General features: G+C 43.1%; 126 protein-coding genes and 2 pseudogenes (2 of these 128 running past the window's edge). 20 read left to right on the top strand and 108 right to left on the bottom strand.

The genetic code is table 11. The features are described 5' to 3' along the window. Both MHB63_18850 and deoD read right to left on the bottom strand, forming a co-directional pair. Positions 1-517: the 5' portion of a M15 family metallopeptidase gene (locus tag MHB63_18850; protein MEK3808585.1), read on the bottom strand. The gene continues 305 nt to the left of window position 1, outside the view; only the first 517 of its 822 coding nucleotides appear in the window; it begins with the start codon at positions 515-517; its stop codon lies beyond the left edge, outside the window. 145 nt (positions 518-662) lie between these two features. Beyond that, positions 663-1367, bottom strand: coding sequence for a purine-nucleoside phosphorylase (deoD, locus tag MHB63_18845; GenBank protein ID MEK3808584.1), 705 nt, complete (start codon positions 1365-1367; stop codon positions 663-665). A 180-nt stretch (positions 1368-1547) separates the two neighbouring features. Between deoD and MHB63_18840 the strand changes: the two genes are divergently transcribed. Then, complete coding sequence (locus MHB63_18840; protein MEK3808583.1) at positions 1548-1691, top strand: hypothetical protein; 144 nt, start codon at positions 1548-1550, stop codon at positions 1689-1691. 38 nt (positions 1692-1729) lie between these two features. Here MHB63_18840 and MHB63_18835 read toward each other — a convergent pair whose 3' ends face one another. The 10 genes from MHB63_18835 to MHB63_18790 all read right to left on the bottom strand — a co-directional run bounded on the left by MHB63_18835 (position 1730) and on the right by MHB63_18790 (position 8283). Then, positions 1730-2038, bottom strand: a complete 309-nt coding sequence (locus tag MHB63_18835; GenBank protein MEK3808582.1) for a hypothetical protein — start codon at positions 2036-2038, stop codon at positions 1730-1732. 52 nt (positions 2039-2090) lie between these two features. Further along, on the bottom strand, positions 2091-2714 hold the full coding sequence (locus MHB63_18830; GenBank protein MEK3808581.1) for a phosphatase PAP2 family protein: 624 nt from the start codon (positions 2712-2714) through the stop codon (positions 2091-2093). Positions 2715-2738: 24 nt separating this feature from the next. Beyond that, positions 2739-2885, bottom strand: a complete 147-nt coding sequence (locus tag MHB63_18825) for a hypothetical protein (protein MEK3808580.1) — start codon at positions 2883-2885, stop codon at positions 2739-2741. Between the two features lie 163 nt (positions 2886-3048). Next, entirely contained in the window at positions 3049-3918 is an 870-nt protein-coding gene (locus tag MHB63_18820; GenBank protein ID MEK3808579.1) for a sulfite exporter TauE/SafE family protein, read from the bottom strand. Between the two features lie 88 nt (positions 3919-4006). Continuing rightward, on the bottom strand, positions 4007-5041 hold the full coding sequence (locus MHB63_18815; protein MEK3808578.1) for a class I SAM-dependent methyltransferase: 1035 nt from the start codon (positions 5039-5041) through the stop codon (positions 4007-4009). Between the two features lie 782 nt (positions 5042-5823). Beyond that, positions 5824-6045, bottom strand: coding sequence for a hypothetical protein (locus MHB63_18810; protein ID MEK3808577.1), 222 nt, complete (start codon positions 6043-6045; stop codon positions 5824-5826). 37 nt (positions 6046-6082) lie between these two features. Beyond that, on the bottom strand, positions 6083-6373 hold the full coding sequence (locus tag MHB63_18805) for a hypothetical protein (GenBank protein ID MEK3808576.1): 291 nt from the start codon (positions 6371-6373) through the stop codon (positions 6083-6085). Between the two features lie 173 nt (positions 6374-6546). After that, positions 6547-7317, bottom strand: a complete 771-nt coding sequence (locus MHB63_18800; protein MEK3808575.1) for a sporulation protein — start codon at positions 7315-7317, stop codon at positions 6547-6549. Continuing rightward, positions 7304-8119, bottom strand: coding sequence for a protein kinase family protein (locus tag MHB63_18795; GenBank protein MEK3808574.1), 816 nt, complete (start codon positions 8117-8119; stop codon positions 7304-7306). Before MHB63_18795 ends, MHB63_18800 begins: the two co-directional genes overlap by 14 nt. Further along, complete coding sequence (locus MHB63_18790) at positions 8119-8283, bottom strand: hypothetical protein (protein ID MEK3808573.1); 165 nt, start codon at positions 8281-8283, stop codon at positions 8119-8121. Before MHB63_18790 ends, MHB63_18795 begins: the two co-directional genes overlap by 1 nt. Before the next feature lie 111 nt (positions 8284-8394). Here MHB63_18790 and MHB63_18785 point away from each other — a divergent pair, with 111 nt between their 5' ends. Continuing rightward, positions 8395-9486 (top strand): DUF2515 family protein, encoded by a 1092-nt coding sequence (locus MHB63_18785; protein MEK3808572.1) that lies wholly within the window; start codon positions 8395-8397, stop codon positions 9484-9486. Between the two features lie 23 nt (positions 9487-9509). On the opposite strand, the gene MHB63_18780 is transcribed toward MHB63_18785, so the two are convergent. Further along, positions 9510-9686 carry a YozD family protein gene (locus MHB63_18780; GenBank protein MEK3808571.1) on the bottom strand — a complete coding sequence of 59 codons (177 nt, stop codon included), beginning with the start codon at positions 9684-9686 and terminating at the stop codon, positions 9510-9512. 141 nt (positions 9687-9827) lie between these two features. Between MHB63_18780 and MHB63_18775 the strand changes: the two genes are divergently transcribed. Then, positions 9828-9998, top strand: coding sequence for a hypothetical protein (locus tag MHB63_18775; protein ID MEK3808570.1), 171 nt, complete (start codon positions 9828-9830; stop codon positions 9996-9998). On the opposite strand, the gene MHB63_18770 is transcribed toward MHB63_18775, so the two are convergent. Next, on the bottom strand, positions 9995-10669 hold the full coding sequence (locus MHB63_18770) for a hypothetical protein (GenBank protein MEK3808569.1): 675 nt from the start codon (positions 10667-10669) through the stop codon (positions 9995-9997). The genes MHB63_18775 and MHB63_18770 overlap by 4 nt on opposite strands. A 162-nt stretch (positions 10670-10831) precedes the next feature. Between MHB63_18770 and MHB63_18765 the strand changes: the two genes are divergently transcribed. Continuing rightward, entirely contained in the window at positions 10832-10954 is a 123-nt protein-coding gene (locus tag MHB63_18765; GenBank protein ID MEK3808568.1) for a DUF4023 family protein, read from the top strand. A gap of 396 nt (positions 10955-11350) precedes the next feature. On the opposite strand, the gene MHB63_18760 is transcribed toward MHB63_18765, so the two are convergent. The 5 genes from MHB63_18760 to MHB63_18740 all read right to left on the bottom strand — a co-directional run bounded on the left by MHB63_18760 (position 11351) and on the right by MHB63_18740 (position 17208). Further along, positions 11351-12085 carry a TIGR02206 family membrane protein gene (locus MHB63_18760; protein MEK3808567.1) on the bottom strand — a complete coding sequence of 245 codons (735 nt, stop codon included), beginning with the start codon at positions 12083-12085 and terminating at the stop codon, positions 11351-11353. A gap of 448 nt (positions 12086-12533) precedes the next feature. After that, positions 12534-13328, bottom strand: a complete 795-nt coding sequence (locus tag MHB63_18755) for an ABC-2 family transporter protein (protein ID MEK3808566.1) — start codon at positions 13326-13328, stop codon at positions 12534-12536. A 12-nt stretch (positions 13329-13340) separates the two neighbouring features. Beyond that, positions 13341-14129 (bottom strand): ABC-2 family transporter protein, encoded by a 789-nt coding sequence (locus MHB63_18750; GenBank protein MEK3808565.1) that lies wholly within the window; start codon positions 14127-14129, stop codon positions 13341-13343. 13 nt (positions 14130-14142) lie between these two features. Continuing rightward, entirely contained in the window at positions 14143-15138 is a 996-nt protein-coding gene (locus tag MHB63_18745) for an ATP-binding cassette domain-containing protein (GenBank protein ID MEK3808564.1), read from the bottom strand. Between the two features lie 228 nt (positions 15139-15366). After that, positions 15367-17208, bottom strand: coding sequence for an LTA synthase family protein (locus MHB63_18740; protein MEK3808563.1), 1842 nt, complete (start codon positions 17206-17208; stop codon positions 15367-15369). A 263-nt stretch (positions 17209-17471) separates the two neighbouring features. Between MHB63_18740 and MHB63_18735 the strand changes: the two genes are divergently transcribed. Both MHB63_18735 and MHB63_18730 read left to right on the top strand, forming a co-directional pair. Then, entirely contained in the window at positions 17472-20534 is a 3063-nt protein-coding gene (locus MHB63_18735; GenBank protein ID MEK3808562.1) for an efflux RND transporter permease subunit, read from the top strand. Positions 20535-20614: 80 nt separating this feature from the next. Beyond that, complete coding sequence (locus MHB63_18730; GenBank protein MEK3808561.1) at positions 20615-21160, top strand: GNAT family protein; 546 nt, start codon at positions 20615-20617, stop codon at positions 21158-21160. A gap of 46 nt (positions 21161-21206) precedes the next feature. Here the strand turns inward: MHB63_18730 and MHB63_18725 are convergent, their stop codons facing one another. From MHB63_18725 to MHB63_18650, 16 genes are all read right to left on the bottom strand, one after another. Next, complete coding sequence (locus tag MHB63_18725; protein ID MEK3808560.1) at positions 21207-22364, bottom strand: MFS transporter; 1158 nt, start codon at positions 22362-22364, stop codon at positions 21207-21209. A gap of 208 nt (positions 22365-22572) precedes the next feature. Continuing rightward, a complete protein-coding gene (locus MHB63_18720) occupies positions 22573-23049 on the bottom strand; it encodes a GNAT family N-acetyltransferase (GenBank protein ID MEK3808559.1) in 477 nt (158 codons plus the stop codon). Between the two features lie 61 nt (positions 23050-23110). Beyond that, positions 23111-24634: an alpha/beta hydrolase gene (locus MHB63_18715; GenBank protein ID MEK3808558.1), complete on the bottom strand. Its 1524-nt coding sequence runs from the start codon at positions 24632-24634 to the stop codon at positions 23111-23113. Positions 24635-24769: 135 nt separating this feature from the next. Continuing rightward, positions 24770-25063, bottom strand: coding sequence for a DUF3817 domain-containing protein (locus MHB63_18710; protein MEK3808557.1), 294 nt, complete (start codon positions 25061-25063; stop codon positions 24770-24772). Positions 25064-25231: 168 nt separating this feature from the next. Next, positions 25232-26860, bottom strand: coding sequence for an MDR family MFS transporter (locus MHB63_18705; GenBank protein ID MEK3808556.1), 1629 nt, complete (start codon positions 26858-26860; stop codon positions 25232-25234). 10 nt (positions 26861-26870) lie between these two features. Further along, positions 26871-27296: a MarR family transcriptional regulator gene (locus tag MHB63_18700; GenBank protein MEK3808555.1), complete on the bottom strand. Its 426-nt coding sequence runs from the start codon at positions 27294-27296 to the stop codon at positions 26871-26873. A gap of 469 nt (positions 27297-27765) precedes the next feature. Then, the gene (locus MHB63_18695) at positions 27766-27999 is read right to left on the bottom strand and encodes a YozE family protein (GenBank protein ID MEK3808554.1); all 234 of its coding nucleotides are present in this window, start codon (positions 27997-27999) and stop codon (positions 27766-27768) included. Between the two features lie 84 nt (positions 28000-28083). Then, positions 28084-28365 carry a YokU family protein gene (locus MHB63_18690; protein MEK3808553.1) on the bottom strand — a complete coding sequence of 94 codons (282 nt, stop codon included), beginning with the start codon at positions 28363-28365 and terminating at the stop codon, positions 28084-28086. Continuing rightward, entirely contained in the window at positions 28358-29770 is a 1413-nt protein-coding gene (ablA, locus tag MHB63_18685) for a lysine 2,3-aminomutase (protein ID MEK3808552.1), read from the bottom strand. Before ablA ends, MHB63_18690 begins: the two co-directional genes overlap by 8 nt. A gap of 544 nt (positions 29771-30314) precedes the next feature. Then, positions 30315-31715, bottom strand: coding sequence for a sigma 54-interacting transcriptional regulator (locus tag MHB63_18680; protein MEK3808551.1), 1401 nt, complete (start codon positions 31713-31715; stop codon positions 30315-30317). A 39-nt stretch (positions 31716-31754) separates the two neighbouring features. Next, entirely contained in the window at positions 31755-32609 is an 855-nt protein-coding gene (gene ablB, locus MHB63_18675) for a putative beta-lysine N-acetyltransferase (GenBank protein ID MEK3808550.1), read from the bottom strand. A 75-nt stretch (positions 32610-32684) separates the two neighbouring features. After that, positions 32685-34115 carry an aldehyde dehydrogenase family protein gene (locus MHB63_18670; protein MEK3808549.1) on the bottom strand — a complete coding sequence of 477 codons (1431 nt, stop codon included), beginning with the start codon at positions 34113-34115 and terminating at the stop codon, positions 32685-32687. A gap of 66 nt (positions 34116-34181) precedes the next feature. Continuing rightward, the gene (locus tag MHB63_18665) at positions 34182-35450 is read right to left on the bottom strand and encodes a peptidase (protein ID MEK3808548.1); all 1269 of its coding nucleotides are present in this window, start codon (positions 35448-35450) and stop codon (positions 34182-34184) included. Between the two features lie 22 nt (positions 35451-35472). Further along, positions 35473-36111, bottom strand: coding sequence for a 3-oxoacid CoA-transferase subunit B (locus MHB63_18660; protein ID MEK3808547.1), 639 nt, complete (start codon positions 36109-36111; stop codon positions 35473-35475). Continuing rightward, positions 36090-36797: a CoA transferase subunit A gene (locus MHB63_18655; protein ID MEK3808546.1), complete on the bottom strand. Its 708-nt coding sequence runs from the start codon at positions 36795-36797 to the stop codon at positions 36090-36092. Before MHB63_18655 ends, MHB63_18660 begins: the two co-directional genes overlap by 22 nt. Positions 36798-36803: 6 nt before the next feature. After that, on the bottom strand, positions 36804-38144 hold the full coding sequence (locus MHB63_18650; GenBank protein ID MEK3808545.1) for an aspartate aminotransferase family protein: 1341 nt from the start codon (positions 38142-38144) through the stop codon (positions 36804-36806). A gap of 224 nt (positions 38145-38368) precedes the next feature. On the opposite strand from MHB63_18650, the gene MHB63_18645 reads away from it, so the two are divergent. Continuing rightward, positions 38369-38563, top strand: a complete 195-nt coding sequence (locus MHB63_18645) for a hypothetical protein (protein MEK3808544.1) — start codon at positions 38369-38371, stop codon at positions 38561-38563. A 37-nt stretch (positions 38564-38600) separates the two neighbouring features. On the opposite strand, the gene MHB63_18640 is transcribed toward MHB63_18645, so the two are convergent. Both MHB63_18640 and MHB63_18635 read right to left on the bottom strand, forming a co-directional pair. Next, the gene (locus MHB63_18640) at positions 38601-39044 is read right to left on the bottom strand and encodes a GNAT family N-acetyltransferase (protein MEK3808543.1); all 444 of its coding nucleotides are present in this window, start codon (positions 39042-39044) and stop codon (positions 38601-38603) included. 17 nt (positions 39045-39061) lie between these two features. After that, positions 39062-39772 carry a nucleotidyltransferase domain-containing protein gene (locus MHB63_18635; protein MEK3808542.1) on the bottom strand — a complete coding sequence of 237 codons (711 nt, stop codon included), beginning with the start codon at positions 39770-39772 and terminating at the stop codon, positions 39062-39064. Positions 39773-39972: 200 nt separating this feature from the next. Here MHB63_18635 and MHB63_18630 point away from each other — a divergent pair, with 200 nt between their 5' ends. Next, positions 39973-40632 (top strand): phosphatase PAP2 family protein, encoded by a 660-nt coding sequence (locus tag MHB63_18630; protein MEK3808541.1) that lies wholly within the window; start codon positions 39973-39975, stop codon positions 40630-40632. A 424-nt stretch (positions 40633-41056) separates the two neighbouring features. Here MHB63_18630 and MHB63_18625 read toward each other — a convergent pair whose 3' ends face one another. The 12 genes from MHB63_18625 to MHB63_18570 all read right to left on the bottom strand — a co-directional run bounded on the left by MHB63_18625 (position 41057) and on the right by MHB63_18570 (position 49046). Then, a complete protein-coding gene (locus MHB63_18625) occupies positions 41057-41485 on the bottom strand; it encodes a MarR family transcriptional regulator (GenBank protein MEK3808540.1) in 429 nt (142 codons plus the stop codon). 21 nt (positions 41486-41506) lie between these two features. Then, positions 41507-42217, bottom strand: a complete 711-nt coding sequence (locus tag MHB63_18620) for a GTP pyrophosphokinase family protein (GenBank protein MEK3808539.1) — start codon at positions 42215-42217, stop codon at positions 41507-41509. Positions 42218-42258: 41 nt separating this feature from the next. Further along, positions 42259-42666, bottom strand: a complete 408-nt coding sequence (spx, locus tag MHB63_18615; protein MEK3808538.1) for a transcriptional regulator Spx — start codon at positions 42664-42666, stop codon at positions 42259-42261. A 146-nt stretch (positions 42667-42812) separates the two neighbouring features. After that, positions 42813-42983 carry a hypothetical protein gene (locus MHB63_18610; protein MEK3808537.1) on the bottom strand — a complete coding sequence of 57 codons (171 nt, stop codon included), beginning with the start codon at positions 42981-42983 and terminating at the stop codon, positions 42813-42815. 20 nt (positions 42984-43003) lie between these two features. After that, the gene (locus MHB63_18605; GenBank protein MEK3808536.1) at positions 43004-43594 is read right to left on the bottom strand and encodes a GNAT family protein; all 591 of its coding nucleotides are present in this window, start codon (positions 43592-43594) and stop codon (positions 43004-43006) included. A gap of 161 nt (positions 43595-43755) precedes the next feature. Then, the gene (locus MHB63_18600) at positions 43756-45246 is read right to left on the bottom strand and encodes an amidase (protein ID MEK3808535.1); all 1491 of its coding nucleotides are present in this window, start codon (positions 45244-45246) and stop codon (positions 43756-43758) included. A gap of 39 nt (positions 45247-45285) precedes the next feature. Continuing rightward, positions 45286-45729 (bottom strand): NUDIX domain-containing protein, encoded by a 444-nt coding sequence (locus MHB63_18595; protein ID MEK3808534.1) that lies wholly within the window; start codon positions 45727-45729, stop codon positions 45286-45288. A gap of 37 nt (positions 45730-45766) precedes the next feature. Next, on the bottom strand, positions 45767-46615 hold the full coding sequence (locus MHB63_18590; GenBank protein MEK3808533.1) for a GAF domain-containing protein: 849 nt from the start codon (positions 46613-46615) through the stop codon (positions 45767-45769). A gap of 130 nt (positions 46616-46745) precedes the next feature. Beyond that, positions 46746-47423, bottom strand: coding sequence for an amino acid ABC transporter permease (locus MHB63_18585; protein MEK3808532.1), 678 nt, complete (start codon positions 47421-47423; stop codon positions 46746-46748). A 15-nt stretch (positions 47424-47438) separates the two neighbouring features. Further along, on the bottom strand, positions 47439-48239 hold the full coding sequence (locus MHB63_18580; protein MEK3808531.1) for a transporter substrate-binding domain-containing protein: 801 nt from the start codon (positions 48237-48239) through the stop codon (positions 47439-47441). Positions 48240-48365: 126 nt separating this feature from the next. Next, positions 48366-48617, bottom strand: coding sequence for a DUF2164 domain-containing protein (locus tag MHB63_18575; GenBank protein MEK3808530.1), 252 nt, complete (start codon positions 48615-48617; stop codon positions 48366-48368). Positions 48618-48686: 69 nt separating this feature from the next. After that, entirely contained in the window at positions 48687-49046 is a 360-nt protein-coding gene (locus MHB63_18570) for a n-acetylglutamate synthase (GenBank protein MEK3808529.1), read from the bottom strand. Positions 49047-49160: 114 nt separating this feature from the next. On the opposite strand from MHB63_18570, the gene MHB63_18565 reads away from it, so the two are divergent. Then, positions 49161-50126 carry a multidrug resistance efflux transporter family protein gene (locus tag MHB63_18565; GenBank protein MEK3808528.1) on the top strand — a complete coding sequence of 322 codons (966 nt, stop codon included), beginning with the start codon at positions 49161-49163 and terminating at the stop codon, positions 50124-50126. Between the two features lie 43 nt (positions 50127-50169). Here the strand turns inward: MHB63_18565 and MHB63_18560 are convergent, their stop codons facing one another. From MHB63_18560 to MHB63_18545, 4 genes are all read right to left on the bottom strand, one after another. Further along, positions 50170-50484 carry a hypothetical protein gene (locus tag MHB63_18560; GenBank protein MEK3808527.1) on the bottom strand — a complete coding sequence of 105 codons (315 nt, stop codon included), beginning with the start codon at positions 50482-50484 and terminating at the stop codon, positions 50170-50172. A 64-nt stretch (positions 50485-50548) separates the two neighbouring features. Further along, positions 50549-51592: a serine hydrolase domain-containing protein gene (locus MHB63_18555; protein MEK3808526.1), complete on the bottom strand. Its 1044-nt coding sequence runs from the start codon at positions 51590-51592 to the stop codon at positions 50549-50551. 169 nt (positions 51593-51761) lie between these two features. Beyond that, positions 51762-53207, bottom strand: coding sequence for a substrate-binding domain-containing protein (locus MHB63_18550; protein ID MEK3808525.1), 1446 nt, complete (start codon positions 53205-53207; stop codon positions 51762-51764). A gap of 119 nt (positions 53208-53326) precedes the next feature. Next, complete coding sequence (locus MHB63_18545) at positions 53327-53548, bottom strand: helix-turn-helix transcriptional regulator (GenBank protein ID MEK3808524.1); 222 nt, start codon at positions 53546-53548, stop codon at positions 53327-53329. Positions 53549-53710: 162 nt separating this feature from the next. On the opposite strand from MHB63_18545, the gene MHB63_18540 reads away from it, so the two are divergent. Beyond that, positions 53711-53989: a hypothetical protein gene (locus tag MHB63_18540; GenBank protein MEK3808523.1), complete on the top strand. Its 279-nt coding sequence runs from the start codon at positions 53711-53713 to the stop codon at positions 53987-53989. 354 nt (positions 53990-54343) lie between these two features. Here MHB63_18540 and cysI read toward each other — a convergent pair whose 3' ends face one another. After that, the gene (gene cysI, locus MHB63_18535) at positions 54344-56062 is read right to left on the bottom strand and encodes an assimilatory sulfite reductase (NADPH) hemoprotein subunit (protein MEK3808522.1); all 1719 of its coding nucleotides are present in this window, start codon (positions 56060-56062) and stop codon (positions 54344-54346) included. A 25-nt stretch (positions 56063-56087) separates the two neighbouring features. Next, on the bottom strand, positions 56088-57908 hold the full coding sequence (locus tag MHB63_18530; protein ID MEK3808521.1) for an assimilatory sulfite reductase (NADPH) flavoprotein subunit: 1821 nt from the start codon (positions 57906-57908) through the stop codon (positions 56088-56090). Positions 57909-58103: 195 nt separating this feature from the next. Between MHB63_18530 and MHB63_18525 the strand changes: the two genes are divergently transcribed. Further along, positions 58104-59012, top strand: a complete 909-nt coding sequence (locus MHB63_18525; GenBank protein MEK3808520.1) for a LysR family transcriptional regulator — start codon at positions 58104-58106, stop codon at positions 59010-59012. 74 nt (positions 59013-59086) lie between these two features. Here the strand turns inward: MHB63_18525 and MHB63_18520 are convergent, their stop codons facing one another. Then, positions 59087-59371, bottom strand: a complete 285-nt coding sequence (locus tag MHB63_18520) for a hypothetical protein (GenBank protein MEK3808519.1) — start codon at positions 59369-59371, stop codon at positions 59087-59089. Between the two features lie 19 nt (positions 59372-59390). After that, on the bottom strand, positions 59391-60260 hold the full coding sequence (locus tag MHB63_18515; GenBank protein MEK3808518.1) for a cation diffusion facilitator family transporter: 870 nt from the start codon (positions 60258-60260) through the stop codon (positions 59391-59393). A 322-nt stretch (positions 60261-60582) separates the two neighbouring features. Here MHB63_18515 and MHB63_18510 point away from each other — a divergent pair, with 322 nt between their 5' ends. Then, on the top strand, positions 60583-61767 hold the full coding sequence (locus MHB63_18510) for a M14 family zinc carboxypeptidase (GenBank protein ID MEK3808517.1): 1185 nt from the start codon (positions 60583-60585) through the stop codon (positions 61765-61767). 209 nt (positions 61768-61976) lie between these two features. On the opposite strand, the gene bioB is transcribed toward MHB63_18510, so the two are convergent. Continuing rightward, positions 61977-62975 (bottom strand): biotin synthase BioB, encoded by a 999-nt coding sequence (gene bioB, locus MHB63_18505; protein MEK3808516.1) that lies wholly within the window; start codon positions 62973-62975, stop codon positions 61977-61979. Positions 62976-63156: 181 nt separating this feature from the next. Between bioB and MHB63_18500 the strand changes: the two genes are divergently transcribed. Beyond that, complete coding sequence (locus MHB63_18500; GenBank protein MEK3808515.1) at positions 63157-63648, top strand: hypothetical protein; 492 nt, start codon at positions 63157-63159, stop codon at positions 63646-63648. Positions 63649-63673: 25 nt separating this feature from the next. Here the strand turns inward: MHB63_18500 and MHB63_18495 are convergent, their stop codons facing one another. Beyond that, positions 63674-64561, bottom strand: coding sequence for a peptidylprolyl isomerase (locus tag MHB63_18495; protein MEK3808514.1), 888 nt, complete (start codon positions 64559-64561; stop codon positions 63674-63676). 185 nt (positions 64562-64746) lie between these two features. Between MHB63_18495 and MHB63_18490 the strand changes: the two genes are divergently transcribed. Next, positions 64747-65958 carry a phospholipase D-like domain-containing protein gene (locus MHB63_18490; GenBank protein ID MEK3808513.1) on the top strand — a complete coding sequence of 404 codons (1212 nt, stop codon included), beginning with the start codon at positions 64747-64749 and terminating at the stop codon, positions 65956-65958. On the opposite strand, the gene brnQ is transcribed toward MHB63_18490, so the two are convergent. From brnQ to MHB63_18465, 5 genes are all read right to left on the bottom strand, one after another. Beyond that, a complete protein-coding gene (gene brnQ, locus MHB63_18485) occupies positions 65955-67274 on the bottom strand; it encodes a branched-chain amino acid transport system II carrier protein (protein MEK3808512.1) in 1320 nt (439 codons plus the stop codon). The genes MHB63_18490 and brnQ overlap by 4 nt on opposite strands. Positions 67275-67474: 200 nt before the next feature. After that, the gene (locus tag MHB63_18480) at positions 67475-68149 is read right to left on the bottom strand and encodes a DUF4352 domain-containing protein (GenBank protein MEK3808511.1); all 675 of its coding nucleotides are present in this window, start codon (positions 68147-68149) and stop codon (positions 67475-67477) included. A gap of 86 nt (positions 68150-68235) precedes the next feature. Beyond that, positions 68236-69636: an alkaline phosphatase gene (locus tag MHB63_18475; GenBank protein MEK3808510.1), complete on the bottom strand. Its 1401-nt coding sequence runs from the start codon at positions 69634-69636 to the stop codon at positions 68236-68238. Positions 69637-69778: 142 nt separating this feature from the next. Continuing rightward, positions 69779-70978, bottom strand: a complete 1200-nt coding sequence (locus MHB63_18470; GenBank protein MEK3808509.1) for an MFS transporter — start codon at positions 70976-70978, stop codon at positions 69779-69781. Beyond that, positions 70975-72021 carry a metalloregulator ArsR/SmtB family transcription factor gene (locus MHB63_18465; GenBank protein ID MEK3808508.1) on the bottom strand — a complete coding sequence of 349 codons (1047 nt, stop codon included), beginning with the start codon at positions 72019-72021 and terminating at the stop codon, positions 70975-70977. The genes MHB63_18470 and MHB63_18465 overlap by 4 nt, the downstream gene beginning before the upstream one ends. Positions 72022-72247: 226 nt before the next feature. On the opposite strand from MHB63_18465, the gene MHB63_18460 reads away from it, so the two are divergent. Further along, positions 72248-72595, top strand: coding sequence for a cyclic-phosphate processing receiver domain-containing protein (locus MHB63_18460; protein ID MEK3808507.1), 348 nt, complete (start codon positions 72248-72250; stop codon positions 72593-72595). A 387-nt stretch (positions 72596-72982) separates the two neighbouring features. Here the strand turns inward: MHB63_18460 and MHB63_18455 are convergent, their stop codons facing one another. From MHB63_18455 to MHB63_18425, 7 genes and pseudogenes are all read right to left on the bottom strand, one after another. Next, complete coding sequence (locus tag MHB63_18455; protein ID MEK3808506.1) at positions 72983-73111, bottom strand: hypothetical protein; 129 nt, start codon at positions 73109-73111, stop codon at positions 72983-72985. Positions 73112-73537: 426 nt separating this feature from the next. Further along, entirely contained in the window at positions 73538-74797 is a 1260-nt protein-coding gene (locus MHB63_18450) for an FtsW/RodA/SpoVE family cell cycle protein (GenBank protein MEK3808505.1), read from the bottom strand. Positions 74798-74801: 4 nt separating this feature from the next. Further along, complete coding sequence (locus MHB63_18445) at positions 74802-75209, bottom strand: PadR family transcriptional regulator (protein ID MEK3808504.1); 408 nt, start codon at positions 75207-75209, stop codon at positions 74802-74804. Then, the gene (locus MHB63_18440) at positions 75210-75746 is read right to left on the bottom strand and encodes a sigma-70 family RNA polymerase sigma factor (GenBank protein ID MEK3808503.1); all 537 of its coding nucleotides are present in this window, start codon (positions 75744-75746) and stop codon (positions 75210-75212) included. Between the two features lie 174 nt (positions 75747-75920). After that, complete coding sequence (locus MHB63_18435) at positions 75921-76166, bottom strand: hypothetical protein (GenBank protein MEK3808502.1); 246 nt, start codon at positions 76164-76166, stop codon at positions 75921-75923. A 59-nt stretch (positions 76167-76225) separates the two neighbouring features. Beyond that, the gene (locus tag MHB63_18430) at positions 76226-77290 is read right to left on the bottom strand and encodes an undecaprenyldiphospho-muramoylpentapeptide beta-N-acetylglucosaminyltransferase (protein ID MEK3808501.1); all 1065 of its coding nucleotides are present in this window, start codon (positions 77288-77290) and stop codon (positions 76226-76228) included. 14 nt (positions 77291-77304) lie between these two features. Beyond that, positions 77305-77901: pseudogene (locus tag MHB63_18425) on the bottom strand (substrate-binding domain-containing protein). 100 nt (positions 77902-78001) lie between these two features. Between MHB63_18425 and MHB63_18420 the strand changes: the two are divergent. Continuing rightward, positions 78002-78694 (top strand): citrate/2-methylcitrate synthase, encoded by a 693-nt coding sequence (locus MHB63_18420; GenBank protein ID MEK3808500.1) that lies wholly within the window; start codon positions 78002-78004, stop codon positions 78692-78694. Here MHB63_18420 and MHB63_18415 read toward each other — a convergent pair. The 6 genes from MHB63_18415 to MHB63_18390 all read right to left on the bottom strand — a co-directional run bounded on the left by MHB63_18415 (position 78587) and on the right by MHB63_18390 (position 85166). Further along, the gene (locus MHB63_18415) at positions 78587-78982 is read right to left on the bottom strand and encodes a hypothetical protein (GenBank protein ID MEK3808499.1); all 396 of its coding nucleotides are present in this window, start codon (positions 78980-78982) and stop codon (positions 78587-78589) included. The two genes, MHB63_18420 and MHB63_18415, sit on opposite strands and share 108 nt — an antisense overlap. 272 nt (positions 78983-79254) lie before the next feature. Next, positions 79255-79860: a class D sortase gene (locus MHB63_18410; GenBank protein ID MEK3808498.1), complete on the bottom strand. Its 606-nt coding sequence runs from the start codon at positions 79858-79860 to the stop codon at positions 79255-79257. After that, the gene (locus MHB63_18405) at positions 79857-81050 is read right to left on the bottom strand and encodes a processed acidic surface protein (GenBank protein ID MEK3808497.1); all 1194 of its coding nucleotides are present in this window, start codon (positions 81048-81050) and stop codon (positions 79857-79859) included. Before MHB63_18405 ends, MHB63_18410 begins: the two co-directional genes overlap by 4 nt. A 1030-nt stretch (positions 81051-82080) precedes the next feature. Continuing rightward, positions 82081-83136 (bottom strand): glycerophosphodiester phosphodiesterase, encoded by a 1056-nt coding sequence (locus tag MHB63_18400; GenBank protein MEK3808496.1) that lies wholly within the window; start codon positions 83134-83136, stop codon positions 82081-82083. Positions 83137-83262: 126 nt separating this feature from the next. Then, a complete protein-coding gene (locus MHB63_18395) occupies positions 83263-84489 on the bottom strand; it encodes an HlyD family efflux transporter periplasmic adaptor subunit (protein MEK3808495.1) in 1227 nt (408 codons plus the stop codon). Further along, on the bottom strand, positions 84486-85166 hold the full coding sequence (locus MHB63_18390; GenBank protein ID MEK3808494.1) for a YIP1 family protein: 681 nt from the start codon (positions 85164-85166) through the stop codon (positions 84486-84488). The genes MHB63_18395 and MHB63_18390 overlap by 4 nt, the downstream gene beginning before the upstream one ends. A 283-nt stretch (positions 85167-85449) precedes the next feature. On the opposite strand from MHB63_18390, the gene ppc reads away from it, so the two are divergent. After that, the gene (gene ppc, locus MHB63_18385; protein MEK3808493.1) at positions 85450-88200 is read left to right on the top strand and encodes a phosphoenolpyruvate carboxylase; all 2751 of its coding nucleotides are present in this window, start codon (positions 85450-85452) and stop codon (positions 88198-88200) included. Positions 88201-88218: 18 nt separating this feature from the next. Here the strand turns inward: ppc and MHB63_18380 are convergent, their stop codons facing one another. After that, positions 88219-88785, bottom strand: coding sequence for a hypothetical protein (locus MHB63_18380; GenBank protein ID MEK3808492.1), 567 nt, complete (start codon positions 88783-88785; stop codon positions 88219-88221). A 256-nt stretch (positions 88786-89041) separates the two neighbouring features. Here MHB63_18380 and MHB63_18375 point away from each other — a divergent pair, with 256 nt between their 5' ends. Continuing rightward, on the top strand, positions 89042-89431 hold the full coding sequence (locus tag MHB63_18375; GenBank protein ID MEK3808491.1) for an SET domain-containing protein: 390 nt from the start codon (positions 89042-89044) through the stop codon (positions 89429-89431). Positions 89432-89460: 29 nt separating this feature from the next. Here the strand turns inward: MHB63_18375 and MHB63_18370 are convergent, their stop codons facing one another. From MHB63_18370 to MHB63_18265, 22 genes are all read right to left on the bottom strand, one after another. Continuing rightward, positions 89461-89817, bottom strand: coding sequence for a glyoxalase superfamily protein (locus MHB63_18370; GenBank protein ID MEK3808490.1), 357 nt, complete (start codon positions 89815-89817; stop codon positions 89461-89463). Between the two features lie 847 nt (positions 89818-90664). Further along, complete coding sequence (locus MHB63_18365; protein ID MEK3808489.1) at positions 90665-91393, bottom strand: ABC transporter permease; 729 nt, start codon at positions 91391-91393, stop codon at positions 90665-90667. Then, positions 91377-92246, bottom strand: coding sequence for an ABC transporter ATP-binding protein (locus tag MHB63_18360; protein MEK3808488.1), 870 nt, complete (start codon positions 92244-92246; stop codon positions 91377-91379). The genes MHB63_18365 and MHB63_18360 overlap by 17 nt, the downstream gene beginning before the upstream one ends. A 24-nt stretch (positions 92247-92270) precedes the next feature. After that, complete coding sequence (locus tag MHB63_18355; GenBank protein MEK3808487.1) at positions 92271-92621, bottom strand: DUF2178 domain-containing protein; 351 nt, start codon at positions 92619-92621, stop codon at positions 92271-92273. Beyond that, positions 92605-92844 (bottom strand): helix-turn-helix transcriptional regulator, encoded by a 240-nt coding sequence (locus MHB63_18350; protein MEK3808486.1) that lies wholly within the window; start codon positions 92842-92844, stop codon positions 92605-92607. The genes MHB63_18355 and MHB63_18350 overlap by 17 nt, the downstream gene beginning before the upstream one ends. 192 nt (positions 92845-93036) lie before the next feature. Beyond that, positions 93037-93585 (bottom strand): 6-phospho-3-hexuloisomerase, encoded by a 549-nt coding sequence (hxlB, locus tag MHB63_18345; GenBank protein ID MEK3808485.1) that lies wholly within the window; start codon positions 93583-93585, stop codon positions 93037-93039. Continuing rightward, positions 93582-94199 carry a 3-hexulose-6-phosphate synthase gene (hxlA, locus tag MHB63_18340; GenBank protein ID MEK3808484.1) on the bottom strand — a complete coding sequence of 206 codons (618 nt, stop codon included), beginning with the start codon at positions 94197-94199 and terminating at the stop codon, positions 93582-93584. The genes hxlB and hxlA overlap by 4 nt, the downstream gene beginning before the upstream one ends. 51 nt (positions 94200-94250) lie before the next feature. After that, positions 94251-95264: a substrate-binding domain-containing protein gene (locus MHB63_18335; protein ID MEK3808483.1), complete on the bottom strand. Its 1014-nt coding sequence runs from the start codon at positions 95262-95264 to the stop codon at positions 94251-94253. A gap of 55 nt (positions 95265-95319) precedes the next feature. Further along, positions 95320-95985, bottom strand: coding sequence for a bifunctional 4-hydroxy-2-oxoglutarate aldolase/2-dehydro-3-deoxy-phosphogluconate aldolase (locus MHB63_18330; GenBank protein MEK3808482.1), 666 nt, complete (start codon positions 95983-95985; stop codon positions 95320-95322). A gap of 18 nt (positions 95986-96003) precedes the next feature. Next, entirely contained in the window at positions 96004-97284 is a 1281-nt protein-coding gene (locus MHB63_18325) for an MFS transporter (protein MEK3808481.1), read from the bottom strand. Positions 97285-97297: 13 nt separating this feature from the next. Further along, complete coding sequence (locus MHB63_18320; GenBank protein MEK3808480.1) at positions 97298-98245, bottom strand: sugar kinase; 948 nt, start codon at positions 98243-98245, stop codon at positions 97298-97300. Between the two features lie 972 nt (positions 98246-99217). Continuing rightward, on the bottom strand, positions 99218-99514 hold the full coding sequence (locus tag MHB63_18315; protein MEK3808479.1) for a putative quinol monooxygenase: 297 nt from the start codon (positions 99512-99514) through the stop codon (positions 99218-99220). A 19-nt stretch (positions 99515-99533) separates the two neighbouring features. Next, entirely contained in the window at positions 99534-100169 is a 636-nt protein-coding gene (locus MHB63_18310; protein MEK3808478.1) for a nitroreductase family protein, read from the bottom strand. A gap of 20 nt (positions 100170-100189) precedes the next feature. Further along, positions 100190-100624: a MarR family transcriptional regulator gene (locus MHB63_18305; protein ID MEK3808477.1), complete on the bottom strand. Its 435-nt coding sequence runs from the start codon at positions 100622-100624 to the stop codon at positions 100190-100192. A 165-nt stretch (positions 100625-100789) separates the two neighbouring features. Continuing rightward, the gene (locus MHB63_18300) at positions 100790-101323 is read right to left on the bottom strand and encodes an NTTRR-F1 domain (GenBank protein MEK3808476.1); all 534 of its coding nucleotides are present in this window, start codon (positions 101321-101323) and stop codon (positions 100790-100792) included. A gap of 107 nt (positions 101324-101430) precedes the next feature. Next, positions 101431-102270: an aminoglycoside 6-adenylyltransferase gene (locus MHB63_18295; protein ID MEK3808475.1), complete on the bottom strand. Its 840-nt coding sequence runs from the start codon at positions 102268-102270 to the stop codon at positions 101431-101433. Between the two features lie 32 nt (positions 102271-102302). Beyond that, a complete protein-coding gene (locus MHB63_18290) occupies positions 102303-102584 on the bottom strand; it encodes a hypothetical protein (protein ID MEK3808474.1) in 282 nt (93 codons plus the stop codon). Between the two features lie 186 nt (positions 102585-102770). Then, positions 102771-103028 (bottom strand): hypothetical protein, encoded by a 258-nt coding sequence (locus tag MHB63_18285; GenBank protein MEK3808473.1) that lies wholly within the window; start codon positions 103026-103028, stop codon positions 102771-102773. 160 nt (positions 103029-103188) lie between these two features. Further along, positions 103189-104055 carry a PPK2 family polyphosphate kinase gene (locus MHB63_18280; GenBank protein ID MEK3808472.1) on the bottom strand — a complete coding sequence of 289 codons (867 nt, stop codon included), beginning with the start codon at positions 104053-104055 and terminating at the stop codon, positions 103189-103191. Positions 104056-104178: 123 nt separating this feature from the next. Beyond that, positions 104179-105918 carry a peptidase M3 gene (locus MHB63_18275; protein MEK3808471.1) on the bottom strand — a complete coding sequence of 580 codons (1740 nt, stop codon included), beginning with the start codon at positions 105916-105918 and terminating at the stop codon, positions 104179-104181. Between the two features lie 105 nt (positions 105919-106023). Beyond that, positions 106024-106689, bottom strand: a complete 666-nt coding sequence (locus tag MHB63_18270; protein MEK3808470.1) for an HAD hydrolase-like protein — start codon at positions 106687-106689, stop codon at positions 106024-106026. 11 nt (positions 106690-106700) lie between these two features. After that, complete coding sequence (locus MHB63_18265) at positions 106701-106937, bottom strand: hypothetical protein (GenBank protein MEK3808469.1); 237 nt, start codon at positions 106935-106937, stop codon at positions 106701-106703. Between the two features lie 284 nt (positions 106938-107221). Between MHB63_18265 and MHB63_18260 the strand changes: the two genes are divergently transcribed. Next, positions 107222-107506 carry a hypothetical protein gene (locus tag MHB63_18260; GenBank protein ID MEK3808468.1) on the top strand — a complete coding sequence of 95 codons (285 nt, stop codon included), beginning with the start codon at positions 107222-107224 and terminating at the stop codon, positions 107504-107506. A 241-nt stretch (positions 107507-107747) separates the two neighbouring features. On the opposite strand, the gene MHB63_18255 is transcribed toward MHB63_18260, so the two are convergent. From MHB63_18255 to MHB63_18240, 4 genes and pseudogenes are all read right to left on the bottom strand, one after another. Continuing rightward, complete coding sequence (locus MHB63_18255; protein MEK3808467.1) at positions 107748-108758, bottom strand: ROK family protein; 1011 nt, start codon at positions 108756-108758, stop codon at positions 107748-107750. 11 nt (positions 108759-108769) lie between these two features. Then, on the bottom strand, positions 108770-109975 hold the full coding sequence (locus MHB63_18250) for an MFS transporter (protein MEK3808466.1): 1206 nt from the start codon (positions 109973-109975) through the stop codon (positions 108770-108772). After that, positions 109972-110427, bottom strand: a pseudogene (locus tag MHB63_18245) (DUF1349 domain-containing protein). The gene MHB63_18250 and the pseudogene MHB63_18245 overlap by 4 nt, the downstream one beginning before the upstream one ends. A gap of 300 nt (positions 110428-110727) precedes the next feature. Continuing rightward, positions 110728-111159 carry a hypothetical protein gene (locus tag MHB63_18240; GenBank protein MEK3808465.1) on the bottom strand — a complete coding sequence of 144 codons (432 nt, stop codon included), beginning with the start codon at positions 111157-111159 and terminating at the stop codon, positions 110728-110730. A 67-nt stretch (positions 111160-111226) separates the two neighbouring features. Here MHB63_18240 and MHB63_18235 point away from each other — a divergent pair, with 67 nt between their 5' ends. Further along, positions 111227-111781 (top strand): TetR/AcrR family transcriptional regulator, encoded by a 555-nt coding sequence (locus MHB63_18235; protein ID MEK3808464.1) that lies wholly within the window; start codon positions 111227-111229, stop codon positions 111779-111781. A 43-nt stretch (positions 111782-111824) separates the two neighbouring features. On the opposite strand, the gene MHB63_18230 is transcribed toward MHB63_18235, so the two are convergent. The 4 genes from MHB63_18230 to MHB63_18215 form a co-directional block, all read right to left on the bottom strand. Then, complete coding sequence (locus MHB63_18230) at positions 111825-112910, bottom strand: HAMP domain-containing sensor histidine kinase (GenBank protein ID MEK3808463.1); 1086 nt, start codon at positions 112908-112910, stop codon at positions 111825-111827. Next, positions 112907-113593 (bottom strand): response regulator transcription factor, encoded by a 687-nt coding sequence (locus MHB63_18225; protein ID MEK3808462.1) that lies wholly within the window; start codon positions 113591-113593, stop codon positions 112907-112909. The genes MHB63_18230 and MHB63_18225 overlap by 4 nt, the downstream gene beginning before the upstream one ends. Beyond that, the gene (locus tag MHB63_18220; protein ID MEK3808461.1) at positions 113568-114167 is read right to left on the bottom strand and encodes an rRNA adenine N-6-methyltransferase family protein; all 600 of its coding nucleotides are present in this window, start codon (positions 114165-114167) and stop codon (positions 113568-113570) included. The genes MHB63_18225 and MHB63_18220 overlap by 26 nt, the downstream gene beginning before the upstream one ends. A 220-nt stretch (positions 114168-114387) precedes the next feature. Next, positions 114388-115343, bottom strand: partial view of an alpha/beta hydrolase gene (locus tag MHB63_18215; GenBank protein MEK3808460.1) — the 3' portion only. Its footprint extends 73 nt past the window's final position; only the last 956 of its 1029 coding nucleotides appear in the window; the start codon falls outside the window, past its right edge; it ends in the stop codon at positions 114388-114390.

Here is a 115343-nt window from a genome sequence, read left to right as displayed (position 1 = left end):
CTGTTGTGTCTCCTTTTCGTTCCTTTTCTACATTTAAGATGCCGGTCTGGCGTTCATATGACCGGTAACCGGAGACTGCAAATAATTCTACTCCCTCTGAAGCTGCCTGTGCGAACAATCGTTCAAGGGCTGCAGCTGCTTCTTTTCGAATATAGCGCTGCGGAACCTCTGCATCGCCAAAAGAAAATGGAACATTCGGGGAGACCAGATCAGCAGGCTCGTAGTCAGCCGGCAGGGAGAACTCTTTATTTACGAGTACCATCCTGTTCTCTGGGTTCGCAATCGTTTGCTTTCCATTAACCTCTTTAATTTGATTGAAAAACGGCTCTTCTAATGTCAGAATTTCTTCTTTAACTTCTTTTTCCGGCTCTATTTTTTCTTGATGCTCCTGTGTCTTTGCCTGTCCTTCTTTAAAAGGGTTCAGGCTTTTGGAAAAATCCAAGCCGGAACATGCTGAAAGCATCAGTGTCAGCGGCAAAACAGCAGCCATTGTTTTTTTAGTTGCACTCAATTTCATTCACCTTACCTGCATTTTGACATTTCATAGCTTTTATTTTATCACTATTGCCTAAAATGAGGAAAACTATATCTGTCATTTGTGACAGATTTTGTCGAAAAATAAGAAAAACGCACGAAAAAATTTCGCGCGTCTTTTTTGTACATTATTTTTTGATCGCTGCTTCAAGCGCAATTTCCATCATTTCATTGAATGTTGTTTGGCGCTCTTCAGATGTCGTTTCTTCCCCTGTAAGAATGTGATCGCTTACTGTCAGAACAGAAAGAGCCTGGCGGCCAAATTTAGCAGCAAGTGTGTAAAGGGCGGCGGATTCCATTTCGATGGCCAGTACGCCGTATTTCGCCCATTTCTCAAGCTCTGAATTGTCGTTGTAGAACATATCGGCGGTGAACACGTTGCCTACTTTCAATTTCAAGCCTTTTTCATTTCCTGCTTCATAAGCAAAGCGCAGAAGGTCAAAGTCAGCCGTCGGAGCATAATCAACTCCGCCAAATGTCAATCTGTTCATTTGCGAATCTGTTGATGCGCTCATCGCAAGAATAACGTCACGGACCTTTACATCCTGCTGAATCGCACCGCAAGTTCCAACGCGGATCAGCTTTTGCACGTTATAGCTTTGAATCAGTTCGTTTACATAAATCGCGATGGATGGCACGCCCATGCCAGTACCCTGGACGGAAATTCTTTCGCCTTTGTAAGTTCCTGTGTATCCTAACATACCGCGCACTTCATTGTAGCAGACAGCATCTTCTAAAAACGTTTCCGCAATATATTTTGCGCGCAGCGGATCTCCAGGCAGCAGAATGGATTCCGCAATCTCATTTGGTTTTGCTCCTATATGAACACTCATTTTCATACCTCCAGTTTCTATGTAAAAAAGGTGCTTTTTCAATATACCATAATCCTGCTGAAAAAATCTTTTCCCTTTCTACATTTTTCGGGATTCCTTTCAATTCTATACATGATACTTATTTACTGGTGTGAAAACGGCTTATTTCGAGAAAAATAGGTGGGAAAAGGAGGGATACTGATGGGCAAAAAACATCGAAACAGAGTCAATGGACAGAAAAAAAACAATCATATTCCGGCCGAAGCTATTGAAGCTGAGCATAATGCACATGGAAAAGAAGCTTCCCCCAAAAAACGCAAAAACGGTCCTGGAAACCACATATAAAGAAAATCAATAAGAAAGGGCAGCCACTGTCGCTGCCCTTACCTTACCTGCATTCTGCTTATTTTCTTCCAGCCGCCTGAAAACAGCTTATAAAAGGTCTGTCCCCTCTTTGGCTCATCAATCAGCAAAATATCCCCTGTGGCAATAAACCTTGCCCTGTAGTCTTTTGGGACTCTGTCTTTCACATTAAACATGCAAAAGATGTGATGCATGGCATTAATGTGGCCCGCTGCCTCCAGATTCATCCTGTATACTTCTTTGTATCCATTTTTTTGTCCATATTCCGGCGTTTGAAAGATGGTAACCTCATATGTCTGAGGCCTCGCTGCAAAAAGACTTAATCCCATACATGCCACCCCCATATTACATATTAGGTGACTGCTGCCTTAATTCCTTCGTCTAAGCTGCACTAGTTTTGTCGATTAACATTTTAATCCATTCATACAGCCTGATCAGTATTAAGAGCACCACAATGCCTGCAGAAAATCCTGCTGCTACATCAATGGCATAATGAACGCCTAAATACACTCTGCTTAACCCAATGAATCCTATAAAAAAAACAGCCGCCCAAAACCTTTTCTTTTTTGTACGGCTCGCTGCTGATGTGTTTGCCAGCAAAAGGTAGCAAATAAATCCATAGAAAACGGTGGAATTCATTGCATGGCCGCTTGGAAAACTGTAATGTGCTGCATCAATGACCGCATGAAAGGATGGTCTTTCCCTTTCAAACAGATCTTTAAGCCCGATGTTGAGATAGCGTGCAGAATAAAACGCAATCCATAAAAAGACAGGAGCTAGAACGTTTTTATTCAGCAGAAGAAGAAAGGTTGCAAATAAAAGCACAGGGTATTCGGCTTTTATGGAACCGGCATCGCTGACTGCCAGAAATACAGCAGTTGCCGGTTCTGACCGCCATGTTTCAGCTTTTTGCACGACGAAGTTTTCAGCATGCTGAACACCATCTATCCTGTAAATACATGCAAGTAAAAGAAACAGGAGAAAAAAGGCGGCTATCTTTTTCACGGCTTCTCCCCTCCCACGGACTGCTTAATTCATTTTGTTTCTTTTATGTTCCTTATGCCCTGGAGCAGGCTGGGGTTTATGTGCGACTTCGGTTGAGAATTCTTCTTTATATTGACCCGGAGCTTGTTTTTTTGCTTTTTGCTCAGCGCTGTTCTGATGTTTGTGTGCCATGAATCATTCCTCCTGATAATAAATAGATGCCTTCTTATTTTTGCTGAAAATACGGCAGCCATTCATGTGTTCCGGAGCCATTCTTTCCATAAATATGCTGCCTGTCTCTCAAAAAGACGCGGGTCATTCTGGTTTTCCTTTTTCATACAGCAAAAAAATCCGTTCACCTTGAACGGATTTCCTTAAGCTGCTTTCCAATTTTAAGACCCATTTTCACATAGAGTCCTCCTATAAAAACGATAAGAACAATCATCCCCACATATTCAAGGCCAGCAAGCTTCAAGCCGGTGCTCATCGCGGTAATGATGTACAAACTTCCAAGAAGTGTCCTGATCTCCGCCTGTTCAAACCTCGATGTCAAGTATGCTCCAGCCTGCGCACCTGCAAGTCCCCCTGCTATCAGCATGGCACCAACTGACAGGTTAATCGGTGATTTTGCGAAATATGTAATAAAACCGGCCGTAACAATGAAAAGAACACTCATAAGACTTGTCCCCACTGCTTCCCTCGGTTTAAATCCGGACAGGGAAATCAAAAGCGGCACAAGTATAAAGCCCCCTCCAACCCCTAGAAGAGTTGAAACAAAACCTCCGGTCGCGCCTGTAAACACCAGAATCAGCAATTTCATGCCCTTTTTTCTGCCTGATGATGCTTTCTTATCCTTCCTGAGAAGCAGACTCCAAGAAAAATAACCAAGGAGAAGAACATAAGCAAGCGGAATCACTGTTTCATCCAACTGATGATCACTTAAAAAGAAAACAAATGGATTGGCAGCCTGTGTAGCTGCCGCTCCGCTCGCGCCAATCAGGGCTGCCTCCTTCCATTTGACATTTTTCATTTTCAAATGTGCGAATACACCGGAAACCGATGTTCCGATTGTATACATCAAACTTATGGTGATGGCAGTAATCGGATCAACTGAGAGCAGCAGGAGTACCGGAGTAAGGATAAATCCGCCTCCAACGCCGAAGAACCCAGACAAAACACCAATCAGTAAACCGAGTCCTGCGTATAAGATAAAAATAAGAATCACACCTCTGGTAAAAATAGCCGTCAATTCCTATTTTATCGGTCCTGGGGAGAAAATAAAAGGTATGCCTTGTAATCAGAATCTTTCAACTTCACCTTGGCCGTGCGATTATACCATTATGAACTTTAATAAAGCCGTGGCGCAGGATATCGAAACCGCTTTCATAAATATACAGTCCCATTTGCTGAATCGTCATTAATTCTCTGTACGTATGATTCATGACATCCGCCATAATCTGATAGTACAGTTTTGATTTAGCCTGTGCCCTTGGCGTTGTCAGAATGGCATAACCGCCGTCCTTTAAAAACTTCCTGTGCCAGTCGATGGCTTCTGGCTTTTGCTCATCGGGGAAATGCTCAATCATTCCAACGCTGATCACAATATCGAATTCTTTTCCGAAAGTAAGATTGCGAATGTCATCGACCAAATAGGTGATGGTAAAGTCATTTTTGTAATAGACTCTGTGGCTGCCCGTCTGAGGGTTTTGACCTAAAAAAGGATAATGCTCCGGAAATTCGGCAAACCTGCTGTCCCTGCAGTACGCATCATAATCCACCATAACCACTTCTGCACCAGGATACATGGCTGCAAGCTGCATACCCTCATACCCTTCTGCCGCGCCGAGAAACAGTATTTTTGGTTTGCTTACATCCAGCCCTTCAAACAATGCGCGTTTTCCCCGAGGATCCCAAATGCCGTCCTCCATCCTGTGGATGTAATTCCAGAGCCTTAGTTTAAATGACCGGCCGAGTACTTCCCTGACCTCTGCAGGACGAAAAGCAGAAAAATGCATCCTTAATTCCCGGCTGAGCTCCTCCATTTCTCCCGGCACATCTTTTATGAACCACTCGTGAAATGATTTATTGAAATATTCCCAAGATGTGTGCACCGGCATGGACAACCCGTTTTCTTTTTCCCATTCCTTCCGGTCCTTTGATACGGTTTTAACTTCATACGGTTTTCCTGTCTCTTTCCAGGAGAGCTGCGACCAGTCACTTACGACATTTGACGTAAAGAACGCATCTTTCTCTTCATCTGTATATGTGCGCAAGTCAATTTTAAAGCTTTCTGTTAAAGCTGTTTTACCCAGATCCTCTTCTGTAAACGGCCGATGTGCGGTGATCATTGCAGCACCTCTTTTTAGTCAGAATTTTACATTCATTCTAACAACGATTATCTGCTGAATCAATCACTTTGTCCAATTATGCTTTTTTGAAAAAAGCTGAAATACTTCGAAAAAGCGAGTGAGAGAGAGATGAGGTAGGTAAAATGACTATATTAAGCCTTATACAGATAATTCTGAATCTTTAAATTATGTAAAGACTTTGTTAAGATGAATTTACTCAATCAAGGGAAGGCGTGATTCCAATGAAGATGGTCAGCGAAGCATATCAGTAGCCCATCTCGGAAAAAATCAGTCCGTGAAAACTGATTTTGAGATGTGTGGATATGCGGGATATCAGTGAATCCGACTTATTAAAGGGGATGATTCCAATGACTGCCGTTAGCGAAGCATATTGTAATCATGCTGCCGCAGGAAAATAGCCGGTGAAAACTATTTTCGGCGCATGTGGATATGCGGGGAAGCCAGAGCAGGAAAGCAATATAACAGGATGAGTTAGTAAGAAAAGAAATCTGATTCAAAAGTGTGATGGTAACGCAATTCGTTAGACTTGAGTTAAAGAGCAATGGGAATAAACTGATTCATCGTGCACTATGTTAATTGAAACAAATCAATTGATGGAAAGCAGCGAATGGGTTTTAGTAAGAAAGGATCGAACTTAAAAGTGAATATGTTTGGATTGAAATAAGACGCTGTTTATGTCCGGTATACATAGACAGCGTTTTGTTGTGTTCCAACCTCTTTTATACAAAAAGACGCTTCATAGGAAACGCCTTTCTGTGCTCTCAGCCTGCTGTGCCCTCTGAAGAATAATACTCATCCTTCAAAAACTGCAGAAATTGATCTCCTGCATCATAAACGGGTCCATTATTTCCCGTTTCCTGAATCCTTAATTTTGCAGCATCTATGTATGGAAAATAAGAAGCCGGTATTTCCAGATCTTGAATCAGCTGCTCTCTTGTTTTATCCAGGACTGTATACTTTTTTATCCAGAGATTCTCGTTCATATCTATCCATCCCTTCCCTCTTTCTTAGCCAATATGTTTAGTTCACTTCTTCATAAAGCAAAGTAGTCAAAAACGGAAACGTTTCAGTCATTCCTTCTCCGTACTCATCTTTTAATGCTTCAACAAGCATAGTCGGCAGTGTTTCCCGCTTTTGAATATCAAATGAAACGATTTCATTTGCATTAAGGCCGAATGTAAGGCCAGTATAGGTGTATCCGATAAAGAAGCGGTCTGTCTGCAGACATTCAATGACTTCTTCTTTTTCTTTTCCAAGGGTTATTAATGACAGTTTTCCCTTATCCGTGCCTATTTCTATTTCGTAAATCATGCTGCATCCTCCTCATTTCTCTCTTTTCTGACCGATTTCTCGCTATACTATTCGAACGGGCATGGTCATTTTCTGACTGTCCTGAAACCTTATGCAGTAACTGATACCAGTCTGGTTAAAAAATGGCTTCATCAAATAAAAAAAGCAGCAAGATGAACTTGCCGCTTTTAAAATCAGCTGTATCTATGGATAACATCTTCCAATGTTCTGCGGATGGCCTGCTGATCCGCATTTGGAATCATCACTTTAACAAGAGATTCATCCATTTCAAGCGCTTCTGACAAAAATCCTCCCAGACCTCTTGCTCTCCTGTCGATCTCAAGCATTAGCTCTACTCCCTGCGGACTGATATTTGAAATCACGACCTCCAGTTCATCTAATTTCCCTCTGAACGGACCTGCAGTCGGATAAAATTCAAATTCCTGTATGAACGGCAGCCTTTTTCTCAAATGGTATGGAGCTGCCTCGTTTTCTGCTTTGCGCAAATTGAATCCGAGATCTCTTAAAGCGGCAAATACGGTTTGAACAATAGCGGGTGGAAGGACTTCAATCCGGTCTTTATCACTTGGATCAACGGCCCCTTTAATATCCAGCCCTGTTTCGAGCCACACTTTTGATGAACCGAGAGTAATCGGCGTATCCGAAGGAAGCTGAAACGCAAACGGTATTTCTTTCACTTCATTTGCCATGATGACAAATGGCTCATTGATTTTGATTTTGGTGATTGTGGCGTTTTGATAATACTTTTTATCATCTGTCTCTTTTAAGTAACTTGTTTGGAGGGACAGATAAATCTCATCAATCTGCTGTTCAACATTTCCCCCCTGAACATGAATGATGCCTTTTACTTCATCCATAAGAGCAATCCTGTCAGATGCAAGTCTTGCATCCACTTTTGCAGCCCCAATTCCTACACTTGATAAAATTTTATTAAAAAATGACATTTTCTTCTCCCCCATCTGCACACTTCAAAACATCAGCTTTCAGGTCTTCAATCCTGTCATATGGCTGCTGAAGCTTGAGCATCCGTTTAATCGTATCTTTTGAGTGCTGAGTTATTGCAAGTTCTTCTTCCCAGCTTCTGTTCTTTTTCGTAACAGGAACATATTGCGAATACAGCAGAAAAAGAACAAAGTGGCCAAGCGCATAAAAGTCGCTTTGAAAAGAACGTTCTCTGTAAAGTCTTTTTTCACGGGAAAAAGACTTTCCCAATTCTGCCGGATCCGGTCCCTCACCAATTCTTGCCGCAAGTCCGAAATCAATGATTCTGATGGAGTCATGCTTCAAGAGGATATTTGGAATCCTCAAGTCCCTGTGCACAATCCCTTTTGCATGAAGAACCTCTACAGCCTCTATTACTTTCAACAAAATACGGAAAGATTCCTTCTCTCCGAATGATTCTTTTTTCAGGAAGATTAAATCTTCAAACGTATCTCCCCCCATATACTCCATTGCAATGAAATGCTTGTTGTTCCAAAAAAATGAGCCTGAATAAGCCGGAAAATACCGACTGCTGAGTTCTGCCAGCAGTTCTTTTTCAAGCCTGAATGACAACAGGCCGCTGTCTGTTGCAGCCTTATATGCCCTAAGCTGTTTGAGCACAAGCGGCTCATCTCTTTTTGTTAAAGCAAGATATGTGATGCCGTAGCTTCCTTTTCCAAGGACTTTCTGTATGGTATATCGATGATCAATTACATCACCGGCCTTTAGTGGCCGCTCTCCGTATTTTAGGAGAAGGTTCTTCATCAGCTGCTGTAGGATCCTGAAAATCTGCTCGATTTTGATTTGCGTTTGTAGTGCTTATAGCCGTATTTTGAAGGATTTCCGTATGGTCTGCTTCTTCGGTCGCTGCTGCTGTATCTGCGGTGCGATTTTTTTCCGAGAAACGATTTAATCAATTTTTTCAGCATGACAATCCCTCTTTCGTTAAAAGTTCCTGCTCTTTTCATACGTTCCGCGAGAACAAAAGTTTCAGGTTTTTCATATGTAAGTAAGAGGCAAGGTTTTAGGAGCTGGCACAAATGACATTCCTCCCCCTTTTTAAAAAACCAACGATCGCATCTCTTATGAATCACGCAGAGAAAAAAGCATTTAAAGATTACTTGATGGCTGATCAGCCAGGTCCATCTATTGTGTACGGTGAAGAATCGAAGATCATCCGGAACATCCGGGCTGTTACGGCATCTTACAACCTGAATAATGTAACGAGGACAAAAGCTTATCTTTCCTTCTATATAAAACATCCGGAGATTCATTGGGCTTTTTTAGCCCACATGGTTTCCCGTAACGGCGGCTACAGCATGACTGATTTGAAAAACAGTCTGGTGAGCCACTTTCTATCCGAAAATGAACGAAACTCTCTGTTTCATTTTCTAGAATCTGCAAATGCCCTGATTTTCCACGATGCTTATCCTCAGCTTCTGCTTTATGAGGAGAGCAAGAAAAGCGGAAAGTCTTTGTTCCGTCTGCTCCCCGCCTTACATGTTTCGAGATTTATGGAGCCAGTCTGGGCGCAGTTTTATGAAACGAAGCAATCGGATTTGCTTACCCTTGCGCTGATTACGAATGAACAGCAGTATGTCGAGCAGCAGCTTGTATCAAAATCATCAGACATATTAAAGTCCATTCCTTATCTGCTTCAAGAAAGGTGCGGTTTTACAAACGTTATTTTCCCCTTTAAAAAAAGAGGGTATGATCAGTATTTTTCACTGGCAGGAATTGAAATAGGACAGTTTATCGATCCGAAAGAAAGAATCAGCATTGGCAAATCCCTTTACAGCACCTTGTTTCATCCTGCGGTTTTCCCGTCAGCTCTTTTATTTGCAAAAACATTTCCCCATTCCGGCTCACGGGAGGATTACTGGCCGAACCTGTTTGCATCTGATCCCCATCAAAAAATATACAGCCCGAAGCTGACAGATGTGTGGAATGATGTATCCCATAAATATTTCCCGTGGCCTGACTGGCTGAAGGATCAGGAGATGGTGTCTGGCTTTGACTGCTTTGATAAGAAGAAAACGTACAGGGACATGACAAAAAACGTAAAAATGGATCTCCTGAAAATGGGGTCGATGAAGCTTCTGACAAAACCATTCTTAAAACGCGGCATGTAAAAAACGGCGAGAAATCTCGCCGTTTAATCAACGTCTTCCAGGTCTTCGTCAATAATGCACTTTTCAAGAAGATAATCAAATGCAATATCCGCGATCGTATCAAGCTCCGATTCCGAGGGAACATATCCCCGCTTTGTCAGCTCATTGTAAAAGAATTCAGCCATTTCTTCGGTATCAATGATTACTTCAATTTCTTTCACAACATCGCCCCCTTAGTAATTGTTTATATGTCCAACTTGTATCATCTATGTCTTACAAATCAAACATTTTTCTTTTCATATTCTTTTTTCACGGTGCATACGATGAAATAAATAGATCAACAGGAAAAGGAGATGCTGAAAATGAAAAATGGACAAGCTGCTGCAAAACAGGAAACGAATAAATTTCTTGTATTTTTAGACGGAGAAAGATTTGAATGCGTTCACAAACAGATGATTGCATGTCTTCAAACGATCATGCTTTATGGATGTATTCCGTTTTTTATTTACGTTCTCATATCTCTTTTTCATTAAGTGTTCGTATATTTTCTTAAACTGTCGATGATAAAATCCATCATTTCCTTGTATTCCAGATCACCAAACATATCATACATAAATAAATAGTCATTATAGATATCTAAAAGTTCATCAACAATATCACGTTTGCTGCGCTTGACTTTCTTGGCGGGGAGTTCCTGCTTAGGCAGCTTTTCTTTTGCCAGAAGCTGCTCAATCCCATTTGTTTCCTGCGAAACAATATGCATCAGGCTAAGCTGCTGGACAAATGTGCCTGCCTGCTTTTTCCCCATGACGAAAACAAGCTCTTCTTCGGATGCTTCAAGCCATTCCCCGTCGTTGATTCTCATCAGTTCATAAATGATGTCTTCCCAGCCATCTTCTGTGTATCTCCAGATTTCAGTCCGGAATCCAACCACCTTGAAAAGCTCTTCTTCATAACCCTTCACTTGAACAATATCCCCGATATGGTATTGAAACTCAATTTCAATCTTCTCTGAATCAATCACCTTCCCGGTGTACTCAGAGTATAGCTGTATCGCGTTTTCAAAGTACAAAATCTCGCTGTGGTTCACTTCGTAAAGATAATGCTGATCGATCTGATGAACGTTCGTCACTGTCCCGACCGTACTGTACATAACAATCACGACAATATCCCCGACTTTGTACTTTGGTATTTTTTTGTTCACGATTGATCCTCCTTTGCCGCGATTCATAAAAGATAAAATAGTATATGCCGGAGCGCAAAATAAGTAATGGGCAAAACAGCAAAGGATTCCGAGTTGGACTCATGAATGTTCATCAAGAAGGAAATAGTAAGAACCTAAAAATCAATTCAAGGAGGACTCACCGTGGAAAACACATCAAACTTCGTGAACAGCCTGCAGCAAAAACAGCAAAAAGACGAATACAACCGCGAGCACCAGGGCAGCAGCAACCCGGGGAAGAAGAAGCCTAATAAGACGAATAAGTAAGAAAAGCGGAAGCGCCTGGTTAGCTCCGAAGGACAGAAAAGGCTCCGCCGGAAAAAGCCGGTCTTGCTTTTTTTGGCGGAGACGTTCTGGTCGAGGAGTTAGGCGCTGGAGCTGGACAGTAAGAAAAGCGGAAGCGCTCGTTTAGCTCCGGGAGTCAGATAAGGAAACGGCGGTAAAGGCGCTTTTTGCCTTTGCCGACGGTTCCGTTCTGACAGAGAAGCTGAGCGGTGAAGCTAGACAATAAGAAATGCGGAGCCGACTGTTCAATCCTTTCAGTCAGATAAGATATCACCGGAAAAGTCCGATTTTGACTTTTTCGGTGATTTTGTTCTGACAGAAGGACTAGGAGGCGGAGCTGGACAATAAGAAAAGCGGAGCCTTTTGGCTCCGCTTTTCTTATGATTGGTCATACAGTCTTCCTCTCTTATACATCCAAAACAGCAGCAGAAAACTGACAATCATGATGAGCTCCGCCCAGATTAAATACCACGGCCATTTGCCAAGCACGTTAAGCAAAGACACACCCTCAGGCTTTTTCATAAGGAACATATAGTTTGACCCCAGCCACTTGTTTACGGCAAAAATGATGGCAGCATACAAATTAACAATCAGAACGCATACCCATACTGTCCGGAATGTTATTTTATAGGAAAAAGCCATCAGCATGACCAGCACCGCCAGAATAACAGTCCCATGCGAGATAAAAAAGACAAGGTACTGAAAGTGCGGAAAATGATAGGTGCCGAGGTCCGGAGTCAATAGAGCCTGCACAGAGCTTGCAATTCCTGCAAAATATAAAAACTGGAAGAGTTTTTCCGACCCGTTTATGAGCATGATGAAAGCGAGTATGACGGACAGATCACTTAAATGCAAAGGCAGGGCAGATGCTGCAGACCACGCATGTTCACTCAGCAGCCATATCTGGTGAGTGATCAGCGCAAGAAACAGCACAGCTGCCAGAGCCAGCCTGATGGGTTGCTGATGAGGCATCCAGCTCTTTTTTAACAGCATTATTCCAAGAATAAATACAGATATGATAACTAGCGTCCATATGTGCTCTGCAGAAAACAGACTAAATTTGTCTCCACCTGGACGATACTGAAGGTACTCTTCCACGCCCTCACCTCTCATGTTTTTTATTAGATTTCACTTTAATAGAAAGTCTATCCGTGAAAAAAAGAGGCGCGGACAATACATGAGAGCGTTGAATCTTAAAATTATACTGAGATGCTCCATACGCTAAATTAATGCCTCCGCTGATTGTATCGTTCGAAAGAGCGTGAATCTTATGCTACATGAACACGTGCCGGAGATTATAACGTACGATATCGCGTGATTCTTATGCTATTTGAACACATGTTGGAGATTATAACGTACGATAACGCGTGATTCTTATGCTACATGAACACGTGCTGGAGATTATAACGTACGATAACGCGTGAATCTTATGCTATCTGAACACCGGCCGCTTTTATACCGTACAAAGCAGCTATTAAACAAACAGATGACAAAAAAAGGGTGAATTTGATCCGCACGTGGTCAAATTCACCCTGTATTTCTGTGCCGGCGGCTTCCTTCCTTACGTTCCGGTACTTGCGTAAGCCCGCAATCCATACAGCCAGAAAACATAGGCAAGAGCTATGCTGACTAAACCGACTAATGGGGACAGAATCCCGACAAAAGCATACCCTTCTCTGTCAAGGAACCATGCCGCCGGATAAAAGGCCGTAAACCCGTACGGAATGACCCACGTTAAAAAGACACGAATGGTTTTGTTGTAGATCGTCATCGGGTATTTAGCAAACTCACTCAGATTAAAAACAGCGTACACAATAGGCAGGCTGTCGATCATCCAAAAGGAGAATGTGGCAAAAAACAGGTTTATGGCAATGTAAATCAAACCGCTTGAAACAATCATCACAACGAGCATCAGCCAATCGGCAAATCCGAATGCCAGATCCAGCTGCGGAAAGGCTGCTGCAAGAATAAGTATCCCGATCACAAGCTGACCCAGTCCATCCTGCTGCAGCCTGTCTGCGCATACATGAAACAGGGGATTGATCGGCCTGATAAGAAGCCGGTCCATCTGCCCCGGCCTTACATATTGCCACCCCAGCGTCCATAAATTATCAAAGAATATATGATGCAGGGACCTTCCCGTTGCGGCAATTCCGTAAATAAAAAGAATTTCATAAAACGTCCAGCCATTAATTTGCTCAATGTGATCAAACACTACTTTAACAAAAAAGATGCTTGCGAACTGCTGAAGCATCACGCTGATCACCCCGATGAAAAAATCCACCCTGTATTCCATCATGACCTTAATGTGATTTTTCGCAAAAATATAATACAGCTTGGTATACCGTTTGAGCATTGTATTACCCCCTTACCCGCCGAAAATGGTCACTTTTTTGATCGCCTGGGACCAAATCAGTTTCATGATAAGAAACATTCCGAAGCACCAGCCAAGCTGAATCAGCAGAGCAAGATATGCATCACTGCCTTTCAGAATACCTGTATATATAGAAACAGGCGTAAATACCATCGCCTGAAACGGCAAATAAGAGCTCAATGTTTCAAGCCATCCGGGAAAAAGCGTAATCGGAACAAGAGCTCCGGAGAAAAACGTGATGACTCCCTCTTTCAGGACTCTCAGACCCCAGACGTTTACCGTCCAAAAAGCAATGATGCCTATCATCAAATCAAAGAACGTGCCAATCCAGACTCCAAGTGCCGCGCTGATGATAAACAGGAGTGCCGCTTCCGCCGAGCCGGGAAGAGACAGATCGATGAACAAAAAGGCAATCACCATCAAAGGCAGGGTTTCCCTGAAAAAATGTGTGATCTTTCCGCCAAAATCCATGAATATCAGTTTAAAAATCACATCATAAGGCCTCATCAGTTCAATGGCAATGTTCCCGTCCCTGATATCGTGTGCCAGCTCATTCCCAACACCGGAAACATACCCCTGAATAAACATGGCCACCACAATATACGTCAGCATATCCTGCAGAGTAAGGTTCTGAATGGTGTCCTTTCCGTCGTAAACGGCATGCCAAAAATAAAACATGATCATCAGACGCATGATGGATGATGCTGTTCCAGCCCAATACCACGCGGAGTATGCAGTGTTGATCTGCATTTGGGATTTTGCAAACATCAGGTATTTCGTCATTTCCTAAAACCCCCTATAGTCCGCGGTTATAAATTTCTTCTACAATGGTTTCGATTTTTGGATCGTTTAAAGATAAATCAATAATGTCATTTTCAGATAAAACCGCAGAAATCACTTCTGAAGCAGCCACATCCTTTTGAGAAAATGCAAGGATGACCTTTTGCTGCTGGTCTTCATCGACTACTTTAAGCTCTGTTCTGGCCTTTATAGCGGCCGGGTATGAGAACGATTGCACATTTTCGACTTCAAAGTGGATTTCCCGCTTGGCCGCGAACGTGTCTTTTATTTCATGAAGGCCGCCGTCATATAAGATGGAACCATTGTCAATGATGATGATCCGGCTGCAGATCTCTTCAATATCCTGCATATCATGCGTTGTCAAAAGCACCGTCGTTCCAAACCGGGCATTCATCTCTTTGATAAATTTCCGGATCCGCACCTTCACTGCCACATCAAGCCCGATTGTCGGTTCATCTAAATAGACGACATCCGGTCTGTGGAGAAATGCTGCTGCAAGCTCACATCTCATTTTCTGCCCAAGCGAAAGCTGCCTTACCGGTATCGAAAGCAGCGGTTTCAGCTGCAGGACCTCTGTGAACAAATCAAGTGTTTCCTTAAACTGCTCTTCAGGCACTTCATAAATATGTTTGAGCAGATCAAACGACTCAGATACCGGAATGTCCCAGAACAGCTGAGTCCGCTGGCCAAAAACCGCACCGATCTGTTTCGCATTTTGTTTTCGGTTTTTATAGGGAACTATTCCGCCAACCTTTACTTCCCCGGAAGATGGCGTCAAAATTCCCGTCAGCATTTTGATGGTTGTTGACTTTCCGGCACCATTTGCGCCGATGTACCCGATCATTTCCCCGCGTTCAATCTTGAAAGTAACTCCTTTGACAGCTGTTTTTGTCACGTATGTACGTTTAAAGAGCGCTCTCACTGCTCCTCTTAAACCTGGATCTCTCTTTACCAGCTTGTATTCCTTTTTTAAATCCCTCACTTCGATCAATCTGATGTTCCCCCTTTGCTGTCTGTATTTTTTTGCAACTATAAAATTATAAAACTGATAGAAAATTTTGTAAATCACTTTTTAATGCGCTTTCAAAAAAATTCATTCAAGCATTTCAGCCTTCCTTTATTAAAAACGTCCTTTCAAATAAAAAACCGTGCATCTGTTTGGATACACGGTTTTTGGACGGCTCAAGGCCTCTTGCTGCCCATCAATCTGGCGTCACAGTCAATAGTTATTGAAAAGCTCTAAAAGGAGGTCATTTTCAAGGAACATAGATGACCACTCAATATCCTGGACAAGTTTTTCATAGTTTTCTCTGCATGCTTCAACATCCGTTACTTTTCCTGAACTGTTATCTATGCATTTTCCTGATTTAAAGTTGCCGGTATGCGAAGCTGCATAATCATACTTATCGGAATAAAATGAATATCTCGTTGTTTCATATGCAAAGCCCGCAAAGCCTTCTGTAACTGAGTCCAGCGGCCTGCCGAATTGAATTAACGGCTGTTCAATTCCAAGAAGCGAAGTGATTGTCGGGGCAATATCCATCTGACTGGCAGTCACTTCATTGACAGTGCCTTCTTTTTGATCCGGATGATGAATAATCAGAGGGATATTAAATTGTGCTTTTTCATCAAAAGGAACTCCAAGCAGGTTATTAATCTCTTTTTCATCCATCGGGAGAGGTCCGTAATGGTCACCATAGACGACAAAAATGGACTCGTCCCAAAGCCCCTTTTCTTTGAGGTCTTGAATAAAGAGACCCAATGCTTTGTCAAAATAATGGACAGACTGCAGATAATGCCCTGTATTGGTCCCGTCAAATCTGGCCGGAAGTTCAAGTTCTCGGTATTTCTCTGGCATAACAAACGGTCTGTGGTTCGTGAGGGAAACAATAAAACTATAGAATGGCTTCGTTTCATTTGCATAGATTTCGGTCATTTGTCTGAAGATACTCTCGTCTGATATGCCCATTCCGATGATTTCATCAGATTCTATGTTTGAATGATTTTTATGATAAAACGTTTCGTAGCCTTGATTGTCATAAGCTGCTTCCCTGTTCCAGAAGGCCGGGATATTGCCGTGGGTGGCACTTGTTGTATAGCCTCCGCTTTTCAGAATGTTTCCAAGCGAAAGAAATTTGTTTTCAGGAAAAGCATTGTAAACTCCTTTTGGCGCCATCGGGTAGATTGAATTGTTGGCTACAAATTCGGCGTCCGACGTATTTCCGCGGCCAATTTGAAGATACGTATTGGGATAATACTGACTCTCCTTAATCAGCTTATTCAAATTAGGTGTAATTTCTGCCCCGTCAATGGTCAGTCCCACGGGAAATACGTTAAGGGATTCTGCCTGGACCATAATGACATTTTTGCCTTTGAATTTGCCGAAATAAGGTGACTTCTTCTGAAGTTCGTAGTTCTTCCTGAAATATGCCTGAAGCTTTTCAGTCTTCTTTTTATCCCCAATAAACGTTTCATAGGCAAATGCTTCGTTTACAGTCATTTGTTTAAAGTCATAAATATGTGCAGGCAGAATTCCAGTCAGTGAAACTTTGTACTGATCTGAAAAAGTGTCTTTAAACGGGAAGAAAGAAGTAAAAATAAGGGCAGCTGCACCAGCTGCAAAAATTGCCCTGCTTTGCCATTTCCGCACTTCCTCTGTTTTCAGCCAGTAACAGAATATCAGAACTGAAGCAACTGCCGGAACATCAGCCCAGTAAAGATAGTCGGTCTGATAAACCAAAGATAGAATAGAGTCTTTAACATCTCCAAGCTGACCCGCCTGCCCTGCAAGCTTTAAATTCAGAATACCGTCATAATAACGTTCATACAGCACGTCTGCATACAGCAAAAGCGAGAGTAAAAAATAAATGAGGAAGACAGATGTGAATTTTACAATGAATCTGCCTGTGGAAAGGAGGGCAGCCAGACATAATGCCAGACCAGCCGATGCTGTGAGAATAAACTTTTTGTGCGGGGACATTCCCAGTTCATGTACGAAATACAATGATTTCAAAAACCAGAATCCGCTGATTGTAAAGACAATGGTAAAAAAGAGAAACATGCTTTTTTTATTCCTATTAAAATATGACAATCCTACACTCACCTTTATCAAATAATTACATAATGTTCACTCCATCATATCAAAATGACTGCTAGAAACAACAAAAAAATTTACAAAAAATTAATTTTTGTAATCTTAAGTTTACATTTATCTTCTTTCTTTCCGTTCACAAATTTTTAACACATTCGGAAATGAAAATCACGCTTCAAGTGTGCTATAGTTTAAATAGTCAAATTTGACCTAATTGAAGGAGGAACTTATTTATGTTCGAGAGCTTTCTCAAACGCGGAAAATTAATCATCATTTTATTTTTCGTTATTATTCTTGTCGGAGGCTATTTATTTTATCAGCTTCCTAAACGCGAACTGCCCGAGTTCTCGGCCAACATCGTAACCATTTCAACGGTTTATCCGGGTGCAGAAGCAGCGGTCGTTGAAAGTGATGTAACAGAAGTGCTTGAAGATGCCATTAATAACTCTGATGGCGTTGCGAGCCTGAATTCTGTTTCGGCAAAAGAATTCTCAAATGTCATAGTTGAAGTTGAAGATGACGAGGATATAGAAAAAATCACATCCGACCTAAAGCAAAAAGTATCGGATGCCGCTTCCAAACTTCCTGAGGAAGCATTTGATCCTGAGGTCAAACAGGCTCAGACAGGGCTGCCTGTAGCATCGTACATGTTTACAGCAGAAAGCACAGATACACTTAAACAGAGCCAAGAAGAAATACTCCGTTTAAAGGAGAAGATTCAGGACCTTGATGGCGTATCAGGCGTCACCATAAAAGGATTCAAAGAAAAAGAGGCTGTCCTGGAACTTGACAGTGAAGCTCTTGCAGAAAATGGCTTGAATGTTTCTAACATTATTGAAGCCATCAACAACGAATACAAGACAACACCGCTTGGCGAAACGTCACAAAACGGTGAAACGATCCGTCTGACTCTCGATCAGTTCAAGGATATTGATCAAATCGAAGACCTAACTGTACTGTCTCCAATCACTAAGGAAGCTGTCAAAATCGGAGATGCGGCAAACCTTGTGCTGACGGAAAAAAAGCAGGAAGATATCGTTTCTTTTGAAGGCAAACCTGCCTATTCATTCACCGTAAACATCGAATCCGGTCTTGATATTCCTGCCACTTTTAAAAAGGTCGATAAGGAATTAAAAGACGAACTCAGCATTCCTGACAATGTGGAACTGAAAACCTACTACTCGCAAAAAGCGGATGTAGATAAAATATTTGATGAATTGATCAAAGAGGCTGCCATTGCTGTACTTGCAGTTATCCTAATTACTACCCTCGGGCTTACTCTGAGCGGAGCCTTTATCGTATCTCTTGCTATTCCGCTTTCCATTACGCTCGGAACCCTTCCGCTGCCGTTTCTGGATGTGGATTTGAATCAGATTTCGGTCATTGGGCTGATCATTGCCCTGGGAATTCTTGTTGATGACGCGATTGTCGTCAATGACAATATTTTAAGACAATATAAGCTTCAGAAAAATGGAAATGCCCTGCAGGCTACGAGAGATGGCGTTAAAGAAGTATGGGGATCCATTGTGACTTCTACACTCGCCGTAATCTTTGCTTTCCTGCCGCTTACTCTTTTGTCAGGTGCAAATGGTTCGTTTATCCGTTCTTTGCCATCTGTGCTGATCCTGACCGTTGCCGCTTCCATGATTATTTCGCTTACACTGGTGCCTGTTTACCAGTACGCCGTGAACAAGCGGAAAATCCGCGTCAGTGAAAAGGAGCCTGGTTTTTTGGGAGGCCCACTGAAGAAGCTGTCTGATTTTTATGCTGACACGCTGCTTAAAAAAATTGTTAAGCGTCCGGTTTTAATAGGAATAACCGGTATTATCGGAACGACGCTTATCTTCCTGCTGGCGTTCTTTGTCCCGTTCGAGTTTTTCCCGTCAGCAAACAAGAAAGAAATTACTGTTACGGTTACAATGCCGACAGATTATACCCTCGAAGAAACGAATACTGTCCTTGAAGAAATGGAAACCGATCTTCTCGCTATTGAAGAAACAGAAGAGACAGCTATTTTTACAGGCTCGGGAGTACCCGGTCTCTTTAGTGAAACGGTTGAAAATGCAGGTCCAAATACCGGACAGATTGTCACACGCATCGACAACGAAGCCGTTACAGCTGATGGATTTATTGAAGAACATACAGATACACTCAGGGAAAAATATCCTGAAGCCGAAATTTTCTTAACAACGATTGTTCAGGGTCCTCCAACTGGTGCACCTGTTACCGTGAAATTAAGCGGCGAGGATTTCAACAAACTGAACGAGATTAAAAACGAACTCGCTTCTGACATTAAAAATGCAGACAGCGGACTGATCATTGATAATGTGAAAGAGCCTGTTGCTTCTGTTCAATATAAGCTTGACCGCACAGCATTAACAGAAAGCGGCCTTGATCCGAAATTTGTAAGTGATCAGATTCGTTTAGTAACTGAAGGCGTACCTATGGGAACCTTCAAAAATAACAGTGAAAATATAGACTTATTGATCAAACAGGATCCTGCTGTACATGAAGAAGGCATCAAGCTGGATGAAATTCTGGTTCCTCTTCAATCTGAAGGTCCCGTGCCTCAGACGGCTCCTCTAAGTCAATTTATTGAAACAGAAACAGTAGAGCAGTATCAGACCATTCCGCGTGAAAACGGGGAACGCACGATTACACTTAAAGCATATCCTGGTGAATCAGAAACGTTCAAAGAGGATGTCGCATCCATCGTAGATGACTATAAGGAGAACTATTCAAGTGAAGGATATACGCTGACTCTCGGCGGAGAAAACGACGATCAGACGAAATTCTTCATTGAAATCAGTCTTCTGTTCTTAGTTGTACTTGTTCTGATCTACATCACGATTGCCTTTCAGTTTAACTCTCTTTCTCTTCCAATGCTGGTGCTTGGAACAGTCTATCTTGCAGTTGCCGGTGCTGTTGCAGGATTATTCGTCACTCAGACACCGTTCAGCTTCATGGCCACAATGGGAATCGTTTCTCTTGCTGGAATCGTCGTCCGGAACTCTGTTGTTCTCTTTGAATTTATCGAACAGCGCATGAGAGCAGGTTACGACCGTGCCGAAGCTGTTATTGAAGCCGGACGCGCAAGAATCCGCCCGATTTTGCTGACAGCATTCACGGCGCTTGTTGCCCTTCTGCCTGTTGCATTCAGCAACGATCCGCTCTTTAAACCGCTCGCCATCAGCATCGTTTCTGGGGTTCTCTTCTCGACGATCCTGACCCTGCTGATTGTGCCTGCCCTGTTTATAACGGTTGATAAACTCCGTTCAAGAAAGAAAAAAGCGTAATTTAAGTAAGGCTGCCGGGATTGGCAGCCTTTTTCTTTTTCTGTATAGTAGATAAATAGACAAAGATTGGGGGAATTTCAATGTTTATACATAAGATTAATGATGAACTCTCACTTAAATTAACGGAAATCAGAGATTCAAAGGAATTGTTCGAACTCACTGATTCATCCAGAAGTCATCTGAAAGAATGGCTTCCCTGGCTTGATTTCACAGTCAAGGAAGAAGATACAAAGGCATTTATTGAAGGCACTCTCCGTGGATTTGCCGATAATAAAAGCTTAAGCACAGTCATTCTTTACAAAGGAAAAATAGCGGGTACAGCAGGATTCAATTCCATCAGCTGGCCAAACAAAACCGCCTATATCGGATACTGGCTCGGTAAAGATTTTCAAGGAAACGGCATTATGACAAAAGTCGCCGAAGCACTGACAGAGATTGCTTTTAATGAATACGGACTGAACAAAGTTGAAATCAGGGCGGCAGCAGAAAACACGAAGAGCAGAAGCATTCCAGAACGCCTCGGTTATAAACATGAAGGCACCATCCGAGAGGCAGAATGGCTTTATGATCATTTTGTGGATCATGCTGTTTACGGAATGCTTGCTCGTGAATGGAAGCAAAAATAATCGACGAAAAAGCAGGTCTGATTGGATGTTCAGACCTGCTTTTTTATCACGTATTCTCTTTTAAAACCAAATGCTCTCTTTTGCTTAGTTTTCCTTCAAGAAGCGTCAACACCACCGGAATAAGCAGAAAAATGCTCGAAATTTGGAAGAGCACAGCCGTTTCAACAAACTGGGCGAGAATTCCGAAGACAATTCCGCTTAATCCGATTCCAAAATCGATCGCAGAAAAGTACATGCCGTTCGCTACTCCCCTTCTGTTGTCAGGGGTCATGGAGAGCGTCCAAGACTGAAGCGTCGGAAGCAGGGAACCAAAGCCGATTCCAAACAGAATTCCGGCGGCAGCTATTCCTGCATTTGTATGGGAGAGTGACAGAACCCAGAGTCCTGCAAAGGTTAAGGCCGAACATACAATAATTAAACCCTTAGGTCCCTTCTGATCAAACCATTTCCCTGAAACCGGCCTTGAAACAGATGCCATAATGGCATTAAACAAGTAAAAAAGAAAAATCTGGTCTATCCCCCGCTCCTCACCGAATATCACGATGAATGTGACAACTGAACCATATCCAAAAGTTGCAATCATCGTAATAAATGCAGGATACCAGCTAGACTTTTCAACTAGAGATCCCACATATGAAAAAGACAAGTCTTCCTTTTTAGTCGTTTTTACCGACTCGGGCGTGTGATACCGGACTGCTGCAAGCAGCCCAAACGCAATCAGCCCAAGAGCACATGAAATGTAAATTAAGTTGTTAAATGAAGTGACACCAAAAAGATAAATCCCAAGGCTTGGCGCAATAATCATTCCAAGCGTAACGGACAGGCCAAAATAGCCCATGCCTTCACCAAGACGCGATTTCGGAATCACATCTACGGCAGCCGTACCGTTTACTGTTGTAGAAAACCCCCATGCAAGACCATGAACAAACCGAAAAAGCAGAAAAATGAAAATCATGCTTGATAACGGATATACGATGGTAATGGCAAGAAGGGCTAAAGCTCCGGCAAGCACGAGCGGCTTGCGTGTCCTGTATTCGAGCATATAACCTATAAACGGCCTGCTTAATACAGCTCCTATTGAAAACAGTGCAGTCACAAGCCCGATTTCAAGACCTGAGGCCCCAAGAGACTTTATGTAGGGCGGAAGCGTCGGAATCAGCATCTGAAACGACATAAAAATAAACAAATTTCCAACCATGAGCATCACAAACGACTTTGTCCACAGCGGTGCTTTTACTAATGTACTCACTTTATCTCTCCTAAGTTATCTGTGTATCTGTCAATATATTTCGCATTCCTAAATAATAGCACAGACAACACCAGGATTATACTGATTTGGCACCGTAAATTATAGACAGAAAATTCAGAACGAAAAGAAATGATCCACAGCTATTCATACATCGGAAAAAGAATCAGGCACGCTCACCGTTTTTTTCAAAGTACACCAGTGTGGCTGCATCATTCAGCTTTTTCTTTACTCCAGTTCGCGTAAAACCTGCTTTTTCATAAACACGGCAATTCTTCTCTTCCTCAAGAATAGTCGCAAGTTCCCATTTACCTGCCTCTGGATATTTTTCTGCTGCAAGCTGAATGGTCCTGGCGGCAAATCCGCGTCCCTGCCACTCCGGCAGAATAAACATCGGGCTGATCCAATGGCTCTCAGTTTCTTCACCACGTTTAATTCTGATGGCTCCTGCAAACTGGCCGTCTGCCATCACCTTATAAAAGTGTCCTTCCCTTATTCGGCTTCGAACTTTAGAGATCGGTTCATTCGCAGGGCTTGTGTCAAAGTCCCTGTATCTCTCGAGCAGCGGTTTGAAAGCACTGACTTGTCCACTGTGGAGCATTTCCGAATCCTCGATTACAGCTTTAACTAAAATAAACGCCATTGTTTTCACCTCTTATCTATTAAATCAAAAAAATCCCGTACTGAAACGGGATTTCTCATTTTTAAAACGGATCTATCTCTTTTCCGGTCTTGATATCAATCACTTTTATTGGATTATCAGGTGTCTGAATGTCCTTGCTTTCTGGAGGCTTTGCACCATTCTCTACCCAGTCTACAAGCAAATCAAAGGATTGATGGGCATACGGCAAGAGCGGCTGGAGGTTTTTATCTGGATCCGTTGCACCATTCCAGACAAGGCTGTCCACGTGATTGCCGTTTTCGATGTAGTACATGCGGTGCAGCTTTTCCTTGCCTGCTTTTTTAACAAGCTTCTCATAACCCTTTGCATGAATGTCAGGGAAAATCAGAGCGTCAAGGGTACCCGTGAAACTGATAAGCGGAACATCTATATCTCCCGTATTTGCAACCTCTTTAATGTTTTCCTTTACACTTTTCGGGCGGGAAGGATAGCGGTAGTTTTCAAAAATAGAGTCATAGCTGCGGTCCCTTATTCCGTTTACAAAATTCAAGTAGTTTCTCCAGTCAATGCGTTCAGGTGCATTGGGATCAAAGTGGTCGCGGTAAATATTTGCGGTAATAAACCAGTACACCTGGTCATGATAGCTCCACAATGCTTCGGATCCTTTTGGAACCCCTGCTTTATACAGCTCTTTAACCGCTTTTTCTTTCTCTTTTCCGCTGCCGTATATAGCAGGCTCGGCATGGTTGACAACCGCTGTCAAAGAGGAAATCAGGTTGGGCTGCTTTTCTGTCCACAGTACGCCTTCCCAGTCTACGCCGCCATCTAAAAGCCTGTCTTCTTTTTTCTGCCGTCCGTCATGCTCAAGCGCGTACCTGACCACATACCCTCCATTTGAAATTCCGATTGCATATGTAGGCACGCGGTGATTTTTTCTAATCAGGTGATGTGCAGCATTTGACTTGTCTTCAGGAGAGATGAGCTTGTCCGCATAATTTGTTTGGAGGTAGGCTTGAGCTGCCGCCGTTATCTGCCGGTACCTTTTGTGCCACTCGGCAACCGAATCATCCTCTTTGACGAGAGCATTTTTTGCTTTTGCAAATGGATCAGCAGGATCTGCTGTCCCTTGAGTTCCCTTATCAATGGCCGCAAAAGCGTATCCTTTTTCTAATACAAAATCACTGAAGAGCAAATCTGTCGAGGTTTCATTGCGCGTTGCCGGAATTCCCGCAGATACCAGTTTCCCGTTCCAGTTATCGGGTATACGAATCACAAACTTCGCATCCTCAAATGCTCCAGTAACCTGAGTTCCTGTGACCGGGGCCGGATTGTACATTTGGTGCCAGCCTGTTTCCTCTGCCGCACTGCCCCAAAGATAAGGCGTCAGTCCGAGATTCCCAAAAAGAGTGGCCTGCTGATACTGGACAGGATTCTTAGTTGTTAAAAAATGTTCATTTACGCCGTCAAAATAAACCTCTTTTAAATCGTGTGCACCAGGAATAGAAACTTCTTGTTCGGCCGTCACTCTTCCATGCTCGCTGGTCACAGGGACAACAGGGGCAAGCAGTGATGCCGCCAATGTAACCGTTAACATTTTTCTCTTCACGAAATCACACCTTTATTAGAATTTTCTGCAAACTAAACATTTTCAGTTTACTCCTTTTGAAATCTCCCGGCATGGGACGAAAGATGCAACTCTAAACGATCAAAAAAAATAACCCGTGACTGGGTTATTTTTTGATTATAAATTGGCTTTTTTAAGTCTTGAATCAAGTACCAAATTTCCAAATGGAATAAATGCAACAGCTACTGCACTGAATACCCAAGCAAAAGACCATCTGATTTTATACGTTGTATATGCAATGATCAGGAGGTAGGCAATAAAGAAGAATCCGTGCAATGAGCCGACAATCGTAACGGCCATTGGAATATCCGCCCAGTACTTCAGCGGCATGGCAATAAACAGAAGGATGAGCAGCGAAGCTCCTTCAATGAATCCCATAAATCTGAAACGGTCAATCGGTGTTTGAGGCATAGGTGTTCCTCCATCAGCTTTTTTCTTCATTATAAAGTAGGATTTTTGCAAAAACCACTCTTCCCGGACAGACGTCATAGAATGTTCAATTCTATATGTATGTCCACTGCGTTGTTTTATGCCTTTTCACGCAGGAAAAACCAAGGTGCTCATGCACCTTGGTTTACATTAGTTTTCGCTGCCCTGCAGTTCTCCGGTTTTTAATGTTTTTTCCTTTTTTACTGAAGGCTGATCCTTTGCACTTCTTAATGGAATTTCTTTAATAAAGAAGGTCAAGAGAATCGCAAGCGCCATTGTAATCGTCACAAAGATGAAAACACCGGATAATGCGTAGCTGAGTGAATCCTGCAGCTGACGGATGACATTTTCAAAGAAAGGCACCGCTTCAGGAGGAAGTGTGTTCTTTAAGCCGTCAATCTTCTCATGATCAAGCAGCAGCTGAGGGTTTTGCAGAGATTCCAGTTTTCCCGCAAGTTCAGGCGATGCAGCCATCTGATTTGTGTCACTCGCGCTGCTCATAGAAGCCATCTTATCCTGCATGCGAGAATTAAGAAGTGTGCCCATGATGGCAACACCAACTGTTCCCCCTACTGAACGGAACAGCTGCGAGGATGCGGTTGCAACACCAAGCAGTTTCTGTTCTACTGCATTTTGCACAGTAAGTGTAAACACGGTCATGCCGATTCCGATTCCAAAGCCGACAAGTGTCAGGTAAAATACGAGCAAATACTGCGAGGTGTCTACCGTCATGGTTGACAGCAGATAAAGGCCCGCTGCAGAAATGCACAGTCCGATAATCGCCTGCAATTTGTACTTCCCTGTTTTAGAGATAATCTGTCCGCCAAGAGCACTTGCAAACACAAGGCCCAGCGTCATGGACATTGTCAGGAAGCTTGAATGAGTAGCCGAGTAGCCGAGCACACCCTGAATGAAATAAGGAACATACATGACACCGCCGAACATGGAGACCCCAATGACAAACCCTATGATATTTGAAATGGTAAAGATGCTGTTTTTAAACAGATCAAGCGGCAGAATCGGGCTAACAGCTTTTCTTTCAACTAAAATAAAAATGATCACTGACACAGCTGCAGCCGCGAAAAGAGAAAGGATTTGTGCTGAACCCCAGTCATATTTCGTTCCTGCCCAGGAGAACGCGAGAAGCGCTGCAACAATGGCTGATGAAAGAAATAACGATCCCAGGTAATCAACTTTTTGGCCAGGCTTTTTCTCCGTGGACGGGAAAAGCTTCCAGATAAGTACGAGCGCGACAATTCCGAGCGGAAGGAAAACCCAGAATACCCACTTCCATTCAAGGTTATCGACAATGTATCCGCCGAGCGTCGGTCCGAATACACTTGAAACCCCGAACACGGCACTCATGGCTCCCTGCCATTTTCCCCGTTCTCTTGGAGCAAATAAATCCCCTACAGCCGTAAAGGCAGTCGACATGATCATACCTGCTCCAAAGCCCTGGATACCGCGGTAGCTGATCAGCTGAATAATGTCAGTTGATGTACCTGCAAGAAAGGCTCCAATAGAGAAAATAATGATCCCGATAATAATAAACGGTTTCCTTCCATACATATCTGAAAGCTTTCCGACAAGAATGGTTGTAATCGCACTTGTCAGCATATAGATGGTGAAAACCCAGCTGTAATAATCAAGCCCTCCAAGTTCTGAAATAATTTTTGGAAGAGCATTCCCTACAATTGTCTGATTAACTGCCGCAAAAAACATTGCTGCAATGATGGCAATCATAATGGTTATTTTTTCTTTGTGACTTAAATGTTCCATGATTCCACCTCTAGTTTTCTTCTAATAATTTTTTTAAAAGGCGATTAAATACAATCATTTCATCATCGGTTACGTTTTCCAGTTTCCGGTGAAAGTATTCTGTGATGGTCGCCTCTACTGTTTTCGCCACTCTCTCGCCTTCTTCCGTCAGCTGGAGAAGGACAACTCGTCTGTCGTCGCTTGCCCTGCCACGTGTTAAGTAGCCTTTTTTTATCAGCCGTTCACTGACTGATGTAATATGACTGCACGAAACGCTCAGCAGATCTGCAATCCGGCTGACATTCGGATGATCCTGTTCATGCACGAGCCTAAGCACCATAAATTCATTAAAAGGCAGCATCGGTTCAAGCATTTCATTCAAATGTGCCCTGGTCATCTTGTTCAGCTTTCTGTAATTCGAGAGAAATTCGTAGGTGAGCTCCTGACGTGTATTCATGTTCCCCTCCCGTTTTTCCAAATCAATTTAATACTTAACTTACTTAACTATTAACTTTATTAACTATATGACGGAGGTGAAAAGTTGTCAAGGAATAAAGCATACTTGCAAAGGAGAAAGATGCATCCCCTATTATTTCTCGCACGATTGTGAACGAATTCCCTTGAGTGATGCCACTTTTTCGTCCCGCCAGCATCATGAAGTGGTGTTTCTCTCCTTAGTGACGCCACTTTTTCACACCGCCAGCATAAAAAAGTGGTGCTTCTGTCCTTAGTGACGCCACTTTTCCATCCCGCCAGCATCATGAAGTGGTGTTTCTCTCCTTAGTGACGCCATTTATTGCCCGTATTATCACCTAAATATGGCAATACGCTGCTAAGAGATGCCATATTTAATTACACTGCATATAAGTTAAAGCACCTCTCTCTGAGATAAAAAAACAAAAAAACAGCCCTGGCCAGGACTGCTCTCAAAGTGCTGATTTTTTTAAGATTTCCATTTCATACAAGTCCCAGGCATCATCAAATACGACAAGACCCGGCAAGTACGAGCCGTTGAGCTCAAGATATGAGCTGATTTCATGGTAATCGTCGGATGATTTTGGGAAACTGTGATCATCGTAAGCATCATTGGCAAAACGGCTGATGTCATCCTGAGGCTTTGGATGCCTGAATTTCATCAGGTAGTGATAGAAAGATTTCATGCGGGTCCCCTCCGTTGGGTTTGTAAAGTGCCCCTATTATAACGCGGATTGGACAAGAAGAAAACCTCAGAATCGTCTGAGGTTTCACGTAAAGTCAAAATAATTTCGCTTTAAATGGCGCTTCCATTTCATGAGCTCATCAAAATTCACTCGGTTTGGCAGTTCTTTAACATTTATCAGAAGGAGCTGATTTTCGATTTCATTGATTGTATCCTCGCTCTGATAGCTGATGCCGCAATCCGGACATTCCGTACAGGGCGTTTCAGAAATTTCGATGGCGCGTGATCCATCCGGCAGCTCCCAGTGAACAAGGTTGCTTGTTTTTACGGCATTTTCCGATTCACACCACTCGCAGCGCTCACTCATTTTCCGCCGCCTTCTTATCTTCGGATTTTAAAAGCTGGGCACGGTATTTCTTCTCTTTTAATTCGTCCCGCTTTTCCCGCTTGTTCTTTAAGCTTGCATGCTCTGGATTGGTTTCAAACGTTTTTCTTCGGCTGATGCGTCCGATGCCCTCAGGAATCAGGTTAAACTGTGCATCTTCATATAAACCTGCAATGCCTGACAATGATTTTTTCGAATCTGAGTCCGGATAGATTTCATTGAAATAATCTTCAGCAAGTCCCGGGACATAATTCTCCGGCTCCGGATACGTTGTGATCACACCCTCGAAATTTCGAAGAACCACTTTCCCCGGACTTTGGGAAATCAGATAGTTTGGCTGCAGAGCGATTTTCCCTCCGCCTCCCGGTGCATCCACTACGAATGTCGGTACGGCATAACCGCTTGTATGACCTCTTAGGCCTTCAATAATTTCGAGTCCTTTTGAAACAGGTGCACGGAAATGGCCGATGCCTTCAGATAGATCACACTGGTAAATGTAATACGGACGGACTCTGATTTTTACGAGGTCGTGCATGAGTTTTTTCATAATTTGAACGCTGTCATTGATGCCGGCAAGGATAACTGCCTGATTGCCGACAGGCACACCTGCATTAGCGAGCATCTCACAGGCCTTTTTGGACTCTTCTGTAATTTCGATGGATGTATTGAAATGGGTATTCAGCCAGATCGGATGGTATTTTTTCAGGATATTGCAGAGATTTTCAGTAATGCGCTGCGGAAATACGACCGGAGCACGCGTTCCAATCCGGATAATTTCAACATGATCAATAGCTCTCAAGTTTTTTAAAATATACTCTAAAATGGTGTCATTGATTAAAAGCCCGTCACCTCCTGAAATGAGGACATCCCGCACTTCCGGTGTTTGAGCAATATAAGCGATGGCATCGTCAAGCTGCTTCTTTGGCACTCCCATGCCGATTTGTCCTGAAAAGCGTCTTCTTGTACAGTAACGGCAATACATGGAGCATTGATTTGTCACCAGGAAAAGAACGCGGTCCGGATAGCGGTGGGTCAGGCCGGGCACAGGAGAATCTTCATCTTCATGCAGCGGATCTTCCAGGTCATACTTTGTTTTATTCAGCTCCTGGGAAATAGGCACCGACTGCATGCGGATCGGGCACCTTGGATCATCTTCGTTCATCAGCCACGCGTAGTATGGAGTTATATTCAAAGGAATGGTTTTCGTAGAGATTTTGACGCCTTCTTCTTCATCTGGTGTCAAGTTCACAACTTTTTTCAAATCTCCGAGTGTCCGGATTGTGTTCGTCAGCTGCCACAGCCAGTCATTCCATTGCTCTTCCGTCACATCTTTCCACAGCTCAATATCTTTCCAATGGCGTTTCGGCTTATACAAGTTGTATTTCACAGCAGTTCCCCCATTTCGGTCTTTACCACTATTACATGCAAAAAGCGTGCCAAGGTGACTAGAAAAGCGGAATCAGCCGTTTAGCTCCGATAGGCAGAAAAGAAATCGACCAGAAAGGCCGGGTTTGCCTTTTTGGGCGATTTTGTTCTGACAGAGGAGTTGGCTGATGGAGCTGGACAATCCAGAAAAGCGGAAGCGCTCGTTTAGCTCCGGGAGTCAGATAAGGAAATGGCGGAAAAGGCGCTTTTTGCCTTTACCGACAGTTCCGTTCTGACAGAGGAGTTGAGCGCTGGAGCTAGACAATTCGAAAAGCGGAGCCGACTGTTCAACCCTTTCAGTCAGATAAGAAATCACCGGAAAAGTCCGGTTTTGACTTTTTCGGGGATTTTGTTCTGACAGAGGAGCTGAGCGCTGGAACTGGACAATGCGAAAAGCGGAATCGCCTTGCTCAGCTCCGAAGGACAGAAAAAAATCACCGGAGGCCCGGTTACGTCTTTTTGAGTGATTTTATTGAGCGCTCACGAAAACGCCCCCAAATCCCACCCTATCCTTCTGACTCCAGTGCCGAATATTGGTCAGTACGATATTTTTTGAGCTTGTACTGCAGGGTTTGTCTTGGAATGCTGAGAAGCTTTGCAGCTTTCAGGACATTTCCTTTTGTTTGCTGCATAGCATCAAGGATCAGCTCGCGTTCATATTTTGACAGCCTGCTTTGCAGGGAACCGCCCCTTTCATCTGATTCTTCCTCATTCATTAAGTACGGAGGAAGGTGGCTCGGCAGAATCTGCCCTTCATCACACATGTTCATGGCAAATTCCAGGCAATGCTTGAGTTCCCGCACATTCCCCCGCCAGCGCTTACTGCTCAGCAGGCTCTCAGTCTCTTTTGAAAGGCCGGTTACCCGTTTGCCAAATTCCTGATTGTATTTTTTGATAAAAGCAGCCGCAAGGAGCGGGATGTCAGCTGGTCTTTCCCGGAGAGGAGGAAGGCTGAGCCCGAACACATTGAGCCTGAAATAAAGATCTTCTCTTATCTTATGTTCTTTTAAACATTGCTCAGGCGGGATATTCATGGCGGCAACCACTCTGACATCAACGTTTACCGCCCGGCTGCTGCCGATTCTTCTGATTGCCCCGTCGTCAATGACGCGAAGAAGCTTTGCCTGAAGGTTAATGGGCATCGACTGAAGTTCATCCAAAAAGAGAGTGCCGCCTTGGGAAAGTTCAAATAAACCTGCCCGGTCTGCGGCGCCTGTATAGCTTCCTTTCACCGTGCCAAACAGAAGGCTTTCAAGAAGGGCTTCCGGAAGGGCGGCACAGTTTTGGGCAATGAACGGCGCCTGTCTTCTCGCAGATTCGTTATGCACCGCCTGAACAACCAGTTCTTTCCCTGTACCCGTTTCCCCGTAGACCAGCAGATTGGAAGAAGTTCTTGCTACCTTTTTTATCAGCTCTTTCACATGAAGCAGATTGCTGCTGACTGTGAGAATGTCCTCAAGCCTGTAGACGGTTCCATTGACCGCTTTTGCTTTAGCTGGTGACGATATTCTTGACTGCAGGTCTGCAAGTCTCTCTGTCAGCTGCTTGATGGCAGAAAAATCCTTTGCAATTTCGACTGCTCCGATGACAGTGTTTCCTGATAAAATAGGAAGACTCGTATTCACCGTTTCAATTTTTTCGCCTTTTACATTTATGTAGGTCTGCGTGTGATGGTAAATCGGCTTTTTCGTCCTGATCGCCTTAAGAAGTGTGCTTGTGTCTTCTGACAGAGATGGAAAGGCGTCAAATAAATGTTTTCCCAGGACTTCTTCCGGTTTCAGTCCGTCGTGATAAGCTGCAATCTCATTGTAGAACACCGTCATCCCGTTTTCATCAACCGCATGAATGCCTTCATCAATTGTCTCTAAAATATGATGGATGAGCTTATCTCTAGTTTGGTCCGCCATAGCAATCCCCCTTAGTGCCGGTTTTCCAGCAGCAAACGCTCACTTTTCGGCAGACAAATCTTTGCACCAGACATTCATATTTTCAAGATTTGTACTGATGATGCAGTTATTTGTGAGTCTGCCGGTATATTCATAATCAAGCTGATAAAGAACTGCATTCATCCCAAAAGAGGCTGCCCTTGCAATGGAATAGGCACAGTAAATGCCTTCTTTCCTGAGCACGTCTTCAAGCTTCAGCAAAAGTGTTCTCATCAGCCGGTGCTGTCTAGCTTCAGGAAGCGTTGCACAGTCTGTCAGCTCTGCATTATGATAGGAATAATTTATTTCCGCTGATGCTGCACTGACGATTTGTTGATCTTTTTCAGCCAGAAAGTAAACCGTCCCTTCTTTCATCGTTTCCACAATATAATCTGAAGAATGAAGCGGCGTCGGATACACTTCAAATACCTTTTTGTAAAGAGACGCAAGCCCTTCTGCATCTGTTCTTTCTGCTTTTCGGAAGGTAAAACCTGAAGTATCCGGAAAGGCCGTTTTTTCTTTCTCATAAATGGCATTGATCATTCTGTCCTGCTCCGTCCACTCAGTCGTCGTTCTTCTGTCCTCGCTGAAGTATTTTGTAAAGAAGCAGGCATGATCACCGTGGAAATACCCTTTAATGACTGCTTCAAGCTGATACTGTCTTTTTAAAAGCTCATGAATATCCGAGCTTTTCCCCTTAATAATGAGCTTGGTGAAACCGCTGTCCAATGCTGCTTTTTCTGCACCAGCGAGTAGTTCTTCCATATTTCCCCGGTAATCATCAATTCTCATCCGGCTGTTAAAATGGTCAAAAACCGCAGTCGCCCTGTGCGACCTGCCTTTCAGTTCTTTTTCCTCTGTTTTATATTCGTTCACACTTTTCCTCCCCCTTTTGTTCAATCCAGAAAAAAAGAGTGCAGGAATTGCACTCACTCTTTTTTCCCAGCTGTATTACATGTTTGCATGATTAAATGAAATCAGTTTCAACTCGGTCAGTTCTTCCATTGCATATTTGATGCCTTCTCTTCCAAACCCGCTGTCTTTCACGCCGCCGTACGGCATATGATCAACGCGGAACGTGGGGATGTCATTGATCATCACCCCGCCGACATGGAGATCTTTTGCCGCTTTAAATGCAAGGTCCACTCTGTTTGTAAATACGCCTGCCTGAAGTCCGTACCGGGAGTTATTGACTTCTTCAATGGCTTCATCAAATGTCCGAAAGGAATTGATGATGGCAACAGGTGCGAATGCCTCCTGGCAGGAAAGACTGGTGTCAGAAGGCACATTCAGCAAAATGGCCGGTTCGATTGTCTGATTTTCTGACTCTTTTCCTCCGCACGCACGCGTTGCACCTGCTTCTTCGGCTTCCTCAATCCAGGCGATGGCGCGATCCACATCATCTCCTGAAATGAGTGAGGATACATCCGTCTGCTCATCAAGCGGATTCCCGACTTTCAATTTCCGTGTTTGCTCAACAGCCTGGGACACGAATTCATCAAATATGTCCTCATGCACATAAATACGCTGCACCGAGATACACACCTGCCCTGCAAATGCAAATGCTCCAGTGACGCATCTTGCTGCCACTTCAGAAACATTTGCATCTTCATTTACGATTACTGCCGAATTAGAGCCAAGCTCAAGAAGGGTTTTTCTCATGCCGGCTTCCTGCTTCAGCTTTTTTCCTACCTCTGGGCTGCCTGTAAATGTCAGGGCTTTTATTCGGTCATCCGATGTAAAATGCTTCCCTACCTCGCTGCCCTTGCCTGTGACAATGTTCAGTGCGCCCGCAGGCAGACCCGCTTCATGAAAAAGTTCTCCAATAAAATAGGAACTTAAAGGGGTTTGGGTTGCGGGTTTTAAAACAACCGTATTTCCTGAGGCAAATGCAGGACCCAGCTTGTGAGCCACTAGATTCATTGGGAAGTTAAACGGTGTGATGGCACCAATGACGCCAATAGGTTCCCGCACCGTATAGGCTGTTCGGTTTTCCCCTCCGGGTGCTGCATCCATTCTGATCGTTTCACCGTCGAGCCTTCTTGCCTCTTCTGCTGCAAATGTATAGGTCATGACTGTGCGGTCTACCTCTGCCCGGGCCGTTTTGATTGGCTTTGCTGCTTCTTTCGCGATGATTTGAGCCGCTTCCTCTTTTCGTTCCGCAAGAAGCTCTGCTGTTCGTTTAAGAATATCTGCCCGTTTGTGCGCAGGAAGCTCCTTCATTTCAAAAAATGCTTCAGATGCAGCATCCACGGCTGCTTTCACCATGCTGCCGTCTGCGATGGCGACTTCTGCAAGCCTCTCTTTTGAGTAGGGAGATGTCAGTTCCACATATGTTTCTGATTCTTCATATTTACCATTGATCCACAAATGCTGCTTCATTTCCGGTCACCTCTATTAGTAAGTCTTTTCCTGTACTTGTTTCCCCTCTCCTAAGCCCTGAAAACATCACTCAGACACTTCGCACCAGTCTAATAAGAACGCAGCAATCACTTTTGTGCAGGAGATCATCTGATCGATGTCGATATATTCATTTGGAAAATGCGCCATTTCTGTTTCTCCGGGACCAAAGACGATTGAGGGTATGCCGCCGGCGTGCGAAAGGAGACCGGCATCCGTCCCCCATGGGGATGCTTCAACCACAGGCTCTCTTTCCAGAATGTCGACATATGCTTTTGACAAAGCCTCTGTCAGCGGATGCGTTCCGTCAATTTCATTCGGCAGCCATCTTGCCCCGAACCATTCAAGCTCAGCAGGATGTTCTTTAAACCATTCATCTTTAGATGACAATTCATCTATCCATCCTTGAAATTCGGCCTGTACATCCTCAATGTTCTCATTCGGTGCAATTCCGCATCTGCCTTCAAGTGTCACAAGATCAGCTACCGATGAAGGCCATGTGCCTCCTTCTATTTTACCGATATTAATAGGAACTGGAATGGGAATTTTCTGATAGAGAGGATCTGTAATCCGTTTATTTCTTTTTTGTTCAAGCTCAAGCACATGCTGAACAACGAGGCTGGTCTTCTCAATGGCACTCACGCCTTCATATCTTGTTCCGCCATGTGCTGAGCGGCCTTTAATCTTAAGCCTGAACCACATGGACCCCTGCTGTTTTTGAAAGATTTTCATTTTAGTAGGCTCCGGAACAATCGCAGCATCCGCTTTATAGCCCCGCAGTATAGCTGCAAGTGTTCCTGCTCCTCCGCTTTCCTCCTCTATCACACTTTGAAAAATCACATCTCCCTTCAGTGAAATGCCTGATGCTTTAATGGCTTCTATTGCCATTAACAGACAGACATTCCCTCCTTTCATATCCGTTGACCCTCTCCCGTAAAGACGGTTATCCTTAACAGCTGCCTGATACGGATCAACTTCCCACTGCTTCAGATCTCCTTCCGGAACAACATCTACATGGCCGTTTAAAATAACAGACTTGCCGCCGCCCTTTCCTTTCATCACCCCAACGATATTCGGGCTGTCCTTAAAGGATGTTCTTGTCGCAACAAAATGGGGATGCTGCTTTAATGCTTTCCCCCCGGGTTCCCATAAATCGATGTCCAGGCTGAGCTGCCGGCACTTCTCAAGGACGACAGCCTGTGCTGATGCTTCATTCCCCTGAACACTCCGCTGTTCCACCATTTTCTTCAGCAGCTTAACGTGGCGGTGCCGGTTGTCATTGATCCAGGCGCAAACTAGCTTTTGTGAGTCTTCCATTCCATCACCTCTTCACTAAATTTCAGGTTTCAAGCTTCACCCCTGTGTGTTTGATCACATCCTCCACTGTGAAAGGAGGCATGACCTCAAGCAGCTTCAGACCACCCGGCTGCACTTCAAGCACGGCCATGTCCGTAATGATCATATTGACACATCGCTTTGAAGTGAGAGGCAGCGTACACTCTTCAAGGATTTTCGGTTCACCGTTTTTATTCACATGGTTCATCACAACGATGACTTTTTTGGCTTTTGCAGCAAGCTCCATGGCTCCTCCCATTCCAGGCACTCTTTTTCCCGGTACAATCCAGTTTGCAAGATCCCCTTTTCCGCTTACTTGAAGAGAGCCTAAAATCGTCATATCCACGCAGCCCCTGCGGATCATGCCGAATGCCGCTGCAGAATCAAAGTAAGAGGCCCAATTGCCTGCAGTGACCGGATAGCCTGCTGCATTGCACAGAGTGCCATCTTCTTCACCCGCTGCAGGTGTCGGGCCTATACCTAGTATTCCGTTTTCAGCCTGAATCATGACCTGGGGCTTTCCTGTTAAAAAATTTGGTACAAGCGAAGGAATGCCAATTCCGAGGTTGACAATCATGCCGTTTTCAATTTCCAGTGCAGCCCTTCTGGCAATTTTCTCTCTCACTTCGGCTCCCATACCCATTTCCAGTTCACCCCTTCACTTTGGACTATTGCCTGAACAAAAACGCCCGGCGTAATAATCGTTTCCGGGTCGAGTTCTCCGGAGCTTACAATCTGGTCCACCTCTGCTATCGTATAATCGCCTGCCATCGCCATCAAAGGATTCATGTTTCGGGCACTCTTTTCATAGACAATATTCCCAAACTCATCCGCTGTCCTGCCGCAGATAATCGCTACATCTGCCGTCAGGGCCGTTTCAAGCAAATAGGTCTTCCCGTTTACGGTTAACTTTTCTTTTCCTCTTTCCGCAATCTCGCTGCCTATGCCCACGTCACACAGGATCCCGCCAAGGCCCATCCCTCCTGCGCGGATTCTCTCTGCAAGCGTCCCTTGAGGAGAAAACTCAACATGCAGCTTCCCTTCTGACATCAGAGCCCCTGCAATAGGATTTGATCCTATATGTGAAGCAATCAGCTTTCGGACTCTTCCCGAAGAGACGATTCTTCCAATGCCGATATGGGGGAAACCGGCATCATTACAGATGATTTCAAGGTCCCGAACCCCTTTTTCAAGAATGGCATCTACAAGTGTAGGGGGAGTGCCTACTCCTCCAAATCCTCCGGCCATGAGAGTGCAGCCATCCTTTACTTTGGACAGTACTTCGTCTATTTGCCTGATCTTCTGAAAAGCGTTTGAAATCATACACATTCTCCTTTATACCGGGAGGACTTCAGCCTCTATCTCCGAAATGGTTTTGGAAAATAGCCGGACCAGCTCGTTTAGTTCTTCCTCACTGATCGTAAGCGGAGGAGCAATTAAAATGGCGTCTCCGTCTCCCCCTTCGATTCCTGCGGCAGCGGGATAAACAAGAAGTCCATTTGCCTGGGCTTTCTTAATAATGCGGCTTGTCAGGTGATAGGCTTTTGAAAAAGGCTTCTTTGTCGCTTTGTCTGCTACAAACTCAATGCCGATCATAAGTCCCATCCCTCTGACATCCCCAATGATGGAAGTCTTCTTCTGCAATTTCTGAAGCTGTTTCATCAGTATTTTCCCTTTTTCCGCCGATGCGTCATTCAGGCTGTTTTTTTCGATGTAATGCAAAACAGCAAGACTTGCTGCCGCAGATTGTGGATTGGCACTGTAGGTATGTCCGCTCATGATCAGTTTAGATCCCTGCTGAATCGGCCTCATCACCTTGTCGCTTACAAGTGTTGCAGCTATCGGGGCATACCCTGCGCTCATTCCTTTGCCGAGGGCCACAATATCCGGTAATACTCCCCAATGCTCTATTGCCAGAGTTTTCCCTGTTCTGCCAATGCCGGTCATGACTTCATCCGCAATCAGGAGGATATCATACCGGTCACAAATATCTCGGATTTTCTCATAGTAGCCTTCAGGGGGAGTTAGCGCCGCTCCTGCTGCACCTACAAGAGGCTCTGCCACAAATGCGGCAATATGTTCTGCTCCGGTCCTTCTGATTGCTGTTTCAAGTTCGCCTGTACATTTTGCTTTGCAGGATGCGGGCTTTAGGCCAAATGGACACCGGTAGCAGTATGGCGGGGAAACTTCCGGATTTGACTCAAGCAGCTGCTGAAAGCGGAACCGCCTTTCAGGATGGCCTGAAAGGGATAAGGCTCCTAACGTAATTCCGTGGTAGCTCATCCATCTCGATATGATCCTCGTTTTTTGAGGACGGTTCTGCTCCTGAAAATACTGAATGGCTGTCTTCATAGCCGTCTCAATTGCCTCTGACCCGCTGTTAACAAGAAATGTCCAGTTAAGGTCACCCGGCGTGATTTCTGAAAGCTTTTTTGCAAGTCCTTCAGCTGCATGGCTTGAAAACTGGGATCTGTATACAAAAGAAACGGCATTTGCCTGCTTACCCATTTCATCAATGATTTCCGGTACCCCGTGGCCTATTGAACATGTAACTGCTCCTGAAGAAGCGTCCATGTATTTTTTTCCTTCAGTATCAAAGAGATAAACACCTTGTCCATGGCTGACTATTTTATAGCTCTCATCAAGCATGGGTTTGATTAAATAGTCCCTCTCCACCCCGCCATTCACCCCAACCTTCTAATGTATCTTGCTCATTAATATATATGTGGAAGACAAAGCGGTTATTTCTCATTAGCGATCAAAGCCATCGACAAACCTGTTTCTGCCTGATGCCTTCAGTATCCACACAAAAGAAGGCTGTATTTTTTGTAAGCGCTATCATTAGTTTATAAACAAATTTCTTTTCACCTGCATACCATATCTTATTGAAGGGTCAGGTGATGGTTGTGCTGAAGTGGCTGTTTCACGGTTTCTTTTTCGCGATGTTTATTCTGCTTGCCTATTTTGGAGGCGGATCAGTCCTGTTTGCAGACGGGGAGACAGGGGAACGCGTCGTTACGGCTTTTTTTGTCATAATGACAGCAGCTTTTCTCGGAATGGTCTACCATTCTCTTTGCAGGCATTTTTTCAAATAAACGCTTGGAAATCCTCCAAGCGTTTTTATCTGCACTTTTATATAGAATAGGTCAGGAATTCACCTTTTTTCCCGCCCATTCTGGCATAAAAACGCTGAGCCCTTATATTGCTTTCAGCGGTCTCCCACGTCATCGCAGCAAAATGATGCTCCACCGAGTATGTATGGCAGCTTTTAAAAAGCTGTTCAGCAGCACCTTTCCCCCTGAATTCTTCCTTTACATATAGATCATTCATTACTGCAATCTCGCTTGCTCTTGTTGTGCTGTACGTGAAATAAAGGGTTGCAAACCCGACAAGTTTATTTCCTGCTTCTGCAACAAACTGAATACCTCTTTCTCCTTTAAAAAGCGTTTCAATGAGCTTTGTCAGCTTGTCTTCAGCAGGTTTTTCACATTGATAAAAATCTACAATGTACTCATACATCAGCCCCATTAATGCTTCTGTGTCTTTCTTCTCCGGATGCCTTACGATGGTCTTCAAAATGATCCATCCCCTTCTTATTCGTTTTTCCCTAATGAAAACCCTTCAAAAAATCTTCCTCCATACGGCTTTAAAATGTCCTCGGCCAGACGGATTACGCTCTCTTTTTCTCCAAGGCGGTAGTAATCCTCAAATGCGTCAAAAAATGATTCAGCCATCTGGTCGTCAAATTGTTTTAACGATCTATGTATCCATTTTGATTTGCCTATAAATCTTCCGTTTGTAAGCAAAATAAATTGATGGAGGAGTTCAGCAAGATTCCCTGCAACATGAATGCCCTCCGCACGAATTGTACAGCCGGTAAAGTCGTCCAAAGCATCGGTAATGAAATAGCGTCTGCTGTCAATTTCCTCTTGTGTCAGGGGCTCAGGACCCTTTTCAAGCAGAGCTGATGCTTCCTTTTTAATCGGGGCAAGCAGTTCCTCACCCCTCAGCACAATTCCTTCTGCTGTCATTCTCGGCATTGATGGTGTTCCGCGTTTGCAGTCTTCCTCAAAAAAATAACGATAAGATGAAAAATTATGTACAAATGCCTCTACAGGCCAGCCGAAATCGACAAACGATTCTCTGTAAGACTCTTCAATGCTCGAGTCAAATATGACAAGATCCAAGTCTGATGTATGAGTGCCTTCCCCTCTCACTACACTTCCCGCAAGCACAGCTGCGGAACATGAAGGAAACCTTTTTTCAACAATTTTCATTGCTGCCTCTGCAGGCTGAAGCCTCATTTTGTTTCCCCCCTCTCTCTTTTTAAAAAATAGATTCCTTTTTTTCACCGCAGCAGGTATAGTAGGAATGTTCTGTCTTTCTTCCATTATACTCATAATCTGGCAGAATGTAAGATTGTGATTTCCAATTAGAGACAGATTAACTTGACGTTTGGCCGGGTATAACATTTTTATCAAACTTATTGCAGGAGCGTTTTCTTATGACAAAAAACTATTTTCTTAAAATAAGAGACTTATCCGGGTTTCTCGTATTCCCCCTTCTCGGACTGATGTATGAATTTTTAAATGAAAGGCAGACAGATGCGGTTGACATGACCGCTCCGGCAGATGCTTATATTCCATTTGTCCCGGTTTTCATTCTTCCTTATATCATCTGGTATGTGTATATGTTTGGGTTTCTCCTGTTTTTCTGGTGGAAAGATTCAGCTGTTTACTGGAAAACTGTAATTGCCCTGACTGCAGGAGAATTAATCTGCTTCGGTGTTTATTTTTTCTTCCAGTCAACTGTTCCAAGACCCGAACTCACGGGTGATGGTTTCCTTATCCATCTTGTTTCGGTGATTTATCAGAACGACCAGCCGTTTAACTGCTTCCCAAGCATTCATGTACTGACTACCTTCATCATTATGCTCGTTCTTCCAAAATTCAAGCTTGGCAGAATGGTTGCATTTATCTCTCAGCTGACGGGAGTTTTGATTATTCTGTCAACGTTATTTGTAAAACAGCATGTGATCTATGATGTGATTGCATCGATTGCCCTTGGCCTCTCACTCTGGTATATTCTTTTTGAATTAAAGCGCGCTCCGGCACGTTTGCCTTCCGTTATCAAAGAAAGAGTGTCTGAAAGGAATGCCGGCTGACTTAAAGAACCTGAATGGGTTCTTTTTTTATATAAGCTGTCTATTTTTTTTAATCAATCCAGATGATTGAAAAAAATTTTTTTCTGAAGAAAGGCATTTACATCTCATCTGTCGAATTACTATCCATCACTTATTAGTACACTGCAAAGCGGCACAGGGACAAATGTGGGAAGGTTTCCATTCCATTAAGGAGGGGTATATTTACCATCATAATCATAGGTATTAATATGGCTTCTGCTCCGATGGGGACTTTGAATGAAGGAGGCTTTTAGGATGACTAACGAAAATGAAAGAGAAGACCTTTGTGATGAGTGTTCTTTTCACAAAAAGCTGACGTTTTCAGAAAAAGAAGAGTTATGGCTGTGTGAATCCTGCGCATCGGAAGAATAATAAACAAAAAAGCCGGAATTTTCCGGCTTTTTGTTTATTGACCCATCAGACATTTGTGGAAAATGTCCCGCAAATTTTGAATTTCCTCATCTGAAAGCATGCCGAACATGTTTTCAATCTGCTGGTTGATCTGCTTTCTTGCGGAATGGAGCAGTTCCTTTCCTGTCTCTGTTATTTCAAGGTTATAAGCTCTGCGATCCCTTTCGCTCTGGCACTTTTGCACAAAGCCGTCTTTAATCAGCTTGCTTGTCAGTACGGTGACTCCGCCCGTCGTTATCTGAAGCTGCTCTGCAAGCAGCGAAGGACGCTTGAGCCCTTCTGTCTCGAGAATCTGCAGAATCAGAATATGGGTTTTGGATAGTCCCACCTGATTCACATGGTTCCAGTCATTCATCCATTTGCGTTCCAGTGAAACAAAAATCTCAAACAGGGAGACGATATTTTCGTTTCTTTTCGTATTCATAGGGGTCATCTCCAGCATGCGTTATACTCTTGTCTGCCTAAGCTTGGCGAGCAGTTCTAAAGGAAGCAGCATTTGTTCCTCAAGAGGATGCTGTTCTTCTCCGTTTTTTTTCAAATCGGTGATCTCATTGTGCAGCCTTTCCATCTTCCGGTCAAGCTCGGCTGCCGATAATGCCGCTTCTCTGAGTTCATCAGTCAAATGTTCAGGTATAGCCTGGTTATATTTATAATAAATTTTATGTTCAAGACTTGCCCAGAAATCCATGGCTATCGTTCGGATTTGAACCTCAACCATCACATTCTCCTGTCTGTCAGACATGAAAACAGGAATTTCTGCCAATAAATGAAGGCTTTGGTAGCCATTCGGCTTTGGGTTCTTAATATAATCCTTGCATTCGACGATATGGATGTCTTTCTGGTTTTGAATCATATCGCTGATCTGATAAATATCAGATAAAAACGAGCATGTTATACGAATTCCCGCTATATCTTTCATATTTTTTCTGATTTCTTCCAGTGAAAAAACATAGTTTTTACGATGCATTTTTTTCATGATGCTTTCAGGCGACTTAAGCCTCGAGCTTACGTGCTCAATAGGGCTGTAATCGTGAATATACTGAAATTCCTGTTTTAAAATATTTATTTTCGTATTCATTTCTTCAAGTGCAAACTTGTAGGACATCATAAAGCGCGTGAGTTCTCTCTTGATTGTCTTAAGCTTCTCTGCACTCATTTCCGGCACTTTAAAATCTTCCACCGTATAAACTCCTCCAGTTAATTTGGAAGCATCGTTTTTGCTTCAAGCAGTCTAAGTAAGTATGCCCTGATATTTCTTGGCAAAAACTTGCGGATTTCATCTTCATTAAATCCTACAAGAAATTTTTTTTCATCCATGACAATCGGGCACCGCAGCAACCCTGGTTTAGACTTAAGAAGCTCAAGCAATTCGTGCATGTGCAAAGAATCGAGGTTAACGTCAAGCTCCTGAAACTGCTTCGACCGGGTTGAAAGAATTTCATCTGTCCCTTCTTCTGTCATACGCAATATCTGTTTAAGTTCCTTCATTGTCAGAGGTTCAGTTAAAAGATTTCTTTCTGTATATAAAATATCGTGCTCTTCCATCCAAAGCTTTGTCTTTCTGCAGGATGAGCAGCTGCATGATGTAAACAACGTAATGGCCATAAATGATTCCTCTCCTTCAAAGATTGATCATAAGTCCCACCTGTTTGTAAAACATGTACGATATATATATCTTACAAGTAAGATATATATAAATCAACTAATATGCTTTTTCTTGTTTTATGTGTTTTTATGCAAGAAAAAAGCCATCACTTAAAAAGGGATGACTTTACAGGCCTTCTGCGGCTGCTTGTTCTAAGGGGTTTATCCGGGTATAGAGCCAGAATGGAATCCATCACGCTGTGTCCGCACACCAGACACTTGCTGTCTTCGTGCTGCTGCTCACACTTGCATTTAGGACAATGTTTTTGTTCTTCCATAGGATATGCTTCCCTCCTGCTTAGATATCTTTCTTGGTATTATCGGCTGTTGTTCTATTTTCTTTACTGCGCCAATCCATTTTTAAAAGTGAATACATATACAAATCATCAAATTTCCCGCAAGTGTATTCATAATGTCTAAGCAGGCCTTCCCTGATGAACCCTTGCCTTTCCGCGAGCTTTATGGAAGGTGAATTGGAAGGTTCAATTAAGGCTTCGATTCGTTCAAGCTTTAAATGATCAAACCCGTAGCTGATAATGGCCTGAAGAGCTTCAGCCGCAATCCCTTTTCTCCAACACTCTCGGCTTAATTCATAGCCAATTTCAGCGCGGAAATGGTTTGGTTTTCTGTTTAAGAAGCCGCAGCTTCCAATCATGATGCCTGATTCTTTAAGAGAGATTGCCCATCTGATGCCAGTGCCTTCTTGAAAAATTTCCCGGTACCAATCCAATTCGCCGTAAACGTCCTGTAAAGATGTAAATGGATTCAGACCCATATGCCGGACAACTTCTTCATCAGACAAATAGCGGAGCATGTCCGCTGCATCTTCTTGAACAGCCTTTCTCAAAAGCAATCTCTCTGTTTCAATAACAGGAAATGATGTTTCCACTGTGATGCATCTCCATTTTCTAACTGTTCACAAATGCCGGCAGAGCGGATATTAAAAGGTTTTTTCAGCATTCAGACATACAGCAGTCTCTTTGATACGAAATTATTCGCCATGTTTTTACAATTATCCTTCTTTTTCTCTCTATTTCTAAGTTCTGCTGGTCAAAAAAACGGATTTCCTTCCATCCCCATCCACAATTGCGTTTGTTCAATGTCTCCTGCAAGTGAAACAAGCAAGTCTTCTCTTCCTTTAGGCGCTATAAACTGAACTCCAAGCGGGAGTCCTTGTTTTGTCATATGCGTTGGGACACTCATTGCCGGCTGTCCCGTCAAATTGGCCAGCTGGGTAAACGGCGTGTACGTCAAGCTTTTCAGGAACATGTCATAGACAAATGGAAGATGCTCGTCCTTATGGCGTTCGCTGATTTTCAGCAGCGTCTGAATTTCTTCTTCCTTTTGCATTAATTCTCCAATTTCCGGTGCGGCAAAGGCAGTCGCAGGTGTCAGATACAAATCAAACGTCTCATGGAAAGCTGCCATCTGAGCTGCTGCAAAATCCCACTCTGCAAGACTCTTAGAAAATTCGGCCGCTGTTACAGAATGCCCGGCCGTACTCAGAACCCAGGTCACAATGTCCACGTCATTTGCCGCAATCGGCCGCCCAAGCATCTTCTCCAAGTCAAGAATCGTTGCCGACATCTCTCCATTGTTCATCGTATAATAATTCTCCATCAGTCTGACTCCGTCTATACCATTTCCGCGTTCCTCTACTTGGTGCCCCTGACTTTCAAGCCAGCCGGCCATGCGATGAACGGCCTCTTCTGCTTCGCTGCTTACTTTTGTCCCAACTGGTGACTGGGTCTGAAAAGCAATCCGCAGCGGCTTTTTCATTCCTGATTTAAGAGTGTCCGTATATTTCCCTTCAAACAAAGGCGTATGAAAGGCTGCTTCCGGCTGGATCACCTGCAGAAGATCAAGCATCGCAGCACTGTCCCGCACTGATTTTGTCAGGACAAAATCAATGGATGCCCCGTGCCATTGCCTGCCCACACTTGGCCCGACTGGAGTTCTTCCTCTTGTAGGTTTTAATCCGAAAAGGCCGGTAAAAGAGGCCGGAATCCGGATGGAGCCTCCGCCGTCGCTGGCACCGGCTATCGGCACCATTCCTGATGCCACAGCGGCCGCTGAACCGCCGCTTGAACCGCCGGCTGAAAACTTTGTGTTCCACGGATTTTTAGTCGCACCGTGCAGTTCAGGTTCCGTAATGTTTCTCAAACCGAATTCCGGTGTGTTTGTGTGGCCGATCAAAGTAAAACCTGCTTTTCTTAAACGCGCGACAAAATGGGAATCTCTTTTCGCTGTATTGTTTGTCAAAAGCTTTGAACCCGCAGTCAGAGGTTCTCCTTCAACAGCCTGTGAAATGTCTTTCAGCAGCATCGGAACTCCTGCAAACGGCTGGGAATCCTCTTTCAGCTCCTGTATTTCCTTCAGTGCTTTCTCCTGCCTGGTTCGGACAACACCGTTTACTAGCGGATTGACATTTTCAATCTGCTTAAATGCAGCATCTGCCAGTTCATGAGGGGAAACCTCTCTTTTTTTAACCAATTCTGCAAGACCGGTTGCATCGAAGGACGCGTATGTATGCAAATCCATCATTTTTTTCATCTCCTGTCATTTTCAGCTGTCCGACTCTCATAGTTTTCCAATCAGCTCTTCTGTCTCGCTTCCTTTAAATTCAACATAAAAAGGCTGTATTTCATCGTTTAAACAATATTCAATTCTCTGCCTGAAATTTTTCCAGGTGACCATTTCAAGGGCCTGCTCAATTGGAAAATACCCCACTTCTAAACTCTCAGGACTTGTCTCGGGCTTTCCTCCAACCGGCTTACCCATAAAAAGTGTATTGCAGATTGAACGGTCTACATTTTGAAAAATTCCGCAGAATTTCGTCACTTCGATGATGATTCCCGATTCTTCCTGTGTTTCTCTGATGGCTGCTGCTTTCAGTGATTCGCCTTCTTCTACTTGTCCCCCGGGAATCTCCCACCCTCTTTTCGGACCTTTTATAAGTAAGATTTCTCTCTTTTCATTAAGTACAATAGTCGCTGCGGAAACAATATGTTTTGGCGGCTGCATCCCGATCCCCCATACTTTTTAAATTCCAAGCCGGGTCCTATTTTTCTGTCAATTGATACCCGATGGATTCAAGCGCAGTGCTAATATCCTTTGCAAATGAAGCTTTGATCTGATCAAAGCTTCTGTGTCTGTACTGCTCGATTGCAAAATCGGCAGTTACTCCGGTTATAATTGTGTCGGTACCAATTAACTTTAATGCCTCTGTCAGAGTAAAAAGAAGATTTGAAAATAAATCGTCCTGAACGAAGAGTTTTGACAAATCAATGATGAAGCAGGAAATGCTGTGAATAGAAGCATTTTCAAGCACATCCGAGATGATTTTTTCTGAGCGGATTTCATCCACCGTTCCCTGGAGGGAGAGAATAGATACACCATCTGTTATTGGGATAATGGGGACACTTAAAAAACCAAGGTCATATTTCGCTCGGTCAAGCTCAATGATGTGCGAGAGCAATTCAGCCATCGAAGAAAGGTATTCAGCATCTTCTTTTGAGAACTCTTTTTCATTCCTGTCCATAACACACAGCGTCCCAAATACGTTTCCGTTCACATCTTTCAGGGTGACACCTAAAAACCCTTTCATCTTAAGGTCCCCAGTAACAGAAAGGTCCTTTGTCATGCCGTATTGCATGAGATTTGATGTCGTCATCATCCCATTTTCAATAATGTGCCTGCAATAGGTGCTGCTGTATTCTACAATGTATCCTTCTGGAATAATTTCTTCTGTATGGTTGTAGGAGCTAAGGACGGTTATAGCTGTATGCCCTCTTTTCGTCACATAAGCAACAGGTACATTCAGCCGGTCACAAATCATTGCAAACATTTTTTTTGAGACAGTGCCGAGAGAAGAATAGCCTGACTTCAATTGATCTTTGCCAGTTTTCAAATAAACCCTCCTAAAGGATACAATGTGGACTCTTTCGATAAGTATAGCATGGAAAACCTCTGCTCAACATTTTCAGGAATGTAAAAAAAAGAAAAACCAGATGCCGCATTTGCAGCAATCTGGTTTCTGATTAAAGCAGGTATTCATATCTTCTCTCAAGATAATTTTGAAACAGAGTAAGCAGGGAGCAAATCCCCCAGTAGATGAATGCGACGAGAATATACATCGTCATATAATCAAGCTCTCTTCCTCCTACAATTTTTGCCTGCTGGAACAGCTCAGGCACCGTAATCATAGCTGCTAAAGATGAGGCTTTTGTTAAATCGAGGAGCACATTCGACAGAGGCGGAAGCGCTATTCTAAACGCTTGAGGGAGAATGATGCCTCTCATTGTCTGCCAGTACGACATTCCAAGAGAACTAGCTGCTTCCCACTGCCCCTTGTCCACAGATGCAAGTGCTGAGCGATTGATTTCAGCCATATAGGCAGAACTGTTAAGACTGAAGCCGATCAGCGCTGCGGTTACCGCTGTAAATTCAATTCCGATAATCGGAAATCCGAAATACAGGATAAACAGAATCACCAGAATCGGAACGCCGCGCATAAATGAAATGTAGATTCTCGCAGGCAAGCTTAGGACAGGAGACTTGGACGTTCTTGCTAATGCGAGAAAAAAACCGAGCACCAAGCCAATGCCCATGCTGAGAAGGGAAATAAGCAACGTGTTCCAGATTCCTTTTATAACAAAAGGAAAGGACTTGACGGCAAGCTCCCAGTCAAAGAGGTATTCCCATTGGATCGCATCCATTGCCGTCACCTGCCGCTACTTAAAATCAGCATCTGTTTCTTTTGAAACATCTGCTCCATCAAAAAATTGCTTTGAGATTTTGGCGATCGTTCCGTCCTCAAGCATTTCGTTCAGTACCGCATCAATTTCTTTTTTCAGCTCGTCACTGTCTTTTTTCATAATGATGCCCTGGCTGACAGGATTGAATTTGATGTCAGGATGAATAGTAATGTTCAAATCTGGAAAAGCAGCAACAGCCAATCGCTGAAGATAGTAATCATTTAAAATGACATCCGTTCTTCCGGTTGACACATCACGCAAGTACTGATCATTTGTTGCATTGTCATAAATGACTTCCTCAGCTCCGTACTCGCGGGCTACAGCCATATAAGTTGTTGTTGCTTCTCCTGCTGCTTTTTTCCCTTTCAGGTCCTCTAGCGATTTTATGCCGGAAAGGTCATCCTTCCGTACCATAGCTGTCCCGTATGAGTGTTTATAAGGTACTGAGAAGTCGAACTTTTCTTTCCGCTCAACAGTCATCGTAATATCATTTGCAGCAAGATCAACTTTGCCGCTTTGAACAGACGTCAGCATACCGTCAAACGCCATTTCTGAAAATTCAGCTTCGAGATCCATGCGTTTCGCCATTTCTTTGACCACTTCCACTTCAAATCCAGTCAGCTCATTTGTTTCTGAATCATGATAGGAAGCAGGATAAAGAGTGCCGGAAGTTGCTACTTTCAGCTTGCCTTCTTCTTTAATTGTGTCCCAGGCTGTTTTTTCTTCCTGTTTCTCCTGAGAACTGCCGCAGCCGGCAAGCATAAATGCAAATGCCATTATGGCGAAAATGGCGCCTGTTTTATTTAGTGAAAAAATATTCTTCATGCAAATCCACCTTTTTTTCTATAATCCTATAAAAGATAGCATTACAGGATGAAATTCGCAATATTTATGATTGAACGTCTACCTTTTCACAGACCGTTCAAGAGCGTACAAATCCTCCTCCATAGACTGCATTCTCTGTTCGACAAGATTTTTCGCATCTTTGACAGCCTGATTATAAAAATGGGGACCGATGGATTCTTTAATGAATTCGAGCAGATTTTCAGCTGCTAGTTCACCAATTTCATCTCCATTTTCCTGATAATAATAACGCTGAATATCTTCAATCATCATCATCTTCTGTTCTTTCGTAAATTGAATAAACACGGTCATCAGCCTTTCCAGTAATAGATTCAAGCCTGAGGATATCAGAAAATAAAGCAGATTGTCAGACTGTATTTTTCAGAAATTTTGTGTACAAGGAAGGAATTCTTCAATGACAGACTCTCCCTCAGTCCGCTCCTCATCCGTCCACTGCCATCTTTCCATAAGACGGATTCTTCCGTCAGCCAGCTTTTCAGGTGCAGAAAAGCAGCGGCCTCCCCTGATCTGATTCTTATCATTAATATGATGATAGCTGAACTCAAGGGATCCGTCTTCCTTTACCAGCCCCATCAGCGACCCTTTCAGGATTTCCCCTCCCTCATATGACCCTGACAGAATGTTTCCTTCCTGCTTGTAAATAAAAATCGTCTTTGATGAAACTTCCCCATTATCAGAGTTTGATACAGCCGCAAAACGGCGGTTATTGTAATTTATCATGAGAAGCATCCTTTCAGCATGTTTTTGCTATCGTAACATATTTCTTTCGTATTAACTGAATTTTCCGTCTGGATATTTGTATAATAGAGGCACACGTTTTAATAGGAGGAAGCTATGAAAGAAATTGGAATAGGCATCATTGCCTCCATGTTTTTTGCTGTAACGTTTATCTTGAACCGGTCCATGGAGCTTGCAGGCGGCAGCTGGCTCTGGAGTTCATCGCTGAGGTTTTTATTTATGATTCCGTTTTTGGCTCTGATTGTTTTTCTTCGAAAAAACAGCAGACAGCTTTTCTCTGAAATGAAGGCACAGCCTTCTAAGTGGATCCTTTGGAGCTTCACAGGGTTTGTCCTTTTTTATGCGCCCATCACATTTGCCGCTGCTTACGGGCCCGGCTGGCTTGTAGCGGGTACATGGCAGCTGACCATTGTAGCCGGCACATTGCTTGCCCCGCTTTTTTATGAAAGCTCAGAAGGGGTGAAAAACAGGAGGAAAATCCCTCTGCCTGCCCTGTTCTTTTCTGTTATCATTTTTTCAGGAGTCGTTCTCATTCAAATGAAGCATGCATCAGGAGCTGGAAGCTGGGCCCTTTTGGCGGGTGTTCTTCCGGTTGCTGCCGCAGCGTTTGCTTATCCGCTCGGGAACAGGAAGATGATGGAGGTATGCGGAGGGAGGCTTGATACATTTCAGAGAGTGCTCGGCATGACACTGGCAAGCACTCCGTTTTGGGTCATCCTGGCAGTATGCGGGTATGTTTTCACCGGTCCTCCCTCATCCGCTCAGGTCGTACAGTCCTTTATCGTCGCCGTCAGTTCAGGTGTGATCGCAACGACTCTGTTTTTTATTGCAACGGACAGGTCACGCCATGATGAAGGCAAGCTTGCATCTGTTGAAGCTACTCAATCAACCCAGGTCCTTTTCGTTTTTGCAGGTGAAATGGTTCTTTTTTCAAGTCCATTTCCAGGAGGCATGACCCTTGCCGGAATCGGACTGATTATCGCCGGGATGTTTATGCACAGTTATTTTAATGAAGGCCGTTTGAGAAAAATCTTCTATTCACGTGCAGCTAAAAACCTTTGAAGAGAAAGACGCTTTGCACCGCTTTTTGCGGTGTTTTTTTGACTCAATAAACAAAATAATAAATGACAAAATAACTAATAAAGAACAGGCCAGAACCTACTAAGAACGGGCTGACAATCAAATAACTTTCCTCGCGCCTTGGCTGATAGCTTCCTGCCATCGCTGTAAAAACGGAGAACTCAGCGTTATTGGACAGGAATCCACCCGAAGAGCTTATGATGAAAGAAATAAACAGAAATATGAAGGAGCCGAAAAACATGGTTTCAGGAAAAGCGGTGTTCCATATAACAATTGTGCCGGTTATCAATAAAGACTCGATGATCACTGTCAACAGAACAAAAAACAGGTATTTTTTCATTTTGCACCCCGCAGTCTTTGAATGACTTTATATACGAAGCGGATTTATTAAAAGTTTCATTTTTCTAAAAATTCACAACCCAATCCCTGCAGATTTCTCCGATTATCCCTTCCAGTTGATGTATACCGGTATCCGTATTAGTCATAATCACTAAACCTTTTCCTAGTAACGGATATGCCACCATCACACATTGAAAACCTGCTCCCCAGCCAAGTGATGAGATTTCAATTCCCGTTTGGTTTTTATCCAGGAAAACACCAAGCCCAGTCCATTCCTTGCATCCCTGGGATTCAATCACTTCCATTGCTTTATTTGCAGAAAGCTTAAGGCTGCTTTCACCTTTAATGGAGTTCATTAGTTCTATCACTAAAAGAGCTAAATCTGCAGGTGTTGTCCACAGCCCTGAAGCTGCAGGAAAAGGATAAACAGGATATTTCCCATCAACAAGATCACCGCTTTTGCTGTGACCGCATGAGAAATTCCCTTTATCTGCGGATGATACAGGTAGATCAAATGTGCTGTCAGACATATTTAATGGACGGAAAATAAAATCATGTACCAGCTTTGTGAAAGGTATGCCGGCAGCGTCCTCTATTACGAGCTGTATAATGCAGTAACCTGCGTCCGAATAGCTGAAGTCGCTCCAAGGTTCATACTTCAGTTCAATTGGAGCTTTACAATAGGGAGTCCTTCCTGCCAATAATTCTGCTGTCTCAGGGCAGTCTGTCATCGAATTTCGTTCGGAAAAACTATCTGGAGGATCAATCACGCCAGACTGGTGACAAAGTAAATTTCTTAACGTCACTTTTTTCTTATTATTAAATTTATTTCCAGGAACTTTCCATGAAGCAAGTCTGTCATTTACATCCTCATCTAAATCAAGTATGCCTTGTTCTGTCAGGATCATCGCAAGCATTGATGTCACAAATTTACTGATTGAACAAGCACTGAAAATCGTATTCCTTTTGACCATTTTATCTGTTCCGGCTTCAAGCAAACCGAAACATTCGGTGCTGCTTATACGGCCCTGATCAATAGATGCCAAGCTTAATCCAGTTATCTGATAATCAACCATACGATTTTTAATGTTGACACTTAGCGGCTTCACAATAATCCCCCCGATAGAAAATACCTCTAATTCTCAATTTTACAATACTATCGTAAATACATGTCCTTACCGTGCTGTAAAATGGTTCTTTCCTTGTCCGGGAGACATGCAAACGATGCCAATATCACAGCAGGCACCTCCTTTGCATGGAGATGCCCTTTTTTGACCTTTATTGTTCCGTAAGTTTTACATACCCAACCTCTTCAACCAGTTCCTGTCCCTGCGGCCCCTGCATCCATTGGAGGAATGGCTCAATCTGTTTGTTCTGATTGGATTTAAGCGTAATGGCATAAAGGGAAGCTGTAAATGGATAGGTTTCATTGCTGATATTTTCAGGATCCGGCTTGATCCCGTTTACTCCAAGCAGCTTGATACCTTCATCTTTCCTCATCCCTGTGGCAAAATAGCGGAAGGAAAAGCCGATGGCATTTTCAACATTTCTGTAATCTGACACTTGTTCAATAATTCCCCCCATCCCCTGTACAACCTCTTCTTTCAGCGGTATTCGAATGGGAGTGTTGCCCATAATTTTCTCAAGCAGCGTTTGGCTTCCTGAATTTTTCGGGCGCTGAAAGGGCATGATTTCTTCCTTATTGCCTCCTGCGTCTTCCCAATTGTTGATTTCACCTGAGTAGATTTTCTGTATTTGTTCAACATCCAGGTTTTCCACCGGATTGTCCGGATGAACAAAGAAAACAAATGCTTCTTTCCCAATCGGTGTCATGACAAGCTCTTTGCCGGCCTTTTCAGCCATCATCTGCTGCTCTTTAGAAGGCTCGGCACCAAAGTAGATATCAGCTTCTCCCGAAAGCAGCCGCTCATATGCATAGATCGTGTTCGTAAAGCTGACAACCTCTTTCTTGGATGTCATGACGCTGCTGACATTTTTGTAGACTGCGTTTGCAAAAGCAGAATAAACCGGAAAAGCTGCCTCAGCTCCGTCAATGACCGGCATTTCATCTGAGTTCTCGATGATGAACGTTGACTCACCTTTTAAAGTCGGCAGCTTGTGATATGGATTGGTTACTTCATAAGGCGTCAAATCTGTAGTCGAATAGCCCCCACCATGTTCATACCCGTATGTGGGAAGCACTGTTTTGCTTCTTTCAGCATCTATGTAAGTGCCTGTACTTAAGCTGATTACAATAACGGCAAACAGAGTAAATGCTTTTTTTGCAGCAGGAAACAAATTGTTTCGATGATTCCTCAGCATCAAAAGAATGCATGGGATGCTGAATGCCGATCCGTATGCAATTGGAGCCCCAAAAAGGGTACTCAGTTCACCAGCAAAAGCTGACATGAAAAATCCCGGTGCATACGGCAAGTGCAAAATCCCATAGATTACCCAGCTGTCATGTCCGTAAAAGCCTCCGCTGATCCACATAAAGATTGCCCAAAGCAAAGCTGTATACGCAAGCGGAACAAAGGCGAGAAATTCTTGTCCTTGCACTCGATTTTTAAACCACCTGTACCCAAAGACGAGTCCTCCAATTGAAAAAAAAGCGATGGACGAATATAAAATGAAGTGAACACCCGCCATCATAGAAATGACCACCAGCAGTGATAAACTAAATGGGATAAGCCCAAAATACAAAATCAGCTTTGCAGCTTTCAATCTTTTCTCCTCACCTTCCTGTATTTAGTGTAATTTTACACTTTAATCCTAATTTTTACAATATCTTTTTTCAGAATATAAAAAATGTCCTTCATTTTGAAGGACACCGTCATAGTATTTCAGCTTTGTTTTTTTGCAAGTTCTTCTTTGCTGATTAATTCCGAAGCCGGTACATCCAGCACGGTAGAGAGTTTTAAGATGGTTTGCGTGTCAGGGATTTTTTCTCCTGCTTCATACTTTTCAATGGTCTGCCGCCCAAGTCTCGCTTTAATAGCAAGCTCCTCCTGACTCATATTCTTCTGTTCGCGGTAATGCTTTAATTGCTGGTGAAAAGCAGCCATCATCCATTCCTCCCTAAAATCATCCAATTTTATACTTTTAGTGTATCACTGCTGCAGCCATTTGCACCATTGTAAACGTGAACATTATGTTACTAAAATGCACTAATAATATTCCGCTTTAGGGGCAATCTAATTGGGAATAACCAATACAGGAGGTTTACGATGAAAAATAAATGGCTAATTCTCATCATGGGTGTCCTTTTTTCAGCGTTTATGATGGCAGGCTGCAATGCAAATGACGACCAGGATCCGGCACCGCCAGAAAACCAGCAGGAAGAAGAGCAGGATCAAATGGATGAAAACAACGAAGATGAACCTGCACCAGGCATGGAAGAAGACGACACAATGATGAAAGACGATGAAAAAGACGCAGATCCGGATCCGGAAGATCCAATTGAAGATCCGGAAGATATGAACGATAAAGACCGCAAAGACGACTGAGTCCGGGAAAAGCCTTCTGCTGAAGGCTTTTTTTGGTGGCTGGTTTTGGGATGATCAACTGTGGAAATGTTCTTTTGGTGCCCTTTAGTTTGGTATGGTCGATTTATAAGACAGCATTTTTTCTTTTTGTTTCCCTGTATTTCAGTCCGGTCGATTTATGGGACAGCATTTCACCTTTTTGGTACCCTCTATTTTGGTCCGGCTCATTTATAAGACAGCATTTCACCCTTTTTGTTACCCTGTTTTTCCGTCCAGCTCATTTATAAGGTTCTATTTCCATTTTGATGACCCCACCAAAACTCTCTGCTCCATCCTCTTTCACGCAAAAAAGACAGGGTCTCCCCTGTCTTTTCATCAATCGTGAAAATTGGTTCCGTCTGTCACAGCACGTACAACGCCGGTCCGGACAACAAAGTCTCCAAAGTGTTCTCCCGGCTCCCGCTCTTTTGCAAATTGTGCAATCAGGACGCGAAGCTCGCTGAGAATTTCTTCTTCTCCGATGTTTTCCCGGTATAATTTGCTCAGGCGGCTGCCGTCGAATGCGGCACCGAGATACATATTGTATTTTCCGGGCGCTTTTCCGATAAAGGCAATTTCACCGAGGGCATGGCGGGCACATCCATTTGGGCAGCCTGTCATGCGGATCGTAATTTCTTCGTTGCGCAGTCCGTTTTCATCCACGATTTCTTCAATTTTATCAATCAATCTCGGCAAATATCGCTCTGCTTCTGCCATGGCAAGGCCGCAAGTTGGAAGGGCAACGCAGGCAATGGAGCTGCGGCGCAGTGCAGAATAGTGTTTGCCGTCTGTTAAGTTGTACATTTCAATCAGGTCATTTATTTTTTTCTTTTGCTGAGATGAAACGTTTGAAATGATCAGGTTTTGATTTGGCGTCAGACGAATGTCGCCTTTAAGCACTTTTGCAATTTCGCGCAGGCCCGTCATCAGCGGGTATCCGTTGAAGTCTGCGATGCGGCCCCCTTCTACAAACAGCGTGAAATGCCATTTGCCGTTCCCGCCTTTTACCCAGCCGTAGCTGTCGCCATTGCTGTTAAAACGGAAATCTTTTGCTGCGCCGAGACTGTAGCCAAGACGGCTCTCAAGTTCTTCTTTTACATTTTGAAGACCTAAGCGGTCGACCGTATATTTGAAACGGGCATATTTCCTGACAGACCTGTTTCCGTAATCACGCTGAATGGTAATAATCTTTTCAGCCACATCAACAATTCTATCCGGTGCAACAAAACCTATTACTTTTCCAAGCTGCGGGTAAGTTGCCTTATCACCGTGGGACATCCCCATGCCGCCGCCAATGACAACATTGAAGCCTGAGAGCTTATTATCTTCAACAATCGCGATAAATCCAAGGTCCTGTGAATAGACATCAATATCATTTGACGGCGGTACTGCAATCCCTATTTTAAATTTTCTCGGGAGATACAGCGGGCCATACATCGGCTCTACTTCTTCTGCATCCGGTGTGCCTGCCACCTTTTCTTCATCAAGCCAGATCTCATGATAGGCTCTTGTGCGCGGCAGAAGATCATCGCTCAGTTTTCTTGAAAGTTCATACACCTCGGCATGAAGATCAGATTGATAAGGGTTGACATTGCACATGACGTTTCTGTTTACATCTCCGCAGGCTGCAATCGTATCCAGCATGGAAGCATGGATTTCCTGAATCGTCTTTTTCATGTTCCATTTCAGAATCCCGTGCATCTGGAATGTCTGGCGTGTTGTCAGCTTAAGCGTGCCGTTTCCGTATTTTTGGGCAAGCTCATCCATCACCAGCCATTGATCCGGCCTTGCAACTCCCCCTGCCATGCGGACGCGGAGCATAAACTGATAGGCAGGCTCAAGCTTTTGCTTCTGGCGTTCGTTCCGAAGATCGCGGTCATCCTGAAGATAACTGCCGTGATGCTTCATCAGGCGATTATCATCGTCAGGAATGCCGGCGGAAATGCGTTCCTGCATCACTTCTGAAAGTGTCCCGCGCAGATAATTGCTTCGCTGTTTAATATCTTCTACATCACTTGGAGGGCCTTCAGGCGCACTCAGTACTTTATTTGACATGATGGTATACCCCTTTCAATCGTTCTCAATAGACGTCACGCTGATAGCGTTTTTGCTGCTGCATGCCGGCAAGAACTTCTTCTGCTGCCGCGCGGCTCATGCCGCCCTCATTTTCAATAATGCTGATAAGCGTGCTGTGAACATCATGGGCCATGTGTTTTTCATCTCCGCAGATGTAGACATAAGCCCCTTCTTTAATCCATTCGTACAGCTCTTTGCTTTGCTCAAGCATACGGTGCTGAACATACACTTTTTCTGCCGTATCCCTTGAAAAAGCGACATCCATCCGTGTCAAACTTCCATTCTCAAGGGCCTTCTGCCATTCCGTCTGATAAAGGAAGTCTGTGACGAAGTGCTGATCGCCAAAGAATAGCCATGACTTCCCGCCTGCTCCTGTTTCTTCTCTTTCTTGAATGAATGAGCGGAACGGGGCGATGCCTGTTCCGGGTCCAACCATAATGATTGGAACGTCAGGATTTTCAGGCAGCTTAAAATTCTGGTTCTTCTGTATGTAAACAGGCAGGGTGTCGCCGGGCTGAAGCCGCTCGGCTGTTAAAATGGAGCAAACCCCGCTGCGCTTTCGTCCGTGAGTTTCATATCTGACTGCACCGATGGTCAAGTGCACTTCATCTGGATTTGCCGTCAGACTGCTCGCAATAGAATAAAGGCGCGCCGGCATTTTGCGGAGGTTATGAACAAACTCCTCTGCCGAAGCACTCCAAGGGCCAAATTCTTCAATCAGATCAACAAGGTCGCGGCCTTCAATGTACACTTTCAGCTGATCTTCTTTACCAGGTGAAACAAGTTCCTTAAGCCCGCTGTGATCCGATATTCCTGCCAGTTTTTCCAACAGCGGCTTAGAAAGCACGGTAATTTCAAAATGAGTCAAAAGGGCGTTCCGCAAAGACAGACGATCTCCATGTTTATTGATCGTCACACTGCTTTCAGGATCCCATCCTGTTTTTTCAAGCAAAAGATCAACAAGCACCGGATCATTTTCTGGGAAAATGCCAAGGCTGTCTCCCGGTTCATATGTAAGACCTGAGCCTTCAAGGGACAATTCAAGGTGGCGGGTTTCTTTATTTGACCCGCGGCCATTTAAATTTATGTTTTCAAGGACTTCAGCACGGAATGGATTTGTGCGCGAGTAGGAAGACGGATGAGCTGACTCAGCAGACACTTCTGCAGCAGGAGCTGCATTTTCCCCCTGCGTCTCTTTTAAACTAGTAATCACACCGCTGATCCATTCTGCAGCCTGCTCATCAAAATCAAGATCGCAGTCGGTACGCGGATAGATTCTCGTTCCGCCCAGTTCTTCAAGCTTCTGATCAAAATCTTTGCCGGTCTGGCAGAAAAATTCATATGAACTGTCACCCAGGGATAGGACGGAAAAATTCATGCCCTCAAGCTTAGGTGCCCTTCTTCCATGTAAAAATTCATAGAATGAGAGAGCATTGTCAGGAGGTGTTCCCTCCCCGTGGGTGCTGACGACAATCAAGAGGTTTTTTTCTTTTTTCAGCTGATTCGGTTTATAATCGTTCATAGAAGAAATGGTTATCTGAAAGCCTTGTTCGGACAGTGTTTTTGCTGCGTTTTCAGCAAGACTCTGAGCATTTCCCGTCTGTGAGCCATAGAGAACCGTTATTTCTTTTGAAACGGATGCGCTTTGAACAGGTGCCGCCTCTCCTGCCTTGGGCGCCAGAACGCCAATAGGTCCAGCAGCCTGTGCGGCTGTCAAATATCCCGTCAGCCAGATCTTCTGGGTTTCTGATAATGTTGGCAGAAGGCGGTTAAGAAGCTCTGCCTGCTCCTGATTAAACGGACTGTTACTTACCTGAAGTTGCAACGATACCCACCTCGCAAACGAATTTAGAACTGCCAATATAATTAACCCTATACGCAAAGTCGGTTTTATGACTCTGCTTTAATAAACCTATAGATAAAAATACTATTTCTACTTTACCTGAAAACAGAAAATTAGTAAAATACATTTAATTTATGACGATTATTAAGATTTCTAATGATAAGGTGGCTTTCTATTTTGTACTATGATGCTTTGAAAACATTTGTCACTCTTGCTGAGGTGAAAAACTTTACGAAAACGGCAGAAACGCTCCGCATGTCCCAGCCGAGCGTCAGTCTACATATCAAAAATCTTGAAAAAGAATTTCAGACAAAGCTTTTTCTTCGGTCTCCTAAGTTTCTGCAGATTACCCCAACCGGTGAAATCCTGTATGACCGTGCAAAGCGAATGATTTCTTTATATGAACAATCCAAACAGGATATTCTCGAACACCATAATGCCATCCGCGGGGAATTGAAGATTGGCGCAAGCTTTACAATTGGAGAGTATATCCTCCCTTCCCTGCTGCTTGATCTGCAAAAAGATTATCCGGAACTTGAACTGGAGGTCCTGATCGGCAACACAGAGGAAATTGTACAGAGTGTGCGCATGCATGGTGTCGATATTGGTCTCATTGAAGGTCAAACGAACGAGAGTGAACTTTCCGTCCACCCGTTTATGCAGGATGAGCTTTTTATCGTTGCCTCCCTGGATCATGAGCTCGCTTCAAAGAAAGAGGTCACTTTTGCTGATTTGCACAATCAGCCGTGGGTTACCCGCGAAGTCGGTTCTGGTACACGGGAGTATTTAAACCATGTTATACGGACGAACGGCCTCAAAGTAAAATCACTGCTTACCATCAGCAGCAATCAGGGAATAAAAGAAACGCTCATGAACGGAACGGGCCTGTCCTTTCTTTCAAAAAGCGTCATTGAACGGGATGTTGCCAATAAAGACCTTTCGATTATTCATATGGAAAATCAGCGGTTTACAAGGACCCTTTCCTACTTGTACTCGCCGGTCATTGAAGATAAGAAGATTGTGAAAACGTTTATTGATTCACTTAAGAAAAAGTGGCCGGATGAGATGAGTCTGGCAAAGGAATAACGGGTATTTAAAAGGACAGTAATTCCAATTTTTCCCGATACGAAAAAGGCCCAGCATGCACTGAGCCTTTTTTTCTACTTCTTCTTTTTCTTGAAAAACAAAGCAGCTATAAGACTCAGCACACAGCTGAGCATAAGTGTCATTGTAAAATAAAGCGTCACCAGCACATCATTCAAATCTTTGTCATTTCCCTGCAAAAAGGTTGGAATGACGTATACAAGAGCTGCTAAAATGGCGAGTGTCACAGGCGGTATAAATCTTCTGGTATAAGGCAGTTTCATTGTAAGAAAGACCGAAGCCGCCATCACCAGAAGCGGAAGGCCTATGCGTATAAAATTTGACATGAGTTCAGAATCCACTTGTACACCCTCCTTTCAGTTAATTAGGTTCAACGTGTACATGTACATTGTACACTTCATGCTTCTTCATTAAAATCGTTTCGACTTTAGTTGAAATATCATGGGCATCACGGATATCAAGGGTGGAATTCACCAGGATCACAATGTCTACTACTGTATTGTTCCCATAATTTCTTGCCTTAATTTCCTTTACCCCCTTTACCCCGTACAGAGAGAGGGCCGTTTCTTTAAAAGCTTCTATTTCCTCTTCGTCAAATCCATCCGTTAAATGGTGCGAAGCTTCCCTGAAAATATCCCATGCCGTTTTGCAGATCAGTAACCCGACGATGACGGCTGCAGCCGGATCCAGCCATGGAAGGGAGAATTGCGAGCCGATAATGCCGACAACAATGCCGATACTGACCCATGCATCTGACAAATTATCTTTCGCAGCCGCAGTCACTGCCTGGCTGTTAATTTTTTCTCCAAGCCGTTTATTGTAGCGGTAAACAAGATACATAACGGCAGCACAGAATAAACCGGTCCATGCCGAGATCATGTCAGGTGATTCCTGTTTCCCTTCAAACACAGACAAAACAGCCCCGTATAATACTTGAAGTCCGACAGCCATCATGATGAAGGATGCGACAAGCGACGCAACGGTCTCCGCTTTCCAGTGGCCGTATGGATGATCCTTGTCGGCAGGCTTTTGTGACAGCCGCAGCCCTATCAGCACAGCGACTGAAGCAACGATGTCTGTCGCATTATTAAACCCGTCCGCTTTAAGTGCCTCGGAGTTCGCTGAATATCCAATAAGCAATTTAAGAGCCGATAAGCACAGGTATGCAGCAATGCTGATGATTGCTCCACGCTCGCCTTTTTTTAAGTCCGCATATTTTTGTTGTTCCATCTATTGAACCTCCGCGTTTTCATTCCTTGAACATCTTACCAGTCAAGGTTTGAGTGAGTCTACAGCAACCTTTTTTCGCGGTTCAACAAGAGTAACAAATGTCTAAAAAAGTTTGCTCAGACAAACTTTTCTTCTTGTACGCATCTATTTATTTCGTAAGCCGAAAGAACTTTCTCAAATCTAGGCAAAAGGTTGTCAATCCCTTTTAAATCCAATATTTTTCTGAACCTATAGCGCCATTTCTGTCAAAAAACAAGGAATCCCCACTTTTATTGCAGAAAATTCTGATTGTTGAACCAAAAAAATGAAGAGGTGAACTTATTTGAAGAAGAGAACATTCGTTAAAGCAGCAGGTACAGCATTGATGGCGGCTGCACTCGTATTTCCGCAGGCAGGCAGTTTTGCACCGCCTTCACCAGCTGCAGCAGAAACGCTTGAGACACAAGGATTTATTAGCTATGCAGAGCTCCAGAAAAAACTGAGACAGTTAAAACAGACAAGCGGAGGAAAAATTTCAGTTGATGTTGCCGGATATACCAACCAGGGACGTGAAATCTACACAGCCAGGGTTGGCACCGGAGAGAAAGTGCTTCTTGTTCAAAGTGAAATTCACGGCAATGAAAAGACCGGTACAGTGGCGCTTTTGAACATCCTTCAAAAAATCGGCTCAAGCAATTCGGAGGCAGCTAAGAAAATACGTGAAGAGATGACGATTGTTGCCATTCCGATGATGAACGCAGATGCATCTGAGCTCGACCGCCGCGGAAATGACCTGAGCTGGTCGGAGGTGACGGAGCGCTTCCCGCAATTAAGCTCAGCAGCCCCTTCCTGGAATTACTATACAAGGGTTCTCCAGGGTGATGACTATGGAGCGAATCCGGGATTCGATGTAAACCGGGACTTCCACCCGGATTTAGATTATGTACCTGCTGCTTCAGACTTTCCCGGAGCTTCCAACAAACCCGGCTGGTACATCACACCAGAGGCTCAAACTGTCAGAGACGTATATAAAGATCTGATGGCGGAATTCGGAAAAGTGGATGTCTTTATGGACATGCATCATCAGGGCTTCCCGTATGTCGGGGATACAGGTGAAGTCGCTACAATGTCCATTTCCGCGCAATTTGTACCAGATCCGGCAACTCCTGAAGGAGAAAAATATGCCCAATATGCTAATGGGTACGATTATGATTTTTCAAGACAGCTGAATGTTGCCGTCTATGATGCCCTGCAGGCAAAAGGAGATTCCGTATTTACAAACATTTCACTCTACCAGCAGGACCTCGATCTTCCTGGAACAGCACTTGGCTCCTTTGCATTAAACGGAAGCGGAACCGTTCTGTTTGAAGTCAAAGGCCAAACACAGAACTTTGGTCAAAAACAAAAAGGCATGCTCGTCAAAACAGTTGAAACCGGATTAATGGGTGTTATTAACGGCGTAACTGACGGCACCGTTTACTCTCTCGATCCTGAAAAATATGAAGAAATTCCGGAATCCACTTATTAATATATGCAAAAGAAAAATCCGAACTTTTCGTTATGAAGTTCGGATTTTTTTATTTGAAAACGGGTTTTGATTCCCGCGTTGTATGTTTATGACCCTTCAAGTTTACTCTGCCCTGCGTAAGGGTTATTTCACGCCTGCTTATTACCCTTCAGCTCACTCTGCCCTGCGTGAATGGCTCTTTCTCAGCACCCATGCCCAATAGTCAGCAATCAGACCGTCACAGCCTCCTGATTCCCAAAGTCAAATTCCACTTCAAAACCGAGGTCTTTCAGCATGTCATGGTCACTCGTGCTTTCTTGTCCCCTGGTCGTTAAATAGTCTCCCACAAAGATTGAGTTGGCTGCATAGAGCCCAAGCGGCTGCAGGGATCTTAAATTGACTTCTCTGCCTCCTGAGATACGGATTTCTTTAGTCGGATTGATGTAGCGAAAGAGTGCAAGCACCTTCAGGCAATACCTTGGATCAAGTTCATCCGTTCCTTCAAGCGGAGTGCCGTCAATGGCGTGAAGAAAGTTTACAGGGATACTGTCTGCGTCAAGTGCGCGCAGGCTGAATGCCATATTGACGACATCTTTTTTTGTTTCTCTCATGCCGATGATTACGCCCGAACATGGAGAAATGCCGGACGCCTTTACAGCTTCGATGGTTTGTACGCGGTTATAGTATGTATGCGATGTTGTAATCGATTCGTGGTGCTCTTTTGATGTATTTATGTTGTGGTTATAGCGGTCGACTCCGGCTTCTTTGAGCCGTTCAGCCTGTCCCGGTTTCAACAGCCCTAGGCACGCACACACCTTCAGACCGAATTGATCTTTAATGTCTTTTACGGCTGATACAACTGTGTCCAGTTCTTTTTCAGAAGGCCCTCTTCCGCTTGCTACAATGCAATAGGTTCCGACCTTCAGGTTATAGGCGCGTTCTGCTCCTTCTAAAATGCTTTCTTTGTTCATCATCCGGTATTTTTCTATAGGGGCGGTTGAAATGCTTGACTGAGAGCAATAGCCGCAGTTTTCAGGACAAAGTCCTGATTTCGTGTTTACGATCATGTTGAGTTTTACTTTTTTCCCGTAATAATGCTTTCTGATCAAAAATGCTCCATGAAGAAGACTTAGAATCTCATCATCATCACATGTTAAGATTTCAAGCGACTCTTCCTCTGTTAATATCTTGCCGTTTATGACTTCATTTGCCAGTGCGGACCATTTCATTGCATTCCCTCCATCTCGTCGTTCTCTTCCATGGTAAAGAATAGCAAGGATTTATGTCAACTTATTTTTATTAAGGTTAACAAATTGGTGTAAACGTTCTCAAAAAGTTCACCTCATACAAATTATTACATTTATTTAAATGGTACGATTAAAACAGCCAGTCATTAGGAGGAAGAAGATCATGCTAAAAAGAATGATGGATACTCCAAAGAAAAAAACGGCAGCTTTTTTTGCTCTATACGCAGTTCTGATGGCATGCCTGATTATTATGGTCGTTAATTTCACCACAGTCAAAGAACAGAAGACTGATTTTGCAGGAGAATTTGCAGAGCAAATCAAGGTACAAGAAGCTAAAAGAGAAGAAGAAAAAAAGCGGGAGGAAAAGCCGCTTTGGGAAGTCTCTGATCGAACAGCCATTATAGCCGTTACAGCTGGAGCAATTGCAGATATCCTGGTTGTTTTATGGTGGGCAAGAAGAGAAAACAGACGAATGGATGAGAATCAGGATGTTTCGACTAAAAAAAGATGGCGGGACAGTAAATGGTTTTGGACCATTGCAGCAATGGGTGTTATTCAGCCCTCAGGGAGCCGCTACATCATTAATTGGAAAAACATGATCGCCTCAGCTGTGCTTATTCATGTACTGCTTTATTTCCTTATAAAAAATGCATAAAAAAGAGAGGTTTCCCCCCTCTCTTTCAGCTCTCCATTGAAGTCTCAATTTCATATTCTTCTTTTTTCTCTTCCATCCATCCGGTGTAGGCTGTCTGCATTTTCTGATCAAAAAGAGCTGCCTTGATTTCCTCTTTTTTCTCAGCATATACAGCCGGAACTGCAGCTTTTTTATCTTCGAATTTGATAATGTGATATCCAAATTCTGTTTTTACGGGATCGCTGATTTCCCCTTCTTTCATTGAGAACGCTTTTTCTTCAAATGAAGCAGTCATCTCACCTTTTCCAAAGTAGCCAAGCTCTCCGCCGTTCCCGCTGTTAGATGTATCTGTTGAATATTCTTTGGCAAGCTCTGCAAAATCAGCTCCTCCATCAAGCTTTCCTTTGACTTCTTTTGCCGTCGCCTCATCCTCCACTAAGATATGACTGGCTTTAACCTGTTCTGGCTCAGAAAGACTTTCTTTGTTTTCTTCAAAATAGGTTTTCATCTCTTCTTCTGTAATGTCAATCTCAGGTTCAAGCAGCTTTTCAATTTTTAAATTTGTTTTCAATTCGTCTTTGACTGCCTCAGCTGAACCGCCGGAAGCCTCGATCTGCTGGATAAAAGCCTCTTCCCCTCCGTATGATTCCGCGATTGATTGATACTCTTTGTCAACATCAGCATCAGATACTGTTATTTTCTTTTTTTCTGACTCCTGATTAATGATTTCTTCTGTAATTAAATAGTCTACAAGCTCCGTTCCGCCCTGATCTGCAAGCAGGGCGAAAAGCCTGTCCTGACTGATTTTTTCGCCATTCACACTGGCTACTGCCCCATCATTTTCTGCTGAACCGACTGCCCAGCCGATTCCGCCGCTGAGGAGACCGGTCATTAAAAAAGCATAAGTAAGTTTATTTGCAAGTATATTTTTCATCATTAAAACTCCTGACTTTTTTTCTTCCTTCTTTTGCTGAACACATTCCAGTATAACGGGCAGATATGAATAAACTATGAACAAAGCGAGAAGAAGATATGAAAGGAACATTCCAAAGATTCCCTTCTTTATTTAGCAGGAGAGTATCAAACCCTAAGAGATAATAACGTTCCGGGAGTTTTTCTATGCTGAGAAAAATGATCATTTTGTTTGGATTATGCATGACACTGATGATCTGCACGCTTTTGGTTCTGCAGTGGGATGTAAAAAGCGGATATAAAGATTACACCAATGAACACGGCATGATTAAGACCCCCGTCTACCACGGGGATTTGACCCTGTTTCCCGAAGGTGACAGCCTATATAAATCACTCTTTCAAGATATTAAAGAAGCTCAAGACTACATTTATATTCATTTCTTTATCATTCGGGACGACCCTGTCAGCCTGAATTTTTTGTCCCTTCTTCAAAAAAAGGCCGAAAGCGGAACAGATGTTATGCTTTCAGTCGACCGTATCGGCGGAAAAGAGATCAAAAGAAAACTCATTAAACGTCTAGAAGCGAGCGGTGTGCACTTCACGTTCAGCAGAAAAAACGGCATCACTCATCCTTTTTACAGAATGAATCACCGGAATCACAGAAAGCTCGCCATCATTGACGGCAAGGTGTCTTATTTAGGCGGATTTAATATGGGAGAAGAGTATCTGGGCCAGGATAAACGCTTTGGATACTGGCGGGACTATCACCTGCGGATTGCCGGTGAAGGAGCGTATGAAGTGGAGGAACAATTTCTGAAGGACTGGGAAGAAGACACCGGGCAGAAAAGGCTTCCTGAAAAACATCAGCCTCTGCGAACGGACGGTTCTGAATATCAGCTGTTTTTCTCAACCGGAGGAGAATGGGAAAAAGAACTCCTGTCTTTAATAAGAAGTGCAAGAAAGCGGCTGGTTATTGCAACTCCCTATTTCATACCAAACAATGAGATGATGGATGCGCTTATTGATGCGCGGAAAAATGGCGTCAAAGTTGAGATCCTCGTCCCTGACCACACAGATGCATGGTTTACAAAGCCTCCTAGCTATCCAAAAACGGAAAAACTATTAAAACGCGGCGTTGATATTTATTTGTATACAAAAGGATTTTTTCATGGGAAAGTGATGCTGATTGATGGTGAAACGGCGAATATCAGCACAGCAAACTGGGATCCGCGGAGCTTTTATTTAAATGATGAAGCAAGCTGCCTGATCTATGACACAGAAGTCATCAAGACCATTTCAGCTGAAATTGAAGAGGATAAAAAAAACAGCCGGAAGCTGAATGAAGCGATTATAAAAGAAATTCCATCCTGGGAGCGTTCATTTATGAAGACCCCAGAATGGATTTATTATTATTTTTAAGCCGGAACACGTGATGGTTTTCTTTTTCCAAAAGCAAGCCCCGCAGCAGCTCCAAGTAATGCCGGAACAAGCCAGCCGATGCCTTCCCCGTAAAGCGGAAGGAAGCTCAGGGCAGGTGTCAGTGCTTCACTGAGGAACGTTTTATTTATCGTATCTGCCAGACTGAAAAGGCCGGTAAAAAGAACCGAAGTTGCATAAATGTATGGGCTGTTTTGGATGAAAGAATGAACCAATGCAAGAATAATCAGGACGATGGCGATTGGGTAAATCATGCCCAGTATCGGCACAGAAACCGTCAAAATCTGCGTTAGTCCAAGATTTGCAACGGCTGTACTTGCCAGACATAAAATCAATACCCAGACCTTATACGGCACTCTAGGCACAGCCCCTGCAAAAAACTGGCTGCACGATATAACAAGGCCAATGGATACGCAAAAACAAGCCAATGTAAAGACAAGCCCAAGGATGACGCTCCCGCTTGTACCGAAGAGGCTCGTCATAATGTTCGTCAGAATCTGGGCGCCGTTTTCAGATGTTCCAAGAGATGCGCTCGCTGCACCCATTGTGCCAAGAAGAATGTAGATAATGGTTAAAAGCAAGCCTGCTCCAATTCCTGCATACATCATATAACGGGACAGTGCTTTTTCATTTGTTACACCCTGTGATCTGATAGCAGTTGCAATTACAATTCCGAAAGCAAGCGCTGCAAGTGCGTCCATCGTCAAATATCCATCAAGAAACCCCTGAAAAGCAGGACTCGTTCCATAATTGCCTGATGCCTGCCCACTTTCTCCAATTGGTGTAATCAAAGACTTCACAAAAATAACCAGAATCAGCGTAAGCACAATTGGCGTAAGCAGTTTGCCGAATAAGTCTACAAGCTTAGACGGGGACATGCTGAGCCAATACACTAAGCCAAAAAAGACCGCTGTATAAATGAACAGCGCTGCAGGAGAACCCGCAGCCTCAGCGGGAAGAAAAGGCGCTGCCCCCATTTCAAAGGCCAGGCTCCCGGCTCTTGGAATCGCGAGTCCTGGTCCGATCGAAACGTAAATTATAAACGGAAAAATAAGAGCAAATACCGGATGGACCCTTGAATTTAATTCATGAAAGCTCCCTGCTTTAGCAACCGCGATAACCCCGAGAATCGGAAGACCAACCGCGGAAAGAATAAAGCCTGCAAGAGAAGGCCAGAGATTGTCCCCTGCTGCCTGTCCGAGAAAAGCCGGGAAGATTAAGTTCCCTGCTCCAAAAAACATGGAAAAGAGCATAAGACTGATTAACATGATCTGTTTTGACGAAAATTCCTTTGCCATACAAAAACTCCTTTAGAATGAAGGTTCTATGATGAAAATAATAGTTCAAAGTATAACAGCTAAAAAATTGATTGACTAGTTCCTTTTTTCAGCATTTTTAAGCACGTTTTTTTAAACCCTGTTCTAAAGGCAATGAATGCGTTTACCAACCATTTATTAATTTTTTTCAAGAAGAAAAGACAATACATCATCGTATTGTCTCATTTGAATGGAACCGTTATTTTCTGAGCTTTGCTCTCTGTTTTCTGTTCGGCATTCAGCACATCGCTTGTCAGCAGCGTGACACCTTTAACAGGCTCTTCGGAATGTTCCAGAATAAATCCGATGTTACCCTTTTTTGTTTGATTCGCGCCCAGTTCTCCGTTCAAATCCTCAAGGTAAATATCTGATTCCCAGTCAATTCGCTGGCCATTGTCTGTCTCTAGCATAGCAACAGGAGAGAAGTAGACGGGCTGATCTGACGTGTTTTTCACCTCTACCTCAGCTTTGATGATGTCAAACGTTTCTTCATGGGTGAATGTGTGAAAAAAATCAATCATGCTGTAGGCAGGTGTATGCTCGATCATTTTCACATCTTTTATCGTCAGTTCTACATCCCCTGCTTTGTAGGTTTGATTCAGGCTGCTGATGGCTTTCAGCTCAGCTGCGCCTTTGTCATCTTTCAAGGTTTGACCCGGTTCAAGGAGTGAACGGTCATCCGTTATCTGGGGATTTGGCACGTAGCTGTCTTCAGTGGCATTTTGATTTGAGGGTGATGATGCGGATGTTTCAGTCTTCTGTTCCTGTTTCTTCTCATTTTGGTCAGGTTCTGTCGCCTGTGCAGAACAAGCAGAAAGTACGATTGTCAAAGATAGCATAAGCCATGCATGTTTCATCATGTTGTCCCCTTTCTCTATTTGCCAATCTGCCGGCATGATCACAGACTCCGCCGCTTTCGCAGCAGAGTCATGATACAGCCTGGTTATTTCTTTTTGCTTTTTTCTAATATATCAAAGATGATTTCTGCGTGATCTGTGTTGTCTTTATGACCTGCGAACAATTCTTTCCCTGGTCCGTAAGCAAAGACAGGAACGTCTTCACCTGTATGTCCGTCTGTTGTCCAGCCAGTATTGGAGCGCTTATTAAAGATGGCTTCTATCGCATTATCAACACGGAGAATTCCTTTATCTTTGTCTGCTTTGCCTTTTTCTGCTGCATCTTTGACAGAATTGATTTCTTCAGCCGTTAATTCAAGATCGATATACTGCTTTAACGTTTTTTCAGGATCTGCGCCTTCTTCAACGATTTGGGCTGCCATAAAGTCAGGTGTGCGCTTTGCAGCTTTGATCGGCTCTCCAAACCAGTTGTAATCGCCGTCAGCTCCTATTGAATAACCGCCTGTTGAATGGTCTGCAGTAGCCACAACAAGTGTATGCTTGTCCTTTTTGGCAAATTCAATCGCTGCTTTGTAGGCTTTTTCAAAATCCTGCATTTCACTCATAGCTCCTACAATATCGTTGTCATGTCCAGCCCAGTCAACCTGGCTTCCCTCGACCATCAGGAAAAACCCGTCTTTATCTTGATTCAGTCTTGAAAGAGCTGAACTTGTCATGTCTTCAAGAGAAGGTGTTTCTTTTTCGCGGTCAATCATTTTTGGAAGGCCTCCATCAGCAAACAATCCAAGAACCTGCTGATTTTTATCCTTCATCATTTCTTCTTTGGATGTCACATAGCTGTACCCGTCTTTCTGGAATTCTTCTGCAAGATTGCGGTCAGCTCGCTCAAAATTGCTTAAGCCTCCGCCCAGCATGACATCCACTTTATGTTTGCCGTTGATCAGTTCATCGTAATAATCATCTGCAATAGCGTTCATGTTTTTTCGGTTCATATCATGTGCACCGAATGAAGCAGGTGTAGCATGAGTGATTTCCGACGTAGCAACAAGACCTGTCGCCTTTCCTTTTTCTTTTGCCGATTCTAAAACGGTTTTAAGCTCTGTACCGTCATTGTCTACGCCAATTGCAGCGTTGAATGTCTTGTATCCTGTTGACATCGCAGTTGCAGCCGATGCTGAATCTGTTACATTTTCCTTAGGATCTTCAGGGTAGGTCATTTGATTGCCGACAAGGTGCTGATCAAATTCTGTACGCTCAGCCTGCGGTGTAGAAGGGTCGTCTTTTAGATAGCGGTATGCTGATGTATAGGATACGCCCATTCCGTCTCCGACCAGGAAAATAACGTTTTTTATTTCATTCGGTTTTTTTCCAGCAGCTTCCGCTTCACTTGCCTTAGCATTTGGAAAATTTCCAATGACACTTGCCGCAACTACAGCTGAAAGTACTGCAACCGGAACAGCAATTTTTCCAATCTTCCTATTAAACAATCAAAAAACCTCCAATAGAATGTTTTGTTTACAAGTACTAGTCTATGGGATGAGTTTTAAGGAAGTTTTGAGAGATTGTAAAGTATGTCTGTCCGTTGTTTACAGTTTTTTTACAACAAATAAATACAAAACGGTTGCATAATTAATCTTTTATTATAGTTTGTGGTGGAGCTGACCGGCTTCTGAATACCAGATAAAGAAGTCCTCCCCCCGAAACTGTGCAAATGATGGCACCAATCGAAAGAAAGAGTGCCGCTATGCCAAATTGGGACGCACATGCCGTACCGTAAATAATTCCAAGCGGCGCAGCTGCCTTTGTCAGGAGGAACCTGACTGAGAAAACCTGCCCAAGAATGGACTGCGGCACAAGCTTTTGATAAAGCGTAGTGCTGTAAACATTCCAAAACGGCATAGCTGCACCTGCTGCGACTTCAATGACCATCGCCGCTGCCAGTGACTCTGCAGCACCAAGTGCCAAGTAAGTAGAGCCTCCGATAAACAGTGCCAGCATCATGATTTGATAGATGGAGGTTTCCTTTACTTTTATCCTGGACGCCGCAAAACTGCCGGCTATGTAACCAAGGGGAAAAGAAGCGTCAAACAGGCCATACTCAAAAGATGACCCTCCCAGAACTTCTGCGACAAATGGAATATACATGGTCTGGGCAGCAAACACGCCAAAGCTAGTGATGGAAACAAGCCCTCCGAGGAACAGGAGTATTTTATGTTTCCGGTAAATGAGCGTGCCTTCTTTGAATTTCTTTATCCATGGTGCTTTATTCTCAAATTCTGCAGGCTTTTCTCTTAAGAACCCTATCATGATAAAGGAAACAGAAAATACACTGACAACAAGAATAAGAGAACTTTTATCATTTAAAACAGATACCAGAAACCCTGATGCGGGAAGCGCCAAGAACCTCATGAATTGCACGCCGCCTGAAATTCCTGCATTTACTTTTACCAAATCCTCCTTTTGCACAAGCTTTGGAACAAGGGCTGCAGCAGCAGGATCATATGCAGTAATGGAGGTTAAGAAAGCAGCCGCATATAGCAGGGCCTCTTCATTGAATCCTGCTGAAATTAAAATCAGAAGCATCAAGTATACGGAAGCTCTCAACGCCTCTGAGCCTCTCATTACTGATGTTCTTTTAAACCGGTCTATATAGGGTCCGGCTATAAACTGAACGATCAGCTGGCCCGAAATACTGACGAGCCACAAGGTTCCCATCGCAAGCTTTGAACCGGTCTCTTCATATAAAATCCACGACAGGAGGAACGTTCCGAACGTACTTGCATAGACCGACAGAAGCTGATTATAAAAAAGCAGCTTGACCGGTTTCATGTTTCCTTGTGCAGAAAAGTGAAGATTTCCTTTTCTATCCCTTTAATTGAGTCTTCAGCTGCTTTATAAACACTGCCTTTTACGTGAACAAGTCCAGCTGCTTTCAAGAGGGTCAAATGATGATGGACGGTCGTTTTCCCCATTCCGACAAGAGCTGTCACTTCTTTTAAAGTCAGCTCTTTCTTAACAAGAAGCTTGAGGATCCTGAGCCTTTTTTCATCCCCAATTGCTTTAAGCTTCTGCACAAGCTGTCCTGACGGTTCAAAAGGATCCGTGCTCTTCATCAAACTGCTGTCGCTTACAGGATAGTAAAAAACTTTTGCAGCAGGCAGGTCTGCCTGTATCGTCCAGGGTCTGTAAGCCACGTGAGGAATTAAGATCACATCGGCAATCCCCTGTTCGGGTTTATAATCAATTCCAGCAGCTTTCAGGACCGTTTTATGAGGACTTTCCAATTGGCTGATGCGCCTCTTTTCAAAAACATCCCGTTCCAGAACACCACTGGTCCATTCTTTTTTAGGGAGAATGACTTCGTTATACCACCCATCCAATAGCGCATGAAGATGTTTTAGCAGTTCAGCTTGCCTGCTGCTGCATACAAAATGAATCATTTGCGGAAAAAAGGCATGTCCCTTGCAGGCCAGAACCAAATCATTTTCAGCTTCCTTATCCCCTTTAGAAGCTGCGAGACGGTTATTTTCCTGCATGATATCCACAAAAGGCAGTGCGTAATACTTAAGCTCACTCTCTGAAAGTGACCTTAAAAACTGATAAAATTCACCGGGACTTGAGAAATCCTTAACATGAAGCAACTGAAGCAGCATTTTCCACGTGTTGTGCTCGTGGCAGTAGTCCAGCTCTGCTGTCAGTTCAATCGAAAGGCTTTTCTTGAGCTCATCCAGTTCCACCCTCTTCATTTCAAGCTGATCATGAAGCTTTGGATAGGTAATCATGGCGATGCCAAGAGCACTTTCAAACAGCAATGATGTTTTAATCTGAACACCGTATGATGACCGTTCAAATGAAGTATTCAACAGATTCATATTTTTTCCAACTCCTTTCTTATCATTCTAAATAATTTGAATGTATAATTCAATATATTTCGAATAAATCCCTTGCGAAAAAAAGTGATAATACACCTTTTACTGCAGATTGGCGGGCTTTTTGACTTTCTTTGTCTCTTTCACTCGAATGGAAATTCTTCTCCTGTTAAATAGACGCAAGTATGTTACACTGAAGTCAGGTCACATGAGATCGGAGGAAATCATCATGACTATCAGTGTCTTTATGGATGATTACCGGACCTGCCCCAGCGGATATGTTTTGGCGGAAGATATAGACCAATGCATTGCGCTTTTAGAAACTAATCGCGTAGACCATCTGTCCCTTGATCACGATCTGGTCAGCAAGACCAGAAACGGGCTCATGCTGGTACATTACATGGTCAGGCATCATCTTTATGCAAACCGCATTACCATCCACTCGGCCAATGCAGCCGGAAGCAAGGCGATGTACAGGTATTTTAAACAGGCACAGGAAGACTTCGAAATGCCAAAATCAATAAAAGTGATTCTCAAACCAATGCCTCTCCATGCTTCGGATAGAAAAATGCGATAACATACTAAATTATTGAGGGACCCTCCGGGGTGCCTCTTTTGTTTTGTCTTAAGAAAGCTTCCAGCTGCCTTTTTGATAGAAAGGTGCACTGTTCGAAGAAGGTTTTGGGCATTGAATGGTTGAAAACGAGGATCGTAGGCAGCACCGGGGTCGATACTTGCCATATAGGGAGGAATGCTTGCAGAAATGCCTCTTTTACTTGAAAAAGAGAATTCGTTCCTTGCCGGAAACAGATGTTTACTTAAAAATTCCCATCTGCCTCCTAAGAGAAAGAGTCCACTTTCTGTAAATGTGCACTCCTCGCAGAAGGTTTTGCGCATTCAACGCTTTAAAACAAACCGTAAGCGCTCCATAAAAAAAGACTGCCATCAGCAGTCCTTCCAAAGCTTATTTCTTCTTTTGCTGGCTTTTTGCACGGTTGCTGTCAAGCTCAGCAGCATATTCTTCCTGCGTTTTTCCTTGTTTCTGGCTTTCTGACTCAATCTTTCTGAACTTATTGTCATTGCGGTTTGGCATGTGTCTCCACCTCCCCTCTAAAGAGTATGATGCTCATACTCCTTGGTAGAGATTCATTAAAATATCCCCTTGTTGATTGTATCCTTCTTATGTAAACCAATTTGTTGAAAGTGATAGATTTAACTTTTCTTGGCAACTAGTTTGTTTCTTTCTAATATGATTATTTGGAACATAGTTTTTTTAGTTCATTATTTTGAACTTTGTGTTTTAAATCAGCATTCAAGTTTTTAGAGAATGTTTTCGTTAGAACAGAGTTTATTTAAAGTAACAGGCCTTCAATTTGAATAGAATTCACTCTATTTGCTTTTAGAACATATATTAATTTGAAAAAATCCGCACTGCAGCTATGCATATTTTCCCAATAAAAAAATTCCAGTTTCTTCAACTGGAATTTTTTCGCACGATCGATTTATTCTTTTCTTTAAATTACCTGGATTCGAAACCTATAAGATCTTTTCGCCGATATACACTCAGCACGATGCCGGTTAGAGCTGAATTTAAAAGGACAGGCATCAGTCCATAGCTGATAAACGGAAGAGACATTGTCATCAATGGAAGGAGCCCTAAAGCCATACCAATATTGACGGCAACCTGCATCGTAAAAAGTGAGATTGCTCCTGCAAACAGCAATCTTCCAAATGAATGTTTCATCCTCGGCACATAAACCGCAAGACGGAAGCTGAAAAGGAAGAGCAGGATGACAATTGCGCCGGCAACCAGCCAGCCGAAGCTTGCTGTAATGGAAACAAAGACAAGATTTGTCAGTGAATCACCCATTAGAAATTCATTTTGCGGCTGACCAAACCAGCCTGCATCCCGAATCAAGTCTCTGATATAAAGGATGGGAAAACCTCCTTCATGTGAATGCTTTTCCGGATTAAGAAAAGCGTCAAGACGACTTTTTCGTTCAGGTGATGAGAAGACAAATACGGAAAAAAGTAAAAGGCCTGCGAGAACACTCCCCGCTGTCAATAATGATAGTATGACTTTTTTTGAAAACTTGCTGAAGCAAATCATTGCACTGACCATGACCGTATATAATACAGCGGTTGATACAGCAGGCAGCTGGGCAAAAAGAAGTATTGGCACGATATACAAAAGAATGGCTTGCCAAACTTTTAATCTGAGGTTATTCAGAAAAGACGCCCACCCCACTAAAAGAAATGGGATGCTTATAAGACTTTCCAAATTGAAGAAACCAATCTGTATGGATAAACTCCCATTAATAATTTGGTTTGCAAAAGGTGGTATCACAAGTAAAAAACCTATTCCCAGTATGTAAAAAACCCAGCCAACCCTTTCCAATCTGCGGTAGTCGACCATCATAAACGCGAATAGAGTGATTGCTCCGATTATAGAGATCAGGATTTTATTAATAAGCATAACCTGCTCTCCAATAAAAACCGGAAGGAATCCTGCTCCCATACAAAATGTGAATAAAAGAATCAGGACCCAATCTGTTTTTGGCCGGTGAATTTTATTCATATCTTTTCCGATTCCTACAGGATTCCCCATTTGAGCAATTGCTTTTGTTTCTGCTTCATCTGCGGTGAGACCATTCTTCACCCAGTCTTCCTTTATGCTTTCTATATGAGCATTTAATTCCATTTCAACCATCATTCTAGCATCTTTTGACTTTATTTGTTCTTTTACTTTACTAAGGTAAGAATCCCTTGTCTCTATCATATTTTTATCCCTCCAATAGTTCACTGAGGGAAATTTCAGTACCTGCGGCTTTTCTTTCTTCACGCTTTAATATCTTCTTTCCCCGGGAAGTAATCACATAAAATTTTGATTGGTTTCCATGCCAGGACGCCTGAATCCATTCTTTTTTTTCAAGCTCGTGAAGAAAGGTGTAGATGGCTCCCTCATTTTCATCAAAAACAGAATTGCCTCTTGCTCTTAGAAGAACGCTCAGTTCATACCCTGTTTTCTCATGAATCAGAAGCTGCAGAACATCTTTCAGGAGACAGGATGGTGATTTCTCCTGTTTGCTGATGCGTTTCCATACGCCTGCTCTGTGTTTTTCTGTAAACGTCAATTTGTCAAAATTCTGGTTCCCGGAACTTTTACTCAGCTTTCTTAATTGTTCTTCCACCTACAATTCCTCCTTCAGGCCCGCTTTTAAAAGCTGTTTTGAACGTCGCATTCTTGTTTTTACCGTGCCTGGCGCACAGCTTGTTATCCTGGCGATTTCATCTATGGAAAGCTCTTCAAAATAATAAAGATAGATGACCTCCCGGTAATTTACAGGAAGGTTCATTACAGCAGAAAAGAGCTCAGACTCTTCTTCTTTTTTTATGACGGCGTATTCTGTTTCCTCACTTGAAGGTGCATCTGTCCAGTGATCATTTGACGGAGTTATATGTTTATAATCCCAGCTCTTTAAATAATCCTTGCACTTATTGATTGCAATCCTCCATAACCATGTTCTAAGCTTCGATTTTCCGTTATATGTATGAAGCGACCTGTAGCATTTGACAAATATGTCCTGAGTCAGGTCTTCAGCTGTCTGCTGATTTCGGACATAAGTGTACACAAGCTTTAGAATTTCAGTTCCGTATTCATGCATGATTTCATCTATGAGAGTTTCATAATCTTTTGCTTCTATGAAATCTGCTGCCCAATCTTCCATTTATCCCCCTCCTTTCCTTTACTTAGACGATTTTGGATGCGAGTTGGTTTTTGACCATGTAAAAATAGTAGCCGCATTTGCCTGAAACCGAAAAAAATGCTCAGCTGCCTCGCTGAGCATTCAATTACTCTTTCAAAAAATATTTGAAATCAAACGGCTTTGGCCTTTTTTGGCTTACCCCTTTTCATTTCCCCGTTTAAAATTCCCTGTTATTTTAGCCATGATCAGCTGCTTTGCTTTTTCATCTGCTGCAGCCTCCACCTTTTTCAGGAATTGCTCTGCTTCTTTTCCTTTTAAGGTTTTTACCTGCTTGTGAAAATAGTTTATAAACACGCTGCCGTTTTTCGTGCTGCTGCAGCTGAATGGGAGTTTATCCAGCTGATTGTGCTTGTCAACACCGGTTTGCTTTTTTTCACTCATGAAAACACCCCCTCGTCCCTGATAAAAAACACGCCATTTGACATGACGTGTTTGTTTAGCTATCCAATCTTATTGATTTCTTCCACAAGGATGCCGATCGCATCTTTTTTATTCAGTCTGTTCATCGTATCTTTCATGTCCACTTTGTTTGTTTTCAGATCGGCCAGATGGGTAAGAAGAGATTCCTCTGTCAGGTTTTCTTCTTCGAGCATCATCGCATAGCCTTTTTTCTCAAACGATTTGGCGTTCATGATCTGGTCTCCTCTGCTCTGGCTTCTTGTCAGCGGGATGATCAGCATCGGTATTTTCAGTGCCAAAAACTCAAAGATTGAGTTAGAGCCGCCTCTTGTGATGACGTAGTCAGTGGCTGCAAGATAGTGGGAAAGCTCGCCGTGAACATATTCAAACTGTCTGTAATCCTTGTTGCCGATAAGGGATTCGTCCACGTTTCCTTTTCCGCAAAGATGGATGATCTGATAGTCTTTCAGCTTCGGCAGTGCCGATCTTACCGTTTCATTGATTTTCCTCGCACCGAGACTTCCGCCCATAATTGTGAGAACCGGTCTTCTTCCATCAAAACCGAGAAGTTCTCTTCCCTTAATTGGTGATCCCTTTAACATTTCGCGGCGGATAGGTGAGCCGATTGAAACGGTTTTTTCTTTAGGGAAATAGGCCAGTGTTTCTTCAAATGATGTGAAAATTTTTGTCGCAAAGCGCTGGGCAATTTTATTGGCAAGTCCGGGGGTCATATCACTTTCGTGGATGAAAACCGGGATGTTGAGAGATTTCGCTGCAATAATGACCGGAACGGTAACAAAGCCGCCTTTAGAAAAGACAACTGACGGCTTCAGCTTTTTTAAAACTCTTCTGGCATCAAGGCAGCCCTTCATAACCCGGAAGATGTCCTTCACGTTTTCAAGATCAATGTAGCGTCTTAATTTCCCGCTCGAAATGCCGTGATACGGAATCTGGATATTTTCAATCAGTTCTTTCTCGATTCCTTTTTTTGAACCAATGTACTGGATGTCCCAGGCACTGCGGTCAAGCTCATCAATGATAGCCATATTCGGTGTCACGTGGCCTGCAGAGCCGCCTCCTGTAAAGACAATCGTTTTTTTCATCAGGCGTAAGCCCTCCTTCAAATTCTGAATTGCGCTAAAAAAGCTAGAAATTCTTTTTGTTTTTTATGAACGTCTTTCATAATGGCATATGTACAAGCTTCAGGCAATGGAAGAAATGGACAGTCCACTTCAAGCAGTCTTCCTTCAAGCAATTCTCTGCGCACCGTTGAGGCAGGAAGAAAGGAAACGCCAAGCCCTTCTGCGATAAAACGTTTTGTGATGTGGATCTGAGTGACTTCCATCATCCGTACTCCGGGAAATATCATGTTAACGGCTCGGCACAGAGAATCCTAGTATACAGGATGATTATGTGTGAGAAGGTAATTTGATGTCAAGAGCTCTTCCGGGTCAAGCGGCAGCGCATTCTCTGAATCCGCACCGTCATGAGGAGCTGCAAGAATAACCCTGTCTCTGTAAAGGATCTGCGAAGTGATTTCACTGTGATAGCTGTCCATGCAGAACAGGCCAAGATCTGCGCTCTCACTCAGCACTGCATGTTCAATTTCTGCCGATTCTACTATTTTAACGGAAATTTCGACCTGTGGATACGTGGAAGTATATCTTTTTAATACAAACGGCAGAATCGTATCTGCAATCAAGGGAGATATCGCAAGTGAAAGGTGTGAAGTATATCAGTTAAGCTTGAGGATACCCTCCTGATAAACAGCGGGGAGATATTCATGATTTATCATGGTTTAAAAGGAGTAACGGCAGCTGAAACACGCATCAGCTTTCTCTGCCAGGGTCACGGCATCAACGATGTCAGACTTCCATTCAGCCGTAACATCTGCAATCGGCACGATGAAAGGGCCTCTTCACGGAGGAGCGCCTTCTGAGGTTCTATCCTTTTTGGCTGAAGCGGCAAATAGCAGCGATATTGAAGAATTAATCAGGCAGAAAGTGTGCAGAGGAGAACGGTTAATGGGGTTTGGGCACAGAGGCTATAAAACCCGGGATCCCCGGGCAAAAGCACTGAAAGCGGTTTTGCTTTCAGAAGCGGGAGATGATGAATGGCTGAATCTTTCTTTGAAAGTGGAGGAAGCATCGATAAACATTCTGTCGGAGCTGAAACCAGGAAGAGCGTTATATACAAATGTTGAATTTTATGCTGCAGCCATCATGAAATCCATGAACATGAGCGCTGACCTTTTTACGCCGGTCTTCACTGCTGCCCGGATGACCGGCTGGACTGCCCATATTCTTGAGCAGGCAGACAACAACACTTTGTTGAGACCGGAAGCGCAGATGTTGGTCTTTGGAGTGTGCCGAACGGGCAATCTTCACCCTAATTCTGAAGTTCTATTGGAAAATAGCTTCCTCTTCTTCTGGAAGCTTTTTATAAAAATCATCAATAAGAGGATAGAGATCAGGCTCTGTTTGATAATAGGTTCCATCTACTTCATTTAAAGAGAAATGAAACGTTTGTGTTTCGCCTTCAAAGAATGCAATGGCATACCTGAATCCTGAGCGGTCCTCCTGATTCTCTTCTTGAATGAAGGTGACATTTTGCATCCTGTTCATCAATTCTTTTATCTCTTTTTGATCGCTGATTGTTTTTCTATATCCTGAACTGCCGTCCGTGATGACGGCTTTTGTTACTTCATCCAGTGTACCTGAATAAAATTCGCTCAGATATTTTGGCTCCATAGAACAGCCGGATAGAATTAAAACAATTGCCAATAAGAGTTTCTTCATAAAAATCCCCCTTAAACATATGACGTTTTTAAGAAGGATATCGTTACAAATTAGCAGGCAGAAAATATATAATTCTTATTTCCATAGTTCCGGGTGACGTTCGTCAGCGCCCTCTCCCAGAGCCCTTTAAGTAACGGAGAATTTTTTTTATAGTAAGCATGAGGATTCTCCTTTGCTCCTTATTCTCCTAAACAATACCATACATTCAGCTTTTATGGTCAGTTGGAATGCAAAAAAGACGCGCCTTTTCGTGGAGGCGCGCCATTCACATGTTATTTTGCAGCAAGCAGGTCTGAAATAAGGATATAACGCTCAGGTGCTGGCCCCGCGAAGGCAAACGGATAGCAGGTTGAAAGCGTAAGGACTGCTTTTGGTTTCGGCACAATGACGGTGCGGTCATCTTTGTCAACAATCCGGACCTGCCTCACTTTATAAGTGAATTCTCCTGCAGATGTGGTCACAATGAGAAGATCCCCTTTTCCAAATTCTCCGAGATTTCGAAAGACAGTGTCCCTGTGGCCGGATAGAACAGAGTTGTCCTTTTCACCAGGCAGTACACTTCCGGCGTAGTGACCGACTCCCTGTTCTAATTCTTCTTCAGCCGTTCCGTGGTAAATGGGGAGGTTTGCTTCAAGCTTTGGAATGGAAAGATTACCTATTTGCTCGCCTGCTTCAGGTCTTTTGGGATAGAGAAGATCCTCAGCTGCAGCTGTCTGTTTTTCAGCTTTGTTTTTCGGGAAATTCTCTGCCTTTGGTTCTAAACTGGTTCTATAAAGAAAATACCCCTTTGCCATGGTGCCGGCATTTGTTGTCATAAGCCATATTCCGCTGCTTATTAGAAGAGCAGAAACAAGCAGGAAGAGATTTCTTTTTTTCATGACTGCCTGGATTGCATGTTGTATTTGCGTAAAAACCAGCTTCCTGCAAGAATCAGCACCATACCTGCAAGTACGTATCCTGCAGCACCGGTTGAGGTTTCAGGGAGCTCTCCGCCTTTTACGGTCTTGCTTATTGGCTTGTTTTCACTGACAGGTTTTGAATATGCTGGATGTTCATTTACGATTTGATTGGCTTTCATTAAATCTCCCCCTGTTTCCTGAATCAAATCTGAACCAAACATTTCAGCCGTTACAAGAATATCTGCCAGTAACTCCTCCTGCAGGTTTGAAAGTTTAATAAGCAGACGGGAGCCTTTCTCTACATTAACTGTAAGAATGCTTTTTAAAGATACCGGCTTCATGTTGCCGTCCTTCACTATATAATAATCTGTATTGATCTGCAGAAGATCAAGCATGCTTTTAAAAATGTCCAGAAGCTCCGCCATTTGCTCAGCCGACAGATCGTTCAATGACTCAAACTCTTCAAATTCCATCATTCTCTCGCTGAGCTCAATCATTTCCTCTTCAATCACAGGATCATCAAGTTCCAACGTAGAAAGAAAGTTGAAAATCGCTTCTATCTCTTCATGGGTCAACCCTATTTCAGAAAACAGATCCGAAATGGCATCCTCCGCTTCGGAACCGTTAATATAAAAATCAAGCGAATAATCAAGATCTTCAATGTACTCATAGTGTTCGATTGAGTCATCATGTTCTCTTAAAAACTGCTCAAGTTCTTCTCTTGATTGGAATCCGTAAACGCCCAGAAGTTCTGCCAGATTCTTCTCATCTATAGGCGTTCCTTCCCATCCATTCATGTAAAAATCAACATACATGTCCACATCTTCAGCAAAAATAAGATACGTCCCTTCCAGAACATCCTGCCCCTCTTCGATGTCACCGTTTTCACTAAGCAGCTCGTTCAGCTGCCCGCGGGTCAATTCATATGTATCCATCATTTCCAAAATTGATTCTACAGTAAGAGGTGTCCCCAATTCATCAGCCGATTCAAAATCAGCAAATGACCACCCTTTGCCTTCAAGATAGTTTAAGTAGTCCTTTTTCTCCCATCCGATCTCTTTCAAATGCGCTTCGAAATCAGGTTCATCCGGTTCTATCGCAAATGCTCCTGCCGGCACCAGAAAAAAGCTTGCAGCTATAGTCAATAAGAACGATAATATGAGTTTCATGGCTTCTTCCCCAGTCCTAGTAAAATAGTATGAGATCAACTAGAATAGTATAATCTCAGCAGATGAAAAAGAGTATCTGTATAATTTCCCTTAACTGGTTGCTTTTTCATGTTACATGGACTTCTTGTGACTTTTTTCACCTGTAATTCACGAACTCTGTTTTATAGGGATGCATTTTCACTGCCCTCTAATACTGAAAAGAGGGGTTGGTAGTAATATTAGGAAAGTTGGTAGTTATGCAATGATTGTTCGTAGTAAATCGAATGAAGCTGGATGTATTCGTCGGATTACCGGTAGTAACGCACCCTGCCCGGATGTGCGGATTCGTGCCGTCACGAATTTAGTTGACTTACATAATCCAGGACCGCAAATTAACTGACAAATGCTCAGGATCTTGCTAGAAAAAGAGGTATTTATGTCTTAAAAAGGGGGTTGGTAGTAAAACAAGGAAAGTTGGTTGTAACGCATGGATTGTTGGTAGTAAACCGAATGAAGCTGGATGTATTCTTCGGATTGTCGGTAGTAACACACCCTGACCGGATGAGCGGATCCGTGCCGTCACGGATTTAGTTGACTTATATAGTCGAGGACCGTAAATCAACTGACGAATGCTCAGGATCTTGCTAGAAAAAGAGGTATTTGTGTGTTAAATGGGGAGGTGGTAGTAAAAAAAGGAAAGTTGGTTGTAGCGCAAGAATTGTTGGTTGTAATTCGATTGAAGCTGGATGTATTCGCCGGATTGTCGGTAGTAACGAACCCCGCCAGGATAAGCGCATCCGTGCCGTTACGGATTTAGTTGACTTACATAGTCCAGGACCGCAAATTAACTGACGAATGCCCAGGACCTTGCTAGAAAAAGAGGTATTTATCAACGAATCTACGAAAAAAATGTCATTCCCGAGAATCGCGCCTCCCTACAATCTGTATACTGCGGCTTGCAAAGGTTTACACAATCACACCTCCCTGCCCTTGCTTTCCCAAAACACCGCAGAAAAAAGCAACCCAATTCTTCAGGACTGCCGAATGTGCATCATTCATTTTTTGGCGTCTTATACGATTTCGGAAGCTTGTACCCGCGATCTTCCATGACGCTCCGCAAACGGTCAGGATAGTCTGTAATCATCCCGTCCACACCGTCTTCAATGAGTTTGTTCATTGTGGGAAAGTCATTTACTGTCCAAGGAATAACCTGCATTCCTGCATTGTGTGCACGATCCACCATTTCTTTTGTCACATAGGGTTCATACCCATCCTCTGTAACAGCTCCGTTCTGCGGAAAGCCGTGCACAGGCGAGATGGCGTCTGCTCCAAATGATTTGGCTGCGGCTACAAGGTCTCCGTCAAAATCATCGATGTCAATGCCGCCGAGCCACGGCGAAGCCCCAGGCTGTCCGGGCTGCAGAAATTGAGGGCCGTTTGTCAGAGCCACGATCGGCAGGCTTGGCTCTACCTCGCGCATTCTCATGAGGGAGCCCCAGTCAAAGCTTTGAATCGTCACTCTGTCCAGCATATCCGCCTCGCGGACCTGTTTTGCCACAATCTGCACAAATTCTTCTCTTGGAGCGGTTTCATGAGGAGCTCCTGCCTCTACTTTTGTTTCAATGTTCATTTTTACTTTTTTTGCTTTATAGGAATCTACTAAATCAAACACTTCAGTAAGCAGCGGCATTTTCGCTCCGGGACTTGTTTGTTGACCCGGATATTGCGGTTTGGTCACTGAGCCGCAGTCCATTGTCCGTATTTGTTCAAGTGTCAGATCTTTTATGTATTTTCCCACATACGGAAATTCCGGATCACCGGGAAAAGCAGGTTCAGTATCGCGGCAGTTTCCGCCTGATATTTTTCGGTCATGAGTCACAACGGCCTGTTGATCCTCTGTGATTTGCACATCGAGCTCCAGCGTATTCACGCCAAGTTCTAAGGCGTGTGAAAATGACGCAATGGTCGATTCTACTGTCAGTCCCATTCCCCCGCGGTGAGCCTGGAGATCAAACTCTCTGTCCGCTGCCGAGGCACTGCTCTCTGGCATAACACCTGCAGAGGTTAAAAGCATGGCTGCAAGTGCTGTTTTTGTCCATCTTTTCATCGTATGTTCATCTCCTTCATCAGATTCACTTTCCAGTGTAATGATCAATTGTTAACGGCAGATAAAGGATTTAATAAGTTGCGTTAAAGAATGACGCCAAAAAAAGAAAGTGCTTCAAAAGCACCTTCATTTCACCATTCCGCTGATAATCAGCCTGATTTTCTGTTCGTTTGTAAATGATTTCAGCGTTTTCTTTTCAAGGTAGTGATGATTCATCGGGATAAATACGTTCATGTTGTTTTTAAGGTCTGGAGATGGCTTTGTGACGATGCGTTCGCCTTTTTCAAGACCCTGAAGGACTTCATTTCGGCTGTTTATTTTCAGGCCGAGATCCAGCTTCCTTTTTTCGAGTTTCCCTTTTTTCAGCACATAAATGTATTGGTTACCCTTTTGTTTTTTCATCACTGTGTCGTCGATGACGATGACCCCGCTCCGCTCTTCAAGCACGATGTCCATGCCGACATGAAATCCGTGATGCCAGTTTTCAGAGGGTTCAATCAGTTCAGCGAGAAACGGATAATAACTCTCGTTCTGATCAACAGAAGGCTTATCGATTGGCGTCATCGTCACTTCCCTGATTATCGCTTCTTTTTCTGTATTTGGAAGGGCTTCTGCTTCGGCAGTCGCCTTTTGACCCTCTTTTACTTGCACAGCGTCTTTTTCGGACAGTTTGCCTTCTATTAGAAAGGGCTCACTGGATTGAATGACGATCATCGGATCTTCGGGGCTTTGAGGAAAAGGATTGACGGCTGTTACAATCCCGTCCATTTTGCTCGTCACATTATAAGCTTCTTTTTGAGCTTGCAGTCTTGTAATCTTCTGCTCGTTACTGTCAATCTGCTGATTCAGGTAGTCAATTTGATCCTGCTTGTCGCCAATTTGACTGCTTATGGCTTTCTTGCCTGCGGAATCATCCAGATAGACGCCTTCTTCCACTTCAACAGGGACGCTTGCCTCATCTAAGTCGTCCTGCAAATCGGACAGGTCTGATTCTGCAGAGGAAATTCTGGACTTAAGATCCGTATTTTGATCCTGCAGTTCTTCCATTTCAGCGTCCAGGTGGCCGGTTTCATAAGTGATGAGAGGATCTCCTGTCACTACGGCATCACCTTTGCTGACAAGTACTTCCTGTAGCGTTCCAAGGTCTTTGCTGTACATGACCTTATAATCTGAAGCAGGAACAACCACCCCTTTTGTGAAAAGAAGTTTCTGCAGGTCCCCCGTTTCCGCTTTTGTAAACTGACTGATTGATTTCGATCTCTCGATTTTGTCTGATGTGAAAATAACGGCTGTATTAACAGCCATAAATACAACGGCTAAAGAAATGATTCCGATCACTGCTTGTTTTTTCATACGTCCCCCTGAAGCGAAATCCCGATATCCTGCACAAGTACTGTAAAGACAGCTACAAGCAGAATGTAGAGAAGGTTTGAGAAGATTACGGTTCCTGCAGCACGCTTCCATGATTTATCCGAAAGCATTTTCAGTCCAATCATCTGCACATATGCGCTCCATATAAGGAACACCGTTATGAAGCTTACTAACGTTACGGCGAAGGTCTGATCTGTCAAAAGCTGAATCAGAACGCCAAATCCAAATGGGGAGGAATCGCGCTGAACGCCAAGTAAATGAAAGAACGGAAAGTTCAGCAGTTTTTCCATCGTCATTAAAAACAACGGAAACAGCTGAAGCGTGATCAGCTTGTCCCACTCTATATCTCTATAAAACACTTTAAATACGAAGGTGAAAAAGAGAACCATAACAAGAGGAGCAGTAATTGAAGCAACGATGCCGCCGATGCCGAATAACAGCTTGGCAAACTCAAATTTCTCCCTTTTTATCAGATCAAGATAAGCAGTAATGGCCTCAGTATGTACACCGAGGTACGCACTTGCTGCTGCAAGAAGCACGCTAAGCACAATCAAGGCTGCAAATCTTGCGTAAAATCCTTTAATGGCTTCAGCTTCTTTCAATTTTCCAAAGTAAGCAGAGGGTTCTGTTAAGCCTTCTACTATACGAACGTGATGCATTCTATTTCCCCCTGTCAAAAAAAAACGATTACTAGAAATTTATAGCATATTTCCGGCATGGTTAATAGTCACTTTTGGCATATTATGAAAAATCAGCTCAGATTCCGGTCTATTTTTAGACATTTCCCAGCCACCTGCGACGAGTTTTTTCAGTAAATTGAATTGGCAGATAACCTCACACTATGCATCTTTATACGTTTTATGGTAAACTTATCATTATTTTAATTTTCAAAAAACATCTTTAATCAGAGATGGAATCCATTCCAGTAAAGAGGTGCTAAATATGACAGCTAAAACAGAAACGATCAAGGAACGCGATCATCACGCTGCTTTGAGGCGCGATGTGAAGTTTTTAGGGAATATGCTTGGAGATGTCCTTGTTCATCAGGGCGGTCATCCGTTGCTTGAAATGGTAGAAAAGATTAGAGAAATGACAAAATCACTTCGCTGCCATGCGGATGAAAGCATATACGCAGACTTAAAAGCTGAGATTTCGACACTCGACCCGGAGCTCAGAAAACAGGTGATCAGGGCTTTTGCTGTTTATTTTCATCTGGTGAACATCGCAGAACAAAATCACCGCATCCGGAGAAGACGCGAGTATCAATTTCAGGAAGACTCAGGCAAACAGCCGGGCTCCCTTGAACATGCTGTAGCTTCGATGAAGGAAAACGGGGTTTCATCAGAAGTGATTCAGCAGCTTTTGAAAACTCTTTCCCTTGAATTGATTATTACCGCCCACCCGACTGAAGCGACACGCCGCAGTGTTCTTGAAATTCATAAACGCATTGCCGGCCTGCTGCACAGTCTTGACCAGCCGATTCACACAGAACGCGAGCGTGCAGAACTTGAGGACAGACTGTTCAATGAAGTGGTTATTCTGTGGCAGACGGATGAACTGCGTGACCGTAAACCTACTGTAATGGATGAAGTCGCAAACGGACTTTACTATTTCGATGAAACGCTCTTTGAAGTGCTTCCGCAAATTCACCAGGAGCTGGAGCTTTGCCTGTCTAAAAATTATCCTGGGCAGGAATGGCATGTTCCTAATTTCCTCCGCTTTGGTTCATGGATTGGCGGAGACCGAGACGGAAATCCTAACGTAACACCTGAGATTACGTGGAAAACCTTGACGAAACAGAGAGCGCTCGCGCTCAGAAAGTACAGAGAATCGCTGAAAATCCTCAGAAAACGCCTTAGCCAGTCGACCAAACGGGTTGCTGTCAGCGATGAACTGCTTGCGTCCGTGCAGGGGGAAACGCCTCTTTTAAGCAAAGGAGAAAGATGGCAGGTGGAGCATGAAATCTACCGCTGCAAGCTGACCATCATGCTGAAAAAACTTGATCAGCAGCAGGCCTTCTGCTACAGGAGTTCTGATCAGCTGCTGAAAGATTTGAAAATGATTCAGCAGAGCGTTTTGCTTCATCATCCGAAAGGGTACGAACTGAAAAGCCTGCAAAAACTGATCAGGCAAGTGGAGCTGTTCGGTTTTCACCTTGCAACGCTTGATATCCGAAATCACAGCGGAGAGCATGAGGCTGCCATCAAAGAGATTTTCCATTCTGTTAACCTTGCAGAAGACTATTCAAGTCTCACAGAAGAGGAAAAAATGAAGCTGCTGCAGGACGTGCTTCAGGATCCGAGGCCTCTAGTTTCGTTTAAAGAGAACTATACAAAAGAAACTCAGGACGTTCTGGACGTTTTCCATATGATCAGACGTGCCCATAAAGAATTCGGCAAACGTTCCATTGAAGTTTACTTAATCAGCATGACCCAGTCTGCAAGCGATCTTCTTGAAGTGATGGTGCTTGCAAAAGAAGCGGGCATCTACAGGCTTCATCCGGATGGAAGAATCGAAAGCAGGCTGAACGTCGCTCCCCTGCTTGAGACGATTGACGACCTGGTGGCAGGACCGAAAATTATGGAACAGCTGTTTCAGCTTGATTTTTACCAAAAGCACCTGAGTGAACAGAATAATCTGCAGGAAATCATGCTCGGGTATTCAGACGGCAGCAAAGACGGCGGAACGCTGACCGCGAACTGGAAGCTTTACAAAGCGCAGCAGGAAATTCATGACATGGCTAAGCATTACAATGTGAGGCTGAAATTTTTCCATGGACGCGGCGGCTCACTCGGACGCGGCGGCGGTCCGCTTAATAGAAGTCTTCTTTCTCAGCCTGCTGAAACACTGGGTGACGGGGTGAAAATTACAGAGCAGGGTGAAGTTCTATCCTCCCGCTACGGCTTGTATGATATTGCCTACCGCAGTCTTGAACAGGCGGCATCCACACTGATAACAGCTGCAGCACATGTCTCATCAGAAGCCGAACAGTCCAACGTCCGGACCGGGGAATGGGAAAAAGAAATGGATGAAATTTCATCTGTATCCCTGAGCAAATATCAGGAGCTGGTCTTTAAAGATCCTGACTTCCTGACCTATTTCAAAGAGGCAACACCGCTTCCGGAACTTGGGGCCCTCAATATCGGCTCACGTCCAATGAGCAGAAAAGGCAGCGAACGGTTTGAAGATCTTCGCGCAATTCCATGGGTATTTGCCTGGACTCAAAGCAGACAGCTTCTCCCTGCCTGGTATGCAGCCGGCACCGGACTGTCTGAAGGAAATCTTGATAACTTAAAACAAATGTACAAAAAATGGCCGTTCTTCCGTTCGACCATTGATAATCTTCAAATGGCCCTTTTGAAAGCAGATTTGATGGCTGCAAGAGAATACTTGGCGATGGTAGAAAATAAACAGGCTGCTGAACGCATCTTCAACGATATCGAAACGGAGTATGTGCAGACAAAAAATGCGCTTCTTGCGATTACAGGCCAGAATGAACTGATGGATCACATTCCTAACATCCAGGAATCTGTCAGACTCCGCAACCCTTATGTCGACCCGCTGAGCTTTTTGCAGGTGGATGTCATTTCAAAGCTTCGCAAAACGGATGAAGAATCAGATGCCGGAGAATTGTTAAGCGAAGTGCTGCTCACAATTAACGGCATTGCCGCAGGACTTAGAAATACTGGCTGATTGCCCAAACCGGACGCGTCATGCGTCCGGTTTTTTTCTGGCTTTTAAAAACAGCCAGATCATGAGGCTTAAAAACACACAGCCAAAACTTGCATAAATAAGCGACCACTTTATAAAGGAAAAAACAGGCGTGAGTTCTGCTGCAACGGGCGTTTTGGCAGGATACCTTGCCATAACAGCTGAAGCACTGATGTTTTCGAGAAAGTCAAAGAGCGCTCCTCCAAACGGAAGAAGATTAGCCAATTTTAACAGCTGCGGTTTGAGGCCGTGCAGGAAAAAAGTGATAACGGATGCAAGAAAAAACAAATAAACAAGAGGCCAGATGACATCAAACGTGAACCTTGCTTTAATGTAATGGTCCCTCCCCTTCTCACCATAGCTTTCAGCTATTTCATAAAGAGTTTGAGCGGAATAAAGGTATGACCCGTCCGGCGATTCTCCTGTGCCTGTTGCCGCCTTGCTCGATTCTGCAGCATTCGGCAGGACAAAAATCATAAAGAGTATGAAGACAGCTAATGCAGCAAGCACGGTTTTCCAGCCGATTTTTTGGTAGAGCCAGCCTGAAAACATATGTACGTTTTTCATCTCGAATCCCTCCCATTGCTTTTTTAAAATTTATTCAAGGAATAGCGCACTTTTTCCTTACAAACAGATTAACAGTCCAGATGTGTTTTTTGACAGTCCCAATACTCTCTCTTACAATCCGGACATGTACACTAACAATCCAAATGCACGCTTCACACGATAAAAGAATTTCCTTAAAACAGTTGCTTTTTTACCAGTTAACTGTCAAGCTAGGATAGGTACAAAAACGCAGCAGGAAAGAGAAATAGGTGACAGAATGATTGAAATCAAAACATCCTCCCTTAGTGACGGGGAATTTAATAGAGGCGTTTTCGCAACGCGTGACATTAAAAAAGGCGAGGTTATCCACGAAGCACCGGTAATCCCCTACCCTAACGCAGAGCATGCCCACATTGAAAAAACAACATTAGCTGATTATGCATTCGAGTACGGCAAAAACCACACCTGCATTCTCCTTGGCTACGGAATGCTCTTCAACCACTCCTATACACCGAATGCCACGTATGACATCAGCTTTGAAAAACACGTGTTTATTTTCAGCGCCTACAAAGACATCAAAGCCGGAGAAGAAATACTCATAAACTACAACGGCGATGAAGAAGATCAAGAGCTCCTCTGGTTTGACCGCGAAGACGAAAACAACTAGAAAAAACTGACTCTCAGGAGTCAGTTTTTTTACATAGTCTCATAAAACACAATCCGGTTTCCGAATGGATCCCCAACACGAACTTCACGGGTATTCCATGGCATCTCTTCAATCCCAGGCCTTGCGTATTTATACTGTTTGGCTGTCAGGCTGGCATGAAGCGCCTCTATATCTGAGACTTCAATTCTCACCGCTGCCCCCGGACAGCAGTCCCCGTAGTTTTCTGAAAGATGAAGAATACAAGCACCCAAGGATATTTGCATATAGAGGGGCAGTTCTTCTTCAAAACGGTGCTCCCAGTCCACTTTAAATTCCAGAAATGATAGATAGAACTCTCTGGCTTTTTCTTCATCAAATATGCGAAAAATAGGGGTCGGACTTTTCATTTGGAATGCTGGACTCACTATTTCCCTCTCCTTTATCAGTTTACTATTTTCACAAGCTAAACCTATTCTTAAGTGTAATGGCAGTTCCTTCCTGCTTGATAAGTGCCATTAACAAAAGAGATTACTGGTTTGGCGGTTCCTTTCTGCCTGATAAGTGCCATCAACAACAGATATAGCGAGTTTGATGGTTCCTTTCTGCCTGATAAGTGCCATCAACAACAGAGATTCCAGGTTTGGCGGTTCCTTTCTGCCTGATAAGTGCCATCAACAACAGAGATTCCAGGTTTGATGGTTCATTACTGCCTGTTAAGTGCCATCAACAACAGATATAGCGAGTTTGATGGTTCATTTCTGCCTGTTAAGTGCCATCAATAACAGAGATTCCTCGTTTGATGATTCCTATCTGCCTGATAAGTGCCATCAACAACAGATATAGCGAGTTTGATGATTCCTATCTGCCTGATAAGTGCCATCAACAACAGAGATTCCAGGTTTGATGGTTCATTTCTGCCTGATAAGTGCCATCAACAACAGAGATTCCAGGTTTGATGGTTCATTTCTGCCTGATAAGTGCCATCAACAACAGAGATTCCTGGTTTGATGGTTCATTTCTGCCTGATAAGTGCCATCAACAGCAGAGATTCCAGGTTTGATGGTTCATTCCTGCCTGATAAGTGCCATCAACAAAAGAGATTCCTGGTTTGATGGTTCATTTATGCCTGTTAAGTGCCATCAAGAACAGTGATTCCTCGTTTGGCGGTTCCTTTCTCCCCGATAAGTGCTATCAAGAATAAAGATTCCTGGTTTGATTATTAGAAGATAGTTATGTCACAGTCCTTTATTTAAATTAAATTTCTATTTTTTCACTTTTTTTAAGGACTAGCACGAAAAGTACAATCAATGTCAAGCATCCAATCAAGTACTGCAGAGAAGAAAGTGGATTTGAGGCAACCATGACTGGATAGAAATAACCAGGGAAATTTTCAACTAAGTTTGAAATAAATACGTTATCAATGCTCTCCAACAAATTTGACAAAATATTGTGAAAAAAGAACAGGGACGCTGTCAAAATACCATAAACTGCTCCACTTACGACACCATATAATAATAAAAAATATCCGAACAAGAAAAAAGTTAGCACTAGAAGGAACACGTTAGCAGAAAATCCCAGAAGGAAGGAAATCTTCAACTCTCCAGACACCCCAAGTTGTTTTGTAACTAAAAGTAAGGCAATCCCTACTGTCACATATATGAAACTGACCCATAGTGCAATTACGACATTTGCTAGTACATAGTTTTTTCTGTTTTGTTTTGAGTTGTTAATCAATGAGACTGTCTTAGATAAATAGTCTCTATTAACAAAATAAAGGGGGTGTAATACAGCAGCGAGCATTCCCAACATACAATAAAAGTTCGAGACATGCTTAATGTTAAACGATGCAGCAGTTCCTATTAGGATGAGATAACTTATGAGTATTGCCGGGCCTAATGCTCCCAGTAATCCGACAATCAAATGTCCCCTCTTTAATAAATCACTTAAATTCTCATTAACATAATTTTTAATATCCAATACCACGATCTTCACCTCCAAGTTTTTTCATATAGACATTACGAAGCGTCTTCTTTTCACTAGTAAAATCAACTAATTTTATCCCCAATTTATTTAAGAAACGGAAAATATCAGCGTTTTCTGAAGTTGTTTCAATTTCAATTGTTTTTTCACTCGAATAAATGATACTACCAAACTTTTGATGTTCAATAAAAGCGGCTAATTCACTAGGATGATCGAAAACTAGTTTTAATATGCACTGGCTCTTGTCATTTAATAGCTCTTCTTCAAGAATGTTCCCATTTTCTAAAAACAAGACACGATTACAGACGCTCTCAATATCTTCTAACTTATGGCTGGATATCAAAACACCAATTCTCCGCTCCTTAGCCATTTTTTTCAATTGTTGCAATACTTGGATGGATGTTTCGATATCCATACCATTTGTCGGCTCATCTAGTACAACATACTTCGGATTGTTCAATAGACTTATAACTATTCCTAACTTTTGCTTCATTCCCAAGGAATATTCCTTTACTTTTTTATTCAATACATCAAATATATGTAAACTCTTTAAAAGCTCTTCGTATTCACTAAGTTTAAATTTGTTCCCGTAAATTTTTGAAAAATAAGATAAATGTGCTAATCCAGTCTTATTACTAAATAGCTTAGGTTCCTCAATCAAGTATCCAACGTGATCATTGTCTTTAACTGATCCATCAAATTTCTGAATTGTTTGAGCGATTATCTTCATCAGCGTACTTTTTCCAGCGCCATTATTGCCAACTAAACCGACGATTTCCCCTTGTTTGAAATAAAAAGACAACCCATTTAAAACGACAGCGTCCTTGTATTTCTTAGTAATTGCATCAATATGCATTTTACCATCCCCCTATATTGTTCATCAGTTTGAAAAATCTTTTACATATCGAATGGCAAGATATATAGCTGCAGCAATGAAGGCGATTGAATATTTAAATAAGAAGAAAATTTGCCACATATAATCTTTCGGGAAAAACATATCGCACAAAATGATTCCACTTAACATGATAAGAGAACTTTTTAAATATATTTGATTTGTTCTTTCGTCCTCCTTACCTATTTTGTTTCGAAGGATGAATATAAGCCCTATACCTACAAAAACAAGTATAAAACCAATAACAATCAGCATGTTCCAGTTAGCAGTTGATTGTTCCACCCATGCTTTTAGTGGGGAAAAAAGTGTATTTGTTACATAATCAAACATCATTTCCATCATTCCCTTTCTCATAAGTAAAAATTTCGTTTACATCAACATCAAAAAAATCGGCAATCCGGAAAGCCAAAAGCATTGTGGGTACATAATTTCCTTTTTCCATTACAAAAATGGTTTGTTTGGAAACTCCGACTTTCTCTGCCAATTCTTGCTGAGACATTCTTGCTAGTACACGGTACTCGTAAACCTTGTTGGATATGGAATCTCCAAAATCTTTCTTCATCATCAACACCTCTTAAGTCAAATTGTAAACTTGGTTTTTATAAAAGTAAAGTAAACTTATATAAAATAACTAAATGTTTTTACTTTTTATTTTGTTACTTTGATTAAATAAGACTTATCATACAGAAAGAACCTGACGATAATTTATCGTCAGGTTCACATTAAGATCCCATAAATGAATATCTACGTTTTTTTACTCCACATTACTGTGCTTTAAAAAAGCCTGCTCATTCGAAACCTTTTTAAGTTCAGCGTATTTCAGGCATATTGCGTCAAAAAGAAGATGGACACACTGATCGAATAACGAACCCAGAGGCTGAACCGTCGGCTGTTCGCCTTCTTTGCGGTACTTAGTGGCTGCCGGTGCATGGAGAACCATGGAAGCTGTTTCTGCAAGCGGACCTTCAGAATCAGCTGTGACTGCCAGAACGGAGCAGCCTAATTCCTTTGCTTTTTCAGCTGTCCACAGAACACTTTTCGTTTTTCCTGAACCGGATACGGCAACAAGCATATCATCATCCGACATGCCTGGTGTGATCGTTTCTCCGACAGCATACACCTCTGCACCCAGATGCATCAGGCGCATGGCAAACGATTTTGCCATTAGTCCCGAGCGACCTTCTCCTGTGACAAAAATCCGCCTGTTTTTGTTTAATTCCTCTGAGATGGCGATCAGCTGACCATCGTCTATTTTGCCTAATACGGTCTCTATCTCTTTTAAAATCGTGTCCGTTCCGCTCATTTCATTGCCTCCTTTTCAAGGATCAGGGTTCTCAGGTTTGCAGCTGCAAGACCAGGGTTTTCTGCTTTTGTAATGGCCGACCCTATTATGAGAATGTCAGGAAGCTCATTCATCCTGCTGATGGATTCCGGAGTCAGTCCGCCTGCTGCAGCTGTATTAAGCCTTCCTTCAGTAAAGGTAAGTCTTGCTCCCGTCAGTTCCTGTTCATCCTTGCTCACATGCTCGCAGAAAACCGCATGTTTAAATACAGCAAGTTCTTCCCGCTGTTCTGCCGTTGTGTTCAACAGGTCAATCATTACCTGTTTCCCTCTTTTTTCAGCTTCTTTTACGCATGCTTCCACTGTTTGAATGGGACTTGCCCCCATCACTGTCATTATGTCAGCTCCCGCATCAAAGCACAGACCGCACTCGTATACCGCGTTGTCCATGGTTTTCATATCCGCTGTTACCTGCTTGTCCGGAAAAGCTTCTTTCAATTTTTGAACGCTGGTCATTCCAAATTCCTTTATAAGGGACGTTCCGGTCTCAAGAATATCGACATATGGTGCAGCTTTGGATGCCGTTTCTATCGCTTCTTCTATCGTCATTCGGTCCAGCGCGAGCTGTATCTTCATTTTTCGTCCTCCTAAACCGGTTTAGTTGCTCCGTTTAAAAAAAGAGAATCATCAGGAAGATTCTCTTATAATTAATTCGCAGTCAAACACTTCTTCTGCAGGAGCAACATGTTCACCATTGATTTTTTTCAGGAGCAGTTCTGCAGCTCTCTGTCCCATTCTGTAACCGGGCTGGTCGATCGTCGTCACTCCTGTTTCAGCCAAATGGGCAAGCGGAATATTATCAAATACGACCAGTGCCGCATCCTTTCCGATTTTCAGCTGATTGTCTTTGAAAAATTCAAGAGTTTCCATAAAGACCAAGTCGTTTCCGGCAAACAGCGCGGTTGGCGGATCCTTTAGTGAAAACAGCTTTTTAAGTTCTGTCTTCATCTGCTCTCTTTCTGCATGAATCATATATTCCTGTTTAAGCGGAATGCCTGCCTCGCGAAGAGCTTCTTTGTATCCGTTTAGTCTGTCGATCCTCGGACTGATGACAAGCGGCTGGGTTGCTATGGCGATTTCCTTGTGCCCGCCGGCCAGCAGATGCCTGATGGACTCAGCAGCTGCAGCTTCATTTGCTGCCAGCACGTAGTTTGCTTCCAACCCTTCCACTCTGCGGTCCATAAATACGACCGGATAGTTCTCTTTGATCAATTTTTGATACAAATCCAGATTTCTGCCTGTCGGAAAAATGATCAGGCCATCCACCTGCTTGGCATGGAGCACTTCAATGTACTGCCGCTCTTTCTCCGGATCATCGTCTGCATTGCAGAGAATAGCGTGTATATCATGTTTATGGCAATAGTCTTCAATCGAACGGCTGACTTCAGTCGACAGCCGGTGCATAATGTTTCCCACGATAATGCCGATCATGGACGTGCGTTTTTGCTTCAGGCTTCTGGCCAGATAATTCGGCTGATAGCCAAGGTCCTTAATCGCTGCTTCTATTTTCTTTTTTGTGTCTTCTCCCATATATTCATAACGCTTGTTGATAAACTGGGAGACCGTGCTTTTGGACACTCCAGCTTCTCTGGCAACATCCGCCATTGTTATACGTGCCATTGTCATCACTCTTTCAAACATGTCTTCCCCTTCATTCTATCTGATAGAAGAAGGGGAATCCACTGCTTTAGACGTTTCAGCCTCCCCTGACTTGCGCGTATTTATCCGTATTGCGGGCTTTGTTCACCTCTTCAATAAAGGCTGCAGCTTTCTCTGTCATCTGAAAAAGAACCTGATCAGTAAGCTCGGCTTTTGTATTGACAAGTGTGCTGCCTGCTCCTACTGCAATTGCGCCAGCTTTGATGTAATCCCCTGTGTTGTGGAGATCCACCCCTCCTGTCGGCATTAGCGGAATGTGCGGAAGCGGTCCGGCAATATTTTTCAAGTAGCCTGGTCCGACTGAATCTGCTGGAAACACTTTAATCAGGTCAGCTCCGTATTCAAATGCCGTCAAAATTTCGGTTGGTGTAAAGGCCCCGGGCACGCTGATGACTCCGTACCTTTTCGCCATGGCAATTGTTTCTTTTTTGACAGTTGGGGAAAAGATGAATTTTGCCCCTGACATAATGGCTGCGCGCGCTGTTTCAGGATCCAGAACGGTTCCTGCTCCCACAAGCACATCACTTCCAAAATGAGATGCTGCCGCCTCAATCACACTGCTAGCTTTAGGTGTTTCCATCGTAATCTCAAGCGCCGTTACCCCTCCTGCTTTCAAAGCCTTTCCGATTGATAGAATCGATTCGGGCGTAGCCCCTCTGATGACTGCTACAACTCCGCGTTTTCTGATTTCTGCTGCTCCCATTTCAGTAGCCTCCTTTTATTATGAAACGTTTAATGCACCGTTCTTCATCTGTTTTTTACTGGACTGTTTTGTTGCCAGAATGGTTAAGATGGCTGAAATGAGCAGCGACCCTGCCATAAATAGATAAGAAGCTCCAAATCCTCCTGTAGAACCGTTCAAATAGCCCACAACATATGAACCTACAAATGACCCCAGTGCTCCCATGGAATTGATCAGGGCCATGGCGCCGCCGGCAACATTCCTCGGGAGAATCTCCGGAATAATGGCAAAAAACGGACCGTACGGAGCGTACATGGCACCGCCCGCCAGAACAAGCAGACCGAAACTTAGCCAGAAATGATCAGGGCCGATTAAATACGATGCGTAAAAGGCAATGGCACCAACGAAAAGAAATGGCCAGACGAACTCTTTCCGTTTCTGAAGCTTATCTGAGTAATGGGAAGCAAGCAGCATCAGAGCTACGGCCAGCACATAAGGAACAGCCGAAAGCCATCCTGTTTGGACAATGCTCATATTCGGAGCTGCTTTTATGATGGAAGGAAGCCACATAACAAAACCATATAGTCCGACGCTCCAAAGAGCATATTGTGCCGCAAGTAAGATGACAACTTTTGATTTAAACGCTTCTTTATAATTTTTAACCGGTTTAATGCCCTGCTGCTCTTGCTCCAAAGCATACTGAAGATCCGCTTTTTCTTTCGCACTCAGCCATTTCGCATCTTTAGGATGATCAAATACGAGTTTCCACCAAAGAAACGCCCAAATGACAGCAGGAAGGCCTTCGATAATAAACATCCATCTCCATCCGTATGCTTCAAGAAGGTAACCTGAAACAATTGACATCCACAGCACCGTCACAGGATTTCCAAGAATCAGGAACGTATTGGCTCTTGAACGCTCTGCTTTTGTAAACCAGTGACTTAAAAAGACCAGCATCGCAGGCATAACGGCACTTTCAACTACTCCGAGCAAAAAACGAATAGCGAACAAGTAGTTGACATTAGACACCATTCCGGTCAGAGTGGCAAGTATTCCCCACCCGATAAGCGACCAGAAGATCAGTACCTTGGCACTCTTTTTTTCCGCATAATGTGCACCGGGCACCTGAAAGAAAAAGTATCCCAGGAAAAACAGTGATCCAAGCAGGGAGGAAATGGCAGGTGTAATCTGCAGATCTTCTGCAAGGCCTCCCGCTGCCCCGAAAGCGTAATTCGCCCTGTCCAGGTAAGCAAGGCTGTAAGTAATAAAGACTACAGGTATTAAGCGGATCCATCTTTGCTTTGCAAGCGGCTGGTTCATAGGAATGTCCTCCTCAAATTGTCTGATTCATATAGTCAAATAAAGCATGTCTGTCAGGGTAGCCATCATTGTCTCCCTGGGACTGAACAGCAAGTGCTCCAATCGCATTTCCCCGCAGAACAGCGTTGTGCAGGCTGAGGTTTTCGAGCAGACCGCTGATGAGCCCGACTGCAAATCCGTCTCCCGCCCCAACGGTATCGACAACGGTTTCCACCTGGAAGGGGCTGACAACCCCTTCTTCTTTAAAGGATTTATAATAGGCTCCGTCTTCTCCAAGCTTGATGACAACTGCTTTTACGCCTTCATTCAAATAAAACGCCGCAATTTCCTCAGGGCTGTTCAAACCGGTTAAAAGCTTTCCTTCCGCTAAACCGGGAAGAACATAATCTGACTGAACAGCCATTCTGTTCACGGTTTCAATCATTTCCTCTTCGGAAGCCCATAATGCCGGCCGCAGATTCGGATCAAATGTTATGCTTTTTCCAAGTGTTTTCATGTGCTTCAGCGTTTTTTCAGCAAATGACCGGGTATGGGAAGAAACAGCAAGCGGAATGCCCGTCATATGTAAATGTGCCGCACGGCTGAAATACTCAGGCCTGAAGTCTTCTTCGTTCATATAGCTTGCTGCCGAGCCCTTTCTGAAAGACTGAACGAAAGGGTCACCCGACAGAACTTTTTCCTTCAGCTGAAACCCTGTCGGATACCGTGAATCTTTCAACACATGCTCGACATCCACTTTTTCCTCTGCAAGCCTTTTCATAATGTAGGTGCCAAATGCATCTTCCCCGACCTTACTTGCCCATCCGGCATTGAGACCCAGCCTGGCAAGTCCGATTGCAACATTCGTTTCTGCGCCTGCAAGCTCACGGGTAAAATGTTTTACTTCATCAAGCGGTCCCGGCTCATCAGCCATGAACAGCGCCATCGCTTCACCAAACGTCACAACATCCATTGGTTTCATGCCCTCCCACCCTTCCATCTGATTTTCTTTTGCTAAACCGATCAATTCTTTTAATCTTTCATGGGGATGTATTGGAAATTCCAGTGCAGCCGGGACAGATTTCCCCGTCCTGTTTTGAAACATCCTCCACCCGGCCTGCTCTGCTGCTGACAGTTCGGATGGATGAAGCTCGCCCCCTCTTAATGCCACTTCTTTTAGATGCAAATAGGAAATGTGCTCTTGTAATCTGCTGAAAGCTAATTCAGGCTCCTCACCCGTAAAGTGCCAGTTTCCGATGTCAAATGTCATCCTGACTGGAATCCTCATATTCGAAGCGCTTTCAAAAAAGCCCGACAGACGCTCAACTTTGCCTCCGTGAGGTGTCTGATCATTTTCGATAAGAAGCTGCATCCCTTTATAATCCTTTAAAAACAGATCCAGTTCTGTAAGATCGGAAACTCCTTGTAAATATTGACCGAGAGAAAGTTTCAGCCATTTTGCGCCAACTGCGAGAGCCTCTCCGAACACTTTTACTAGTTCAGAAGAATGTAAGATTCCACCCTCACCCCATACCTCTGCCGGAGCAGAATAGACCGTAAACATGGAAAGGCGCTCCAGTTCTTCTTTCAGATAGGTTAATGAGTCACGTTCTGAAAGCAGCTCTTTGCGTATTTCAATTCCGTCTGCTCCTGCTTCAGCTGCTATCCGGATGAAATTCAGCTGTCCTTTTTCTAAAACTTCTTTTCTGTCAAAAACATTCATTGGAACGATAATCAAGTAACGGTCAGCCTCCTAGCCTTTTAATAAATCGGTTTAGTAAATCGGTTTAGTGAAAGTATACACTTTTTGAAAGCGGTTTACAACTCTTTTTTTGCACAGCTTTCACAAAAGTCAGCTGCACTGTAATCAATTGTTTTTCAGAGATTGATAGGTATTAGGCGTTTATATTAAAAAAGCCCACTTCAGTACTTGACTGAAATGGGCACTTCTTCATTATTTTTTCATTTCTTCTCCATTGAAAACTTTAACCTCAGGCGGTGCAGCAAAAAACTGCATCGCTTTTCCTGAAAATGCCTTAAAATGCTCGCTGCTGTTGTGCAGTTCAACTGCTTCTGCATCCTTCCACAGCTCGATCATTTTGTACGCGCCATCTGTTTCAGTGTCCTTCATCAGATCGTATGCAATATTGCCTTCTTCTTCTCTTGAAGCTGCAACAAGCGGACGAATTTCGTTTAGAAAGTCAGCTTCTTTTTCAGTTAACACTTTAAAACCTGCATGTATAATAATCATTTTTCCATCATCCTTTCGGTTACTTCCACTCTGTAATTTTTTCGACAGGCAATCTTACCGACTGGTAGCCTGCATCTGCTGCTTTTCCGATTGAGAGAAGCATAACCGGATAATAGCGCTCTTTATCAAGTCCATATGCTTCTGCAATCTGGTCTTTTTCAAAGCCGCCGATCGGATTTGTATCATAGCCGTGAGCTCTTGCTGTCAGCATAAGCTGCATAGAAACAAGTCCTGCATCAATTAAGTTCATTTCCTTAAGCTGATCGAATGTCATCACTTCAAAGAAGCCTTTAATGGCTGCGACTTGCTGATCGCGGACCTCTGCCGGCATAAAGCCTTTTTCTACAGCTGTGCTGTAGATTTCTTCCAAGTATTCATTACTTTTCATATCTGCAAAAACCGCGATCACAGCGGCTGACGTTTCAACTTGTCTCTGATTGAATTTAGCAAGCGGCGCGAGCGTTTCTTTTCCTTCCTTCGTATCAATCACAACAAAGCGCCATGGCTGAAGGTTAACTGATGACGGCGCAAGTGCTGCTTCTTCAAGAATTTCAGCCATTTCCTCTCTGCTGATTTTAACGGACGGATCATAATTTCTGATGGATCTGCGGCCTCTTACAATTTGCTGGTAATCATTTATAAGTGTTTGATTCATGATGTTTTTCCTCCCTGATGCTATTCATTTATTTTTTCAACATTCTCTTTTATGCGGGAAAGCATTCCCAGCAGGACTTTTCGTTCTTCTTCTGAAAAGTCTGCGAGCACATTTGAGATAAACCGCTGTTTTTCTGAGCGGTATGCAACAATTTTCGATCTTCCTTCTTCTGAAAGACTCACATAAGTGAAACGCTGATCGTCAGGGTTTTTCTTGCGGACAACCATTCCCTTTTCCTCAAGCTGCTTAAGGTGTCTTGTCACAGCTGCATGATCAATATGAACAAGCTTTTGCAGAGCCCTCTGACTGATCTCATCCACTTCATATAGCTGATGGAGAAGATCGAGACGGGCCTGGCTGATGCCTGTACAGCGTTCAAACTTGCTCATCGTCTGTTTTGTAATCTCAAAAACCCGGTACAGGATCTCTTCTTCTTCCTTGCAGAAATGAGGCAATCGCATCCTCCACCCTTTATAATTGATAAGTCAATCATTGACCTATCAATTACTATAAACGATTTGATTTTTAAAGTCAAAAGGTATGCTTCTATGGGTGAATTCAACAAAAAAAGCGCTCCATGTGGAGACGCTCATTCGTATGATGAATAAAACTGGATCATGCTATTTTTGACTTCTTCTTTGAATTTCCTTGTACAGGTTGATAAACGTTGTGTTTCCTTTTCTGAGGCTTTCTGTCCCTCCTTTGCCAATCGGATAGAGCTCCAGATGTTCGACAATCACATCAGGCGCTCCAATTTGAGGCATTTTATTGATCATCACCAATGCCTGTGTTGTTCCTGGAGGTGCAGGTGAAGCAATCCAAACCCAATCCCTGCTTCTGCCGTCTGTCAGTCTTCCTGCAGGAATCGTTCTGATTAACCCGTGTCCGAGCAGCTTGTATGCTGCATTATAGTAAGCAATGGATATGCTGATCTGCGGGCTGCTGAAGGCTCCGCCATTTAACAAAGCTGCATTCAGTTCAAAACTTTCTCCCGGAAAAGCTTTTACATATTGAGTAATAAAACTGTTTAGCTCCCCGCCAAGCAAACGGACAGCATAGACTCCGCTGCTTTTGGCAATGACCGCATGAAATCCTGTCCATGGTGAAAGGCCGCCTGTTTTAAAATTGCCGTTTACAATCCGATTATCTGTCACGCTGGTTCCCCCGAATCTATCAAACTTAATTCTTATTAATGTATGTCCATTACAGGGGTTTGACAGTGCATATGACTACTTGGGACAGCCGGTTGAAAAAATAGACACTAAAATTGGATCAGAGCAAGGATGCGTGAAACGGATTCTCTTTTTTCATCCATCTTCATCTGATCACACAGCCTTTTATGAACAGCCATGAATTCAGGCATCATTTCTTGAAGCACACAAAGAATTTGCTTTTTTTCTTTCCCGCTGTACCACCCATTTAAAAGCGACTGCTGATTTTCCGTCAGCTTACTCCTTGCCCCTTCTATTTTTGCCCAGTCTCCGGGATTATTTGGAGGATATCCCATTTCCATATACCAGCCGGCAGCAATCGACCATCTCATCATGTCCAAACAGTGTAAAGCATAGTAAAATTCATTCCTCATACATCTCCGGTAAGCTTCATGTGCATAGGCAAAAAACTTATTTCTCCAGATGTCAAATTCAGCCTCACTTGCCTTATAACTTAGCGGTTTTGAATGGCTGCGAAGATCTTCCAGGAAACCCTCATGATCTTTAACTATTTCAATATCCCTTAACCACACAGAAGGAGATAAGTCACTGCTCTTGTAATAAAAGGAATCAACTTTAATAAAACAGTCAAAGTGAGCAATACTGTAAGTTGCCTGCGGAAAATCTTCATAAAACAAAACATGTCCCCATCTTTCTGCCCTATTCTTTTTATTTTGCCGGTACTGCTCAAACACGTCATCTTTAACCACAATACGAAGGTCGATATCTGAATAGAGATCTGTATTTCCGGCTCCTATTGATCCCCCGTAAAATACTCCTGACACGCTATCATCGAGAAGAAGATCCTGCTCTATTTTAGCCATCAATTCTTCCCGCCATTTTGGCAGATTTGAATCCCTCTCTTCAAATTTCATAAATGAACCATTCATAAAAAGTGATCCCTCCCCTATATGCCTTCCATTCAGTTTAATGAATAAACTGCGAGATAAAAACTCATAATCACACTCATTATGCCTGCGATGAGTAAGAAGATAAAAAACAGCCTGCGCCATAATCCGCCGAGAAAATAAAGAACAAGAAAGAGAAAATATATCCCGGCACTAATTCCTAAAAACAACAAAAATTCAATTCGTTCATTTGCAGGAAGAGGATTTGTCAGGGTTGTCAATGCTGAACCTCCAAAAATGACGATGGCAAAAAGCATCAATAAGTTCTTCATACTTTGCTCTGTGGATGTATTCATTTCATAAGTCTCCCAGTTTCTCAGTTTCCCATTGTTGAACAAAACCATTTGTTTTTTCCAATTATTTCAGATATTGGCGTCGTGAACAATCCTTAATAGAAAGAATGGTCTTAAGTAATTTACAACTGTTGAGATGGTAAAAAACGCATAATAAAAAGCCACTTTAATAAAAGTGACTCTATCGTTTCATGGTGTATTCCAAAATAAAGTAGAAGCAATTGGGATTACAACAACCCATAAAAGCACAAACGAATTCCCAACCAGCCCCGCTATTTTAAGAGATGTTATCTGAGTAAGTAAGGCAGTAATGATTCCTATTATCGGCAGTACACCTGCTATAATCATTGCAGAATTTGAGAATAAATCTTCGTTAAAAAACCAAGATGCGTACAGGATCAAAGAAATTAAAAAAGCGGTAATTGATATAATGCCTGACTTTCTCATAACCATCCCCCTTTAAGGAATAAATCTTATCGTAAATCTTACTTATTTTACCACTTGTTATTTGTTATTAAAATCAAAACAACAACAATTTTCAAAAAACAGTCTACGAAAAACATAAAAAAGCCCGTCACATGGATGACGAGCTATTCCTGACTAACATTCATTCTTTTTCATTTTCAAGTACCTCAATATAATGCTCCAGCTTCTCCCTGTTCTCCTGTGAAATTTCAGGGAACTGCGGATCTATTTTTTCCAGGCATTTTATCATGACTTCAGAAATGATGTAGCGCGAATACCATTCATCATCTGCAGGGAGTATGTGCCAAGGCGCGTATTCCGTTGACGTATGGTTCAGCATGTCTTCGAAAATGTCCTGGTAGCTGTCCCAATGCTTTCGCTCCTCCACATCGCTGAATGAGAATTCCCAGTTCTTCTTCGGGTTTTTCATCCGCTCGAGGAGTCTGTTCCTCTGTTCTTCTTTTGACATATGAAAGAAGAATTTCACCACTTCAAAGCCGTTCTCCGTTAAATAGCGCTCAAAGTCATTGATTTGTCTGTAGCGGACTGCCCATGTTTCTTCTTTCTCTTTTTCATCCGGCACTGCCTCCTCCTCAAGCAGATCATGAACTCTTGGTGCTATAACCTCTTCATAATGGGAACGGTTCAGAATCCCGATTTGTCCTCTCGCAGGAAGTGCCTTATGAATTCTCCAGAGATAGTCATGCTTTTGCTCTGAGTCCGACGGCTTTTGAAAAGAAGTCGTTTTCAGTCCCTGGGCGGTTAAGTTAGAAAAAATGTAGCTGATGGCTTCATCTTTTCCTGCAGCATCCATGGCCTGCAGGACAACGATTATGCCTTTCTTCTCTTCCGCATGAAGGCGCCAGTGCAGTTCCTTCAGCCTGTCTATGCTTTCAGGAATAAGCTTCTCCAGCAGTTCTTTTTCTGAGAAATCATGCTCCTCGCTCGGAGAGTAATCTCTTAATTTTAATTGTTTATTGCCTTCAATCCTATATTTATTTACGTTCATGTTTTCCTCCTAGGTCTGCTGAACAACCATTTCCTGATGGCGCTAAAAAACAGCGCATTTTGTGTTCATTCCATCAACTTTACCCAAATTTTTGAAAGCGTAAACGGTGAGATCCTTACTCATTTATTCCTTATTTAATTCCTTATAAAGATGAATATCATTTGTCATACTCTTCATCGATTTCTTCCAAAATTCTGGCTCTGTAAGATCAATCTTAAAATGTTTTTTTACCAGCTGCTCAAGCGGAAGTGTTCCCGTTTCACCAAGAAACTTCAGAAATTTTTCATCAAAATCCTCATCTGTTTTTGATTTCTCCAATAGACCCGCACTCAATAAGAAACCAAATGAATAAGGATAATTGTAAAAAGGAACATCTGCCTGATAAAACTGACCATATTTTATCCACACAAAAGGTTCGTATTCACTCAAAGCACTGCCATACGCTTTTTCCTGGCACTGCAAAGAAAGATGCTCCACTTTCGCTGCACTAACGTCTTCAGTCTTACTGAGCTCGTAATAGCTTTTTTCGAATAGAAAAGCCCCTCTGATTGACATCAGATAATTTAAATTGCGCTCAATTTTCCAGCCGAGAATGGCTTTTTTTGTTCGACTATCTTTTGAGTTTTCAATAACGTAATCAATAAATACGGTTTCAAAAAAGATGGAAGCCGTTTCGGCAGAAGTCATCTCAAACGTTTCGTCGGCAAAATACAGGGTTGGAGCAGCTTTCATCTGCTTGAAATGCCAGGCATGGCCTAATTCATGAGAGAGTCTTCTCGCACTTTCTAAGCTGTTGTCAAACGTGAGAGAGATTCTTGACACACCTTCTGAGAGAAACGGAGCACAAAATCCCCCCGGCGGCTTTTCCTTTCGCTGTTCCAAATCCATCCACCCATTGGTGGTCACATGATGGATGAAATCAGGAATATCACGGTCAATCCTTTCTAGAGACTTCGAAATAGCATCTACAGCGTCAGAAACAGTAAATACAAGCTGTACATCATGAGTTGAAGTCATCACCTCATGCCACGTGAGCTTCTCCTTTTTAGCTTCCTCCGCCTTTACCAGTAAATACTCTGAAAGTTCAGCTGAACAGTCATCGATCGCAGTCCACATTGCACCCAGTGAGCGGTTCGATATTCCATTCTGTTTGAGAGATTGTTCAAGGAAATGGATCTGTTTCAGCCCATATTCCTTCAATCTTATTTCAGCCATTTGGCCATAGATTGCCGAAAATTCTTCTGACTGGTTTTCCAGTGTTTCATTCAGTCTTTTAAATGCCTTGGTTTTCAATTTCAAATCTGAATTGGACATAGCCATTTGGATGGCTTCCCCAAAAGTCAATGTTTCTTCTCCAGTACCAGGATTTATGTTTATTTTTATATGATTTCTCAGCTGTTCATAGTCGTTTTGAAGCCGTCTCAATGATTCACTGGCAAGAAGAATATTCTTATCTTCTTCTCTATTGACCTTTCTCCGCCTTAATTGATTGATTAAAGAATCTTTTTCAGTCATATGATCCGGCTTCTCTGGCATGTCCAAAAAGATTTCTTCCAGAAGAAATCGGATATGAAGAAGTCTCGTTTTCAGCGCTGAAATTCTGCCGTTTACAGCGGCTAACATAGAAGGCTCAACTTTCTCTGTTGTCAGACAATAATAAAATGATTCCAATGATTCAATTTGACGGATGCTGTTCGAAAAATCGGTAAGTGTGTTTTCATTCACACGTTCCGATTTAGAAACTGATTCCAGAAGCGATACTGTTTCTTCTATATTATTGACGTACAGGCTTACCTTTTCCAGGTCTGGCCCAGTAAGAAGTGTATCTAGATTCCATCGGGTTTTATAATCAGCGGTCTTCACTCCCAATCCCCCCATTTAAGCGTTATCATTTTCATCCAGTTTAAAAAACGCATAACACTTTATGTCATGCGTTCTGAACAGTTAAATTTCCCCAGACTTATACTATCAGTTATTTCTGACAAATAAACGATTTAAAATCTGATCTGCTTCCATTAAATCGTCCACCACAAAATCAGCCTGCTCTAATTCTTCACTGTTGGAAAAGTCAAACCTGCATCCGATTGCTTTTAGGTGATTGTCTTTCGCAGCAAGAATATCTGACAATCTGTCGCCGACAACAGCGCCAGCATTCAGATTGTATTTATGCAGGATTGACCTTACGAGGTCTGATTTGTTTTGGGAATCAATCTGCTGGATGCTGAAGGTTTCTGTGATCCATTCTGATAGACCATAGTGATCAACGATCGTCTTAAGGTAACCTGTCAGCCCGTTGCTTGCAATAAACAGCTGAAATCCGGAACAAGTAAGCTTCTCCAGCAATTCCTTCGCGTTTGGATATAGCGCACCTCGATCAGTTTGTATGGCCAGAATCAGCTTATCGAGAAAATAGCTGTCTGCAAAATCACGGTCTTCCTGCGTATGATCCGGCAATAATGTCTCCCATACAACTGGAAGAGGCACACCCATGATCTTTCTGTAAAGAGTAATGGGAGTCTCTTTCTCCCATTTTCCAAGCTCTCTAAGCTGTACAAACGTTTCTTCGAGAGCCCATTCCAAAATAAGATCGGTTTGAAATAGTGTTCCGTCCATGTCAAAAATCACAGCTGTCATATGTATACTCCCTATGCTTTTTTGTTTAAGTCTTCTTTTTCAGCTGCAAGCAAATACAGAATTCCTGCAATCAATGCCAGGATGCTGAATGTGTTCAGTGTAAATCCGACGCTTTTAATCATTGCATCAAAGATTTTTTCATCCCATGTGGTTACCCCTGACCCGAACATGGCCGCGCTGATATACTTTGCAGCCAGCAAAAAAGCGGAAATAGCCAAAAAAGAAACACCGGCACCTCGTTTGTTCATGTCACATTCCCCCAGCACTTTTATAAAAGACTTATTTTTTTTCATTATAGCATTTATTCCCACTTTATTTTCAGAAAATTTTCATATAAAAGAAACCAGTGGTATGTTCATGACGGGTTTTTTTAAGAGGTGAAAATAAGTATAAAACCATTCAAAACGCACTGTATTTCTCATAGGGAACTAGAAGAATATGTTAATATACAGATAGAGCAGATACTTATCACCAGTCATTAAAACGGACAGGATTTCATCAATTTAAATAAAAATACAGTGGAGGCATCATGATGTGGTTACTATTAGGACTTATTACCATTGCAGCAACTTTTTCAAATCTTTATATGTATAAGACAGGAAAAGATTATAAACTTGCTATGGCTGCAGGATTATCATTCACAGCATTCACACTTTGTGCTGAATACAGTGCAGTGTCCCGGTGGGTAAAAGTCGAAGATTGGTCAGCTTTATTGGATGTAGTGCCAGGTATGGAAAAAGCATTATGGTTTTTGACAGTTTCTTCGATCTTGCTGAATATTGCACCTGTACTTTTAGAACTGAAGGATAAAAAATAATGACTTATCGGCTCATTATTTATCCTTATATACTTCACTGGTTCATTGAAATAAAGAAAATGGCTTAGAGGAAAAAAACCTCTAAGCCTTTTTGATGTGAGAAATAGTGTGATTTACCCTGTGAATTGGTTGCTTGCATCTCATATGGAAACCCGTTACCATGTTCTTGTTTTTTATCTTACAAGGAATTCATCAAAATTGTTCTGATTTCATCCCTGTCTCCGTTCTTTCTATCATCCGATTATAGATCTGTTTCAATTCCGAGCAGAGCGTTTCTACCCGCTTCAAGCAATCCTTCGCTGTAGAGCTGGTGATAGTCTGCGGAAAACTGGATCTTTGGCACAGCTACTTCGGGAACCCTTTGTTTGCATGCGTCAACAATGTCCGGAATGAGTTTTCGGACTGAATCATCTCCGGATAATATAAGTGTTTCTGGATTCAGCATGATGCTGATAACCGAAATGAGGTGGGCTGCATGGTATACAGATTCTTCTTGTGTTTGAGGCTGTGTCATTTTATCCTGCAGCGTATTCCCCTCTCCAATTGGAAGAAATCCGACTTCGCCTGCGAAAGCAGAAAAGCCCCTCAGGATTCTCCCATTAATAAGAGAAGCAGCACCTGGACCGTCATCCGTGAAGATTAAAAGCGATACATTTTTAGTTTTCTCGCCGTCAGCTCCAAGCACCCAGCCCTGCAGCATGGCATTCACATCACGTTCCACTGTAACCTGCACGCGGAATTTTTCTTCCAGAATCTTTTTCAAATGAAGTCCCTGCAGATCATCGTAGTAGTTCATATATTTGATTTCACCGTCCATCACCCCTGCCGGAACACCGATGGAGATGACGTTCAAATCTGTGAACCTTGCTTTCATTTCTTTTATAATGGCTTTTATCGTTGACAGGTAATCCTGCCCGAGTGTCCGCTCCTCTTTTAAAAGAACGTCTTTTTTGGCATTAGCGACTAGAATCCAAAAGCGTGAATACTGAATATACAGGACAAGGATGGATCCATAAGCAGGGTTAATTCCGTAAATAGAAGCCCGCCTTCCGTTGCTTGATGAAGCCATGCCTGTATGCATAATCACGTTTTTTTCTTCAAGATCATCCAGCATTTTGCTTACGGTAGGAAAACTTAGACCGAGCTGTGCAGCCAGATTTTTTTTAATAAACGTTTCCTGCCGAACAAGTTCTTTCAAAATTAGCTGTTCATTTGCCCGTTTTATGAGATGCGCTGAATCGTGCGATGGCATCGTTTCACCTCTTAAGTTAATTGATTTAATGTTTTGATAACGAGAGCAAGGGCTGCTACGCTGATTGCAGTAAACACCGGTATAAATTCAAGAGTCGTGCGGCTTGCGATATATCCAATCAGCGGAACAAATGTCAGCAGGCTGATATAGGAAAAAGCCACCTGATAACCAATGACTTTTTTCGCCTGCCCGCTCCCGTAGCGCTTTGATGTTTCATGCATCATTGCCGGATAGAGCGGAGCAAAGCCGAGACCTAAAAGAAAGATTCCCGTTCCATAAATAAATGCGTGTTCCTGAGAGAAAAAAGCAGCTGAGCCAAGGGCAGAAATCACCAAACCGAGGACAATCAGCTTACGGTTGCCCAGGCGGTCAGCAATAAACCCCATTAGAAACCGGCCAATCATGATGCTTCCAAAAAAGCCTCCTGTCAAAAAACCGGCATCAGATAGATCAAGCCCCCTGCTTTCAACAAGCAAAGCGCTAAGCCACAGACCCAGTCCGCCCTCAACGGCAACATAAAAGATGTAAGCCAAAACAGACAAATACGGGGCAATCCCTCCAATCCATGGTTTCTCCTCTCTTTCTTCCTCTATTGCACCGCCCTGCTTTGTCTGCTTCCAAAAGGACAGGGTCATAAAGAAAGACATGGATAAACAAAGAATGACCACTCCTATAAAGCCATACCCAACCTTCCAGCTTCCAAAGTTCGATATGCCAACTGTTAGAATGATGGGGCTTAAGGTGGCACCGATGCCCCATGAACTGTGAAGCCAGTTCATATGTTTAGATGAAAGATTTTCAGCTGCATAGCTGTTAAGACCTGCATCAACTGCCCCCGCACCCAGCCCAAGCGGCACCGCAAGAAGAAGAATCAGCCAGTAGGATTCGCTTACCGCAAAGCCAAGGATCGCAAGAGCTGTCATTGTACAGGATACAGCGGTCACCCTGCCTGTGCCGTACCGATTCAGCAGCGCACCGTTTACAAACCCTGAAATGGCCGAACAAACGGTGATTGTCATCGTAATAAAACCTGCGTACTCAAGAGGCACACCAAAGTCCTTCCTCATTTGGTTCCACGCCACCCCAAGCCCGGTATCAGGGAGGCCAAGTGCTATAAATGCAAGATAAAGGAGCATCAAAAACAATAAAGCAGGTTTTGGCTGTGCGTTTTGGATCAGTACCTGACTTGGATGTATCTTCTTTTCCCTTTGAGTCATATATAGTTCTCTCCTGACCATACGGATGGCTCGAGCTTCATGCATGAGAACACTGTCTGGAATGAAGAATCTTTCGGGCTGCAGGCATATAATCCAAATTGGATTTCATCAGAAGCTTTGAATAAATGGGACATTCGAATTTGTCTGAACGTATTCCCGTCACGTGAAACTTCTGTGAGAAAATCGTTATGTTTTCTTGTCAGTCTGTACCACATAACAGGATCCTCATCTTTTTCTTCCTGAGAAATTGCCCAGTCAGAATACCCATGATTTGTCACTGCTGACCCAAGCAGCCATTCTCCTGATTTACCTTTTTCAACAGAAGCTTTCAGCCAATTTTCTGAATCCATGAATACCATAATCCCGCTCTGGTCATATAGTGCTCTGCCATTGAACTGAACTTTTGCCGTAAAAGAAAACTCCTTTTTTTCTGTAGAAAACAGGTACGCATGCCCGTTATCTGTCCGGTAGCCGTAATTTGTGCGCTGCCAGAAATCCGTATACGGCTGGAAGTAAACGTCAGGCTATGATTGATGATTTCAAACTCTGCTGGAGCATTAAGCCATTGACCGTCTTTTATTTCTAATGTAAACATTGTCGTCTCCTTTTATTAAAATAGTTATTAAAACCATTTTAATAACTATTCAAGAAACTGTCAAAAAACTTCTGATTATATTAAGTCAGTATCTTTTCCTATAACCGTCATAAAAAAATGACCTATCCGTGTAAGAGACAGATCATTTTTTCAGCTGCTAAACGAGCTTTAAGCCTCTGCGCCAAGCTTCAATAAAGGCAAAAGCAAGGAATGTGAATGCTCCCCATAAAATCCAGGCTGCATCAAGCCCGATCAGACCAGCATCTGTACCGTACAACTGCGTTCCCCACGTTAGAACAATTCCATCTAAAAATGTGGCTGTCAAAAGACCAAGACTTACACCGGGTATGATTTGATCAGCCTTTAATTTTGCAGCTTTCATAATGAGCAAGACAGAAATCCAGGATACCGGCAATGCTATAAGAAACGAAAATACGCTCCCTGTTTTTCCAAACATACCGACGTCCGAACCAAATCTGACGGCCATGGCTCCGCAAAACCAAAAAGCCATACCCAGCACGACCAAAACGGCAGTTTGCTGTTTACTGAATAAACGCTTCAATTCACTATTTTCTGTTTTTAATCCCATACTATTCTTCCCCCCGAATCAAATTATGTAGCATATACTACACAATAAAAGCAATGAGGAACATACAATGAAAAAAGGTGAACTTCGCAAGCAAACGTTTAAGACGAAAATGGCAGAATATATCCTTCATCACGGGCTTCATTCAGCAAGCCTGCGAAATCTGGCAGAGGCAGCAGAGACAAGCGACAGAATGCTGCTCCATTATTTTCACGATAAAGAACAGCTTCTCACAGAGGTTCTGACGCTCATATCCGACAATCTGATTACGATTCTAAAAAAATCGCCGGCAGATCCTATGCCGTTCAGCAAGCTCGTTCCACATATGTACCATTTGATGAAGGAACCGGAAGTAAAACCATTTATGAGACTATGGCTGGAATTAATTGCGCTTGCATCCAAAAAAGAAAATCCGTACTTCTCTGTAGCAAGAATAATAGGTGAAGGCTTTCAAAACTACTTTGCTCTTCTTCTCGATGCGGAAAATGAGGAACAAAAAGAACGGCTGGCAGCCCTGACTCTTGTCACAGTTGAAGGAATTGCACTGCTTGATGCCATTGATTTTGACGCAAGCATTGAAAAAGCAATTGAGAGCATTTCTTCCTATCATGAAAAAAACACATAAAACAGCAAAAGGGTTTCTGCTTGAAGCAGAAACCCTTGTCTATTCATGCATGTTCTCCAGTTAGAGGAAGCGACAATGTAAATATCAGCCATCCTTCCTCATAGTCCGCTTCTAAATGTCCCCCATGCAGTTCAGCAATTCGCCTTGCAATGGCTAAACCTAGGCCTGTTCCCCCATCCTCTTTTCTTGATTGATCTCCTCTGTAAAAACGTTCAAATAGAGTATCAAGGCTTCCTTCGGGCTTTGAGTTTACACGGTTTGCCAAAGTGAATACTGCCTGATGACCTCTTGTTTTAAGACTCAGTTGTATGACAGACGGTTTAAGACTGTAATTAACTGCATTTGACAGCAGGTTTTCAAAAACCCTGATGATCTGTTCAACATCAACTGGGGCTGTCACTTCTTCTTCCGGAATGTCTACCTCCATTTTAAGGCTTCGGTCCTCCAGAATCGGAATATATTCACCGGCAAGCTGTCTAATAATCCCTGCAAGATTCACCTCATATTTCTTCACCTGAATATCAGGACTTGTCAGTTTGTTATACGTAAACAATTCGTCCAGTAAATGCTTGAGGCGCTGGGATTTAAACCGGAGAATGGCCAGGTATTCCGCTGCCTGCTGCTCAGTCAAATTCCCCCTGTTCTCCAGAAGATCAAGATAACCAATTATTGAGGTTAAAGGTGTTCGGAGATCATGCGAAATGTTCGTGATCAGTTCATTTTTATTCTTTTCAAGCTCCCGCTCACGAAGAAATCTCGCTTCAAGCTCTTTGGACATCTGATTGATATTTTCTCCAAGTCTTGCAAGTTCATCCCTGCCCTTAACTTCAATAACATGACTGAGGTTTCCGCCGGCTATCGACTGGACCCCATCAGATATTTCATTCAGGAAGATTATTTTTTTCTTAATAAACAGCCATAAGCTGATGATAAAAAGAATGATAGCACTTGAAAAAATGACGATAACCAGAACGTTGTAAAGAAGAATGTTCATTTCTTCTATAGGTTCAGCGAGTACAAACCTTACAAGGATATTCGAAAGGACTGATATCCCTGCAAGTGAGACGATAAAACTGACAGCCACAGCAAAAAACAGCTTCACACTGAGTTTATTCCAAAACCGGATCATATCTTATAGCCAACTCCCCAAATCGTCTTTATATAAATTGGCTGTTTAGGATCCAACTCAATTTTTTCTCTGATTTTCGTAATATGAACCATTACCGTACTGTCTGATTTGAAAAAGTCTTCATTCCAGACAGATTCATAGATCTGCCTGATGCTCATGACCGTTCCTTTATTTCTGGCAAGCAAAGAGAGGATATCAAATTCTTTCGGAGTCAGCCTTATCTCCCGTCCTCTGGCCATGACCTGCCGTGTGTCTGTATTGATATTTAGACCGTCAAGTTCAATTACAGGTGCGTCAGACTTTTGCTGATCATTGTATTTTGTAAATCTTCTAAGCTGCGACTTGACTCTGGCCATCAGCTCAAGGGGATTAAACGGCTTTGTCACATAATCATCTGCACCGGAAGCAAGCCCCTGAATTTTATCCATATCCGCAGACTTTGCTGATACCATAATGATGGGCATGTTTCTTTCTTCGCGGATTCTCATGCATGCCTCAATTCCATTCATTTCCGGCATCATAATGTCCAATATCACTAAATCAAATGATTCTTTTTCAAGCATAGTAATAGCTTCCGAAGCAGTTTCCGCCCCTGCAGCACGAATTCCCTCATTTTCAAGATAAATCGTAATCAGTTTTCTTATTTCTCTGTCATCATCAACGACTAATACGTTTGAAGGCAAAGCTTTCATTCCTTTCGCCATTCGTGCACGCCAGTACATAGGCAGGCGGCAAGTTCTGATATTCTCTCGATACGCGTATGGCAGAAAAATACCTCTTAAAAAGAGCTTTTTTAAACAGCGTATACTGAAACGTGATAAATTCCCCTTCGGCACCAAGAATGGATGCCGTTTCTGATAAGATCAAATCTGCTGCATCACTCGGAATACTCGCAAAAGGGAGTCCTGACAGGATATAGTCTGCCCTTTTAAACCCATACTTCTTCATATAATAAGAAGTGTTCTCAGCAGATCCATTTACAATGACTAGATCTTTCACATCGCCGTATTTATCCTTAAGAAGCCTGCAAAACACTTCATTTTGTTCAATTAAAAGAATACGGGTTCCATTTCTTCTTTTATGAATCAGCTTTTCTGTAAAAACGCCTGTACCAGGACCATATTCTATAATATACTCAGCTGTCTGAAAATCAATAGCTGCTGTCATGTGTTCTGCAAGCTTTGGGGAACTAGGCAGCAGAGCACCTGTAGATCTGGGCTTATTTATATATTCTAATAAAAAGGCTAAAGAATTCATCGTTATCACTCCGTGTTCAAGTAGTATGATCTCTATGATAGAGACCAAACCTTAACCTTTACCCGGGGAAATTCTTAAGAATTCTTAAGATAAGACAGATGAATAAGCGGTTCTTGAAATGTTGGATATCTGTTTTTGAAAAACATATACCAAGCCAAAACTTATACATTTGGATTGAAAAAAGACCGATTTTATCAATCGGTCGGCCTTCGCTGAAGCACTAATTTTTAATTTTTTCAGCAACCGACAATATGGCTGCAGCCAGAATTTCAGGCTGATCATGCATGATGGAATGGCTGCTGTCAGAGATTAATATGAGTTCGCTGTTATTGGATAGAGAAGTTAGCATTTGCTGCGCTTCCAGCCATTTTTCCTCAAATTTATTTTCCTCCAGTTCTGTAAATCCCATCGCCTTTGCCTGCATATCTGGCTTTTCAGGTGTAATGACTGCCAGAGGTTTATCTCTTAGATGACTTGTCTCAGCAAGCTTTCTTTCAAGGATATTCATTTGCTTTATTTCTTCATTCATCACACTGAAGAAAGGAGCATCCCAGTGTACTTGAACATATTTCTCAGGAGAAAGAAATTCTGGTGCTTTATCTGAAAAGATTTTCTCGCCTAACAGTCTGACAAGCCCTATCCGAGCGAGAAGGCCATTCACTGTTTGGTCTTGAGTTTCGAAGAATACAGCGTTGTAAGCCTCAGCCTGCTTGGCAAAAAACTCATTTCTGGCATCTACCAGTACCATGCCCGCTACTTTTTCCGGATATTTTTCTGCGAAGTGCCGTGAATAAATGCCTCCTGCTGAATGTCCAATTAACAATATGGGTCCCTTTATTTCTGTTCCTTCCAAGACAGTATATAAATCCTGAATAGTGGTTTCGACTGAAAAACCATCCTCTGGAGAATCGCTATATCCGTATCCTGCCCGGTCGTAGGTAAGAACTTGGGTATATTTAGACAGCTCCTCTTGAATGTTATCCCAGTCATATGACCACTGTCCGGCACCTGTTTCAATGACAATCGCCGGCAGATCAGATTTTTCTCCCCTGATCACTGTATGTATGGACCGATCCCCGATTTTAATCATTTGTCCATTCGAAGGATAATTGTTTTTTGCCTGGTTATACCCATACCATTCATAAATTGATCCCATGATACAAACTAAAAGAATGA

Origin of the sequence: Bacillus sp. FSL H8-0547 (genome assembly GCA_038002745.1) — a bacterium.
In the GTDB taxonomy this organism is placed as follows: Bacteria; Bacillota; Bacilli; order Bacillales; family Bacillaceae; genus Bacillus_P.
Note: the sequence above shows the minus strand (reverse complement) of the source record. Positions and strands in the feature narration are given on the sequence as shown.

What these genes read in the sequence shown, in the direction of transcription:
- deoD (MEK3808584.1), bottom strand. Translation starts at nt 1,367, where the DNA reads ATGAGTGTTCATATAGGAGCAAAACCAAATGAGATTGCGGAATCCATT.
- MHB63_18840 (MEK3808583.1), top strand. Translation starts at nt 1,548, where the DNA reads ATGGGCAAAAAACATCGAAACAGAGTCAATGGACAGAAAAAAAACAAT.
- MHB63_18835 (MEK3808582.1), bottom strand. Translation starts at nt 2,038, where the DNA reads ATGGGATTAAGTCTTTTTGCAGCGAGGCCTCAGACATATGAGGTTACC.
- MHB63_18825 (MEK3808580.1), bottom strand. Translation starts at nt 2,885, where the DNA reads ATGGCACACAAACATCAGAACAGCGCTGAGCAAAAAGCAAAAAAACAA.
- MHB63_18815 (MEK3808578.1), bottom strand. Translation starts at nt 5,041, where the DNA reads ATGATCACCGCACATCGGCCGTTTACAGAAGAGGATCTGGGTAAAACA.
- MHB63_18810 (MEK3808577.1), bottom strand. Translation starts at nt 6,045, where the DNA reads ATGAACGAGAATCTCTGGATAAAAAAGTATACAGTCCTGGATAAAACA.
- MHB63_18805 (MEK3808576.1), bottom strand. Translation starts at nt 6,373, where the DNA reads ATGATTTACGAAATAGAAATAGGCACGGATAAGGGAAAACTGTCATTA.
- MHB63_18800 (MEK3808575.1), bottom strand. Translation starts at nt 7,317, where the DNA reads ATGTCATTTTTTAATAAAATTTTATCAAGTGTAGGAATTGGGGCTGCA.
- MHB63_18795 (MEK3808574.1), bottom strand. Translation starts at nt 8,119, where the DNA reads ATGAAGAACCTTCTCCTAAAATACGGAGAGCGGCCACTAAAGGCCGGT.
- MHB63_18790 (MEK3808573.1), bottom strand. Translation starts at nt 8,283, where the DNA reads ATGCTGAAAAAATTGATTAAATCGTTTCTCGGAAAAAAATCGCACCGC.
- MHB63_18785 (MEK3808572.1), top strand. Translation starts at nt 8,395, where the DNA reads ATGACATTCCTCCCCCTTTTTAAAAAACCAACGATCGCATCTCTTATG.
- MHB63_18775 (MEK3808570.1), top strand. Translation starts at nt 9,828, where the DNA reads ATGAAAAATGGACAAGCTGCTGCAAAACAGGAAACGAATAAATTTCTT.
- MHB63_18760 (MEK3808567.1), bottom strand. Translation starts at nt 12,085, where the DNA reads ATGAGAGGTGAGGGCGTGGAAGAGTACCTTCAGTATCGTCCAGGTGGA.
- MHB63_18755 (MEK3808566.1), bottom strand. Translation starts at nt 13,328, where the DNA reads ATGCTCAAACGGTATACCAAGCTGTATTATATTTTTGCGAAAAATCAC.
- MHB63_18750 (MEK3808565.1), bottom strand. Translation starts at nt 14,129, where the DNA reads ATGACGAAATACCTGATGTTTGCAAAATCCCAAATGCAGATCAACACT.
- MHB63_18740 (MEK3808563.1), bottom strand. Translation starts at nt 17,208, where the DNA reads ATGTTTCTCTTTTTTACCATTGTCTTTACAATCAGCGGATTCTGGTTT.
- MHB63_18735 (MEK3808562.1), top strand. Translation starts at nt 17,472, where the DNA reads ATGTTCGAGAGCTTTCTCAAACGCGGAAAATTAATCATCATTTTATTT.
- MHB63_18730 (MEK3808561.1), top strand. Translation starts at nt 20,615, where the DNA reads ATGTTTATACATAAGATTAATGATGAACTCTCACTTAAATTAACGGAA.
- MHB63_18725 (MEK3808560.1), bottom strand. Translation starts at nt 22,364, where the DNA reads ATGCTCATGGTTGGAAATTTGTTTATTTTTATGTCGTTTCAGATGCTG.
- MHB63_18720 (MEK3808559.1), bottom strand. Translation starts at nt 23,049, where the DNA reads ATGGCGTTTATTTTAGTTAAAGCTGTAATCGAGGATTCGGAAATGCTC.
- MHB63_18710 (MEK3808557.1), bottom strand. Translation starts at nt 25,063, where the DNA reads ATGCCTCAAACACCGATTGACCGTTTCAGATTTATGGGATTCATTGAA.
- MHB63_18705 (MEK3808556.1), bottom strand. Translation starts at nt 26,860, where the DNA reads ATGGAACATTTAAGTCACAAAGAAAAAATAACCATTATGATTGCCATC.
- MHB63_18700 (MEK3808555.1), bottom strand. Translation starts at nt 27,296, where the DNA reads ATGAATACACGTCAGGAGCTCACCTACGAATTTCTCTCGAATTACAGA.
- MHB63_18695 (MEK3808554.1), bottom strand. Translation starts at nt 27,999, where the DNA reads ATGAAATCTTTCTATCACTACCTGATGAAATTCAGGCATCCAAAGCCT.
- MHB63_18690 (MEK3808553.1), bottom strand. Translation starts at nt 28,365, where the DNA reads ATGAGTGAGCGCTGCGAGTGGTGTGAATCGGAAAATGCCGTAAAAACA.
- MHB63_18680 (MEK3808551.1), bottom strand. Translation starts at nt 31,715, where the DNA reads ATGGCGGACCAAACTAGAGATAAGCTCATCCATCATATTTTAGAGACA.
- MHB63_18670 (MEK3808549.1), bottom strand. Translation starts at nt 34,115, where the DNA reads ATGAAGCAGCATTTGTGGATCAATGGTAAATATGAAGAATCAGAAACA.
- MHB63_18665 (MEK3808548.1), bottom strand. Translation starts at nt 35,450, where the DNA reads ATGGAAGACTCACAAAAGCTAGTTTGCGCCTGGATCAATGACAACCGG.
- MHB63_18660 (MEK3808547.1), bottom strand. Translation starts at nt 36,111, where the DNA reads ATGGGTATGGGAGCCGAAGTGAGAGAGAAAATTGCCAGAAGGGCTGCA.
- MHB63_18655 (MEK3808546.1), bottom strand. Translation starts at nt 36,797, where the DNA reads ATGTGTATGATTTCAAACGCTTTTCAGAAGATCAGGCAAATAGACGAA.
- MHB63_18645 (MEK3808544.1), top strand. Translation starts at nt 38,369, where the DNA reads ATGGTTGTGCTGAAGTGGCTGTTTCACGGTTTCTTTTTCGCGATGTTT.
- MHB63_18635 (MEK3808542.1), bottom strand. Translation starts at nt 39,772, where the DNA reads ATGAGGCTTCAGCCTGCAGAGGCAGCAATGAAAATTGTTGAAAAAAGG.
- MHB63_18630 (MEK3808541.1), top strand. Translation starts at nt 39,973, where the DNA reads ATGACAAAAAACTATTTTCTTAAAATAAGAGACTTATCCGGGTTTCTC.
- MHB63_18625 (MEK3808540.1), bottom strand. Translation starts at nt 41,485, where the DNA reads ATGAATACGAAAAGAAACGAAAATATCGTCTCCCTGTTTGAGATTTTT.
- MHB63_18620 (MEK3808539.1), bottom strand. Translation starts at nt 42,217, where the DNA reads ATGAGTGCAGAGAAGCTTAAGACAATCAAGAGAGAACTCACGCGCTTT.
- spx (MEK3808538.1), bottom strand. Translation starts at nt 42,666, where the DNA reads ATGGCCATTACGTTGTTTACATCATGCAGCTGCTCATCCTGCAGAAAG.
- MHB63_18610 (MEK3808537.1), bottom strand. Translation starts at nt 42,983, where the DNA reads ATGGAAGAACAAAAACATTGTCCTAAATGCAAGTGTGAGCAGCAGCAC.
- MHB63_18600 (MEK3808535.1), bottom strand. Translation starts at nt 45,246, where the DNA reads ATGGATTTGCATACATACGCGTCCTTCGATGCAACCGGTCTTGCAGAA.
- MHB63_18595 (MEK3808534.1), bottom strand. Translation starts at nt 45,729, where the DNA reads ATGCAGCCGCCAAAACATATTGTTTCCGCAGCGACTATTGTACTTAAT.
- MHB63_18585 (MEK3808532.1), bottom strand. Translation starts at nt 47,423, where the DNA reads ATGGATGCGATCCAATGGGAATACCTCTTTGACTGGGAGCTTGCCGTC.
- MHB63_18580 (MEK3808531.1), bottom strand. Translation starts at nt 48,239, where the DNA reads ATGGCATTTGCATTTATGCTTGCCGGCTGCGGCAGTTCTCAGGAGAAA.
- MHB63_18575 (MEK3808530.1), bottom strand. Translation starts at nt 48,617, where the DNA reads ATGACCGTGTTTATTCAATTTACGAAAGAACAGAAGATGATGATGATT.
- MHB63_18570 (MEK3808529.1), bottom strand. Translation starts at nt 49,046, where the DNA reads ATGATAAATTACAATAACCGCCGTTTTGCGGCTGTATCAAACTCTGAT.
- MHB63_18565 (MEK3808528.1), top strand. Translation starts at nt 49,161, where the DNA reads ATGAAAGAAATTGGAATAGGCATCATTGCCTCCATGTTTTTTGCTGTA.
- MHB63_18560 (MEK3808527.1), bottom strand. Translation starts at nt 50,484, where the DNA reads ATGAAAAAATACCTGTTTTTTGTTCTGTTGACAGTGATCATCGAGTCT.
- MHB63_18545 (MEK3808524.1), bottom strand. Translation starts at nt 53,548, where the DNA reads ATGGCTGCTTTTCACCAGCAATTAAAGCATTACCGCGAACAGAAGAAT.
- MHB63_18540 (MEK3808523.1), top strand. Translation starts at nt 53,711, where the DNA reads ATGAAAAATAAATGGCTAATTCTCATCATGGGTGTCCTTTTTTCAGCG.
- cysI (MEK3808522.1), bottom strand. Translation starts at nt 56,062, where the DNA reads ATGTCAAATAAAGTACTGAGTGCGCCTGAAGGCCCTCCAAGTGATGTA.
- MHB63_18515 (MEK3808518.1), bottom strand. Translation starts at nt 60,260, where the DNA reads ATGGAACAACAAAAATATGCGGACTTAAAAAAAGGCGAGCGTGGAGCA.
- bioB (MEK3808516.1), bottom strand. Translation starts at nt 62,975, where the DNA reads ATGAAATGGTCCGCACTGGCAAATGAAGTCATAAACGGCAAGATATTA.
- MHB63_18500 (MEK3808515.1), top strand. Translation starts at nt 63,157, where the DNA reads ATGCTAAAAAGAATGATGGATACTCCAAAGAAAAAAACGGCAGCTTTT.
- MHB63_18495 (MEK3808514.1), bottom strand. Translation starts at nt 64,561, where the DNA reads ATGAAAAATATACTTGCAAATAAACTTACTTATGCTTTTTTAATGACC.
- MHB63_18490 (MEK3808513.1), top strand. Translation starts at nt 64,747, where the DNA reads ATGCTGAGAAAAATGATCATTTTGTTTGGATTATGCATGACACTGATG.
- brnQ (MEK3808512.1), bottom strand. Translation starts at nt 67,274, where the DNA reads ATGGCAAAGGAATTTTCGTCAAAACAGATCATGTTAATCAGTCTTATG.
- MHB63_18480 (MEK3808511.1), bottom strand. Translation starts at nt 68,149, where the DNA reads ATGAAACATGCATGGCTTATGCTATCTTTGACAATCGTACTTTCTGCT.
- MHB63_18470 (MEK3808509.1), bottom strand. Translation starts at nt 70,978, where the DNA reads ATGAAACCGGTCAAGCTGCTTTTTTATAATCAGCTTCTGTCGGTCTAT.
- MHB63_18465 (MEK3808508.1), bottom strand. Translation starts at nt 72,021, where the DNA reads ATGAATCTGTTGAATACTTCATTTGAACGGTCATCATACGGTGTTCAG.
- MHB63_18460 (MEK3808507.1), top strand. Translation starts at nt 72,248, where the DNA reads ATGACTATCAGTGTCTTTATGGATGATTACCGGACCTGCCCCAGCGGA.
- MHB63_18455 (MEK3808506.1), bottom strand. Translation starts at nt 73,111, where the DNA reads ATGCCAAACCGCAATGACAATAAGTTCAGAAAGATTGAGTCAGAAAGC.
- MHB63_18450 (MEK3808505.1), bottom strand. Translation starts at nt 74,797, where the DNA reads ATGATAGAGACAAGGGATTCTTACCTTAGTAAAGTAAAAGAACAAATA.
- MHB63_18440 (MEK3808503.1), bottom strand. Translation starts at nt 75,746, where the DNA reads ATGGAAGATTGGGCAGCAGATTTCATAGAAGCAAAAGATTATGAAACT.
- MHB63_18435 (MEK3808502.1), bottom strand. Translation starts at nt 76,166, where the DNA reads ATGAGTGAAAAAAAGCAAACCGGTGTTGACAAGCACAATCAGCTGGAT.
- MHB63_18415 (MEK3808499.1), bottom strand. Translation starts at nt 78,982, where the DNA reads ATGAAGAAACTCTTATTGGCAATTGTTTTAATTCTATCCGGCTGTTCT.
- MHB63_18410 (MEK3808498.1), bottom strand. Translation starts at nt 79,860, where the DNA reads ATGAAAAAAAGAAATCTCTTCCTGCTTGTTTCTGCTCTTCTAATAAGC.
- MHB63_18405 (MEK3808497.1), bottom strand. Translation starts at nt 81,050, where the DNA reads ATGAAACTCATATTATCGTTCTTATTGACTATAGCTGCAAGCTTTTTT.
- MHB63_18400 (MEK3808496.1), bottom strand. Translation starts at nt 83,136, where the DNA reads ATGAAAAGATGGACAAAAACAGCACTTGCAGCCATGCTTTTAACCTCT.
- MHB63_18395 (MEK3808495.1), bottom strand. Translation starts at nt 84,489, where the DNA reads ATGAAAAAACAAGCAGTGATCGGAATCATTTCTTTAGCCGTTGTATTT.
- MHB63_18390 (MEK3808494.1), bottom strand. Translation starts at nt 85,166, where the DNA reads ATGCATCACGTTCGTATAGTAGAAGGCTTAACAGAACCCTCTGCTTAC.
- ppc (MEK3808493.1), top strand. Translation starts at nt 85,450, where the DNA reads ATGACAGCTAAAACAGAAACGATCAAGGAACGCGATCATCACGCTGCT.
- MHB63_18380 (MEK3808492.1), bottom strand. Translation starts at nt 88,785, where the DNA reads ATGAAAAACGTACATATGTTTTCAGGCTGGCTCTACCAAAAAATCGGC.
- MHB63_18375 (MEK3808491.1), top strand. Translation starts at nt 89,042, where the DNA reads ATGATTGAAATCAAAACATCCTCCCTTAGTGACGGGGAATTTAATAGA.
- MHB63_18370 (MEK3808490.1), bottom strand. Translation starts at nt 89,817, where the DNA reads ATGAAAAGTCCGACCCCTATTTTTCGCATATTTGATGAAGAAAAAGCC.
- MHB63_18360 (MEK3808488.1), bottom strand. Translation starts at nt 92,246, where the DNA reads ATGCATATTGATGCAATTACTAAGAAATACAAGGACGCTGTCGTTTTA.
- MHB63_18355 (MEK3808487.1), bottom strand. Translation starts at nt 92,621, where the DNA reads ATGGAAATGATGTTTGATTATGTAACAAATACACTTTTTTCCCCACTA.
- MHB63_18350 (MEK3808486.1), bottom strand. Translation starts at nt 92,844, where the DNA reads ATGAAGAAAGATTTTGGAGATTCCATATCCAACAAGGTTTACGAGTAC.
- hxlB (MEK3808485.1), bottom strand. Translation starts at nt 93,585, where the DNA reads ATGAGCGGAACGGACACGATTTTAAAAGAGATAGAGACCGTATTAGGC.
- hxlA (MEK3808484.1), bottom strand. Translation starts at nt 94,199, where the DNA reads ATGAAGATACAGCTCGCGCTGGACCGAATGACGATAGAAGAAGCGATA.
- MHB63_18335 (MEK3808483.1), bottom strand. Translation starts at nt 95,264, where the DNA reads ATGTTTGAAAGAGTGATGACAATGGCACGTATAACAATGGCGGATGTT.
- MHB63_18330 (MEK3808482.1), bottom strand. Translation starts at nt 95,985, where the DNA reads ATGGGAGCAGCAGAAATCAGAAAACGCGGAGTTGTAGCAGTCATCAGA.
- MHB63_18325 (MEK3808481.1), bottom strand. Translation starts at nt 97,284, where the DNA reads ATGAACCAGCCGCTTGCAAAGCAAAGATGGATCCGCTTAATACCTGTA.
- MHB63_18320 (MEK3808480.1), bottom strand. Translation starts at nt 98,245, where the DNA reads ATGAAACCAATGGATGTTGTGACGTTTGGTGAAGCGATGGCGCTGTTC.
- MHB63_18315 (MEK3808479.1), bottom strand. Translation starts at nt 99,514, where the DNA reads ATGATTATTATACATGCAGGTTTTAAAGTGTTAACTGAAAAAGAAGCT.
- MHB63_18310 (MEK3808478.1), bottom strand. Translation starts at nt 100,169, where the DNA reads ATGAATCAAACACTTATAAATGATTACCAGCAAATTGTAAGAGGCCGC.
- MHB63_18295 (MEK3808475.1), bottom strand. Translation starts at nt 102,270, where the DNA reads ATGAATGGTTCATTTATGAAATTTGAAGAGAGGGATTCAAATCTGCCA.
- MHB63_18290 (MEK3808474.1), bottom strand. Translation starts at nt 102,584, where the DNA reads ATGAATACATCCACAGAGCAAAGTATGAAGAACTTATTGATGCTTTTT.
- MHB63_18285 (MEK3808473.1), bottom strand. Translation starts at nt 103,028, where the DNA reads ATGAGAAAGTCAGGCATTATATCAATTACCGCTTTTTTAATTTCTTTG.
- MHB63_18280 (MEK3808472.1), bottom strand. Translation starts at nt 104,055, where the DNA reads ATGAACGTAAATAAATATAGGATTGAAGGCAATAAACAATTAAAATTA.
- MHB63_18270 (MEK3808470.1), bottom strand. Translation starts at nt 106,689, where the DNA reads ATGACAGCTGTGATTTTTGACATGGACGGAACACTATTTCAAACCGAT.
- MHB63_18265 (MEK3808469.1), bottom strand. Translation starts at nt 106,937, where the DNA reads ATGAACAAACGAGGTGCCGGTGTTTCTTTTTTGGCTATTTCCGCTTTT.
- MHB63_18260 (MEK3808468.1), top strand. Translation starts at nt 107,222, where the DNA reads ATGTGGTTACTATTAGGACTTATTACCATTGCAGCAACTTTTTCAAAT.
- MHB63_18255 (MEK3808467.1), bottom strand. Translation starts at nt 108,758, where the DNA reads ATGCCATCGCACGATTCAGCGCATCTCATAAAACGGGCAAATGAACAG.
- MHB63_18250 (MEK3808466.1), bottom strand. Translation starts at nt 109,975, where the DNA reads ATGACTCAAAGGGAAAAGAAGATACATCCAAGTCAGGTACTGATCCAA.
- MHB63_18240 (MEK3808465.1), bottom strand. Translation starts at nt 111,159, where the DNA reads ATGGGATTAAAAACAGAAAATAGTGAATTGAAGCGTTTATTCAGTAAA.
- MHB63_18235 (MEK3808464.1), top strand. Translation starts at nt 111,227, where the DNA reads ATGAAAAAAGGTGAACTTCGCAAGCAAACGTTTAAGACGAAAATGGCA.
- MHB63_18230 (MEK3808463.1), bottom strand. Translation starts at nt 112,910, where the DNA reads ATGATCCGGTTTTGGAATAAACTCAGTGTGAAGCTGTTTTTTGCTGTG.
- MHB63_18220 (MEK3808461.1), bottom strand. Translation starts at nt 114,167, where the DNA reads ATGAATTCTTTAGCCTTTTTATTAGAATATATAAATAAGCCCAGATCT.